Genomic DNA, 114,331 nt, shown 5'->3' on the forward strand with positions numbered 1-114,331 from the left:
TTCTCTTCTTCATCGACGCCGTATTTGACGATGTCGACCTGTTTGGCGGTGAAGTACACCATCGCACGGTTGCCTTCGGCGAACGCCTTCATGGTCAACAGCATGCGGCGTACGTCTGGGTGAACGATGATCGGGTCGGCAGCTTTTTCCGGCGCTTTCGGGCCAGTCAGCGAGCGCATTTGCAGACGATCGCGAGCGTATTTCAGGCCGCCCTGGAAACCGATTTCGGCGTGGGCCAGACCTTGCAGCGCGGTACCCAAACGTGCGGTGTTCATAAAGGTGAACATGCAGTTCAGGCCTTTGTTCGCCGGGCCGATCAGGTAACCGGTGGCGCCGTCGAAGTTCATCACGCAAGTGGCGTTGCCGTGGATACCCATCTTGTGTTCCAGCGAGCCGCAGGTCACTGCGTTGCGCTCACCGACGGTGCCATCGGCATTCGGCATGAACTTTGGAACGATGAACAGCGAGATGCCTTTGGTGCCAGCCGGTGCGTCCGGCAGGCGGGCCAGCACGATGTGGACGATGTTGTCGGCCATATCGTGTTCACCGGCCGAGATGAAGATCTTGGTGCCGGAGACTTTGTAGGAACCGTCGGCCTGAGGTTCGGCCTTGGTGCGCAGCATGCCCAGGTCGGTGCCGCAGTGCGGTTCGGTCAGGCACATGGTGCCGGTCCATTCACCGGAGACCAGTTTGGTCAGATAGGCTTCTTGCTGCTCTGGTGTGCCGTGCTCAGAGATGGTGTTCATCGCGCCGTGCGACAGGCCTGGGTACATGCCCCACGACCAGTTGGCTTCGCCAACCATTTCGCTCACGGCCAGACCCAACGACTCCGGCAGGCCCTGGCCGCCGTGCTCAACGTCGTGAGCGAGGCTTGGCCAGCCGCCTTCAACGAATTGCTTGTAAGCCTCTTTGAAGCCCGTCGGGGTTTTCACGCCGGACTCGCTCCAGGTGCAACCTTCGAGGTCGCCCACGCGGTTCAGCGGTGCCAGTACCTGCTCACAAAACTTGGCGCCTTCTTCGAGAATGGCGTCAACCATGTCCGGAGTCGCGTCTGCGCAAGCCGGAAGGCTCTGATAGTGCGCTTCGTAGCCGAGCAGCTCGTCACGAACGAAGCGAATATCACGCAAGGGGGCCTTGTAGTCAGGCATAGCGATAAACCTCTGCTGATGTAACCGGGAATGAACGACCGTGTTGATTTGTTGTGACGGTCAAACAGTTGTTTGAAACATACGTTTACGCCGAAATCTTGTCAAGCGTCGATCTTTTGCCGTTCGTCATCGCAGCTTTCAAACGCCGGACACAGCAAACCGCCATGGACTCGAACGAGCCACGAGCGCTGAAAAAAGATTAGTTGAGGGAGAAGGACTTACAACGAAAAACGCCGCGACAAGGCGCGGCGTTCAGCAGGCAGATGAAGAAGCAATCAGGCAAACGTATCGATGATCGTACCCAACACTTCGTCGGATGCCTTGACGACCTTCGCGCCCAGATCCACCTGGAATTTGCCCTGCGCCATCTGCACCATGTCGCTGCCCGGATCCATTTGCTGGCTGCGATCGACGCCACGCAGACGATCAACCTGAGCCTCCGATGACTGGCTGGTGACCGAGCGTTCGATGGTGGTGTTGGCGATCTGGCTGGCAACCTGATCCACACGGTTCTGCCCGCTCTGAATCGAGCTCAGCCCCGCGTAAAAAGCTGTGTTACCGGAGATTTCCATAACGGTTCTCATCCCTGGGAAGGATCAATAGTCGTCATTGAAGCAGACGCGCCAGAAAAACACCCGTCAAAAACACTAATGGCACAGTGCCTGCTCATAGTGAAAAACTTAGTCGAGCAAATCCAGTTGCAGATGATCGGCCACCGCCTCTGCGCTCAACGCCTTGAGTTTCGGCACCCGACCCAAACACGGCGCCGGAATCCGCTCGGCCAATGTCGCCAGATTCTCCTCCAGCCGCGACGTCTTCGGATCGATGATGTTCGCCACCCACCCCGCCAGTTGCAGACCATCCCGGGCAATCGCCTCAGCCGTCAGCAGCGCATGACTGATGCAGCCCAAGCGCACGCCCACCACCAGAATCACCGGCAGCTTCAGCGCAATCGCCAGATCCGACAAATTATCCTGATCCGCCAACGGCACGCGCCAGCCACCTGCACCTTCGATCAGAGTGAAATCGGCATTCATCGCCAGAATCTCGCGCATCGGCGCCAGCAGCGATTGCACGGTCAACGCCACACCCGCTTCACGCGCCGCCAGATGCGGCGCGATGGCCGGCTCGAACGCCACCGGATTGACCTGTTGATAAGTCAGCGGCACGGAACACTCGGCCAACAGCGCCAACGCATCCGAGTTGCGCAAACCCTTGGGCGTCACTTCGCAGCCGGAAGCCACCGGTTTGCCCGCCGCCGTGCTCAGCCCGGCCGAGCGCGCCGCGTGCAGCAACCCGGCGGCCACCGTGGTCTTGCCGACATCGGTATCGGTTCCGGTGATGAAATAGGCTGCGCTCATACGGGTTTCTCCAACACGGCGTAGACCACCTGATAAGTCGCCGGCAATCCCGACGCCTCACGGAACTGCTCATAAGCGTCGACCAGCCCAAGAATCCGCGCGCGCCCGGTCAAACCGCCCGGTCGCCCCGGATTCAGATTGTGTGCACCCAACGCTTTCAATTCATGGGTCAGGCTGCGCACATCCGGGTAATGCAGCACATGCGCCTGATTCTGCAGACTCAGCGTGCGCAAGCCACTCGCTGCACACAATTGTTCATAACGGGCAAACTCGCGGAAGCGGTTGACGTGCACCATCCCGTCGACCTGCCGCCAGCTGTCGCGCAACTCAAACAACGTCCCTACACAAAGACTAGCAAACGCAAAAATTCCGCCCGGTTTCAGCACGCGAAAGGGTTCGCTGAGCACCGCCTCGAAATCCGCACACCACTGCACCGCGAGGCTGGAGAAGATCAGATCGCAGGTCGAATCCTGCAACGGCAGCCGCTCCGCATCACCGGCGATGAAATGCTCGGCGCCGCCCAATGGCCGCGCGTGATCAAGCATGCCCTCGGCGATGTCCAGCGCCAGCCCGTGGCCCTCGGCAAACCGCGAAGCCAGCGCGCGGGTGAAATAACCGGTGCCGCAACCGAGATCCAGCCAGCGCGCCGGGACGAAATCCGATGGCAAACGCTGAATCAACTGTGTACCGACATCACGTTGCAACTCGGCGACACTGTCGTAACTGGCCGCTGCACGAGAAAAAGAGGCTGCGACCTGACGCTTGTCAGGCAAGCCGCCAGGCAGCACAAGAGACAAATCAGTCATCACCGCACTCATGTAAAAAAGCCTGGATCGCACCCGCCAGTCCGTGGGGATCTTCCAGAAGAAACGCATGACTGGCCTGTTCGATCAGACCAATTTCGATATCCGGCAACAAAGTGAACAACTCCCCCGCTGCCTCCGCCGGCACCAGCGCGTCCTGCCCGCCAAACAGATGCAACTGCGGGCCACGAAACGCCTGCAGCGCATCGCGGGTGTCGATCTGTGCGAGCAATTCCAGCCCGGCCATCAATGCTGACGGCGCGGTATTCGGCGCGCCGCCGAGCAACAATCGCGACAAGCCGCGCGGGTCTTGCGCGCCCTGAGCACACAGCAGCGAAAACCGTTTAAGAGTGGTGCGCGGGTCGGCTTGGCAACCGGCGAGAAACGCGTCGAAGGTCTCGCCCGCCATCGCACTCGGCCATTGCTCATGGGCAACGAAAGAAGGATTGCTCGCCAGCGTCAGCAACCCGCAGCAATGCTCGCCACGCCGCGCCGCCAACTCGGATGCGAGCATGCCACCCAGCGACCAGCCGCCGAGCCATACATTTTGAGGAATGCTTTCATCGAGCTCGTCGAGCCAGTCTTGCAGGTCACTGGAATCCAGTTCCGGCAGCGGCTCGATGTCGACTTTCAGATGTTCATCGAGGCCTTGCAACGCCGCGGCCAGAGGCTCCATCGGCGACACGCCGAGGCCCCAGCCGGGCAACAGAATCAGGCGATCACGCATGGCTTGGCTCCAGCGAAAGTTGGGCAAAGCAATCGGCCAGTCCTTCTAACAATAGCTGCACCTGCGCCTCGCTGTGCGCAGCGGTCAGGGTCACGCGCAAACGCGCACTGCCGGCAGGCACGGTGGGCGGACGGATCGCAGTAACCATCAGCCCGCGCTCGCGCAACATCTGCGACAAGCGCACCGCACGCCCGGCATCGCCAATCATGATCGGTTGGATCGGCGTGAAGCTGTCCATCAGTTCCAGGCCAATCTGCTCGGCGCCTTGGCGGAACTGGCGGATCAGCGTTTGCAAATGCTCGCGTCGCCAATGTTCAGTGCGCAGCAACTCCAGACTTTTCAGCGTCGCACACGCCAGCGCCGGTGGCTGGCTGGTGGTGTAGATGTATGGGCGGGCGAACTGGATCAGGCTTTCGATCAGTTCCTCGCTGCCGGCGACGAAAGCGCCAGCCGTGCCGAAGGCTTTGCCGAGGGTGCCGACCAACACCGGCACATCCTCCTGACTTAAACCGAAGTGTTCGACGATGCCGCCGCCATTCGCGCCGAGCGGGCCGAAACCGTGCGCGTCATCGACCATCAGCCACGCGCCTTTGGCCTTGGCTGCGCGGGCGAGAGCCGGCAAGTCGGCCAGATCGCCGTCCATGCTGAATACGCCGTCGGTGACCACCAGCGTGTTGCCGGTGGCTTTCTCCAGGCGCTTGGCCAGGCTTTCGGCGTCGTTGTGCAGATAGCGATTGAAACGCGCGCCGGACAACAACCCGGCATCCAGCAACGAGGCGTGATTGAGGCGATCTTCCAGCACCGTATCGCCCTGCCCGACCAGCGCAGTGACCGCGCCGAGGTTGGCCATGTAGCCGGTAGTGAACAGCAGCGCACGCGGGCGACCGGTGAGGTCGGCCAAGGCTTCTTCGAGGGCGTGGTGCGGGGTGCTGTGGCCGATCACCAAGTGCGAGGCACCGCCACCGACGCCCCAGCGTTCGGCACCGGCGCGCCAGGCTTCGATGACTTGCGGGTGGTTGGCCAAGCCAAGGTAATCGTTGTTGCAGAAGGCCAGCAACGATTGGCCATCGACCACCACTTCCGGCCCCTGCGGGGATTCGAGTAGCGGGCGCTGGCGATAGAGGTTTTCGGCACGACGGGCAGCAAGGCGTGCGGCGAGATCGAAAGACATGCAGGCCTCACATCTGAAAAATGACTGTGTAGGAGCTGCCGAAGGCTGCGATCTTTTGATGTTGTTTTTTAAAAGACAAGATCAAAAGATCGCAGCCTTCGGCAGCTCCTACATGGAATCCGTGGGGCGATCAGACGGCAGCGTTGTAGAACTGCTCGCTGCTCTTCTGCTCCACCAGCGCCTGCTCGATCGCGGCCTGGTGAACCTCGTCGGCATGCTCTTCACGCGCTTCCGGCTGGATGCCCAGACGCGCAAACAGTTGCATGTCCTTGTCCGCCTGCGGGTTGGCAGTGGTCAGCAACTTGTCGCCGTAGAAAATCGAGTTGGCACCGGCGAAGAACGCGAGGGCCTGCATCTGCTCATTCATCGCTTCGCGGCCGGCGGACAGGCGCACGTGGGATTGCGGCATGAGGATGCGCGCCACCGCGAGCATGCGGATAAAGTCGAACGGGTCGATGTCTTCGGCGTTTTCCAGCGGCGTGCCGGCGACTTTCACCAGCATGTTGATCGGCACCGATTCCGGATGCTCTGGCAGGTTGGCCAGTTGAATCAGCAGATTGGCGCGATCGTCCAGCGACTCGCCCATGCCGAGAATCCCGCCCGAGCAGATCTTCATCCCCGACTCACGCACGTAGGCCAGCGTTTGCAGGCGCTCGCTGTAAGTGCGGGTGGTGATGATGCTGCCGTAGAACTCAGGCGACGTGTCGAGATTGTGGTTGTAGTAATCGAGGCCGGCCTTGGCCAGTGCTTCGGTCTGATCCTGATCGAGACGACCGAGGGTCATGCAGGTTTCCAGACCCAGGGCTTTCACGCCTTCAACCATTTTCAGCACGTACGGCATGTCTTTCGCCGACGGATGTTTCCACGCCGCGCCCATGCAGAAGCGCGTCGAGCCGATCGCCTTGGCGCGCGCCGCCTCTTCGAGGACTTTCTGCACTTCCATCAGCTTTTCTTTTTCCAGGCCGGTGTTGTAGTGACCGGACTGCGGGCAGTACTTGCAGTCTTCCGGGCAGGCGCCAGTCTTGATCGACAACAAGGTCGAGACCTGCACGCGGTTGGCGTTGAAATGCGCGCGGTGCACCGTTTGCGCCTGGAACAGCAAGTCGTTGAAGGGCTGTACGAAGAGTGCTCTGACTTCGGCCAAAGACCAGTCGTGACGCAGGGTGGCGGTGGTGCTCGCGCTCATGGGTAATTCCTTGGTTATGCTTGGTTCGCGACTGGGGAAACGGAATACCCACAGGCGCTACACGGATGTTCGGCATATTTAAGGAAGAGTCATGCGCTGTCAACCACGATACAAAGGGTCGGTTTACATCTGTTTAAAAAACGTACAGACATGTTTGTTGTGCGATGAGGCCGCAGAAGCAGAAATGCCAATTTGCGTCGCTTGCGAAACTGAACTGCCGTGGCTCGGAGACCACTGCGTCACCTGTGCATTGCCGCTGGCCGCCGCGGGCCTAACCTGCGGCGAGTGCCTGCTAGAGCCGCCGGCGTTCGAACAGGTCGTTGTGCCGTGGTTGTATGGCTTCCCGGTTGACAGTTTGATTACGCGGTTTAAACACAACGCGAAATGGCCGTTTGGCCACCTGCTCGCCGACGTTCTCGGGCAATACCTGCAACATCGCTTCGAAGAGGATCTGCCGAGGCCGGATGTGTTGTTGCCGGTGCCGCTGGCGAAACAGCGCTTGCGTCAACGGGGCTTCGATCAGGCGGCAATGCTGGCGCGATGGTTGAGCGCGTCGCTGGATTTGCCCTGTGAGGAACGGATGCTGCACAGGGTGCAAAACACCAGCGCCCAGCAGGATCTCGACGCCAAAGCGCGCAAACGTAACTTGCGTGAAGCGTTCAGTCTGGATCCTGACGCCAAAGTCCAAGGCCGACATCTGGCGTTGGTCGATGATGTGCTGACCACCGGCGCCACGGCCCAAGCGTTAGCCCGATTGCTAATGAATGCCGGTGCAGCAAGAGTCGATGTCTACTGCCTCGCCCGCACGCCAAAACCCGGAACCTGAAACCAACACATAACCCCTGTAGCAGCTGCGGCACGCTGCGATCTTTTGATCTTCAAAAACAACATCAAAAGATCGCAGCGTGCCGCAGCTCCTACAAGGGATTGGGTTGGGCTTGACTCTCGCGTGGCAAGCAGCCAACTTCACTCCCCACCGCCACGGCTAAAAAGCACCCCTTCATGTCCATGCCTTCCCTGCTCTCCCAGCACATCGTCCGTCGTCCGCAGCGTATCGCCCTGCTGCAACACATCGCCGAACAAGGCTCGATCACCCGCGCCGCAAAAAGCGCCGGTCTGAGCTACAAAGCCGCGTGGGACGCCATCGATGAGCTGAACAATCTGGCGCAGAAACCGTTGGTCGAACGCGCCGTCGGTGGCAAGGGCGGCGGTGGCGCCAAGCTGTCCAGCGAAGGCGAACGCGTGCTGCGCCTGTATCAAAAGCTGCAAGCCTTGCAGGCGCAGGTGCTGGAAGCGGCGGAAGACGCCAGCGATCTCGATCTGCTCGGCCGATTGATGCTGCGAACCAGCGCGCGCAATCAGTTGCACGGCAAAGTCATCGCCATCGAAGCGCAGGGCCGCAATGACTTGATCCGTCTCGAACTGGCCGAAGGGCTGAGCCTCGACGCACAGATCACCCACGACAGCACCGTGCACCTTGAACTGCAAAACGGTACCGAAGTGGTCGCGCTGATCAAGGCCGGCTGGCTGGAATTGCTCACCGCTGAACAATCTGCAACGCCGGGACACAATCTCCTCACCGGCACCATCGAAGCGATCCTTGACGCCGAAGACGGCCCGAGTGAAGTGCGAATCTCCCTGCCCAACGGCCACACACTCTGCGCGCTGGCTGAGCCGATGGATCTGCGCACCCGTGGGCTGACCGTCGAACAACCGGTGCAGGTGCAGTTCTCGCCGTCGAATGTGTTGATCGGTACGCCGCTCTAAATCGAGCCTGCAACAAAAACGTCATAGACCCTGATTAAGGTGGCTGCCAAACCAAGCAGGGAGCCTGACGTGAGCCTATTAGAAGAAAACCAATCCACTGACCTGGAAAAAATGGTCGGCCTCAGCCGTCGCGGCTTCATCAGCGCCGGCGCGTTGTGCGGCGCGGCGATGTTCCTTGGCGGTAACCTGCTGAGCCGCAGCGTGCTGGCCGCCAGCGTCAGCGCCGGCAATAGCAGCCTGCTCGGTTTCGACAGCATTCCCGCCGCGACCAGCGACGTCATCAGCCTGCCCAAAGGCTACAAGTCTTCGGTGCTGATCAGTTGGGGCCAGCCGCTGAGCAAGAACGGCCCGGCCTTTGACCCGAGTGGCAACGGCAGCGCCGCCGCACAGGAAGTGCAGTTCGGCGACAACAACGACGGCATGAGCCTGTTCGCCTTCCCCGATGACAAAAACCGCGCGCTGATGGCGATCAACAACGAATACACCAACTATCGCTACCTCTACCCGCACGGCGGCATGCCGCAGTCGGCCGAAGAAGTGCGCAAGGCGCTGGCCTGTGAAGGCGTGTCGGTGATTGAAGTGCAGCGCAAGAGTGGTCAGTGGCAGTTCGTTCAGGGCTCGCGCTACAACCGCCGCATTCACGGCAACTCGCCGTTGCGCATTGGCGGCCCGGCGGCTGGTCACGAGTTGCTGAAAACCAGCGCCGACCCGAGCGGCAAAAAAGTCCTCGGCACCTTTCAGAATTGCGCCAACGGCAAAACGCCGTGGGGCACTTACCTGACCTGCGAAGAGAACTTCACCGACTGCTTCGGCAGCAGCAACGCCGAGCAGAAATTCGACGCCGCGCAAAAACGCTACGGCGTGGTCGCCACCAGCAAAGAGATCAACTGGCACCCGCACGATCCGCGCTTCGACATGGCGAAGAATCCCAACGAGCTCAACCGTCACGGCTGGGTGGTCGAGATCGATCCGTTCGATCCGCAATCGACACCGGTCAAACGCACAGCGCTGGGCCGCTTCAAACATGAAAACGCCGCACTGGCGGAAACCGCTGACGGCCACGCCGTGGTGTACATGGGCGACGACGAGCGCGGCGAGTTCATCTACAAATTCGTCAGCCGCGACAAGATCAACCACCGCAACGCCAAGGCCAATCGCGACATTCTCGATCACGGCACTTTGTACGTGGCCAAGTTCGACGCCGGCGACAGCAACCCCGATCACCCGAAGGGCCAAGGCCAGTGGATCGAACTGAGCCACGGTAAAAACGGCATCGACGCCAGCAGCGGTTTTGCCGATCAGGCCGAAGTGCTGATTCACGCGCGCCTCGCTGCGAGCGTCGTCGGTGCAACGCGCATGGATCGCCCGGAGTGGATCGTCGTCAGCCCCAAGGACGGCCAGGTTTATTGCACCCTGACCAACAACGCCAAACGTGGCGAGGACGGGCAACCGGTGGGCGGGCCGAACCCGCGTGAGAAGAATGTCTACGGGCAGATTCTGCGCTGGCGCACCGACCGTGATGATCACGGCTCGAACACCTTCGCCTGGGATCTGTTTGTGGTCGCCGGCAATCCGGGTGTGCACGCCGGGACGCCGAAGGGCGGATCGTCGAACATCACCCCGCAGAACATGTTCAACAGCCCCGATGGTTTGGGTTTTGACGATGCCGGGCGGCTGTGGATTCTGACTGACGGCGATTCGAGCAACGCCGGGGATTTTGCCGGAATGGGCAATAACCAGATGTTGTGCGCCGATCCTGTGACCGGTGAGATTCGCCGGTTTATGGTCGGGCCGATTGGTTGTGAGGTGACGGGGATCAGCTTCTCGCCGGATCAGAAGACGCTGTTTGTCGGGATTCAGCATCCGGGGGAGAACGGTGGGTCGACGTTCCCGGAGCATTTGCCGAATGGCAAACCGCGGTCGTCGGTGATGGCGATCACCCGTGAGGACGGCGGGATCGTCGGCGCCTGACAGGCCCTCATCGCGAGCGGGCTCACTCCTACAGGGTACGCATTCCAAATGTAGGAGTGAGCCTGCTCGCGATAGCGTCAGCGAAGACACCAACCACCTCCCCCGCTGCCATCTGCGCTACCATGCTGGGCCGGACGCGGCAGCCTGCTGCGCGCAGGAGTCAGCATGGCCCACCCGTTTGAAACCCTCACACCCGATCTCGTGCTCGATGCCGTTGAAAGCATCGGTTTTCTCAGTGATGCGCGCATTCTGGCGCTCAACAGCTACGAGAACCGCGTCTATCAGGTCGGCATCGAAGACTCCGAACCGCTGATCGCCAAGTTCTACCGCCCGCAACGCTGGACCAACGAAGCCATCCTCGAAGAACACAAATTCACCTTCGAACTGGCCGACGTCGACATCCCGGTGGTTGCACCCATGATCCACAACGGCGAAACCCTGCACGAACACGCCGGTTTCCGCTTCACCCTGTTTCCGCGTCGTGGCGGCCGGGCGCCGGAGCCGGGCAATCTTGATCAGCTGTATCGCCTCGGCCAGTTGCTCGGGCGCATTCACGCGGTCGGCGCGACCAAGCCGTTCGAACACCGTGAAGCGCTGGGCGTACAGAACTTCGGCCACGCCTCGCTGAACACTTTGCTCGAAGGCAATTTCATTCCGAAAAGTTTGCTGCCGGCTTATGAGTCGGTGGCCCGCGATCTGCTCAAGCGTGTCGAGGATGTCTACGCCGCGACGCCGCACCAGAACATCCGCATGCACGGCGACTGTCACCCCGGCAACATGATGTGCCGCGACGAGATGTTCCACATCGTCGACCTCGACGACTGCCGCATGGGCCCGGCGGTGCAGGACATCTGGATGATGCTCGCCGGCGACCGTCAGGAATGCCTCGGGCAGTTATCGGAATTGATGGATGGCTACAACGAGTTTCACGATTTCGACCCGCGCGAACTGGCGCTGATCGAACCGCTGCGCGCCTTGCGTCTGATGCACTACAGCGCGTGGCTGGCACGACGCTGGGATGACCCGGCGTTCCCGCACAGTTTCCCGTGGTTCGGCACCGAGCGTTATTGGGGCGATCAGGTGTTGGCGTTACGCGAACAACTGTCGGCCCTCAATGAAGAGCCGCTGAAGTTGTTCTGACACAGGAAAGGATCAGCGCGCCCACGGTGCCCGGCGCGAATCGTTGAGACCCAGCAGATAGCTGTCGCCACCCAACTGGCTCATCTGCTGGCGAATCCAGCCGGCGCGGCGCGACACGTAAGCGGTCGGATGGCTGGCGCTCCACACGCGCGGATTCGGCAACACCGCCGCCAGATAACTCGCCTGCTGGCGCGACAGCGACTTGGCGCTCACACCGAAATGATGACGGGCGGCAGCTTCGGCGCCGAACACACCGTCATCCCACTCGACGCTGTTCAGGTACACCTCAAGAATCCGCTCCTTGGGCCAGAACACCTCGATCAGCGCGGTAAACCAGGCTTCGAGGCCTTTGCGCAGATAGCTGCGCCCTGCCCACAGAAACAGGTTTTTCGACACTTGCTGGCTCAAGGTGCTGGCGCCGCGAATCGAGCCCCCGAGTTCGTTGTGCGCCAGTGCGGCCTGAATTGCGCTGAAATCAAAACCCCAGTGCTCGGGGAATTTCTGATCCTCGCCGGCCATGACCGCGACTTTGAGATCGTCGGAGATCTCGTCCCACGGCTTCCACGTGCGTTGCAGATCAATCGGCTCGCCGTCGACCCACGACTCGACCTTGCGCTCGACCATCAGCGCCGTGCCCGGCGGCGGTACGAAACGAAAGATCAGCACCAGCACGATGCTGCCGCCCGCGAACCAGAGCAGGGCCTTCGTAAGACGACGGAAAATTGTACGCAGCATAGAGATGGCTTGGCCGAACCCGTGGAGCGGGCCATTATACAGACCCTGCCGATCGAGTCTGACTGGAGTTCTTCATGTTGCGTGGCTTTCTGCTGCTGGCCGCTTTCTTTGGTTTTACCGGTGTCGCGCTGGGCGCATTCGCCGCCCACGGCCTGAAAAACCGTCTGACGCCGGAATATCTGGCGATTTTCCACACCGGCGTCACCTACCAATTGGTGCACACCCTGGCGCTGTTTGGCGTCGCGCTGCTGGCCACGCAGATTCAGGGCCGACTGGTCGCTTGGGCCGGCGTGTCGTTCACTGTCGGCATTCTGCTGTTCTCCGGCAGCCTGTATGTGCTGACCACCACCGGCATCAGCAAGCTCGGCATCATCACCCCGTTCGGCGGCCTCGCCTTCCTGATCGGCTGGCTGTGCCTGGGCCTCGCCGCGTGGCGCCTGACCTGACCTGACCTGACCTGACCTCCGACCTTAACTGATCGCAAACCGCTCTCTGTATCTGATCGCAAACCGCTCCCTGTAGGAGCTGCCGCAGGCTGCGATCTTTTGATCTTGAAAAACAACATCAAAAGATCGCAGCCTGCGGCAGCTCCTACAGAGGCCTGGGCATTTCAGCGGGGCAGCGGGTTTCAAGACGAATGGCTTGGGTCACCCTGTCTGATCGGGCTAGAATGCCAGCCCCTAAAAATGATGGCGGCATTGCGCATGCGCATTCAGTTGAACGGCGAATCCCTTGAACTGCCCGACGGTGAAACCGTTGCGGCCCTGATCACCCGTCTGGAACTGACCGGACGCCGGGTGGCAGTTGAACTCAATCTGGATATCGTCCCGCGCAGCCAGCATGCCGACACCACGCTCAACGACGGCGACAACGTTGAAGTCGTGCACGCCATCGGCGGCGGCTAAGCGGGCGGCCCGCAAGGGCACAGAATTCTGCAAGACCCTCACTCCTAAAGAGGATTCCCCATGAGCATCGTTCGTAGCGACAAGCCTTTTGTGCTGGCCGGTCGTACTTACCAGTCGCGTTTGCTGGTTGGTACCGGCAAGTACCGTGACATGGAAGAAACCCGTCAGGCCATCGAAGCCTCGGGTGCCGAGATCGTCACCTTCGCCGTGCGCCGCACCAACCTCGGTCAGATCGAAGGCGAGCCGAACCTGCTCGACGTGTTGTCGCCGGAGCGCTACACCTTCCTGCCGAACACCGCCGGTTGCTACGACGCCATCGAAGCCGTGCGCACCTGCCGCCTGGCCCGTGAGCTGCTCGACGGTCACAACCTGGTGAAGCTGGAAGTCCTGGCTGACCAGAAGACCCTGTTCCCTAACGTCATCGAAACCCTCAAGGCTGCCGAAACGCTGGTCAAGGAAGGTTTCGACGTGATGGTCTACACCAGCGATGACCCGATCATCGCCCGCCAACTGGCAGAAATCGGCTGCATCGCGGTGATGCCGCTGGCCGGCCTGATCGGTTCCGGTCTGGGGATCTGCAACCCGTACAACCTGCAGATCATCCTTGAAGAAGCCAAGATTCCTGTGTTGGTCGATGCCGGTGTCGGCACTGCGTCCGACGCAACCATCGCCATGGAACTGGGTTGCGATGCGGTGCTGATGAACTCGGCCATCGCCCACGCCCAGCAGCCGGTGATGATGGCTGAAGCCATGAAACACGCCATCGTTGCAGGCCGTCTGGCCTACCTCGCTGGCCGTATGCCGAAAAAACTCTATGCCAGCGCCTCTTCGCCGCTGGATGGTCTGATCAAGTAAGAGCCATTGATGACTGAATCGAACGACACGCCTATCCAGCCGGAAGAAGGCGACGAGCGCCAACACCGCCGCATCAAGAGCTTCGTGATGCGCGCCGGGCGCATGACCGAAGGCCAGCAAAAAGGTCTGGATCAAGGCACCCCGCTGTTCGTGCTGCCGCTGGCTGACGCGCCGGTGGATTACGATCAAGTGTTCGGCCGTTCGGCACCGCGCTCGCTGGAGATCGGTTTCGGCATGGGCCACTCGCTGCTGGAAATGGCTGCAGCGGCACCGGATCAGGATTTCATCGGCGTTGAAGTTCACCGTCCGGGTGTTGGCGCGCTGCTCAATGGCGTGCTGACGCAGGGCCTGACCAACCTGCGGGTCTACGATTGCGACGCGATCGAAGTGCTCAACCGCTGCATCGCCGACAACAGCCTCGATCGCCTGATGCTGTTTTTCCCGGATCCGTGGCACAAGAGCCGTCACCACAAGCGTCGGATCGTTCAGGCGTCGTTCGCTGAACTGGTGCGCAGCAAGTTGAAAGTCGGCGGCATTCTGCACATGGCCACCGACTGGGAACCGTATGCCGAATACATGCTGGAAGTGATGAACGTCGCCCCGGGCTATCGCAACCTTGCCGAAGACGGCAAGTGCGTACCGCGCCCGGCCGAACGCCCGATCACCAAGTTCGAACGCCGCGGCGAACGTCTTGGCCACGGCGTGTGGGATCTGAAGTTCGAAAAACTGTCCTAAGCATCACGCGATGATCGTTGCCACGCTCTGCGTGGGAATGCTGCCCGGGACGCTCTGCGTCCCACAGCGGACGCAGAGCGTCCATTGAGGCATTCCCACGCGGAGCATGGGAACGATCAAAAGCGGCCGAAAGATCAGCGGCGGTCGGCGACTACGCCGATGAGGACGAGAACTACCAACAGCACTGGCGCCAGGCTGTAGTTGTTGAATTGGCTCAAGCCTTTGATCACCCACGGTGTCGCGTAGATCAGCGCCGCGCCGCTGCCGATCACGCACAGCAGCGCCATCAGCGGTACGCGCAAAGCGCCGGCGATGCTGCCCAAGCGTTGCTCGACCCAGCCTTTGAAGTCGGCGCCGAACAACACCAGCAGGCAACCCACCAGCGCCAGGGCGATTTCCGAGAGGTTGCTGCGGCTCCAGCGGGAGACGGTGGCGAGCAGGTCGAGTATCAAATCCATGGTTTTTCCTTAGGGCTGCCGTTGGGCGTTGGGCTCAGCTCAGAAATTTCTGCAGCAAATCGTTGAGGAACAATTGTCCGCGCTCGGTGGCCGCCAGACGTGACGGTTCGACCTGCAACAGACCACTTTGTTCTGCATCTGCCCGGGCCTCGGCGAGACTGTCGAGCGACAGCCCGGTGCGCTGCGGATAGAGCCGCGATTCCACGCCATCAGTCAGGCGCAACGCGTTCATCAAAAAGTCGAAGGGCAGCTCATCATTGCTCAGCGATTTCTCGCCAGCCTGAAAGTTTTTCGCCGGATTCAGATAGTCCTTCGGCAACCGTGTCTTCCACGTCCGCACGATGCGCCCGTCGGGATGACTCAACTTGCCATGCGCACCCGCGCCAATGCCGATGAAGTCGCCAAAACTCCAGTAATTGAGGTTATGCCGCGCCGGTCGCCCGGCCTGTGCATAAGCCGACACTTCGTACTGCGCGTAACCGTGCTCGGCCAACAGCGCCTGCCCGGCTTCTTGAATGTCCCACAGCGTGTCGTCTTCCGGCAGCACTGGCGGCTGATTCCAGAACACCGTGTTCGGCTCCAGCGTCAGTTGATACCAGGAAATGTGCGTCGGATTCAGCTCGATGGCCTGGCGCAGATCGCTCAAGGCATCGTCCAGCGACTGATCGGGCAAACCGTGCATCAAGTCGAGGTTGAAGTTATCGAACCCGGCCTGCCGCGCCATACCCGCCGCGCGCACCGCTTCGTCACCGTTGTGAATGCGGCCCAGCGCCTTGAGCTTTTCCTGCTGGAAGCTCTGGATACCGATCGACAGACGATTGATCCCCAGCTTGCGGTAGGCGACAAACTTCTCTTGCTCGAACGTGCCCGGATTGGCTTCCAGGGTAATTTCGATGTCGTCGGCAAACGGAATGCGCTGCTCGACGCCTTCAAGCAAACGCCCAAGCGCTTCAGCGCTGAACAGGCTCGGCGTACCGCCACCGAAGAAAATCGACGTCAGCTCTCGGCCATAAACCGCGTGCAGATCCTGATCAAGATCGGCCAGCAAGGCATCGATGTATTCCTGCTCCGGCAACACCGGGCTGGCGGTGTGCGAGTTGAAATCGCAATACGGGCATTTGCGCACACACCACGGGATGTGGATGTACAGCGACAAGGGCGGCAGCGTGGGCAGCGGCGCCCGAGGCGAAGATGCGGCGCCGCCGACAATCAGCGACGACGCAGAAGAGTCACGGGTCATTTCAAGCCCAGACGCTGGCGCAGCAGATCCATTGCACGGGCGCGGTGGCTGATCTGGTTCTTGTCGGCCGGGCTCAGTTCGGCGCTGGACACATCACGCTCCGGCACCCAGAACAGCGGGTCATAACCGAAACCGTGCTCGCCGCTGGCAGCGGTCAGAATGCGCCCGTGCCACAGGCCTTCGCAGAGGATCGGCAATGGATCATCGGCATGACGCACCAGCGCCAGCACACAAACGAACTGCGCACCGCGTTCGGCTTCCGGCACGTCCTTCAAGGCGTCGAGCAGTTTGGCGTTGTTCGCCGCATCGCCCTTGCCGTCGGCATAACGCGCCGAATAGATGCCCGGCGCACCGCCAAGGAAATCCACCGCCAGACCGGAATCGTCGGCCAGCGCCGGCAGCCCGGAAATGCGTGCGGCGTTGCGCGCCTTGAGGATAGCGTTCTCGACGAACGACAGACCGGTTTCTTCCGGCTCGACCTTGCTCCACTCGCCAATCGAGCGCAGTTGCACCGATTCGCCGAGCATGGCCTGAAGTTCTTTGAGTTTGCCGGCGTTATGGCTGGCCAGTACGAGCTGCTTGATGTTCATTATTCGCCGGGAAAAAGTTCTTGGTTGAAATTGATGGTGTTGATCTTGTCGCCGTTCTGCACCTTGATTTCAAAGGTGCGGGTTTCCTGTTGTTCCACCGGGTATTGGGCGATGTAGTACACCGCGCCCTGTTCGGTGACCTGACGGAAATTCAGCGGCACGCTCTTGCTGGTCAGGTCTTTGACTGTGCCGGTGACGCTGGCGATCAGCGGTTTGCCGTCCTTGATCACCGAGACATTGATCACGCCCTGATTCTTGCTGCGGATCAGCTCCGCGGCTTTGGCGATGTCCGGTTGCAGGTACGTCGAGTTGAAAGTGTTGTAGTGCACCGTCACGTCGCCAAAGGTTTCCTGACGCTCACCTTTGATGACGTCGGCCGCCAGAGCGCTGGCGCTCAGGCAGGCAGTCAATAACAACAACGCTAAACGACCCATGATCGTGCTCCTCGAAATGGCGTGGCTCAGACCGCGACCTTGTGGTCGGCAAGCACCGGGCTGCTGACGCGGTAGATACCAATCTCACCTAATAGATTAGGCCATAGCTTACTGGCCCACCCGTGACGGTGCTGTTGATCCACGGCAAGCCGATCAATGACCTTCGCGTCACGTTCGCGGCAAAGTGCCTCAAAGTCTTCGAAGGTGCAGAAGTGGATGTTCGGCGTGTTGTACCAGGTGTACGGCAGAAATTCCGAAACCGGCATGCGCCCCTTGCTCGCCAGATACCAGCGGCAGCGCCAGTGGCCGAAGTTCGGGAAGGTGATGATGCACTGACGACCGACCCGCAGCATTTCGTCGAGGATCTTGTCCGGGTAGTGCACGGCTTGCAGGGCCTGGGTCATGACGACGATGTCGAAACTGTTGCTGGCGAAGTTGCCCAGGCCCTTGTCCAGATCCTGCTCGATGACGTTGACGCCTTTGGCCACGCATTGGGCGATGTTGTCGGCGTCGTTTTCCAGGCCATAACCGGTGACGTTCTTGTTGTCGCGCAGCCAGGTCAGCAGTTCGCCGTCACCGCAACCGAGGTCGAGGACGCGGCTGCCGGCGGGGATCCATTCCTGGATGATTTCCAGATCAGCTCTCATGGCTTTCTCACAACGTGATGCGGTTCATGTAATTGCCGAACGCCTGCAAGTAGCGCGGGATCGGAATCAGGAAGGCGTCGTGGCCCTGCGGTGCGTCGATTTCCAGATAGCTGACGTCTTTGCGCGCCGCCATCAGCGCATCCACCAGTTCCCGCGAACGCGCCGGGGAGAAACGCCAGTCGGTGGTGAACGACATCACGCAAAACTTGGCCGTGGCGTTTTCGAAGGTTTTCGCCAGATCGTCGTCGAAGTTCGCCGCCGGATCGAAGTAATCCAGCGCCTTGGTCATCAACAGATAGGTGTTGGCGTCGAAGCGTCCGGAGAACTCTTCGCCCTGATAACGCAGGTAGCTTTCGACCTGAAACTCGACACTGTGGAAGTCGTAGTTAAGCTTCTCGCTCTTCAGACCACGGCCGAATTTCTCGCCCATCGAATCGTCGGACAGGTACGTGATGTGCCCGACCATGCGCGCCAGCATCAAGCCGCGCTTGGGGATCACGCCCGCTTCCTGGAACGAACCGCCGTGGAATTCCGGATCCGTGAGGATCGCCTGACGGGCGACTTCGTTGAAGGCGATGTTCTGCGCCGACAGCTTCGGTGCCGAGGCGATGGCCAGGCAGTGACGCACGCGATCCGGATAGGTGATCGTCCATTGCAGCGCCTGCATGCCGCCGAGGCTGCCGCCAATCACCGCCGCCCACTGGCCGATGCCGAGCAGGTCAGCGAGACGCGCCTGGCTGTGCACCCAATCTTCCACGGTGAGCACCGGGAAGTCGGCACCGAACGGTTTGCCGGTCTCCGGGTTGATGCTGCTCGGGCCGGTGGAGCCGTTGCAGCCGCCGAGGTTGTTCAGGCTGACCACGAAGAATTTATTGGTGTCGATCGGTTTGCCGGGGCCGATGCAGCTGTCCCACCAACCGGGTTTACGGTCGTCGACGCTGTGATAGCCAGCGGCGTGGTGGTGGCCGGACAAGGCGTGGCAAATCAGTACGGCGTTGCTCGCTTGCGCGTTCAGCGTGCCGTAGGTTTCGTAGATCAGGTCATAGGCGGCCAGCGACCGGCCACAGGCCAGCGCCAGCGGTTCGCTGAAGTGCGCGGTTTGCGGCGTCACCAGACCAACAGAATCGGGGGGAAAGGCAGTTGGCATCGACCCTGCTCTCGTTGAAATGAGGCGTAAGTCTAAAGACCGGGGGGGTTAGCGGCAAGCAACGATCGGGCCTCATTCATCGAACGCGACCCCTGTGGCGAGGGGATTTATCCCCGATCGGCTGCGCAGCAGTCGCAAAACCTGCTGACACGGACTGGCTGGAAGAAAGCAAGGGGCGGCTTCGCCACCCATCGGGGATAAATCCCCTCGCCACAAGTGCTGCACTGCTCGATCACGGGCGCACCAGGTCAGGCAAATCCGGCAATTTCTTCGGCGAGCAAATCTTCACTCGCTTCTGCCGGTTCAGCTCACCGCTGAGCAAACTCACCTGGCTCTTCGAAACCCCAAACGCCTTGGCCAGAAAACCCATCAGACAAGCATTGGCCTTGCCCTCGACCGGCGGCGCGGTCAGGCGAATCTTCAAACGATCACCGTGCAGCCCGGCGAAATCATCGCTACGGGCTGCCGGTTGCAGGTGACACTCGAGGATCAAGTCGTCACCGTCCCATCGAAACCAGCTCACATCAGCAGACGGAGGATTTCCGGCATCATCGTCATCGCCGCCAGATTGTTGATCACCAGCATGTCGATCAGCTTCAGCGCGAGGAAGGCGAAGATCGGCGACAGATCCAGACCGCCGAGGTTTGGCAGGATTTTGCGGAACGGCGCCAATGCCGGTTCGCAGATCTGATTAACCAGCTCAGCACCCGGATTGTGGCTGCCCGGTGCGACCCACGACAGAATCACGCTGATGATCAGGGCGAAGAAGAAGATCTTCAGGAACAGCGCGGTCACGCCGATCAGCGACCAGATAAACAGTTGCAGCGGGTTACCAGTGGTGCCGTACGTCAGCAGCAGGGTCAGCGCCATCAGCGCCAGTTGCACCAGAATTGCCAATACCAGCGAGGACATGTCCAGACCGAACACGCTCGGAATGATCCGGCGCAGCGGTTTGAGCAGAGGCTGGGTCGCTTTGACGATGAACTGGCACAGCGGGTTGTAGAAATTCGCCCGCACCAGTTGCAGCACGAAACGCAGCAGCACGATCAGCAGGTACAGACTGCCGAGGGTTTGCAGCACGTAAACCGCTGCAGTGTTCAATCCAATCATGTAAGGCTCCTTATTTGCCCAGTTGTTCGGCCATTTCGGCCGAGCGGTGCGCGGCGGCGCCGAGTGCGGTTTCGACCAGGGCTTCGAAGCCATTGGCCTGGAAAGATTTGATCGCGGCTTCTGTGGTGCCATTTGGCGAAGTCACACGACGACGCAGTTCGGCGGCGTCGACATCGCTTGCGACCGCCATGTGCGCGGCGCCCAAGGCGGTTTGCAGCGTCAGTTGTTCAGCAACTTCCTTCGGCAGACCGAGTTTGACGCCGGCAGCGGTCATCGCTTCGATCAGCAGGAAGAAGTACGCCGGGCCGGAGCCGGACACTGCCGTCACCGCATCCAGTTGCTGTTCTTCGTTCAGCCACAGGGCGATGCCGACGGCGGACAGCAGCTCTTCAGCCTGCTGACGCTGCTCGGCAGTCACTTCGCTGGTCGCGTACAAACCGCTGACGCCCTGACGCAGCAGCGCCGGGGTGTTCGGCATGCAACGCACGATCGGCTGCTCGCCCAACCAAGCGGTCATGCTGGCGCAGGTGATGCCAGCGGCAATCGACACCACCAGTTGATTCGGTTTCAGGCTCGGGCGAATCGCTTCGCACACGGTTTTCATGGCTTGCGGCTTGACCGCCAGCACGATCACGTCGACGCCGTCGATGGCTTGAGCGTTGTCGGCAAACGTTTCGATGCCGTGCTCAGCGCTGACCTTGGCGCGGGTTTCTTCGCCCGGATCGCTGGCACGGATGTGTGCAGCGTCCAGACCTTTGGCGCGCAGGCCGCCGATCAAACTGGCCGCCATGTTGCCCGCACCGATAAACGCAATACGTGTGTTGCTCATGTGTGGTCCTTATCTGCAAACGTTCAAGATTGGGAATAGTCGCGGGCGCCAAACAGGGCCGTACCGATACGCACCCAAGTGGCGCCTTGGGCGATGGCCGACTCAAGGTCGTGGCTCATGCCCATGGAAAGTGTGTCGAGCGGCAAATCGAGGCTCGCCTGCAATTTCTGCACGGCGGCGAAGGCCGCGTCTTGCTCGGCGCGGTCGTCGGTCGGCTCGGGAATCGCCATCAAGCCGCGCAGTTTCAAACGCGGCAAAGTGCTGATGGCCGCGGCCAGCGCCGGCAGATCGTCAGGCGTGCAGCCGGATTTACTCGCCTCACCGCTGACGTTGACCTGAATGCAGATGTTCAGCGGCGGCAGTTCGGCCGGGCGTTGTTCGGACAGACGTTGAGCGATTTTCAGGCGATCCACGGAGTGCACCCAGTCGAAATGCTCGGCAATCGCGCGAGTCTTGTTCGATTGAATGGGGCCGATGAAGTGCCAGATCAAGGGCAGATCCGCCAGTTCGAGCTGTTTGCTCAAGGCTTCCTGCAGGTAGTTCTCACCAAAGTCGCGCAGGCCGGCGGCATACGCTTCGCGCAGGGCCTCGGCGGGTTTGGTCTTGCTCACGGCGAGCAACTGGACGCTGTTTTCAGGACGGTGTGCGGCTTGGGTCGCGGTCTGGATGCGCGAACCAACGTGGGAAATGTTGTCTGCTATCGTGGACATCAAGAGGCGCCAGCGGTCTGAAGGTTCGCGGCATTCTACTGGAATTGAGGAACGCTATGGATATCACTGAACTGCTGGCCTTCAGCGCCAAACAAGGCGCGTCCGACCTGCACCTATCGGCCGGTCTGCCGCCGATGATCCGCGTCGACGGCGATGTACGACGGATCAATCTGCCGCCGCTGGATCACAAGCAAGTGCACGAACTGATCTACGACATCATGAACGACACCCAGCGGGTCGACTTCGAGAAACATCTGGAAACCGACTTTTCCTTCGAAGTCCCCGGCGTGGCGCGCTTTCGGGTCAATGCGTTCAACCAGAACCGTGGCGCCGGCGCCGTATTCCGTACCATTCCGTCAAAAGTGCTGAGCATGGACGACCTCGCCATGGGCGATGTTTTCCGCAAGATCACCGACGCGCCGCGCGGGCTGGTACTGGTCACCGGGCCGACCGGCTCGGGCAAGTCGACCACGCTGGCGGCGATGATCGATTACCTCAACAACCATCGCCATCACCACATCCTGACCATCGAAGACCCGATCGAATTCGTTCACGAATCGCGCAAATGTTTGATCAATCAGCGCGAAGTCCACCGCGATACGCGCAGTTTCGCCACGGCATTACGTTCGGCGCTAAGGGAGGACCCGGACGTGATTCTCGTCGGTGAGATGCGCGATCTGGAAACCATTCGCCTGGCACTGACCGCTGCTGAAACCGGGCATCTGGTGTTCGGCACCCTGCACACCACGTCGGCGGCGAAAACCATCGACCGTGTGGTGGACGTGTTCCCCGGTGACGAGAAATCGATGGTGCGTTCGATGCTCTCGGAGTCGTTGCTGGCGGTGGTCTCACAGACGCTGATCAAGAAGATCGGCGGCGGTCGGGTCGCGGCGCACGAGATCATGCTCGGTACCTCAGCGATCCGTAATCTGATCCGCGAAGACAAAGTCGCGCAGATGTATTCGGCGATTCAGACCGGTGGCTCGCTGGGCATGCAGACCCTCGACATGTGCCTGAAAGATTTGGTGAGCAAAGGCTTGATCAGCCGCGAGCATGCACGGGAGAAAGCGCGGACGCCGGATAATATCTGATCGCTTTTATTCAGCCTCCCCGGTGGAGGCTCAATCCTTCGTTCACACATTCCTGACCAATCAGCTACGGCATTCGCTGGCAAACCTCCTTACAATCCCCTCCTTTGTTAGCTGCCTAAGCAAGGATTCTGCATGCAAGCTGCCAACCCGCGTCGCGGGTACATTCTGGGCCTCACGGCCTACATCATCTGGGGCCTGTTCCCGATCTATTTCAAAGCCATCGCCGAAGTACCGGCAGTCGAGATCATCATCCATCGGGTGCTGTGGTCGGCGCTGTTCGGCGCGTTGCTGCTGATGGTGTGGAAACACCCGGGCTGGCTGCGCGAGTTGCTCGACAATCCCAAACGTCTGGCGATTCTGGCCTTGAGCGGCACGCTGATCGCGGCCAACTGGCTGACGTATGTGTGGTCGGTGAACAACGGACGCATGCTGGAAGCGAGCCTCGGTTACTACATCAACCCGTTGGTGAATGTGTTGCTGGGGATGATGATTCTCGGCGAACGACTGCGGCGGATGCAGTGGATTGCGGTTGGGCTAGCCGCGGTGGGTGTGGCGCAGCAGGTCTGGCAGGTCGGCAGTCTGCCGTGGGTGTCGCTGGTGCTGGCGCTGACCTTCGGTTTTTATGGGCTGATCCGCAAACAGGCGCCAGTCAAGGCGTTGCCGGGTCTGGTGGTGGAAACCTGGATGCTGGTGCCGATTGCCATCGCCTGGCTGCTGTTCAACCAGACCGCGACCAGCGCGCAACCTGAGTTCTGGACAACCTCGCAAGCCTGGTGGCTGGTCGCCGCCGGCCCGGTGACGCTGGTGCCGCTGGTGTGTTTCAACGCAGCCGCGCGGCATTTGCCCTACACCACGCTGGGCTTCCTGCAATACCTCGCGCCGACGCTGGTGCTGCTGCAAGCGGTGCTGCTGTTTGGCGAGCACTTGTCGTCCAGCACGCTGGTCGCGTTCATGTTTATTTGGGCCGGTCTGGCGGTGTACAGCGTCGATGCGTGGATAAGTTTGCGCCGGCGCAGCTGATCAAAAAACACACAAACCTCCGCAGGCCACGGTTCTCGTGGCCTGCAACGTTCCGTCCAAAGGTTATCCACAGCGTGATCCCCGCCGTTTGTGTGCAAGTCACTGAATGCTGGCGGTTTTTTGATCAACTCCAGCAAAGCCACGGCGGGCGTGGCGTTGCGCGCAGTCTCTACAGGTTATCCACAGGCAGGTGCACGTTAAAACTGGATAACCTGATTGGCGTTTAAAGGTCTGTGCGTAACACCAGTTCGACCATCAAGTCATCGGCCAGGGTTTCCAGGCGTGACTGCAACACGTCGAGTGACAAAGTTAACGGCACGGCGAGAATCGCTTCGGCGTGGAACAGCGGCTCGCTGCTCATCGGCGCCGGACGTACTTCGGTCACCAGCCGTTCGAGGTTCACGCCCTGCTCGCTCAGCAAGCGGGTGATGTCGCGCACAATCCCCGGGCGGTCGTTGCCCACCAGTTCCATGGCGATCGGTTTCCAGGTGCAGGATTGTTCGATACCGCTTTCAGCGATCAACACGCGAATGCCGTGAGTCGACAATGCTTGTAGGGCATCGACCAATTCGTCGTAAGCCTCTGCCGGCACGCCCACCCGCAAAATCCCGGCAAACTGCCCGGCCATCCGCGACATGCGACTTTCCAGCCAGTTACCGCCGTGCTCGGCAATGCATTGGGCAATGCGCTCGACCTGCCCGGGCTTGTCCGGGGCGAAAACGGTGAGTACGAGATGATCCATGGCGCCGCCCTCTTGTCATGACTGTTGTTATAGAAGGGGAAGTATAGGCAAGGGCGTTGATTCAGCCTGACCCGGTGTTGGTATGTGGAAATCACCTGCAGATGATGACCTGTGGCGAGGGGATTTATCCCCGTCCGGCTGCGCAGCAGTCGTAAATCCTGCCAACTCGGTTTACCTGCCAAGAACGCAGGGGGCGGCTTCGCCACCCAACGGGGATAAATCCCCTCGCCACAATTGACCCCACCACCAAGCCCTATGTGACAGATGCCATAGCAGCCAAATAGTATTTATGTGTACAACTTTTGATATTTAGCTGGAACAATCCAATGGTTTTTTGAGAACATCCCGTTCCGCGATGTGACCGCAATGCGACATGAGGTCGCAGAACGACGTAATTAGTCTGATTTTCACAAGCGCAACTCATCATGTAGTATGCCGCAGCGCGCACTACATAACGCTGAATCGATGTCTGCCCGAAGCCTGTTCGCAACCCTGAAAGCCCCGTCAGCAAGGCCCCAAGCCGTTGATTGGTCCCAGCCCAGCCGCCAGCAATGGCATGTACTGGTCGGCAGGTTTGTGGTTTAAATGGCCCAGAGGCTTCATTGTCAAAATTGAAGAGCTGAAAAGCGAAATAGCTGAGCAGAGTGAGGCAAGCAATGACTGAACACGTTCAAGTCGGTGGCCTGCAGGTCGCCAAAGTCCTGTTCGACTTCGTGAACAACGAAGCCATTCCCGGTACCGGCCTCACCGCCGAAAAATTCTGGGAAGGTGCCGACAAGGTCATTCATGACCTGGCGCCGAAGAACAAAGCCCTACTCGCCAAACGCGATGACTTCCAGGCTCGTATTGACGCCTGGCATCAGGAACGCAACGGTCAGGCGCACGACGCCGTGGCCTACAAAGCCTTCCTGCAAGAAATCGGTTATCTGCTGCCAGAAGCGGCTGATTTCCAGGCAACGACGCAAAACGTCGATGATGAAATCGCCCGTACCGCCGGCCCGCAACTCGTTGTGCCGGTGATGAACGCTCGCTTTGCTCTCAATGCTTCGAACGCCCGCTGGGGTTCGCTGTATGACGCCCTTTACGGCACCGACGCGATCAGCGAAGAAGGTGGCGCAGAAAAAGGCAAAGGCTACAACAAGGTGCGTGGCGACAAAGTCATCGCCTTCGCCCGCGCGTTTCTCGACGAAGCCGCGCCATTGGCTGCTGGCTCCCACGTTGATTCGACCGGCTACAAAATCGCCGACGGCAAACTCGTGGTCACCCTCAAGGGCGGCAGCAACAGTGGCCTGCGCGACGATGCACAACTGATCGGTTTCCAGGGCGACGCCAACGCGCCAATCGCGATCCTGCTGAAACACAACGGTCTGCATTTCGAAATCCAGGTCGACGCTACTACCCCGGTTGGCCAGACCGACCCGGCCGGCGTCAAAGACATCCTGATGGAAGCGGCGCTGACCACCATCATGGACTGCGAAGACTCCGTGGCCGCCGTCGATGCTGACGACAAAGTGGTGATCTACCGCAACTGGCTCGGCCTGATGAAGGGCGACCTGTCGGAATCCGTGTCCAAGGGCGGCCAGACCTTCACCCGCACCATGAACCCGGATCGCACCTACGCCGCGCCAAATGGCGGTGAAGTGACGCTGCACGGTCGTTCGCTGTTGTTCGTGCGTAACGTTGGTCACCTGATGACCATCGACGCGATCCTCGACAAAGACGGTAACGAAGTGCCGGAAGGCATCCTCGACGGTCTGGTCACTTGCCTCGCGGCGATGCACAACCTCAACGGCAACACCTCGCGTCGCAACACCCGCACCGGCTCGGTCTACATCGTTAAACCGAAGATGCACGGCCCGGAAGAAGCGGCGTTCACCAACGAGCTGTTCGGTCGCATCGAAGACGTGCTGGGCCTGAAGCGCAACACGCTGAAAGTCGGGATCATGGACGAGGAGCGCCGCACCACGGTCAACCTCAAGGCCTGCATCCAGGCGGCCAGCGAGCGCGTGGTGTTCATCAACACCGGTTTCCTCGACCGCACCGGCGACGAAATCCACACCTCCATGGAAGCCGGCCCGGTTGTACGCAAGGCTGACATGAAGGCTGAGAAGTGGATCGGCGCTTACGAAAACTGGAACGTCGATATCGGTCTGAGCACCGGCCTGCAAGGTCGCGCGCAAATCGGTAAAGGCATGTGGGCGATGCCGGATCTGATGGCCGCGATGCTTGAGCAGAAAATCGCGCACCCATTGGCTGGCGCCAACACCGCTTGGGTTCCATCGCCGACTGCCGCTGCACTGCACGCGCTGCATTACCACAAGGTTGACGTGTTCGCCCGTCAGGCCGAACTGGCCAAACGTGCTCGCGCGTCGGTCGACGACATCCTGACCATCCCGCTGGCGGTCAACCCGAACTGGACGCCAGAGCAGATCAAGAACGAACTGGACAACAATTCCCAGGGCATTCTCGGTTACGTGGTGCGCTGGATCGACCAGGGTGTGGGTTGCTCGAAAGTGCCGGACATCAATGACGTCGGCCTGATGGAAGACCGTGCCACGCTGCGTATCTCCAGCCAGCACATTGCCAACTGGCTGCGCCACGGCGTGGTCACCGAAGCGCAAGTGATGGAAAGCCTCAAGCGCATGGCGCCAGTGGTTGACCGTCAAAACGCCAACGACCCGCTGTACCGTCCGCTGGCCCCGAACTTCGACAGCAACATCGCCTTCCAGGCGGCGGTCGAACTGGTGGTCGAAGGCACCAAGCAGCCGAACGGTTACACCGAGCCGGTTCTGCACCGTCGTCGTCGCGAGTTCAAGGCGGCTAACGGCCTGTAAATTTGCGTAGAAGTGAAAAAGCCCTGATCTTTTGATCAGGGCTTTTTTATTGGACGCAGAATCAAAAGATCGCAGCCTTCGGCAGCTCCTACAGAGATTCCGTGTAGGAGCTGCCGAAGGCTGCGATCTTTTGATTTTTAATACGTTAAGGCTCAATCCCCAATTCGCGCTTCACCAGCGCCAGCAACTGCGTCGTATCAATCGGCTTGAGCAGAAAATCCACCACGCTCAAATGCATCGCCGCAATCGCATCCTTCACATCGGCATCGCCCGAGACAATGATGATCGGCATCGCCGCCCGCACCGACTCGCGCACCTGCCGAATCAAGTCCAGCCCATCGACATTGCCCATGCGCAGATCGGTAATCACCAGGCCAATCGAAGGCTTTTCAGCGAGCATCTTCAATGCCGTCTCACCACTCGCCGCGGTCATGCAGCGAATGCCGTCCAACGCGAGAATCTCCGACAACAGCTCCCGGGCGTCTTTGTCGTCATCGACGATCAGCACACGCTGCGGCGGCAGGTCGGGTTCGAGCATCACTGCGCTGAGCGCTTCTCGCTCGGCGTCGCTCAAAATATCGTGGTCGGACATGGCGTTCTCTAAGTATTCAAATCAATCCCTTGGCAAGTGGTCAGACAGCGCTGGGCAGAGCTTCAATGTGCACTTCGTCGGATTTTTTTCCAAGGGGGTAACCGAGGGAATTTCCGACTGTTTGCGTAGGGCATCTCCGAAACTTCGCCAATGGTGGCAAAACCTAGACTTACGTCCAATGGGCACCCTGTCCGTAGGGGTCGACCATGGCCATAACGATCCGACAACAACAATTCGAAAAAGACTGCGGTAATGGTTATGAGTAAAGCGGACGCCTTCACCCAGGCAGGGAAAACCGCGGTATTGCAGAACATTCAGGGCACCCTGCAATTCCTCCAGCGCTTCCCGCCCTTCAATCAGATGGAACACGCCCACCTCGCTTATCTGGTGGAGCAATGTCAGCTGCGGTTTTACGCTCAGGGCGAGAGCATCATCAAACCCACTGACGGCCCGGTCGAACATTTCTATATCGTCAAACAGGGCCGGGTGGTCGGCGAACGCCAGCACATCACCAAACCCGGCACCGAGACCACGTTTGAAATCACCACCGGCGAGTGTTTTCCGCTGGCTGCCCTGCTCGGCGAACGCGCGACGCGCACCGAGCATCTGGCCGGCGAAGATACCTTCTGCCTGCAACTGAACAAACTGGCGTTCATCAAACTGTTCGCCCTCTCCAACGCCTTCCGTGATTTCGCCTTGCGCGGGGTCAGCAGCCTGCTCGATCAGGTCAATCAGCAAGTGCAGCAGAAAGCCGTGGAAACCCTCGGCACGCAGTACTCGCTGAACACCCGACTGGGCGAACTGGCGATGCGTCACCCGGTGACGTGCAGCCCGGACACGCCGCTGCGCGAAGCGGTGAAGCTGATGCACGAGCAACAGGTCGGCAGCATCGTCGCCGTAGACGAAAACAAAGCACCGCTGGGGATTTTTACCCTGCGCGATTTGCGCCATGTGGTGGCCGAAGGCGTCGGTGATTTCAGCGAAGCCATCGAGCGCCACATGACCCGCGCGCCCTTCTATCTTTCGCCGGATCACAGCGCGTTCGATGCGGCGATTGCCATGACCGAACGGCACATCGCCCACGTTTGTCTGGTCAAGGATCAGCGCTTGTGCGGCGTGGTTTCCGAGCGCGATCTGTTTTCTCTGCAACGGGTCGATCTGGTGCATCTGGCGCGGACGATTCGCAGTGCGCAACGCGTCGAACAATTGGTCACCCTGCGCGGCGAAATCGGTCAACTGGTCGAACGCATGCTCGCCCACGGCGCCTCGTCGACGCAGATCACCCACATCATCACCCTGCTCAACGACCACACCGTATGCCGGGTGATCGAGCTGACCCTCGCCGAAAAAGGCGACCCCGGCGTGCCCTTCAGTTGGCTGTGTTTCGGCAGCGAAGGCCGCCGCGAGCAAACGCTGCACACCGATCAGGACAACGGCATTTTGTTCGACGCTCGCGATGCTGCGCACGCCGCAGAGATTCGCGGCAAGCTGCTGCCGATTGCCCAGCAGATCAACCAGAGCCTTGCGCAGTGCGGCTTCACCCTGTGCAAAGGCAACATCATGGCCGGCAACCCCGAGCTGTGTTTGTCGCGGGCGGAATGGGCGCGGCGCTTTGCGGCGTTTATTCGCGAGGCGACGCCGGAGAACCTGTTGGGGTCGAGTATTTATTTCGATCTGCGCGTGGTCTGGGGCGATGAAACAAGCTGCGAACAACTGCGCCGGGGCATTCTTGATCAGGTCGGTGACAACCGTTTGTTCCAGCGCATGATGGCCGAGAACGCCCTGCGCAATCGTCCGCCGGTGGGGCGTTTCCGTGAGTTCGTATTGGCGCGCAAGAACGGCGAGAAAGCCACGCTGGACTTGAAGGTTCAGGGGCTGACGCCGTTTGTGGATGGCGCACGCTTGCTGGCGTTGGCCAACGGTATCGACGCCAACAACACCCTCGAACGCTTCCGTCAGTTGGTCGATAAAGAAGTCATCGAACGGCTGGACGGCGCGGCGTATGAAGAGGCGTATCACTTCATTCAGCAAACGCGCATGCAACAGCATCAGTTGCAGACGCGCGAGAATTTGCCGTACTCCAACCGTGTCGATCCCGACAGCCTCAATCATCTCGACCGGCGCATCCTCCGCGAATCCCTGCGTCAGGCGCAGCGCCTGCAAAGCAGCCTGACGTTGCGGTATCAGCTATGAGTCTGTTTTCGTGGCTGCGCCCGGCGAGTCCGGTGGTGCCGGTGGATTTTCAGCAGCGACTGGCGAAGCTGCCGGCGATCACTGAGCTGCGCGAATGCACCCTGCGCGAACAGCGTTGGGTAGTGCTGGATCTGGAAACCACCGGGCTCAATCTGAACAAGGATCGCGTGTTGTCGATTGGTGCGGTGGTGATCGAGGACGGCGCGATCGACTTCAGTCAGCAGTTCGAACGCACCTTGCAGTGCCGGGAGTTGAAGCTCAGCCCCAGTGTGTTGATTCATGGACTGGGGCCGAATGCGATTGCTGCCGGTAGTGAGCCGGCCGAGGCGTTGCTGGAATTGCTGGAGTTTATGGGCGACAGCCCGGTGCTGGCGTTTCATGCGCCGTTTGATCAGCACATGCTCGGGCGTGCGGTGAAGGAGCATCTGGGGCACAAGTTGCAGCAGGTGTTTCTGGATGTCGCCGATATTGCGCCGCTGGTGTGTCCGCAGGCGCAGATCCGCGAGGCGGGGCTGGATGAGTGGATCGAGTGGTTTCGGCTGGAAGTGTTTGAACGGCATAACGCGAGCGCCGATGCGTTAGCGACGGCGGAGTTGGCGTTGATTCTGTTTAGCCGGGCGCGGGGGCAGCAGATTCATAGTCCGCTAAACCTTCAGCAGCGGTTGAGTCAGTGGAAGCGCCGGCAGCAGGCTCCTTCCTTTTAGATTTTCAGCACCCGCTCTGGCCTCTTCGCGAGCAAGCCCGCTCCCACAGGTTCTGCGCCGAAAGACGCTCCCTGTAGGAGCTGCCGAAGGCTGCGATCTTTTGACCTTGATCTTCAAAAACAAGATCAAAAGATCGCAGCCTTCGGCAGCTCCTACGGGGTTATCCAAACGTGCCATCTGACCAGTGGCCAATTGCTAACCATTCCCACCTCTGCGAGAATCGCGAACAATTCGCGTTAGTTAATATTTCCCAATCGGTGATATTCGGTGCCTGCAGCCCAAAGCCCTCACAGTGAACTCGTTGGTGCGATGTATCGCGACCATCGCGGTTGGCTATTGACGTGGCTGCGACGCAATGTGGCCTGTCCGCAACGGGCCGAAGATCTGAGTCAGGACACCTTCGTACGCCTGCTCGGTCGTGATGAGTTGCTGACACCCCGCGAACCGCGAGCCTTTCTGGTGGCGATCGCCAAAGGCCTGCTGTTCGATTACTTCCGCCGCGCCGCGCTGGAACAGGCCTACCTCACCGAACTAATGCTGATCCCCGAAGGCGAACAACCGTCGGTGGAAGAACAGCAACTGATCCTCGAAGACCTCAAGGCCATCGACCGCTTGCTCGGCAAACTGTCGACCAAGGCTCGTGCCGCCTTCCTTTATAACCGCCTCGACGGCCTCGGCCACGCCGAGATTGCCGAGAAGCTCGGCGTTTCGGTGCCGCGTGTGCGCCAGTACCTCGCGCAAGGCATTCGTCAGTGCTACATCGCCCTGTACGGTGAGCCGACGTGAGTCCGGCCAGTTCCAGACCGGTTCAGGCACACGTGCTGGACGCGGCGATTGCCTGGCAGTTGACCCTCGACTCCAGCAGTCCGCTGGAGCGCGAAGAATTCGCCAAATGGCACGCGGCCAATGAAGAACACGCCCGGGCCTGGCGCCAGTTGGGCATGCTTGATCAGCGTTTCAGCGTGGCCAAAGGCCCGGCCCGCAGCGCTCTGCTGCAATCCCGGGAAAGCATCCGTCGCCGCGTGCGCAAGTTGGGCAGTGGTCTGGCGAGCGTTGTGGTGGTTGTCGGCGTGGCGTTGTTTGCTGGCGAACGTTATCTGCCGCTGGATTACTGGCTCGCCGATCAGCGCACCGCCACCGGTGAACAGCGCATCGTGCGGCTGTCCGATGGCACCGTGCTCAACCTCAATACCCACAGCGCGGTTGACGTGCGATTCGATGAGAAGCGCCGACTGATCGTTCTGCAGGAGGGCGAAATCCTCGTGGAAACCGGCCACGGCGACGCGCGGCCCTTCATCGTCGAAACCCGTGAAGGCAGCATGCGTGCGCTGGGCACGCGGTTTTTGGTCAAGCGAGAAGACGAAGGCACGCGTCTGAGTGTGTTGCAGTCGGCTGTCGCGGCGCATCCGCAATCGAATCCGCAAGAGCAGATCCTCCACGAAGGCCAGCAGGTGTTCATGCGCAGTGATGGGCTCGACGCGATCGTCGCCCTCAACCCCGGCGCCGATGCCTGGACGCGCGGCATGTTGGTGGTCGACAACGCACGGCTGGGCGATCTGGTGCATGAGCTTGGGCGTTATCGTCGCGGGCATCTGGGTGTGGCGCCGGAAGTGGCGGATTTGCGAATTACTGGCAGCTTTCCGCTGCATGACACCGATAAGGCTTTGAGCGCGCTGCTGCCGACGTTGCCGGTGCAGATTGAGCAGCACACGCCTTATTGGGTGACCGTCGCGAAGGCAGATTCCAAGCCTGAGTGATGGGCTAGCACAACCACCGCTTTCGCGAGCAGGCTCGCTCCCACAGGAGAACGCATTCCAAATGTGGGAGCGAGCCTGCTCGCGAATGGCGTCGTCCGCCACAACGCTACTTCCCGCAAATCGAAATTATTTTCATCCAGCCCTATCACTTTTTGATTTTCATCCGGCAAGCAGGCAATTGAGAAATATTTCCATTCAGGAGCCGCCGTATGTCCCGTTCGCTAGACACCTTGTTGCGCCCCAGTCTGCTGGCCGTCGCCATTGCCCTCAGCACCCCGCTGATCAGCAGCCCGTTGCTCGCCGCTGAACAAGCGTCCAGCGTTCGCGCTTACAACCTGCCGGCGGCGCCTCTGTCGACCACCCTGAACCAGATCGCCAGCCAGGGCGGCCTCGCGCTGTCGCTGAACCCTTCATTGGCGGCGGGCAAGACTTCGGCGCCGGTCAAAGGCCAGTACGACGCGGCCGGCGCGCTGCGTGCAGCCTTGAGCGGCACCGGTCTGCAACTGGAACAAAGCACTTCCGGCACTTACAGCCTGGTCGCCGTACCTGAAGGTGTGATGGCCCTGCCGGAAACCGCGATCATCGGCGTGGAAAATCTGGAAACCGCGTGGAGCCCGGTCGAAGGCTACACCGCCACCCGCACCGCCGCCGGCACCAAGACCGACACCGCGCTGGTCGAAGCGCCGCGCTCGATCTCGGTGGCGACCCGTCAGCAAATGGACGACCGCAGCGTGCACAGCCTCGACGACGCCGTGCGCTACATGCCGGGCATCACCGCCAGCAGTTTCGGCAGTGACACCCGCGCCGACTGGTTGCGTGTACGCGGTTTTGAACCGACCCAGTTCCTCGACGGCTTGCCGCTGCCAAAAGGCGTGTACGCCAACCCGAAACAGGAAACCTGGAACCTCGACCGCCTCGCCCTGCTGCGCGGCCCAGCGTCGTCGGTGTACGGCCAGACGCCTCCGGGCGGCTTGCTGGACATGGTCAGCCGCCGTCCAAGTGCCGAAGCCAGCAGCGAAATTCAGCTGCAATACGGCAGCGACAACCATCGCCAGATCAACTTCGCCAGCACCGGCAAGATCGATGAGGCTGGTCAGTTTCTCTACAGTCTCAGCGGCGTCGTGCGCGACAGCGGCACCCAAATCGACCACGTCGACAACAAGCGTTACAACATCGCGCCGAGCGTGACCTGGAACATCGACGACGATACCAAGTTCACCCTGCTGACCCAGTTCACCCGCGACGATACCGGCATCACCAGCCAGTTCCTGCCGATTCAGGGCACCAAGATCGACATGCCGTTCGGTGACGTTTCTCACCACAAGAACCTTGGCGATCCGGATTGGGAATATTACGACCGCACTTACTACGCGCTGGGTTATGCCTTTGAACATCGTCTGAACGATGTGTGGCAGTTCAAGCAGAACTTGCGTTATACCAAGTCCGATCTGGCATTCCAGGCGCTGACTCCAGGCTCTTATCCGTTCACGATGGTGGATGATCAAGGCAACGTCGGTCGCACTTCCACGGTTGTCGATGAGGACATCAGCCAGTTCGCCGTGGACAACAATTTCCAGGCTGACTTCGCTACCGGCGATATCCGCCACACCCTGCTGCTGGGCCTGGATCACCAGCGCAGCAACACCAATTACACCTCGATTTTCGGCGATGGCTTGACCACCAACGTCGTCAATCCGATCTACGGGCAACCGATCGTACGTCCACCGCGCTCTACCGCGTTTTATGACTACGACCAGAAGACCTACCAGACCGGCCTGTACGTGCAGGATCAAATGGCTCTCGACCAGTGGCGTCTGACCCTCGGTGGCCGTGAAGACTGGGTACACACCAGCACCCAGTTCATCAACAAGGGCGATGCCACCAACACGCAGCGCGACAAAAACTTCAGCGGCAACGCGGCAATCAGCTATGTCTTCGATTCGGGCTTTGTGCCGTACCTGTCGTACGCCGAGTCCTTCCAGCCAACCGCTGGTGCCGACGCGACGTCCACCGATTCGCTCAAGCCAACCGAAGGCAAGCAGTGGGAACTGGGCATCAAGTACCAACCACCGGGCAGCAAAACCCTGCTCAGCGCGGCGGTGTATGACCTGACCCAGAAGAACGTTTCGGTCAACAGCATCGTCAACAACGTGAACATCACCAGCCAGACCGGCGAAGTGAAAGTCAAAGGCCTGGAACTGGAAGCCGTTTCGGACGTGACCGATAACCTCAAGGTCATCGCCGCCTACACCCTGGCCAAGTCCGAAGTGCAGAAAGGCGTCGACAAGGGCAACCGTCTGCAACTGATGCCGAACCAGCAAGCCTCGCTGTGGACTGACTACACCTGGCACACCGGCGTGCTCGACGGTTTCGGCGTGGGTGCTGGCGTGCGTTACACCGGCAACACCTACGGCGACAAAGGCAACACTTGGCTGGGCAAGGCGGATGCCTATACCGTGTTCGACGCGAGCGTGCATTACGACCTCGGCCGTCTCGACAACAGCCTCAAAGGCGCGTCGCTGGCACTGAATGCGACCAACCTGTTCGACAAGGACTACATTTCCACCTGCGACGGTTTCTATTGCTACTACGGCGATCAACGCAGCGTCGTCGCCAGCGCCACTTACAAGTGGTAAGCGACTGAGCTGAAACAGGCCCTGTTACCAGGCCGTCCCTCGTGGACGGCTTTGGTGTTTTTGAAGGTCATGAAATGAAAAGTAAAACAATTCGTCGCTGGTCGTTTATCCACACCTGGACCAGCCTGATCTGCACCGTGTTTTTGCTGATGCTGGCATTGACCGGTTTGCCGTTGATTTTCAGCCATGAAATCGATCATCTGCTGGGCAATGCCCCCGAGTTGCGAGAGATGCCGGCCGACACGCCGCAACTCAACCTGCAACAACTGGTGGATGCCGCGCAGAAACATCGGCCGGGCGAGGTCATGCAGTACTTCGGTTACGACGACGAAGAGCCAAACGCTGCGTTTGCGATCATGGCAAAAACCGCCGGCACCGAACCGAACTCCTCGCACACCTTCATGCTCGATGCGCGCAGCGGTGAAGCACTGGAAACCCCTTCGGCCAACGGCGGTTTGATGCTGTTTATCCTGCGCCTGCACGTCGACATGTTTGCCGGGTTGCCGGGCAAACTGCTGCTGGCGTTCATGGGTTTATTGTTTGTCGTGGCGATAGTTTCGGGCACGGTGTTGTACTTGCCGTTCATGCGTCGGCTGAAGTTCGGCACGGTGCGTCAGGACAAATCCACGCGGCTGCGCTGGCTCGACCTGCATAACCTGATTGGCGTGGTGACGCTGACCTGGGCCTTGGTCGTCGGCGTGACTGGCGTGATCAGTGCCTGCGCCGATCTGCTGATCGCCGCATGGCGCAACGAGGCCCTGACCGCTTTGATCGAGCCCTATCGCGACGCGCCACCGCTGACACAACTGGCGCCCGCCAAGCGTTTGCTCGACATTGCCGGCGAAGCTGCGCCGGGCATGAAACCGGATTTCATTGCCTTCCCCGGCACACGCTTCTCCAGCGAACACCATTACTCGGTGTTCATGAAGGGTGGCACGCACCTGACTTCGCATCTGCTGACGCCGGTGCTGATCGACGCCACCACGCTGAAGGTCACCGCGGTGGCGGAACGACCGTGGTACATGGACGCGATGGGCATGTCGCAACCGCTGCACTTTGGTGACTACGGCGGCATGCCGATGAAGATCCTTTGGGCCACGCTCGATGTGCTGACCATCATCGTTCTCGGCAGCGGCGTGTATCTGTGGGTGGTGCGGCGCAAGGCTGCCAAACCTGTGCTGGAAACGGCGGAGGCGACGGTATGAAGCCGCGTCAGTCGAATTTCTGGAAAGTCTTCAGCACGCCGTTGGTGATTGGTCTTCTGAGTGCGGCGGGACTGTTTGCGGCGTTGCTGGGGGACGGGATCTGGGATGCGCTGAGCTGGGTCGGGCTAGGTGTGCCGGCCTTCCTGGCCCTTAAAGGATTACTGCTGCGAAGCTAAACAACCTGTGGGAGCGAGCCTGCTCGCGAAAGCGCTCTAACACTCAACATCAACGTTGACTGGATCGACGCCTTCGCGAGCAGGCTCGCTCCCACATTGGTTTTGCGCTGGGCTTGAGGCGGCGGCGTTACGCGCTATGCTGCCCGTTCACCATTCTGATCGAGACCCTGCCAATGTCCACCCCCAGCATGACCCTGTACCACAACACCCTCTCCCCGTTCGTGCGCAAAGTAATGGTCTTGCTCCACGAAACCGGTCAGCAGGATCGCGTTGCCCTGCAAGACTGCGTGCTCTCCCCGGTCAGCCCGAGCGCCGAGCTCAATGCCGACAACCCGCTAGGAAAAATCCCGGCCCTGCGCCTGGCCGACGGCACGGTCATCCATGACAGCCGCGTGATCCTCGAATACCTCGACCACCAGCACGTCGGCAACCCGCTGATCCCGCGCGAAGGCTCGGCCCGCTGGCGCCGTCTGACCCTCGCCTCGCTGGCCGACGGGATCATGGACGCCTCGGTGATGGTGCGTTACGAACAAGTCCTGCGCGCCCCGGAAAAACACTGGGATGAATGGCTCGAGGCGCAACGCGAGAAGATCCGTCGTGCGCTGAATCTGTTGGAGCACGATGCGATTGCCGAGCTGACCAGCCACTTCGATGTGGCCGCGATCAGCGTGGCCAGTGCGCTGGGTTACCTGGATCTGCGCTTCCCCGACCTGGGCTGGCGCGAGGCTAATCCGCAACTGGCTAACTGGTTTTTTGAAGTGAGTCAGCGACCGTCCATGATTGCGACGATGCCCAAGCCTTAGTTTTTGGGTGCCTGCTCCGGCCTCTTCGCGAGCAGGCTCACTCCCACAGTTGATTTGTGTTGTTCATGCCATGGTTGCAGCAACAAAAATTCAATGTGGGAGCGAGCCTGCTCGCGAATGCACCACCTCGGTTCCACAGGCAGAAATCCAATAATCCGCGTCACTAACCCATCCTTCCACAGCTGATCCTCACGCAACCCCAGCGACCGGCTCATTCCACCACCCCGATATCAAACTCCAACGGTTTGGCCGGCTTCTGCCCGATCCCGTACCAATCCAGTTTGCGCGTCAGCACCATAAACACACCGAGCAAGCCGAACAGCAGCAACGAGCCCATCAACAGCGCGTAATCCTCCGCGCTCAACAGCCCATAAAGCAGCCCATACAACGCCGCCAACCCCGCCGAAAAACTCAAGCCATGGTGCACGCTGCGCAGCACGTGGCAGACGTAAAAGCCGATCAGCAACACACAAGCACTGGCCGACAGCAAATACGCCAGGGCAAAACCGATGTGCTCCGACAGCGACAGCAGCAACAGATAGAAAAACGCCAACGCGACACCGACCAACGCGTATTGCACCGGGTGCACCGCGAGACTTTTCAGTACTTCGAAGAGAAAGAAACCGGCGAACGTCAGGACGATAAACAGCAACGCATATTTGATCGCCCGATCACTCTTCAGGTACTGATCCACCGGGTCGATGAAACTCACGCCAAAGCTGCGGCTGTTGAATGCCTCGCAATCGCCCCTCACACAGCGATGCATTGCTTCCTGCAGGTTGGTGGAGAAAAACGAGGTCTGCCAATCGGCCGTGAAACCCTGATCATTGATCTCGCGTTTGGCCGGCAGGAAGTTACCGATGAAGCTCGGATGCGGCCAATTCGCGCCGAGGCTGACACTGCTGGTCTTGCCCACCGGCAGCACGCGCAACGAACCGGTGCCCTGCAGTTGCAGATCGAAGGCGAACGCCAGCTCGGTGGTTTTGCTGGTATCCAGCGTCGGCAGCGTGACTCGTACACCCTCGCCGAGCCAGGCCACTTCCGTGCCCGGAACAAAGTCCAGACGCTGACCATCAAGTTCAAGTTTCAGGGCGTTTTCGATGCCGCGAATGTCGCTGATGCCGACGGCGAGAAACGGCGCGTCAAACTGGTAGTCCGCGAAATCTTCCTTGATGCCCAACTGCGCCGGCAGTGAGAAATGGCCATTGATACGGTTGTCGGCATGGAACAGTCGCGCCTCGTAGATCCCGCGTTTACGCAGTTCGGTCTGCACCTGGCCGTCCAGCTCAAAACGCTCGGGCAGAAAGTACAAACGCCCGCGCTCTTCGCCGATTTCCTGGTAACGCTTATTGGTTTTTTCGTTGGTTTTCCACGTGCGCACCACTTTGCGATACGGCACCACCATTACCGGGCCGCTGACCTGCTGGCTGTAACTGGAACTGCGGGCGATGTCTTCGAGCACGCCGTCGCGCAGCTGTTGGCGCTCGTCGATGACGCCGTCGATCATCAACAGCGGGATCAGCAATAGCAGGATCAGCAGCGCGATGGCGCCGAGCTTGATGGTCAGATTCTTGTTCATGGGACTCTCCCTGTTTTGATGGGGGGAGTCTGGGGATGGGGTGTGGGGGTTTTGTGGGGGGAATGTGGAGATTGTGTGGAGACTTCAATGCCCCCATCGCGAGCAGGCTCACTCCTACAGTTGATCGCATTCCAATCTGTAGGAGTGAGCCTGCTCGCGATGGCCGCGCCTCGGTCTCAAGACAAGCGCAATGTCACCTCAACGCCGCCCTCAACGTTGCGAATGCTCATCGAACCACCATGCAACTTCACCACTTCTTCAACAAAATTAAGCCCAAGCCCCGTGCTCTTGCGGCCACTGTCCGGGCGCGGCAGCGAGTAAAAACGCTCGGTCAATCGCGGCAGCGCGTAACCGGGAATCGCCGCTGTTTCATTGAACAAACGAAATTCAATCTGCTCATCAACCCGCTCGGCACTGAAACGCAAAAGCCCATGCTTCGGGGTGAAATCCAGCGCATTCTCCAACAGATTACCCAGCGCCTGACGCAACAGAAACGGCTCGCCCATCAACAACAGATCCGCCGCAATCGTCTGCTCGATTCGCAACTGCTTGCCTTCAATTCGCGCTGCCTGGGCTTGCAACAACTCATCCACCAACACCGCCAACGGCACCGCCACCCGCTCTTCCAGGCCTTGCCGTTGTTCGACCTGCGCCAGGTTCAACAACCGCTCGATCAGCTGCTGCATCCGCGCACTTTCGCTGTCGATGTTGCCGACAAAGCGCAGGCGCTGGATCGGCGGCATGTCGCCTTGCAGCAATTCCGCCGCGCCACGAATCGCCGCCAACGGACTTTTCAGTTCATGGGTCAACGTATGCACGTAACGCTCGACGTAGGCCTTGCCTTCCAGTTGCGTGCGCATCTGTTCCACGGCGGTGGCGAGCTGCTCCAGTTCGCCACCGCGATAGTGCGGCACCTCCACGCGGCGCCCTTCGCTGACGGCTTGGGCATAACCGGTCAAGCGATGCAGCGCACGACTCAGCCACCACGACAGCAGCGCGCCAAACAACAGGCCGAGGCCGATCAAACCGGCGCCGTAAAACAGCAAACGTCGCTCGGTGCGATCAACGTAAGGCTGCAATGAGCTGTTGGGTTTGGCCACGGTGACCACGCCGATGATCTTGCCGTTATCGCGGATCGGCGCGCCGACATGCATCACCGACGAGCTCGCGTCGTTCGGATCGCTGCGGGTCGAACGCGCGCCGTATTCTCCGCGCAAGGTCAGGTAGACGTCGTTCCAGCGCGAGTAATCCTGACCCACCGCAACGCCGCTGGAATCGAGCACAACGATGCCTTTGGCGTCGGTCACATAGATACGGTGATTGACCTGATTTTTCGGCAAGCCCCAGATCGTCGCTTGCGGCTGGCGATCACCATAAGCGCGGAGCAATTCGGGCCAGCGATTTTCGCTGAGGGTGCCGGCCTTGAAATCGTCACGAAGTATTTCCGCCATCAAATTCGCGGTATCAACGAGGGTTTCTTCGGTGGACTGGCGCACGCCGGGGCGAATTTCTTCCATCACCGTGTTGAGCACGAAATAACCGGTCAGGCCGATAAACAGCACGTACACCAGAAAAATCCGCAGCCCCAACGACATCAGCTGTGCCCCGGGCTGTAGCTGTAACCGAGGCCGCGATGGGTCTGGATCGGTTCGGCTTCGGCGCGCACCAGCCGCAGTTTGGCGCGCACGCTTTTGATATGGCTGTCGATGCTGCGTTCGTAACCGGCATCGGCCGCGACGCCCAGCGCATCGAGCAATTGCTCGCGGCTGAACACCCGTTCGGGTTGTTCGAGCAGGCATTGCAGCAGACGGAATTCGTGGCGGGTCAGGCTTAACGTCTGGCCGCGATAGATGATTTGTACGCGTTCGGGGTCGATACGAAACAGCGCCGAAGTGGCTTCAATCGGCGGACGCGGCGCCATGCGTTTGAGGATCGCTTTGACCCGCGCCGCCACTTCCCGAGGGCTGAACGGCTTGACCACGTAGTCGTCGGCACCAATCTCCAGCCCGACCACACGATCAATCTCGGCATCGCGAGCGCTGAGGAACAGCACCGGCACTTCGCTGAAACGTCGCAGCTGTTTGCAGGTCTCGAAGCCGCTGATGTCCGGCAGGCCGATGTCGAGGATGATCAGATCGGCCGGCGTCTGCCGCTGATGTTCCAGCGCCGCCGCGCCGAGGCTCAGCCACGTGGTGGCGAACCCCTCGCCTTGCAGGGCGAAAATCAGCGTGTCGGCAATCGCCGCTTCGTCTTCGACAATCAGGATATGAGGCATGGCATCCGAGCCCGTGGTTGAGTGCGCGAACGGTGCCCCAAGCCTGACGTCACGTCAATGAGACCACTTGGCTCAGCAGTCAGGTTTGTCAGCGGTGAAGCGACGTGCCGGGTTTACCGCAGCGCCGAATTCACGCAAGGCTTTAGCACCGATCAGCAACGGGTAATTGAAGTTGCTGCGGTCGGTCAGGTTGACCTCAACGGTACGCTTGACGTCGCCCAGGCACAGCTCCAGATCGACCACCGGGCGTTTGGCGACTTCGGTGCTTTCACCCTCGTCCTCTTCGTCCGAACGGCTTTTGATTTTGCTGATCCGCGCGACTTTGTGTTCGTAGACTTTGTTGCTGGCGTCTTTGGTGCCGAGGCGGAAACGCACCCAGTCTTCGCCGTCGCGGGTGAAGGTTTCGATGTCCTTGGCCGACAGCGAGGCGGTCAGCGCGCCGGTGTCCATCTTGGCCTTGAGCACTTCACCGCCGATTTCCGGCAGCGCGATGTATTCGTAGCGCCCGTACAGGGTCGGCTCGGCGGCCATGACCGGCAGGGCGACGAGGGCAAACAGTGCAAGGAGGGATTTCACGTAAGGGGCTTCCTTGGAAAATGAGGGCGGCAGACGCGAGATTTTAGACACCCGGTAAGTAATTCGTTCGTCATGAAATCGCTTTCGCGAGCAGGCTCGCTCCCACATTTTGAAATGCATTCCCCTGTGGGAGCGAGCCTGCTCGCGAAGAGGCCAGCACATTCAGCACACATCTAGCCTTCAGCATACCGCCCCAAAAGTGAAACATTCGTCAGCGCCGATTTGGCCTGCCGCGCGAAGCTGCTTATCATGACGCGCCCAACCCACGTCATAGAGTTGCTTATGCGCCGCCTGCTCACCGGCTGTTTCGTCACCCTGCTGCTGTTGCTCAACACCCTGATCCTGATCGGGCCGTTGCTGGTGTTTGCCCTGCTAAAACTGGTCGCGCCGGGCCGTTGGCGCGACTACGCGTCGGGGGCGGTGATGTGGATTGCCGAGACTTGGGCCGAAATCGACAAGCTGATTTTCCGCCTGTGCATCCCCACCCAATGGGACATTCGCGGCGGCGAAGGTTTGCGCGGCGACACGTCGTATCTGGTGATCAGCAACCACCAATCGTGGGTCGACATTCCGGCGCTGATCCAGACACTGAACCGGCGCACGCCATTCTTCAAATTCTTCCTCAAGAAAGAACTGATCTGGGTACCGTTTCTGGGACTGGCGTGGTGGGCGCTGGATTACCCGTTCATGAAGCGCTACACCAAGGCGTTTCTGGCGAAGAACCCGGAGCTGGCGGGCAAGGATCTGGAAATCACCAAACAGGCCTGCGAGCTGTTCAAGCGTCAGCCGGTAACCGTGGTGAATTATCTGGAAGGCACGCGCTACACGGCGGCGAAAAGCGCCGAACAGCAATCACCGTTCAGCCATTTGCTCAAGCCCAAGGCCGGCGGCGTGGCGTTTGTGTTGGCGGCGATGGGTGAACAGCTGGATGCGATCCTCGATGTGACGGTGGTTTATCCACAGGCACGGATTCCAGGATTCTGGGATTTGATCAGCGGCAACGTGCCGAGAGTCATCATCGACATCAAGACCCGCGAACTCGACCCGGCGCTGTGGCAGGGCGATTACGAAAATGATCCGGCGTTTCGCCAGACCGTCCAGAGCTGGGTCAACCAGCTCTGGAACGAGAAGGATCAGCGCATCGCCGAACTGCGCGACGAGCGGCGCTGACTCAGCTACCGGTGCCGACGCCCCAGATGCTGCCCAGGCTGGTCAGCAGCGAACCGCCAACGCCTTGGTCACCCAGGTACTTGAGCAGCACCGGGGCAAACTGGCCGACCATGCCGCTGTCCATGCCCAACGCACCAAACGCGTTGTTCAGGTCATTGGTGTCCTTGACGTTACCCAAGGCATTTTCCAGACCGGCGGATTTGCCGGACTGACCCAGCAACCCGCTCAACGCCGCCAGGTTGCCGCTACCGCCCGACAGCTTGTCGATGCCCGGCACTTCTTTGGCCAACTGCGAATAATCAGTGCTGCTCAATTGGTTCTTGGCGAGACCCAACATGGCGCTGGTGCCGCCGACGGCTTGTTGTGGCGTAACCCCCAGACCGGTGACGGCTTGCAGCAAACCGGCCGTTTCCGAGGTCGGCGCTGCGGCAGTGGCAGCGTTGCCGCCCTGCATGCTGGCAGCGGCCTTGGTGACGTCGTCCAGACTGAAACCGGCAAACGCCGGGCTCGCCGCCAGGGTCATGAGTGATGCCAAGGCAAAACCGCGTGAAATCTTCATTCAGACATCCTCTTGCGCTGTGAAAACTACCCGTCAATGGGCAGCGAAACTGCCGGTTTGACCGAGGATACGCCGGCATGTTCCGGTGCAGAGCATCCATTTTCCCCCGTCTCACGTATATGAATCGTGAAACCCTGGAATTGTCGCGATGAATGGCACAACCGCTGTCGCTGAACTAGCCTGTGAACAGCCCGAGTCTAGCCCTCGTCGCCCATCCATTGCCTGGAGAGTCGTTATTTCCGCCGCCGAGACCGATCAGCTAAGGCAGCTGTTGGCCCAGTGTTCACTGGGTGATCGGCGCGCCTTCGAAACCTTGTACCGCAGCGTCGGCCCGCGCCTGCACGGCGTGGCCCTGCGTTTCATGGGTCGCGCGGATCTGGCCGAAGAAGTGTTGCAGGAAGCCTTCGTACGGATCTGGAACAACGCCTCGCGCTACGAATCGCATCTGTCGGCGCCGATGACCTGGATGATCAACATCACCCGCAATCAGGCCATCGACCAGTTGCGCAAACACCGCGACCGGCCGCTGACCGACCTCGAACAGGACGCCCTGCAGGACGAAAGCCCCTCGGCCCACGATCAATTGAGCAGCGCCCGTGAGGCTCACGCACTCAACCGCTGCCTGGAAACCCTCGAAGGCATGCAGCGCCAATCGATCACCGTCGCCTACTTTCACGGCTTGTCCTGCTCGGAACTCGCCGAGCATTTGGCCGCGCCGCTGGGCTCGGTGAAGTCGTGGATCCGCCGAGGCATGGAACGCCTGCGCCGGTGCCTTGAATCATGAACTACCAGACCCCTGCCCTGCGCCGCGCGCTCGCAGCCGATTACGCGATCGGTCTGATGTCGGCGCCTGCGCGGCGACGGTTTGAGCAGTTGCTGCTGGACGACGCGGCGTTGCGAGCGGAAGTGGCGCAATGGCAGGAAACGCTGGTGAGCCTTACCGAATCCCTGCCGGAACATCCGGTGCCCGATCGCGTGTGGCAAGGCATCACCGCGCGCATCGAACCGCAAGTGCTGCATGTGCCCGAGAAGCGTCCGTTCTGGAACTGGCTTCGCGCTATGGCGGCGGTCTGTTCAATTGTTGTGCTGGTGTTCCTCGGTTCGCTGTACAACCGTGATGATGCTCGGTACACCGCGACGCTGTTGACGGCCAGTGCGCAACCGGCGCTGAAAGTTGAGGCGCATGAGGATTATTTGCTGGTCGAGCCGCTGACGCTGGCGGCGGTTGATGCGGATCGCAGTCTGGAACTGTGGGCAATTCCCGCCGATGGCAAACCGATTTCGCTGGGGGTGATTCCGGCGGGGGGTAAAGGCAAGGTTGAGTTGAGCGAGGCGCAGAAGGTTTTGATCGGGCAGCCGATTGCGTTGGCGGTGAGTCTGGAGCCTAAGGGTGGTTCGCCGACCGGGCAGCCGACGGGGCCGGTGCTGTATCAAGGGGCCTTGGCGGCACTCTGACTGCATAAGATCAAAAGATCGCAGCCTTCGGCAGCTCCTACACGGATCAATGTAGGAGCTGCCGAAGGCTGCGATCTTTTGATCTAAAAAAAGGCGACCCGAAAGTCGCCCTTTTTTACTTACGCCGCACTGAACAACTTATGCGGATCAATCACAAACTTCTTCGGCACGCCCGCATCGAACTCGCCATACCCTTCCGGCGCCTGATCCAGACTGATCACCTGCACACCCACCACTTCGGCGATGTTGATGCGATCCCACATGATCGCCTGCATCAACTGGCGGTTGTACTTCATCACTGGGGTCTGGCCGGTGTGGAAGCTGTGCGACTTGGCCCAGCCCAGACCGAAGCGAATGCTCAGGCTGCCCATTTTTGCAGCGGCGTCCACAGCACCCGGATCCTCGGTGACGTACAGGCCCGGGATACCGATTTTGCCCGCTACGCGCACCACGCCCATCAGCGAGTTGAGCACGGTGGCCGGGGCTTCCGATTTCGCGCCGTCGTGGCCGTGGCCGCGGGCTTCGAAGCCGACGCAGTCCACCGCGCAGTCGACTTCCGGCTCGCCGAGCAGCGCGGCGATCTGTTCGTGCAGCGGTGCATCTTTCGACAGGTCGACGATTTCAAAACCTTGCGCCTTGGCGTGGGCCAAACGGATGGTATTGACGTCGCCGATGATCACCACCGCAGCGCCCAACAGACGTGCGGAAGCGGCAGCGGCCAGACCGACCGGGCCAGCGCCGGCAATGTACACGGTACTGCCCGGGCCAACGCCGGCAGTGACCGCGCCGTGGTAACCGGTCGGGAGGATGTCGGAGAGGCAGGTCAGGTCGCGGATTTTCTCCATGGCCTTGTCGCGATCCGGCAGTTTCAGCAGGTTGAAGTCGGCGTACGGCACCAGCACGTATTCGGCCTGGCCACCGGTCCAGTCGCCCATGTCGACATAACCGTAAGCGCCGCCGGCACGGGCCGGGTTGACGGTCAGGCAGACACCGGTGTGTTGCTCCTTGCAGGAACGGCAGCGCCCGCAGGCAACGTTGAACGGTACGGAGACCAGATCACCGATTTTCAGGTTTTCGACGTCGGAGCCTTTTTCGATCACCTCGCCGGTGATCTCGTGGCCCAGCACCAGACCGGTCTGCGCCGTGGTACGGCCGCGCACCATGTGTTGGTCGGAGCCGCAGATGTTGGTGGAAACCACTTTGAGAATGACCCCGTGCTCGATCTTGCGACCGCGCGGGTCCTGCATTTTCGGATAGTCGATTTTCTGTACTTCGACCTTGCCCGCGCCGAGATACACCACACCACGATTGCCAGACATGCTTTCACCTCGCTGTTGTTTTTATGGAACCGCGTTGCCCAGGCAGGCAGCGCGTTAAGTGCTCGGTAAATCAAAAGATCGCAGCCTTCGGCAGCTCCTACATGAATCGCACCCTCCTGTAGGAGCTGCCGAAGGCTGCGATCTTTTAGCGATCTAAAGAACGACCGTACGATTGGCGTTGAGAAACACCCTCCGCTCAATGTGATACCCCACTGCTCGCGCCAGTGTCAGGCCTTCAATATCGCGCCCCTTGGCAATCAGATCCTCAGGGTAATGACTGTGATCCACTGCCTCGACGCCCTGGGCAATGATCGGCCCTTCATCCAGATCGTTATTGATGTAATGCGCCGTCGCGCCGACCAGTTTCACGCCCTTGTTATAAGCCTGGTGATACGGCTTGGCGCCCTTGAAACCGGGCAGCAGCGAGTGATGAATGTTGATCGCCTTGCCATCGAGCTTGCGGCACAACTCCGGCGACAGCACCTGCATGTAGCGGGCGAGAATCACCAGTTCAGCGCCGGACTCTTCGATCACCTGCCACACCTGACGCTCCTGCGACGGCTTGTCGTTGGGGTCGAGGGGGAAATGGTAGTAGGGAATCTGGTGCCAGTCGGCCAGCGGCTTGAGGTCAGGGTGATTGGAGACCACCGCCGCGACGTCCATCGACAATTGGCCGATGCGCTGGCGGTAGAGCAAGTCGTTGAGACAGTGATCGGCCTTAGAAACCATGATCACTACTTTTGGCCGGTAGTTCGGCGCGGTCAGTTCGAAGATCATGCCGAAGGCCTGGCCGCGTTCAGCGAGACCGGCGCGGAAGGATTGCTCGTCGAAGCCGTCGGGCTGACGGAATTCCACGCGAATGAAAAAGCGCCCGGAGAGGCGGTCATCGAACGAATGGTGCTCGGTGACGTAGCAACCCTGCTCGAACAGAAAACGCGTGACCGCGTCCACGGTGCCGAGGACGCTGGGGCAGTCGGCGGTCAGAATCCATGTGTCTGGGGCGCGGCTCATGGTGCGGTGACTCCTGTTCTTGTGCGGGGTGTCAGGTTTTTCCCTCACCCTAGCCCTCTCCCAGAGGGAGAGGGGACTGACCGAGGTGTTCTTTCGAGCTACGCCGACCTGAAAATCTGAAGGTGAATGCAGATCGCAAAAACACCCGAGATCGGCTCCCTTTCCCCCTCTCCCCCCTGGGGGAGAGGGCTGGGGTGAGGGGGTGGCTCTTGATCTATCAGGCCTGGACGCTGAGGCCGTACTCAGCCGATGCATCCTGCAACCACAACCACCAGTAATCCGAAAAACTGCGACGAATGAGCAATTCCCAAGTGTCCTCAGCCGTATGCCGAATCATCAGCTGCGACTTGGCGAACACCGTGCCGACCGCTTTACCCACCGGAAAACTGTTCGGGTGCACGTCGTAGCTGGTCGACTTCATCAGCACCTGACGCACGTTCGGCCCGCTCAGTTCGAGCACTTGCTGGCCGCCGCTGACGTTGACGATCGCAACGTGCAGATCGCCCAGCGCTTCACGCAGTTTCTGTTCGGCGGCGAACTCTTCACCGCTAGGCACGATCAGCAGCCACTCGTCCGGGCCCATCCATTGCAGGCTGGTTTCGCCTTTGACGATGACGCTCAGCGCGCCGGGCAGTTCGATGCCCAGGGCCTTGTGGACACCGGCGGCGAACGCGGCATCGTGGCCATCGCCACGAATGGTCAGGTGGCCGAGGAGTTTCTTTTCACGCACGATCACGCCGGCGTTTTTGCGGCCCTTGCCGACCAGGCTGGCGAGGTCGGCATGGTGCAGCGACGACTCGGCCTTGGCCCCGGTGGTTGGGCGTTGTTGGTACACGTTGGCTGTGGTCATAAAGCACCTTCCTGAATTCTGTGATGAATCTACTGACGCCTTCGCGAGCAAGCCCGCTCCCACATTTGGAATGCATTCCCCTGTGGGAGCGGGCTTGCTCGCGAAGGCCGCGACTCGGTCTGTCAGATGTTCTGCCGATCACCCTTCGGATCGAAGAACACCGAAGAAACAATTTCCGCCTCGATCACGCTGCCATCGGCCAGCGGTGCAAACACCCGCTCACCGAGACGCTTCAGACCGCCCTTGACCACACCCATGGCAAACGAATAACCGAGGGAGTTGTGCGCGTAACTGGAGGTCACGTGGCCGACCATGGTCATCGGAATCGCCTGTTTGGTGTTGAACACCAACTGCGCACCTTCCGGCAGCCACACGTTCGGATCGATCGGCTTCAGACCGACCAGTTGCTTACGCTGATCTTTCACGCAGTCTTCACGGTTCATGCCACGCTGGCCGATCCACGAGAACGGTTTGGTGCGACCCACGCACCAGCCCATGTTCAAGTCGTCCGGGGTCATCGAACCGTCAGTGTCCTGACCAACGATGATGAAACCCTTCTCGGCACGCAGAACGTGCATGGTTTCAGTGCCGTACGGGGTCAGGTTGTACTGCTTGCCGGCCTCGACGATTTTCTCCAGCACGCCCATCGCATAGTCGGCCTGCACGTTGACTTCGTACGACAGCTCACCGGTGAACGAGATGCGGAAGACCCGCGCCGGCACGCCGCCGACCAGACCTTCTTTCCAGGTCATGAACGGGAACGCTTCGTTGCTCAGATCAATGTCGGTCACGGCGCTGAGCAGCTGGCGGCTGTTCGGCCCGGACAGGGTCATGGTCGCCCAGTGGTCGGTGACGGAGGTGAAGTAAACCTTCATGTCCGGCCATTCGGTCTGGTGGTAAAGCTCCAGCCATTGCAGTACGCGAGCCGCGCCGCCGGTGGTGGTGGTCATGACGAAATGGTTGTCGGCCAGACACGCCGTGACACCGTCGTCGAAGACCATGCCGTCTTCTTTGCACATCAGACCGTAGCGAGCCTTGCCCACGTCGAGCTTGGTCCAGGCGTTGGTGTACACGCGGTTAAGAAACTCGCGGGCATCCGGGCCTTGAATGTCGATCTTGCCGAGGGTCGAGGCGTCGAGCAGGCCGACGCTGTCGCGCACGGCTTTGCATTCGCGCTTCACCGCGGTGTGCAGGTCTTCACCGTTTTTCGGGAAGTACCATGGGCGTTTCCACTGACCGACGTCTTCAAACTCGGCGCCGTTCTTCACATGCCAGGCGTGCAGCGCGGTGTGACGCACCGGCTCGAAGATGTGCCCACAGTGACGACCGGCCACGGCGCCGAAAGTCACCGGCGTGTAGTTCGGGCGGAACATCGTGGTGCCCATCTGCGGGATGGTCACGTTCAGCGAACGGGCGGCGATGGCCAGACCGTTGACGTTGCCGAGCTTGCCCTGATCGGTGCCGAAGCCCAGCGCGGTGTAGCGTTTGACGTGCTCGACCGACTCGAAACCTTCGCGAGTTGCCAGCTCAATCGCTGCAGCGGTGACGTCGTTCTGCAGGTCGACGAATTGCTTCGGCGCCCGTGCGGTGTTCTTTTCATGCGGCACCTGAAACAGCGCCAGCGTCGGTTCTTCATGACGGCTGAGGGCTTTCGGCAAGGTGCCTTCGACCGCAGCGAAACCGGCTTCACTGGCAGCGCGCACGCCACCTTCAAAACCGTCAGCCAGCGAATCGCCGAGACCGTAAACACCGTTGATACCACCGACGCACACACGCTTCTGCGGTGCTTCGCCCGGTACGAAACCGAGGATGTCTTCACGCCAGGTCGGCTTGCCACCGAGGTGCGAAGCCAAGTGGACGATAGGGCTGTAACCGCCGGAACTGGCAACCACATCGCAATCGAGCCACTCGCCCGGACTGGTCACGGCGTGCGCTTTGACATCGATCGCAGCAACGCGAGCAGCGGTGACGCGCTTGCTGCCACGGGCCTCGATCACGGCACTGCCAGTGAGAATCCGAATGCCTTTGGCACGCGCCTCTTCCACCAGCGCACCACGCGGATTGCTGCGCGCATCGGCGATGGCGACCACTTGCAGACTGGCATCGAGCCAGTCCAGCGCCACGCGATAGGCGTGATCGTTGTTGGTCGACAGCACCAGTTTCTTGCCCGGCGCCACGCCATAACGGCGCACGTAAGTCGACACCGCACCGGCAAGCATGTTGCCCGGCACATCGTTGTTGCCGTAAACCAGCGGACGCTCGCAGGCACCGGTCGCCAGCACGACACGCTTGGCGCGAACCCGGTGAATACGCTGGCGCACCTGGCCAATTGGCGCGCGGTCACCGAGGTGATCGGTAAGGCGTTCGTGAATGGTCAGGAAGTTGTGGTCGTGGTAACCGTTGACCGTGGCGCGCGGCAACAGCAGCACGTCCGGGGTGTTCTTCAATTCGGTGATGACGCTGGCGACCCATTCCATCGCCGGTTTGCCGTCGAGGCTTTCACGCGAGTCGAGCAGACTGCCACCGAACTCCTCCTGCTCATCGGCCAGAATCACTCGGGCACCGCTGCGCGCAGCGGCCAAGGCAGCGGCGAGACCGGCCGGGCCAGCGCCGACGATCAGCACGTCGCAATGCTGGTTCATGTAGTCGTAGGTGTCCGGATCGACTTCGGTCGGCGAGCGGCCAAGACCGGCAGCCTTGCGAATGTACTTCTCGTAGGTCATCCAGAACGATTGCGGGTACATGAAGGTTTTGTAGTAGAAACCCGGCGGCATCAGCTTGCCGCCGACCTTGCCGAGAATGCCCATCATGTCATTGTTGACGCTCGGCCAGCCGTTGGTGCTGGTCGCGACCAGACCTTGATACAGCGCCTGTTGCGTGGCGCGCACGTTGGGGATCTGCGTGGCTTCGGTCGCGCCGATCTGCAGCACCGCATTCGGCTCTTCGGCACCGGCAGCAAAGATGCCGCGAGGACGCGAATACTTGAAGCTGCGGCCGATGATGTCGACGCCGTTGGCGATCAGCGCGGCGGCCAGCGAGTCACCCTCGAAGCCTTTGTAGCTCTGACCGTTGAAGGTGAAGCTCAGCACTTTGTTGCGGTCGATCCGTCCACCGTTGGACAGGCGATTGGTCTGGCTCATACCTTCTCTCCCAGCGCCGTCGTGGCTGTTTTCGCCGTATCAGTCTTGTCGGTGAATTGCGGCTTGGTGCCGATCTTGTAGGTTTCGAGAATCTCGTAAGTCACGGTATCGCGGGTGACGTTGAAGTACTGGCGGCAACCGGCGACGTGATCCCACAGTTCGTGGTGCAGACCGCGCGGGTTGTCGCGGAAGAACATGTAGTCGCCCCACTCCTCGTCGGTGCAGGCGCCAGGGTCGAGCGGGCGCGGAATGTGCGCCTGACCGGATGCGTGGAATTCCTCTTCGGAGCGCAGTTCGCCGCAGTGAGGACAGAAGATATGCAACATGGGGATTTCTCCTGTTAGTGGGCAACCGCAGCAGCGCCGTGTTCATCGATCAACGCACCGTTGTGGAAACGGTCGATGGAGAAAGGTGCGGCCAACGGGTGCATTTCACCCTTGGCCAGACTCGCGGCAAACACGTTGCCCGAGCCAGGCGTTGCCTTGAAGCCACCGGTGCCCCAACCGCAGTTGAAGAACATGTTCGGTACCGGGGTTTTCGAAATGATCGGGCAAGCGTCCGGGGTGGTGTCGACGATGCCGCCCCACTGGCGGTTCATGCGTACGCGGGACAACACCGGGAACATCTCGACGATGGCCTGAATGGTGTGCTCGATCACCGGGTACGAACCGCGCTGGCCGTAGCCGTTGTAGCCGTCGATACCGGCGCCGATCACCAGGTCGCCCTAGTCGGACGGGCTGATGTAACCGTGCACGGCGTTGGACATGATCACGCTGTCGATAATCGGCTTGATCGGCTCGGACACCAGCGCTTGCAGCGGGTGGGATTCGATCGGCAGACGGAAACCGGCGAGTTTGGCCATGTGCCCGGAGTTACCAGCGGTGACCACGCCAACACGTTTGGCGCCGATAAAACCCTTGTTGGTTTCAACGCCGATGCACACGCCGTTTTCCTTGCGGAAGCCGATCACTTCGGTCTGCTGGATCAAGTCCACGCCCAAGGCGTCGGCGGCACGGGCAAAGCCCCAGGCCACGGCGTCGTGACGGGCGACGCCGCCGCGACGCTGAACGGTCGCACCCATCACCGGGTAGCGGGTGTTTTTCGAGCAGTCGAGGTACGGAATCTCGTCAGCCACTTGCTTGGCGTTGAGCAGCTCGCCATCGACGCCGTTGAGGCGGTTGGCGCTGACCCGACGCTCGGAATCACGAATGTCCTGCAGGGTGTGGCACAGGTTGTAGACACCACGCTGGGAGAACATCACGTTGTAGTTGAGATCCTGCGACAGGCCTTCCCACAATTTCATCGCATGTTCGTAGAGGTGCGCCGACTCGTCCCACAGGTAGTTGGAGCGGACGATGGTGGTGTTGCGCGCGGTGTTACCGCCGCCCAGCCAGCCCTTCTCGACCACGGCAACATTGGTGATGCCGTGCTCTTTGGCCAGATAGTAAGCAGTCGCCAGACCGTGCCCGCCGCCGCCGACGATGACCACGTCGTAGACCTTTTTCGGCGTCGGTGTGCGCCACATGCGCTGCCAGTTTTCGTGGTGGCTGAGGGAGTGTTTGAAGAGGCCGAAGCCCGAATAGCGTTGCATAGTCAGTTACTCCAGAACACTCAGCGATAAACCGGGAAGTCTGCGCACAGGGCCGACACTTGCTGGGCAACATTGGCCTCGACATCGGCATCACCGAGGTTGTCGAGGATGTCGCAGATCCAGCCAGCCAACACTTCGCACTGGGTCACCTTGAAACCGCGCGTAGTGACGGCCGGGGTGCCGATGCGCAGGCCCGAGGTCACGAACGGCGATTGCGGATCGTTCGGCACCGCGTTCTTGTTGACGGTGATGTGTGCACGGCCAAGGGCGGCGTCGGCGTCTTTACCGGTCAGGCCCTGACGGATCAGGCTGACCAGGAACAAATGGTTGTCGGTACCGCCGGACACTACATCGTAGCCACGTTTGATAAACACGCTGGCCATCGCCTGAGCGTTGTCGATCACTTGTTGCTGATAAGCCTTGAAGCCTGGCTCCAACGCTTCCTTGAAGCACACGGCTTTACCGGCGATGACGTGCATCAGCGGGCCGCCCTGAGCGCCGGGGAACACGGCAGCGTTGAGCTTCTTCTCGATCTCTTCGTTGGACTTGGCCAGGATCAAGCCGCCACGTGGGCCGCGCAGGGTTTTGTGGGTGGTGGTGGTGACCACGTCAGCGTACGGCAGCGGGTTCGGGTACAGACCCGCGGCAACCAGACCGGCGACGTGGGCCATGTCGACGAACAGCAGCGCGCCGACCTTGTCAGCGATCTGACGGAAGCGCGGGAAGTCGAGGGTCTTCGAGTAAGCGGAGAAACCGGCGACGATCATTTTCGGCTTGGATTCGACGGCGAGACGCTCGACTTCGTCGTAATCGATCAGCCCGGTGTCGGTGTTGATGCCGTACTGCACAGCGTTGTAGAGCTTGCCCGAGGACGACACTTTGGCGCCGTGGGTCAGGTGACCGCCGTGGGCCAGGCTCATGCCGAGAATGGTGTCGCCCGGCTGGATCAGCGCGAGGTAGACGGCGCTGTTGGCCGACGAACCGGAGTGCGGCTGGACGTTGGCGTAATCGGCGCCGAAAAGTTGCTTGGCGCGTTCGATGGCCAGTGCTTCGACTTTATCGACGTGCTCACAACCGCCGTAGTAGCGCTTGCCCGGATAGCCTTCGGCGTATTTGTTGGTGAGGCCGCTGCCTTGCGCTTCCATCACGCGTTTGCTGGTGTAGTTCTCTGACGCGATCAGCTCGATGTGATCTTCCTGACGTTGCTCCTCGGCATTCATCGCCGCCAGCAGTGCATCGTCGTAACCCTGGATCTGGTCTTGCTTGCTGAACATCGCGTCTCTCCCAGCGGCATCTGTGCGCCATTCGTCTCGGTAAGGCACCGGCAATCACGGCAGTGCCCTTTGATGCCGATGGTATGACCGGCGCAGACAGCTCAAATGCCTGCGGACGCCACGCAAAGGTGCGTTTACGACATGGCTGGAAATGACCCAAAGAATGCATCCCCCTGTAGGAGCTGCCGAAGGCTGCGATCTTTTGACTTTGATTTTCAAGATCAAAAGATCGCAGCCTTCGGCAGCTCCTACCGGGGTTAGGCGAGCAACTGGCGGACGGCGAGCAATAGGAGGAAATGCGCGGGATAAAGGGCGTAAGCCCAGCGACGCATTGGCGGTGGCTGCAGATGTCGCACATGTCGCAACAGGAACATTCCGAGCACTGGCGCAAACAGACACGCGGCAATCCCAAGAATGGCCACGCTACTGCCAAACCTCGCCGACTCATACAGCACCTGCCACTGATTGGCCGCCAGACATACCAATCCCGGCAACAGGCTGAAATACCACGGCCGACGAAACACCAGCAGCATCGCCAGCGGCAACAAAACACCGAAGAACCCGAACATCAGCCGCTCCGGGAAAACCATCGCCAGCACCAGTGCAGCAACACCGAGCAATCGCGACATCACCGATGGATCCTGCCACCCCCGCGCCACCAGCAGCCCCAACGCCAGCGTCGGCATCACATTCAACGTATCCGGCTCCGGAATGTACAACCGATACGGAATCTCACTCACCGCACTGAACAGCAACAACCACCCCAGATAGCGCCACTCCATCTTCCGCGAACCATCACGGGAAAGATTCGCCGCCATCGCCAGGCAAAACCATGGAAACGCCAGCCGCCCCGGCACGTACAGCCAATCGGCGGAGAACCCGACATATCGCAGGTGATCGAGCAACATGCTCAGCAGCGCCAGCCACTTGAGCAGATCCAGCGCGCCGTCGCGTTTTCTCAGGTGCATAATCGGTCTGCATCCTTGTAATGTTCAGACAGCGACATCTCGTGTGCTCCCCGGAAGATCTTCGGTAAAGTGCGCACCATCATTGACCACGAGCCTTCACAAGAGTCTCGACCACGGAAGCCGGCCATGACCGACAAGAGCCAACAATTCGCCAGCGACAACTATTCCGGTATCTGCCCTGAAGCCTGGGCTGCCATGGAACAGGCCAACCACGGCCACCAGCGCGCTTACGGCGACGATGAATGGACCGCACGCGCGTCCGACCATTTCCGCCAATTGTTTGAAACCGACTGCGAAGTGTTCTTCGCCTTCAACGGCACCGCCGCCAACTCGCTGGCCCTGTCGTCGCTGTGCCAGAGTTACCACAGCGTGATCTGCTCGGAAACCGCCCACGTCGAAACCGACGAATGCGGCGCCCCGGAATTCTTCTCCAACGGCTCGAAGCTGCTGATCGCCGGCACTGAAAACGGCAAGATCACCCCGCAGTCGATCCGCGAAGTCGCGCTCAAGCGCCAGGACATCCACTACCCGAAACCGCGCGTGGTCACCCTGACCCAAGCCACCGAAGTCGGCAGCGTCTACACGCCGGAAGAAGTCCGCGCCATCAGCGCCACTTGCAAGGAGCTGGGCCTGCACCTGCACATGGACGGCGCGCGCTTCTCCAACGCCTGCGCCTTCCTCGGCTGCTCGCCAGCGGATCTGACCTGGAAGGCTGGTGTCGATGTGCTGTGTTTCGGCGGCACCAAGAACGGCATGGCCGTGGGTGAAGCGATCCTGTTCTTCAACCACAAACTGGCGGAAGACTTCGACTATCGCTGCAAACAGGCCGGGCAGTTGGCGTCGAAAATGCGCTTCTTGTCGGCCCCGTGGGTCGGCATCCTCGAAACCGACGCCTGGCTGAAATATGCGCGCCACGCCAACCACTGCGCGCAATTGCTCGCAGAACTGGTCAGCGACATTCCCGGCGTCGAACTGATGTTCCCGGTGCAGGCCAACGGCGTGTTCCTGCAACTGTCGGAACCGGCGATCGCCGCGCTGACCGCGAAGAACTGGCGTTTCTACACCTTCATCGGCAAGGGCGGCGCACGCTTCATGTGCTCGTGGGACACCGAAGAAGAACGCGTCCGCGAACTCGCCCGCGACATCCGCGAAGTCATGTCCGCCTGACCTGACGCCAGCGCACTGATCATTCCCACGCTCCGCGTGGGAATGCCTCCCGGGACGCTCCGCGTTCCATCCCCCAGACGCTAAACACCGCTATGACGCAGAGCGTCAATGGCAGCATTCCCACGCAGAGCGTGGGAACGATCTTCGGCCGAGGATGACTTTTCCCACCGTAATACCAGACTTCTCTTCTAGCGCGATCATCCCCCCCGCCTCACCCTGATCGTTCCCACGCTCTGCGTGGAAACGCCTCCCGGGACGCTCCGCGTTCCATTCCCGTCGCACCGCAAGATTCAAGGAAGAATCCCATGGGCCGAAGCCGCTAACCATTACTGAAACCGACAAACCGCATTTCCTGACTTGCACGATCATGGAGTGGTTGCCGTTATTCATCCGCCCGTACATCGTCGACCACTTGCTCAACTGCTGGCGTTATCAACAGACCCACCATGACTTGAAGCTGTACGGCTACGTGATTCTGGAAAACCATCTTCACTTCGTCGCTCAGGCGCCCGACCTGAGTAAATGCCTCAGCCAATTCAAATCTTTCACCGCGCGACAAATCATCGATGATCTGCAAAGCAAAGGTGCCGACAAAGCCCTGAAACGTCTGCGCTTTAGCAAACGCGCGCATAAGCAGGATCGGGTGTACCAGTTGTGGCAGGAAGGTTCACACGCAGAAATGGTCTACAGCGAATCGGTGATGCGTCAGAAGCTTGAATACATCCACAACAATCCAGTGAAACGCGGGTATGTGGACTTGCCAAAGCATTGGCGTTATTCGAGTGCCAGGGACTACGCGGGAATGCCGGGGCTTATTGAGGTTCAGTGCTGGTATTGATGGGACGCAGAGCGTCCCGGGCTGCATTCCCACGCGGAGCATGGGAACGAGCAAATTGAGTCCGCCCGACCTCCGCACTGATCGTTCCCACGCTCCGCGTGGGAATGCCTCTCGGGACGCTCCGCGTTCCAGCCTCACCACTGTCGACATCCTTAACACCGCTATGACGCGGAGCGTCGACGGCTGCATTCCCACGCGGAGCGTGGGAACGATCATGGCGGAGACAGCGTTACCTGATCTGCTTGGTCTACATTGTCTGTCGAGCCCTTCGCTCATATAACAATAAGCAGGAGCATCGGCATGTCGTTACAAGGCAAAACCCTGTTCATCACCGGCGCCAGCCGTGGCATTGGCCGTGAGATTGCGCTGCGTGCCGCGAGGGACGGGGCCAATATCGTGATTGCGGCGAAAAGCGCCGAACCCCACGCGAAATTGCCCGGCACCATTCACAGCGTCGCCGCGGAAGTCGAAGCGGCGGGCGGCAAGGCGTTGGCGTTGCAGGTGGATGTGCGTGATGAGGATGGCGTGCGCCAGGCTCTCGCCCAGGCCAACGAACATTTCGGCGGCATCGATGCGCTGGTAAACAACGCCGGGGCAATCAAACTCACTGGTGTGCAACACATCGAGCTCAAACGCTTCGACCTGATGCACCAGATCAACACCCGCGCGGTGTTGCTGTGCAGCCAGGCCGCCCTGCCCTATCTGAAGAAATCCTCGGGGCACATCCTCAATCTGTCGCCACCGCTGAATCTGGCGAGCAAGTGGTTTGCGCAGTTCAGTCCCTACACGGTGACCAAGTACGGCATGAGCATGCTGACGCTGGGGATGAGTGAGGAGTTTGCCGCGTACAGAATCAGCGTGAATTCGTTGTGGCCGCAGACGATGATTGCCACGGCGGCGATTGAGTTTCAGCTGGGGAACCGGGAGTCGTTCAAGCAGGCGCGAACGCCAGCGATCATGGCGGATGCGGCGCATGTGATTCTGGATAGCCGCGATCGGCAGATCACCGGGCGGCTATTGATTGATGAAGAAATTTTGCGCGAGAGCGGCGTGACTGAATTTGATCATTACCGCTTTGAACCGGGCAGCACCACAACCCTGATGCCCGACCTGTTCATCGACTGAACACAACCCATGTAGGAGCTGCCGAAGGCTGCGATCTTTTGATCTTCAAAAACAAGATCAAAAGATCGCAGCCTTCGGCAGCTCCTACACAGGGATTCCGTTAGAACTCGATACGCACATCACCTTTAGGCACACTGCAGCAAGACAAAATAAACCCTTCGGCCTCATCGTCCTCGGTAATCCCGCCGTTGTGCTCCATCTCCACCTCGCCGCCCAGCTTGAGCACCTTGCACGTCCCGCAAATCCCCATGCCGCAGGCTTTCGGGATCATCAGGCCAAGCTTGGCCGCCGCCGCATGCACGGTCTCGCCCGGTGCCACACGAATGCTCTTGCCGGACGAGGTGAATTCGACCTGATGCAGATCGGCGATATCGATTTCCGGCGCATCCGCCGCCTGTTCCGCCTGCTCCACCGCATCGGCACGGGCTTCGGGCGGCGTGGCGCCGAACGATTCCTCGTGATAACGCGACATGTCGTAACCAGCCACTTCCAGCAACCGCTTGACCGCATTCATGTACGGCGTCGGCCCGCAGCAAAACACTTCGCGCTCAAGGAAGTCGGGCACCATCAATTCGAGCATCTTGTGGTTCAGGTAACCGCGATAACCGGCCCACGGCTCACCCAGGCCGTGCTTTTCACAAATCAGGTGCAGGCTGAAGTTGTCGATCCGCGACGCCATGTGCTCCAGCTCGCGGTGGTAAATGATGTCTTTCGGCGAGCGCGCGCTGTGGATAAAGGTCATGTCGACGTTGGCGTTGGTGTCGTAAAACCAGCGCGCCATCGACATGCACGGCGTAATGCCGACGCCGCCGCTGAGATAGAGGACTTTCGGGCTTGGGAAGTCGATGGCGTTGAACAGCCCGACGGGCCCGTGCACCGCCAATTCCTGCCCTTCATGCAGCGTGTCGTGCAGCCAGTTCGAGACCTTGCCGCCCGGCACGCGTTTGATCGTCACCGAAAAGCTGTACGGCACCGACGGCGAACTGGAAATGGTGTACGAACGCATGATCGGCTGGCCTTCGATTTCCAGCTCCAGGGTCACGAATTGCCCGGGCTTGAAGAAGAACAGGATCGGCTGGTCGGCCATGAAACAGAAGGTGCGCACGTCCCAGGTTTCCTGGATGACTTTGACGCAACGGACGATGTGTCGGCCATTGGCCCAGGTCTGGGTGGTGACCGGATTCAGGAAGCTGTTGGACATGCTGTTCTCCACGGCCGACTGTCGGCCTCATGTCGGCGATTCTGCGTATAGCGCGAACCGCCCGTTTACCTATCCGCGACATCGGCATACTTATCGCGACCAGCCCCCAACCACCGGGGGTTGCGCGTCGGGAACAGATTGCATCATGTCGCCCATGGATAAGGTTGCGCCCCGCGCCGGGCCCACACTCGCCCCAACACCAAGACAGATTCTTTACACCTTGCGTAGCCACTTTGCAGCACCCCTGATTAGCCACATTCGCCGGCCACGTAGAGGGCCATGAGGATCACATCGATGGACGTCACCGCAAAAATCAGCCTGGGCGATCCGCTGGAACCCGCACGCAAGGCCACCGCACAAATGCTCCAGGAGCGCGAGCGCACCTTTTCGCTGCCACAACCGTTCTACAGCGATGAACGCCTTTTCGATATCGACATGCAGGAGATCTTCCAGAAAGAGTGGTTGATTGCCGGCATGACCTGCGAGATCCCGGCCAAAGGCAACTACCTGACCCTGCAGATCGGCAAGAACCCGATCATCGTCATTCGTGGCGCCGAAGGCGTTGTGCATGCGTTCCACAATGTTTGCCGCCACCGTGGCTCGCGTCTGTGCACCAGCGAGAAGGGCAAAGTCGCCAAACTGGTCTGCCACTACCACCAGTGGACGTACGAGCTGGACGGTCGCCTGTTGTTCGCCGGCACCGAAATGGGCGCCGACTTCGACATGAAGCAGTACGGCCTCAAACCAGTCAACGTGAAGACCGCCGGCGGCTACATCTTTATCAGCCTGGCGGAGAATCCACCGGCCATTGATGACTTCCTGTCGACGCTGAACCATTACATGGAACCGTACGACATGGAGAACACCAAGGTGGCGATCACCACCACCTTGATGGAAAAGGCCAACTGGAAACTGGTGCTGGAAAACAACCGCGAGTGCTACCACTGCAACGCGTCGCACCCGGAACTGCTGAAAACCCTGCTGGAATGGGACGACGTCACCGACCCGCGCGCCGATCAGGCGTTCAAGGATCACGTCGCCGCCTCCGCCGCAGCCTGGGAAGCCGAGAAGATTCCTTACGCCCACGCCAGTTTCGGCCTGCGCAACCGCATCGTGCGCATGCCGCTGCTCAAAGGCACCGTGTCGATGACCCTCGACGGCAAACAGGGCTGCGCGAAACTGATGGGCCGCATCAAGAACCCGGATCTCGGCTCGATGCGCATCCTGCACCTGCCGCACTCCTGGAACCACTGCATGGGCGACCACATCATCGTCTTCACGGTGTGGCCGATCAGCGCGCAGGAAACCATGGTTACTACCAAGTGGATCGTGCACAAGGATGCGGTTGAGGGTGTGGATTACGATGTTGATCGCATGCGTCAGGTGTGGGATGCGACCAATGATCAGGATCGGCGTCTGGCTGAGGAGAACCAGCGCGGGATCAACTCGACGGCGTATCAGCCTGGGCCTTATTCGAAGACCTATGAATTTGGCGTGGTGAATTTTGTTGATTGGTACAGCGAGCGCTTGCTGAACAACCTTGGGGCCGAGCCTGCGCCTTACCTCAAAGGCGTCCCGGTTCAGGGCTGAGCAAGATCAAAAGATCGCAGCCTTCGGCAGCTCCTACAGGTGGAATGCGTTCCACCTGTGGGAGCGGGCTTGCTCGCGAAGGCGTCCTGACAAACACCACATCCCTAAAGCCAGATTGCACAATTTCTGATCAACCACCCCACACCCCATACCCACCAAGCCCCCCAGCCTTCCGCAAACAAGTTATCCACACACCCACCCACAGCAAATGGGGACAACTGTGGATGACTCGAAAAATATCCCACTGATTTGCAAAGAAAAACCGTGACTTATCCAGAAGTACGGTTTTGAAAACACATTGATCGCTTTTTGATCAACAGCCTGCAAGCCACGCCATTCTTGGCTTTCAGCGGAAGGCAAACACCTTATCCACAGAAGCACCAACAGAGATCGGGGGTAACTTTACCTCTGCTGTGGAAAAGCCCTGAAGACTGCGAAATATCAGGCTCTACGAGCAATTCATCGAGTCAAAAGCGCGAATTGATCAGTTATTAACCAACTCTCTGAAAGCCGCGTTGTATATAGCTCTCAGGGGTTAGCGAACATCTTATCCACAGAAGCGCCAACAGAGATCGGGGGTAACTTACGCAGTTATCCCGCAGAAAAATCCCGTAAAAACCGCAACTTAGGCTGGTTGTTTTTTGATCTGCGGCCTGCAAGCCACGGCAGACATGACTTGCAGCGAAGGGCGAACACGTTATCCACAGACTGACCAACAGGGATTGTGTGTAAACCACATTATTCCTGTGGAAAACCCCACTGACCTGTAGGAGCTGACGAGTGCAACGAGGCTGCGATCTTTAGATGTTGGTATTTGAAAACAAGATCAAAAGATCGCAGCCTCGTTGCACTCGTCAGCTCCTACAGAGATTTGAGGGGTGTCGGGGGGTCAGCGGACGACGCCTTCTTCGATGAGGAGTTTGAGGATGGCTTCGGCACCGGCCTGTGGGGTAACGCCTTTGAGCACTTGCCCACCGCCGCCGCTGGCTTTCGCAGTAGCGGCTTTCATCCGGTCAGCTCCGCTTTTGGCTTTGATCACTTTCAGGCGTTTTGGCCGTGGTTTGGCCGGTTGCAGGGTCGCGGCGGACAGAAGTTCATCATCGATAACTTCAACGTCGTCAGCCTCCAGCACCCCTCGTCGCGCCGGGCCGTAAGCACTCTGCCGAGGTTTCGGCGCAGCGTTATCCACAGTCGCCAGAAACGGAAGTTTCACCTTCAAGCGACGTCGTTGCCCACGCGGCAAAGCCTGCAGCACCAACGCCGATCCATCATTGATCGACTCCACCTGCGCCAACCCGACCACCAGCGGCCAGCCCAAACCTTCGGCGAGCAGAAACGGCAACATCCCCGAGCCTTCACCGGTTTCGGCCTGGCTGCCGGTCAGCACCACTTGCGCACCGGCATCGCGGAGATACGCGGTCAGCGCCGGTAACGCATCAGCGCCAGTCGGTTGCTCAAGCACATGCATCTGTTCCAGGCCCATGCCCAGATAGGCGCGCAACGCCGGTTCCGTAACATCGCCGGCATGCAGCACTTGCAGGTTATCCCCAGCGAGTTGCAGGCCCAACTCCACAGCGCGGGCATCTTGCTCGGCGCGGCGTGGCCGGCCGGAGGTCGGGTGGGCGCCGATTGAAACCAGACTGATAACGTTCGTGTTCATAGCGTTTCCTTAAGCCGCATCGCGCTTGGCGTCGTTGCGGTAAGCCGCCACCGCCGCGATCAAGGCTTGAAGAATCTCTGCGCTTTCGCCGATCACCGAGAGGTCGGCGCGTTTGATCATGTCGCAACCGGGATCGAGGTTGATCGCCACGACCTTGTCGCAGGCGCCAATGCCCTGCAAATGCTGGATCGCCCCGGAGATACCCACAGCGACATACACCCGCGCGGTGACCCAGGTGCCGGACGCGCCGACCTGGCGATCACGCGCCATAAAGCCATCGTCCACCGCCACCCGCGATGCGCCTTCGGTGGCGCCGAGTGCGGCAGCCGTTTCGTGGAACAGCGCCCAGTCCTTGACGCCGTTACCGCCGGAGAAAATGAACTCCGCTTCGGCCATCGGAATCGCTGCCGGGTCGACCGCCACTGCGCCAAGATCTTCGATCCGCGACAGGCTACGCGCGACGCTTGTGGATAACTCCACTGGCAACGCTTCATGCCGGGTTTCGCTGACCGGTTCGGCACATTCCGCCGACGCCAGAATCAACCGCGCGAGCGGACGTGCAAGATCCTGCAAGCCAGCACCGGCGCGGCCGATGCACTCTTGATCCTTGACCTGCCACACTCGCGTCGCCGGGCGTTCACCCAGAGCAGCGGCGAAGCGTCGACCGAGTTCGCCGCCACCGCTGCGACTGTCCGGTAGCAGCCAGTGACGTGGATTGAACTGGTTATCCACAGCACGCAAACCCTGCACGCGCTGCTCCGGTGCATAACCGCTGAAGGCTTCACCTTCGAGTACCAACAAACGATCGACGCCAGCAGTAGCGAACGCGTTTTCCTTATGTTCACCAAAAACCACCGCCAACACCGCGCCGTCCTTGCCGGCCAGTTGATGAGCGAGGCCAAGCAAATCGCGGTCGTGGCTACTCAAGCGGCCACCGACCATGTCCGGCACCACGCTGATGTAAAACGCCGGGGCTGGCACCTGATGCAGCGGCAATTGCACTTCCACAGCCGCCGAACGTTTAACCGCCCCGCCCTGTTGCGCGCCGCTGCGGTCGATCCGTTTGATGCCGTTGGGGCCGATAAAACCCATGCCGTGCAGGTTCTTGCGGATGACGCCATTCGGCCCCATCCAGCTGTGCTGCGCCGGTTGCATCGCCGCGTGCAGCGGGTGCAAACGGTTACGGGCAATCCATTCGGCGCGCGGGTCGCGGCGGATAATGTCGCTCATCAGTGGGCCTCCGCAGGTTCACGTTTGGCCGGGGTGGCAGGCTTGCTTGGCGCGGCGTCTTCGAGCAGCGCGTCAGCCACCAGTTCGGCAATGTCCTTGATCAGCGGACGCGGTTCGACCACGCCTTCGAGCATCGCCGTGCACTGTGGACAACCCACGGCCACCAGTTCGGAGCCGGTCTCGCGGATGTCTTCCATGCGCATGTCAGGTATCCGTTGCTTGCCCGGAATATCAGTGATCGGCGCCCCGCCACCGCCGCCGCAGCAGCGCGAACGGAAGCCGGAACGTTGCATCTCTTTGACTTCGATGCCGAGCGCGCGCAGCACTTCACGCGGCGCCTCGTACTCGCCGTTGTAGCGGCCGAGGTAGCACGGGTCGTGATAGGTCACGCTGTTGCCTTTGTGCTGACCGAGATTGAGCGCGCCGGCCTGAATGATTTCCGCCATGTAGGTGCTGTGATGTTGCACCAGGTAATTGCCGTCGAACGCGCCGTACTCGTTTTTCAGCACATGGAAGCTGTGCGGATCGCAGGTGACGATGCGGTTGAAGCTGTATTTGCCCAGGGTCTGAATGTTGCGTTTAGCGAGCAACTGGAAGGTTGCTTCGTCGCCCAAGCGGCGCGCCACGTCACCGCTGTCACGCTCTTCAAGACCGAGCACGGCGAAGTCGATTTTCGCCGCTTTCAGCACTTTGACGAAGGCGCGCAGAGTGCGTTGGTTGCGCATGTCGAACGCACCGTCGCCGACCCAGAACAGCACGTCGGTGGATTTCTTTTCGCTGAGCAGATTGAGGTTCAGATCCGCCGCCCAGTTCATCCGCCCGCCCGGGGCGAAACCGCCGGGGTTGTCGGTGGCGATGAGGTTTTCGAGGACTTCGGCGCCCTTGTTAGGGGTCGCGCCTTTTTCCAGGGTCAGATGGCGGCGCATGTCGACGATGGCGTCGACGTGCTCGATCATCATCGGGCATTCCTCGACGCAGGCGCGGCAAGTGGTGCACGACCACAGGGTTTCGGCGTCGACCAGACCGTTGACGATCGGTTGATGCGGATTGCCGCTGTGTTCGCCAATGGGTTTGCCGGGATACGGGCTGCCGGCGAATTTCGCATCGGTACCGCCAGCGAGGCCGACGACCATGTCCTGAATCAGTTTTTTCGGGTTTAGCGGCTGGCCGGCGGCGAACGCCGGGCAAGCGGCTTCACACTTGCCGCACTGCACGCAGGCGTCGAATCCGAGCAGTTGGTTCCAGGTGAAATCTACGGGTTTCTCAACACCCAGCGGCGCTGACGGATCATTGAGATCCAACGGTTTCAGGCCCGTGGAACGACCGCCGCCAAAGCGTTCAGCGCGACGGTGCCAAGCCAAATGCAACGCACCGGCAAAGGCGTGTTTCATCGGCCCGCCCCAAGTCATGCCGAAGAACAGTTCCGACACGCCCCACAACACACCGATCCCCAGAATGACCGCGAGCACCCAACCGCCAAAGTTCTCCGGCAGGATTCCGGCAACGGGCAAAGTCAGCAAAAAGAACGACGCCGAGAATGCCAGCAAGCTTTTCGGCAGGCGCATCCACGGGCCTTTCGACAGCCGCGCTGGCGGGTTGCGCCGACGCAGATAAACGAAGATCGCGCCGACGAACATCACCGCCGTCATCAGCAGCAAGGCGTAACCGAGAATGCGGTTATGCAGGCCGAAACCGTGCACCAGCAGCGCCAGCACAATCGACGCCACCGCACCGCCGGCCGTGGCTACGTGGGTGTTGGCGATGTATTTGTCCCGCGCGACGACATGGTGCAAATCGACCATGTAACGCTTGGGCATGGCGAGCAGGCCGCCGATCAGGTCGACCTTCGAGGCCCGGCCCCGACGCCACATGGCCACCCGCCGCAACGCGCCGAGGACACCAAGGCCCAGAGCTGCGAACAACAGGATTGGAAGAAGGGTGTTCAACATGGTGAAGCTCCCACCAGTACAACCTGGAGAAACACGGTCTGCATTACTGTGGGAGCGAGCCTGCTCGCGAAAGCGGTGGGTCATTCGACATCATCGTCAACTGACAGAATGCATTCGCGAGCAGGCTCGCTCCCACAGGGGTTTGGTGCAAGTCCTTAGAAGTCTTTGCACAACCGCAACGCGTCGTAGATCGCGGCGTGGGTATTGCGCTGCGCCACGCAGTCGCCGATGCGGAACAGCAAGTAACCGTCGCCCGTGGTGCTCAACGAAGGCTGCGGTTTGATCGCGAACAAGGCATCGATATCGATCTGGCCCTTGTTGCGCGAACCGTCCTTGAGCCCGTAATACAACTCTTCGTCCGGACGCACGCCGTTCTCCACTACCACCTGATCGACCACCCGCTCCTCTTTGGCGCCGGTGTATTCGTTCTCCAGCACCGCGATCAGTTTGTCGCCTTCGCGGTAGACCTTCTCCAGCATCATGTCGCCGGTCATGATCACTTCTTTCGGGTACATGCTGCGGTAGTAGGTCGGGAACGACGTGCCGCCGATGGCCACGCCCGGTTTGATGTCGTCGGTGACGATCTCGACCTGGCTGCCCTTGTCAGCAAGGAAGTCGGCAACCGACATCCCGGTGAACTCGCAAATGGTGTCGTACACCAGCACGTTCTTGCCCGGCGCGACCTTGCCATCCAGCACGTCCCAACTGCTGACAACCAAACCTTCAGCGGCGCCCCAGTGTTCGTTCTGCTCCAGGAACGGATGACCGCCCACCGCCAGCACCACAACGTCCGGACGCAAGTCCATGATCGTCGCGATGTCCGCCGCCGTGCCCAGACGCAGATCGACTTTCAACCGCGCCAGTTCCAACTGGAACCAGCGGGTGATGCCAGCAATCTGGTCACGCTGCGGCGCTTTCGAAGCGGTGGTGATTTGCCCGCCGATAAATTCTTTCTTCTCGAACAAGGTCACGTCGTGGCCACGTTCAGCCGACACGCGAGCGGCTTCCATCCCTGCAGGCCCTGCACCGACGACGACCACTTTGCGTTTGACGCCGGTGGATTTTTCGATGATGTGCGGCACGCCCATGTATTCACGGGAGGTCGCGGCGTTCTGGATGCACAGCACGTCCAGACCTTGATACTGACGGTCGATGCAATAGTTGGCGCCGACGCACTGCTTGATCTGATCGATCTGACCCATTTTGATCTTGGCGATCAGGTGCGGGTCAGCGATGTGAGCGCGGGTCATGCCGACCATGTCGACGTAACCGCCTTCGAGAATGCGCGTGGCCTGATTCGGATCCTTGATGTTCTGCGCGTGCAAAACCGGCGCCTTTACGACTTCTTTGATGCCCGCAGCCAAGTGCAGAAACGGCTCCGGTGGATAACTCATGTTGGGGATAACGTTGGCCAGGGTGTTGTGGGTGTCGCAACCCGAACCGACCACACCGATGAAATCGAGCATGCCGGTGTCGTCGTAATACTTGGCGATCTGTTTCATGTCCTCGTGGGACAAACCGTCCGGGTGGAATTCGTCACCGCACAGACGGATGCCGACGCAGAAATCATCACCGACTTCCTTGCGCACAGCCTTGAGCACTTCGAGGCCGAAACGCATGCGGTTCTCGAAGCTGCCGCCCCACTCGTCCGTACGCTTGTTGACGCGCGGGCTCCAGAACTGGTCGATCATGTGCTGGTGCACGGCGGACAGTTCGACACCGTCGAGACCACCGGCCTTGGCCCGCGCGGCAGCGGTAGCGTAGTTGCCGATCACCCGCCAGATTTCTTCCGGCTCGATGGTTTTGCAGGTCGCGCGGTGCACCGGTTCGCGGATGCCCGACGGCGACAGCAGGGTCGGCCAGTGCTCGCCATCCCAGCGCGAACGACGGCCCATGTGGGTAATCTGAATCATGATCTTGGCGCCATGCTTGTGCATCGCGTCCGCCAGATTCTGGAAGTGCGGAATGATCCGGTCGTCCGCCAGGTTCACCGATTTCCACCAGCCTTGCGGGCTGTCGATGGCGACACTGGAAGAACCGCCGCAAATCGCCAGGCCGATGCCGCCCTTGGCTTTCTCTTCGTAGTATTTGACGTAGCGGTCGGTGGTCATGCCGCCGTCCGTTGCGTAGACCTCAGCGTGCGCGGTGCTGAGCACGCGGTTGCGGATGGTCAGTTTGCCGATCTGGATCGGCTGGAACATTGCTTCGAAAGCCATGGCGGGTTCCTCGACTTACAACGGCTTGACGGTGAACAAGCCGTCTTCGTGGCCTTCTTCGGAGCCGCCGTAAACTTGCTCGGCAACCGTGCGAATCTTGCTGCCGCGGGCTTCAAGAATCTGATCCATCGCACCGGCAAACCAACCGGTAAACATGTAATCGACCTTGCGCCCGACCTTGCCGTAGACGTAGACAAATGCCGAGTGTTCGAGCTTGACGCTGGCAGTGCCTTTGTCGAGGTCGATGTCCTGAATCTTGAACAGGCCCCAGCCACGTTGCGACAGGCGTTTCATGTAGTGCTCGAACACCGCGACGCCTTCCAGGCCGTGGCATTCAGCTTCTTTTTCACACCAGTGCCAGGCGGATTTGTAGCCGGCCTTGTAGAGGATTTCGGCGTAGGCGTCGGCGCCCAAGACTTCTTCGATGCCCATGTGGTTGTTGACGAAAAAGTGGCGCGGTACGTAGAGCATCGGCAGGGCGTCGGAGGTCCAGACACCGGTCTCGCTGTCGACTTCGATTGGCAATTGCGGGGCGATCTTGGCCATGGAAAGTTAACTCCAGAAAAAATAGTGGATTCAGTGGTGACCGCTGCCCTCACCCCGGCCCTCTCCCACAGGAGAGGGGGCAGTGCGGCGGCGGTCTTGAGTCAGCGTTACTCGCCCCAGACGTCTTTCAAGACGTTGACCCAGTTCTCGCCCATGATCTTGCGCACGACGCGCTCGGGATGGCCGCGCTTGAGCAGGGTTTCGGTCAGGTTCGGGAACTCGCCGACGGTGCGGATGCCCAGCGGGTTGATGATCTTGCCGAAGCTGGTCAGGCGGCGGGCGTAGCCCTTGTCGTGGGTCAGGTATTCGAAGAAGTCCTGGCCGTGGCCCTGGGTAAAGTCGGTGCCGATACCGATGGCGTCTTCACCGACGATGTTCATCACGTACTCGATCGCTTCGGCGTAGTCGTCGATGGTCGAATCGATGCCCTTGGCGAGGAACGGCGCGAACATGGTCACACCGACAAAACCGCCGTGGTCAGCAATGAACTTCAGCTCTTCATCGGACTTGTTGCGCGGATGCTCTTTGAGCCCCGACGGCAGGCAGTGGGAATAGCACACCGGTTTTTTCGATTCGAGGATGACCTCTTCAGAAGTCTTGGAACCGACGTGAGACAGGTCGCACATGACGCCGACGCGGTTCATCTCGGCAACGATCTCGCGACCGAAACCCGAGAGGCCGCCGTCACGCTCATAGCAGCCGGTGCCGACCAGATTCTGGGTGTTGTAGCACATCTGCACGATGCCTACGCCGAGCTGCTTGAACACCTCGACATAGCCGATCTGGTCTTCAAAGGCGTGGGCATTCTGGAAGCCGAAAAGGATGCCGGTTTTGCCCTGCTCCTTGGCTTTGCGGATGTCGGCGGTGGTGCGCACCGGCATCACCAGGTCGCTGTTTTCGCGGATCAGCTTCTGGCTGGCGGCAATATTGTTCACGGTCGCCTGAAAGCCTTCCCACACCGACACAGTGCAGTTGGCTGCCGTCAGACCGCCCTTGCGCATGTCTTCAAACAGCTCGCGGTTCCATTTGGCAATGATCAGACCGTCGATAACGATGCTGTCGGCGTGTAATTCGGCTGGGCTCATCAGGCGTCCCCTTATTGGCGATTCATGCGCCGAATCGTCTGCCGGCGCTTTGGGGCCAGCATATGCCTCGGTGCCGGGGCGACCGGGTGCAAAAACGACAGGGGAATTGCCGAAAGCGTCAATCCGCGACAAAGGGTCATCCGCCGCCCCGACCGGCCACCTTTCCAAGCCCGCACGCTTGAGCCAGAATCACCGGCATCTTGCAAACACCACTGGATTAGAGCGGCGACAACAATGAAATCGATCTTCCTGGCCCTGGCACTGATTGCGACCGGCGTACACGCCGCCGAAGAGTCCGACAACAACCCGTGCGACGCAGTCGAAAACGACGTCCAGACCCTGGAATGCTCGACCTACAGCCGCACCACCGCCGAAGACCTGCTCAAAGACAACTACGCCAGCCTGACCGAACGCATGCAGACCGCATACGGCAAAAACGCCACGCAACTGGCGGATATCACCGCCAAACTCAAGACTGCTCAACAGCAGTGGCTGAAGACGCGGGATGCGGATTGCGCGGTTGAGGCATTCCCGGCTACGGCGGGGAGCAAGGCTTTTACCATTGCGCAGAATGATTGCGTCGCGCGGATGAGTGATGAGCGGTCGGAGTTTTTGGAGTCGATTGGGCAGGAGTGAGTGTCTGAGCTGTAAGCTGCCCTTCTATAGCCAATCTAGGTAATCACATGAACATCTGCGGCATTGAAATCAAAGGCAGCGAAGCGATCATCGCCGTGGCCGCTCTCGACGGTTCGACCCTGAGCCACGTTCCCCTTGCCACCAAGAAGATCGCCCTCGACGAAGATGACGAAGCAGCGAACGTGAAGCTGTTCGCGGCGCAAGTGGCGTCGTTTGTGCGTGAGAATTCGGTTGACCGGATTGCGATCAAGAAGCGCAGCAAGAAAGGTGAGTTTGCCGGTGGGCCGACGACGTTCAAGATTGAAGGGATTTTGCAGTTGCTCGATGGCTGTGAGGTGACGCTGTTGTCGCCGCAGACGATCAATGCGCAGGCGAAGAAGCATAATTTCGAGCTGCCGGGGACGCTGAACAAATATCAGCATGAGGCTTATAAAGCGGCGTGTTCGGCGTTGGTGAAGAAGTAAGATCAAAAGATCGCAGCCTTCGGCAGCTCCTAAATTGGAATGCAATCAACTGTAGGAGCTGCCGAAGGCTGCGATCTTTTGATTTCAGGCTTGGGCGGTACGCCGGTCTTCGCGGGGGCAACGGGCATATTTCGCCCGATAGCTGCGGGTGAAGTAGGACGGTGATTCGAAGCCGCAGGCGATGCTGACTTCGAGCACGCTCATGTCGGTCTGACGCAGCAACTGCCGGGCCTTTTCCAGGCGCAGGCGCAGATAAAAATTGCTCGGAGTATCGTTCAGATGCAGCCGAAACAACCGTTCCAGTTGCCGCCGCGTCACTTTGATCGATTCCGCCAATTGCAGCGTGGTCAGCGGCGGTTCGCTGTGCTGCTCCATCTCGCCAATCACCTGCACCAGTTTCTTGTTATTGATGCCATAACGCGTGGCAACTTCCATGCGCTGGTGGTCCTTGCGTGGGCGAATCCGCCCCAGCACAAATTGCTCACTGACCTGAATCGCCAGCTGCGGCCCATGGGCCTGGGCGATCAGATCGAGCATCAAATCGATGGACGCGGTGCCGCCCGCCGAGGTGATGCGCCGACGGTCGATCTCGAACAGCTCCTGAGTGACGCTGAGCTGTGGATAAGATTCCTTGAACGCATCGATCGCTTCCCAGTGCAGGGTCAGGCGATGGCCCTCAAGCAACCCGGCTTCGGCAAGGACAAAGCTGCCCGTGTCGATGGCGCCCAACGTCACGCCATCGTTATCCAGCCGCCGCAGCCAATGTTCCAGCACCGGCGTGGCAAACTTCAGCGGTTCAAACCCGGCCACCACCAACAACGTCGCGCCTTTCTTCAGTGGTTCCAGCGCGGCATCGGCGTTGACCGACATACCGTTACTCGCCAGCACCGCCCCGCCATCGGCGCTGAGTACGTGCCAGCGGTACAGCTCGCCACGAAAGCGGTTGGCCACGCGCAGCGGTTCGATGGCGGAAATAAAGCCGATGGCGGAGAAGCCCGGCATCAGCAAGAAATAGAAATCCTGAGACATGTGCGCACTCGATTCGCGGGTAACGAGAGGGAGGGTAGCGTGGCTCGTTGATACGCCGATTGTCGCCAGCGTTCAAGGGTGCAGGTCGCTACAGTGCAAATGCCAGTCGCCGCAGTGCGCTTTCATGGGCGCATTGCTGCGTAACTTTGCATCACCGGCGCATCAGATGCCGGGAACCACAATAACGACCTGCCGAGGAACCCGACATGAAACGACTGATCAGCAGCTGTGTTCTTGCACTCAGCGGTACCGCTTTCTTGAGCGCCAGCGTCATGGCGGCCGAACCTGCGTCATGCCAGAACGTGCGCATGGGCGTGGTGAACTGGACCGACGTGATCGCCACCAGTGCGATGACCCAGGTACTGCTCGACGGCCTCGGCTACAACACCAAACAAACCAGCGCGTCCCAGCAAATCATCTTCGCCGGGATTCGCGATCAGCGTCTGGACTTGTTCCTCGGTTACTGGAACCCGTTGATGACGCAGACCATTACGCCGTTTGTCGACGCCAATCAGGTCAAAGTCCTTGAAGCACCGAGCCTGAAGGACGCCCGCGCCACCCTCGCGGTGCCGACCTATCTAGCAGATAAAGGCCTGAAAACCTTTGCCGACATCGCCAAATTCGAAAAAGAACTCGGCGGCAAGATTTACGGCATCGAGCCGGGCTCGGGCGCCAATACACAGATCAAGGCAATGATCGCGAAGAACCAGTTCGGCCTCGGCAAGTTCCAGTTGGTCGAGTCGAGCGAGGCCGGCATGCTCGCCGCCGTCGATCGCGCCGTGCGCCGCAAAGAGGCCGTGGTGTTCTTCGGCTGGGCGCCGCACCCGATGAACGTCAACGTGAAGATGACCTATCTCACCGGCAGTGAAGACGCGCTCGGCCCGAACGAAGGCATGGCCACGGTGTGGACAGTGACCGCGCCGAAATACGCCGAGCAATGCCCGAACATTGGTCGCTTGCTCAGCAATCTGACCTACACCGCCGAAGACGAGAGCCGGATGATGCAGCCGCTGCTCGATCACAAAGATGCTTTCGAATCCGCCAAGCAATGGCTCAAGGATCACCCGGAAGACAAGCAGCGCTGGCTCGACGGTGTGACCACGTTCGATGGCAAACCGGCGGCTGAAAACCTCCAGCTGACCAGCAAATAACCCTCTCAATTTAAAGCCCCTCTCCCTGACCGGAGAGAGGACTGAACCACGCTTCGCAGCCCCGAAAAGGGCTGCGGACAGACCCATCACGCCTGAAGGAAACCGCACCATGAACCACGACGTCATCATCACCTGCGCACTCACCGGTGCTGGCGACACGACCGCCAGAAGTCCTCATGTGCCGGTCACCCCGAAACAAATCGCTGCGGCGGCCGTTGAAGCCGCCAAGGCTGGCGCCACCGTCGTGCACTGCCACGTGCGTGATCCGCAAACCGGCAAGTTCAGCCGCGACGTCGCGCTGTACCGCGAAGTGATGGAGCGCATCCGCGAGGCCGATGTCGACATCATCGTCAACCTCACCGCCGGCATGGGCGGCGACCTGGAAATCGGCGCGGGCGAGAACCCGATGGAGTTTGGCCCGAACACCGATCTGGTCGGCCCGTTGACCCGTCTGGCGCACGTAGAAGAATTGCTCCCGGAAATCTGCACCCTCGATTGCGGCACCCTGAATTTTGGCGATGGCGACACCATTTATGTCTCGACGCCGGCGCAACTGCGTGCCGGCGCCAAGCGCATTACCGAGCTGGGCGTGAAGGCTGAGCTGGAAATTTTCGACACCGGGCATCTGTGGTTTGCCAAGCAGATGATCAAGGAAGGTTTGCTGGATAACCCGCTGTTCCAGCTGTGCCTAGGCATTCCATGGGGCGCGCCGGCGGATACCACGACGATGAAAGCCATGGTCGATAACTTGCCCGCCGATGCAGTGTGGGCAGGGTTCGGCATTGGCCGGATGCAGATGCCGATGGCGGCGCAAGCGGTGCTGCTTGGCGGCAACGTGCGGGTCGGGCTGGAAGACAACCTGTGGCTGGACAAAGGCGTGCTGGCGACCAACGGCCAATTGGTTGAGCGCGCCAGCGAAATCCTCAGCCGCCTCGGCGCCCGCGTACTCACGCCGGCGGAAGGCCGCAAGAAGATGGGCCTGACCCAGCGCGGCTAACCCTCAGCCAAAAAATGGGGCTCTCACAGCCCCCCAATTCCACCTGTAGGAGCTGCCGAAGGCTGCGATCTTTTGATCTTGTTTTTTAAGATCAAGATCAAAAGATCGCAGCCTTCGGCAGCTCCTACAGGGATTACTTCACGGGAAAATTCCTATGAGATTTATCACCGAAATCAAAACCTTCGCCGCGCTGGGCAGCGGTGTCATCGGCAGTGGCTGGGTCGCCCGTGCCCTCGCCCATGGCCTCGACGTCGTGGCCTGGGATCCGGCGCCCGGCGCTGAAGCGGCGCTGCGCAAACGCGTCGCCAATGCCTGGGGTGCGCTGGAGAAAAACGGACTGGCACCGGGTGCTTCGCAGGATCGTCTGCGCTTTGTCGCGACCATCGAAGAATGCGTGCGCGATGCCGATTTCATTCAGGAAAGCGCTCCGGAACGGCTGGAGCTGAAACTCGATCTGCACAGCAAAATCAGCGCAGCGGCCAAGCCGAATGCGTTGATTGGTTCGAGTACATCAGGCCTGCTCCCGAGCGAGTTCTACGAGAGCTCGACACACCCTGAACGCTGCGTGGTCGGTCACCCGTTCAACCCGGTTTATCTGCTGCCGTTGGTGGAAGTGGTCGGTGGCAAAAACACCGCGCCGGAAGCCGTGCAAGCGGCGATGAAAGTCTACGAATCCCTCGGCATGCGCCCGTTGCATGTGCGCAAGGAAGTGCCGGGTTTTATCGCTGACCGCTTGCTCGAAGCGCTGTGGCGTGAGGCGCTGCACCTGGTCAACGACGGTGTCGCGACCACGGGCGAGATCGACGATGCGATCCGTTTTGGCGCTGGATTGCGCTGGTCGTTTATGGGGACTTTCCTGACTTACACCTTGGCCGGCGGCGATGCGGGCATGCGCCACTTCATGTCGCAATTCGGCCCGGCGTTGCAGTTGCCGTGGACGTATCTGCCGGCGCCGGAACTGACTGACAAGTTGATTGATGATGTGGTCGATGGCACCAGCGATCAGCTCGGTCGGCACAGCATTTCGGCGCTGGAGCGCTATCGTGATGATTGCTTGCTGGCGGTCCTTGAGGCGGTGAAGACCACCAAGGAAAAGCATGGCATGGCGTTCAGCGAGTAATGGGCTCGCTTCAAACCGCCGCCCTCACCCTAGCCCTCTCCCAAAGGTAGAGGGGACTGACCGAATTGATTGTTAGAGTTACGCCGACTTGCACCACCGAGCCGAACTCAAGTTTTGAATAGCATAAAAATCGGCTCCCTTTCCCCCTCGCCCCCTTGGGGGAGAGGGCTGGGGTGAGGGGGTAGCTCTTGATCTTAAAAACCCGCCCAATGCCCGGAACCCAAACCATGCCCCACCTCACCACCTACCAAACCAAAATCATCCCCGACTGGGTCGACTACAACGGCCACCTGCGCGATGCTTTCTACCTGCTGATTTTCAGCTACGCCACCGATGCCCTGATGGATCGCCTCGGCATGGACAGCAACAACCGCGAAGCCAGCGGCCACTCGCTGTTCACCCTCGAGCTGCACCTCAACTATCTGCACGAAGTGAAGCTCGACACCGAAGTCGAGGTGCGCACACAAATCATCGGCCACGACAGCAAACGCCTGCACCTCTATCACAGCCTGCACAAGGTCGGTGACGATCAGGAACTGGCCGGCAACGAGCAAATGCTCCTTCACGTCGACCTCGCTGGGCCACGTTCGGCACCGTTCAACGCCGACACCTTGAGCCGTCTGCAAAGTATCGTCACCGAGCAGAAAGACCTGCCCGCTCCCGCTTACATCGGCCGCGTCATCGCGCTGCCACCCGCCCGGTAATTCCATCGATCGCAAGGAGCCGCCATGAACACCGCTGCCGCTGTTGCCGACTTCCGTACTTATCCGTTGATCAGCGCGCTAAGCGGCGTGCAGAGTCTGGCGGACCGTGTTGCCATCGAGTGGGCTGACGGCCGCGTCAGCCCGTTTCACCATGTCTGGTTGCGGGACAATTGCCCGTGTCAGCAATGCGTTTACAACGTTACGCGCGAACAGGTTTTCGAGATCGTCGATGCCGCCATAGAGCTGAAACCTGCCGCCTCACACATCGACACCGATGGCTGCTTACGCATCGATTGGCAGGACGGCCACCTCAGCCGTTTCGATCCGGGCTGGCTACGCGCTCACGCCTACGACGATGAGTCCCGCGCGGAACGCCTCGAAGCCAAACCCAAGCCCTACCTGTGGCACAGCGATTTGCAGTTGCCGGTGTTCGAGTACGCGGCGCTGATGAACGACAACGCCGCTCTGCTGCAATGGATGCTCGCCATTCGCGACATCGGCCTGACCCAAGTACGCGGCGTACCCACCGAACCCGGTTCGCTGAAGCTCATCGCCCAGCGCATTTCATTCATCCGCGAAAGCAATTTCGGCGTGCTTTTCAACGTTCAATCCAAGGCCGATGCCGACAGCAATGCCTACACCGCTTTCAACCTGCCATTGCACACGGATCTGCCGACCCGTGAGCTGCAACCGGGGCTGCAATTTCTGCATTGCCTGGTGAATGACGCCGAGGGTGGCGAGAGTATTTTTGTTGATGGCTTTGCGATCGCCGATGCGTTGCGCAGCGAAGACCCGGCGTCGTTTCAGGCCCTGTGTGAAATCCCGGTGGAGTTTCGCAACAAGGATCGGCATAGCGATTACCGCTGCCTCGCGCCGATCATTGCTTTGGATGCGTTGGGGCGGGTGGCGGAGATTCGCATGGCGAACTTCTTGCGCGGGGCGTTTGATACGTCGGTGGAACAGATGCCGCTGTTGTATCGGGCATATCGTCGATTTATCGCGATGACCCGCGAGCCACGGTTTCGGTTGATGCAGCGGCTGAATCCGGGCGAGCTGTGGTGCTTTGATAATCGCCGCTCCTTGCATGCGCGCAATGCTTTTGACCCGGCCACCGGGGCGCGGCATTTTCAGGGCTGCTATATCGACCGGGATGAGTTGTTGTCGCGGATCCTCGTGTGGCAGCGTTAGACCGCGTTATCGTTCTTCGCGAGCAGGCTCGCTCCCACATTTAATCGCATTCCCCTGAATGAACGCGTTCACCTGTGGGAGCGAGCCTGCTCGCGAAGGCGTCAGATCAAACAACCCAACTCCTCTGATTCACAGCCAAAAAAAAGCCCCGATACCAGCCGTGACCGGATCGGGGCTCAAGCTACTGTTGAGGAGCTGCCGTGCGAGGGTGACCAAACCTTCGTGAAGCGAGCTTGCGCCAGTGTGCCCACTCCCCTGTCTGTCGAGTTAGCCGAAAACGACCTGTTCATAGTCGTCGCAGCCACACTGACAAAACGCCCTTGCCGTACCCGTCCCGGCCTTACAGAATCAAGCCAAGACCTCCGTTGCCACAGAAGGATTTGCGTGATGATGTACGCCGATTTGATTGACCAGGAAGACCTGTTGGGACAGCTCAAGGCCTTGGGTTTTCAGGTGCCGAGCGGTTCAACAGCCGAGCAGGCCTGCGAGTGTGCGGTGCGGGGTCTGGATAATGTTCGCGCGTTTGAACTGCGCAAGATGGTCAAGGACATGTACACCAGCGGCGCCAGTATTCAGCCGGCGGTGCGGCAGGCGATCGACAAGCAGTTGTTGCCGGCATTGGCGGACTATCAGCAAAGCCATAGCGCCTGATAAATCCATTCGCGAGCAGGCTCGCTCCCACAGTAGGAATGCATTCCAATGTGGGAGCGAGCCTGCTCGCGAAGAACGATGACTCGGTCTACAGCCTTACGCTGGCAAACGTCGATTCATTGCGCGCCTGACTCAATGCCGACATCGGCCCCGACAGCGGCGACATCACAATCGCTTGAGGCAGCGGCAGCATCGCCACTTGTTGGGTGGTGTTGGAACCTACGCGCTCGTCACGCGGCGGAATGCCGAAGTATTCGCGGTAGCACTTGGAGAAGTGCGGCGTCGATACAAACCCACACACCGAAGCCACTTCGATGATCGACATCGGCGTCTGCTTGAGCAATTGCCGCGCGCGGATCAGGCGCAGCTTCAAGTAGTAACGCGACGGCGAACAGTGCAGGTATTTCTGGAACAGCCGCTCCAGCTGTCGACGCGACACGGCGACGTACACCGCCAGTTCATCCAGATCGATTGGCTCTTCCAGATTGGCTTCCATCAGCGCAACGATTTCCTGCAACTTCGGCTGATTGGTGCCGAGCATGTGCTTGAGCGGCACGCGCTGGTGATCCTGCTCGTTGCGGATGCGTTCGTAGACGAACATTTCCGAGATCGCGGCGGACAGTTCACGGCCGTGATCGCGGCTGATCAGGTGCAGCATCATGTCCAGCGGCGCGGTGCCGCCGGAGCTAGTGAAACGGTTACGGTCAAGGGTGAACAGACGCGTGCTCATGGCCACGCGCGGGAAAGCTTCCTGCATCGCCGCCAGACATTCCCAGTGCACGCTGCAATCGAAACCGTCGAGCAACCCGGCGCAGGCCAGTGCCCAACTGCCGGTGCACACGGCGCCGAGGCGCTTGGACTGGCGCGCCTGGCTTTGCAGCCACGAGACGTGTTCACGGGTAACGGTGCGTTGAATGCCGATGCCGCCGCAGACAATGATGGTGTCCAGTGGCGGGGCTTTGTGCATGGAGGCGTCTGGGGTGATTTGCAGACCGTCACTGGCCCACACCTGGCCGCCATCGACGGTGAGGGTGCTCCAGCGATACAGCTCGCGACCGGACAATTGGTTGGCCATGCGCAGGGGTTCTACTGCGGAGGCCAGAGAAATCAGCGTGAAATTGTCCAGCAGCAGAAAGCCGATGGATTGAGGCGCACGGTTCTGGGGTTGGGCCCCGGAGTTGAACGACGTCATCGCGGTATCTCCTCACACAAAGCGGGTGATGGCCTCAGGCGGAGGCTCTTGTTATGGCCATCGTTCTCGCGTGGGAGACGGGCTTTGTTATGACAGAGCAATTGCCATGCCTAAAGTTGGATGGCCGTTCAATAACTCCTGAAAACGACCTGCTGAAGTGTCTATACAAGCCGTGCGACGGAAGGTGTTTCGAAGTGCCATCAGGGCGGGTGATAGCCCTGCGCAAAGGATCGTGAGCAAATCGGTAGCACTTGTGGGAACAGGGCTGAGCGCATTTGTATCGGAGTGTCACCACAGGCACGGGTGACGGGCGGTAGTAGGGTTGGTTAGGCGGCGTGGGCGAGAAAGGCGCTTATCTGATTGCGACGCGCTAAAAGGTGGCGTGTTTGATTGGGTGTGTTCACTTGGCGAGCAGTTTTGACTGGTCTGGCGCCTTCGCGAGCAGGCTCACTCCTACAGGGGAACGCATTCCAATTGTAGGAGTGAGCCTGCTCGCGATAAGAGGCGACTCGGTCTCAGCACTCAACCGCACTAACCGCCAACCCACCCCGCGAGGTCTCTTTATATTTGTCATGCATGTCGGCCCCGGTATCGCGCATGGTGCGAATCACCCGATCCAGAGAGATAAAGTGCTGACCATCACCACGCAAAGCCATCTGCGCCGCATTGATCGCCTTCACCGCCGCAATCGCATTGCGCTCGATACAAGGCACTTGCACCAGTCCTCCGACCGGATCGCAGGTCAGCCCAAGGTTGTGTTCCAGGCCAATCTCCGCCGCGTTGCACAACTGCTCCGGCGTAGCACCGAGAATCTCCGCCAGCCCCGCCGCCGCCATTGCGCACGCCGAACCGACTTCACCCTGACAGCCGACTTCGGCACCCGAGATCGAAGCATTCTTCTTGCACAGAATCCCCACCGCCGCCGCACTCAGGAAGTAGTCGACCACGTTGGCGTCCGTCACCGCTTCGCTGAACTTCATAAAGTAGTGCAGCACCGCCGGAATGATCCCCGCCGCGCCATTGGTCGGCGCCGTCACCATACGCCCGCCTGCTGCGTTCTCTTCATTCACCGCCAGCGCAAACAGGTTGACCCACTCCATCGCGCTCAACGTCGAGCCGATCACATTAGGCTTGCCCAATTCCTGCAGACTGCGATGCAACTTCGCCGCACGCCGCCGCACATTCAAACCGCCGGGCAGGATGCCTTCGTGTTTCAGTCCCTGTTCGACGCAATCCTGCATCGCCCGCCATAGCTTCATCAGGCCGGCGCGAATCTCTTCTTCACTGCGCCAGACCTTTTCGTTAGCCATCATCAATTCAGCGACGCGCAGGTTGTTCTTCTTGCACAGATCCAACAATTCAACCGCGCTGGAAAAGTCATAAGGCAATTCAGTGCGATCCAGATCGACGACACCGCTGGACGCCTGCGCTTCGTCCACGACAAAACCGCCGCCAACCGAATAGTAGGTGTCGCGATGCAATTCACCGTGATCGCCTTCGGCAACAATCGTCATGGCATTGGGATGGAACGGCAGGTTTTCATCGATCAGACGCATGTCTCGCGCCCAGACAAACGGCACTGATAAACGACCGTCCAATAACAGCGTATCGGTTTCACGCAGTGCCTGAATGCGCGGGCCAATCTGCGCCGGGTCGATTGCGTCCGGCCACTCGCCCATCAACCCCATGATCACCGCGTTGTCGCTGCCGTGACCGATACCGGTGGCCGACAGCGAACCGAACAGTTGCACCTCGATCCGCCGCACCTGTTCCAGCTGATGCTTGTCCCGCAGCGACTCGACAAACAACGCCGCCGCGCGCATCGGCCCGACAGTGTGGGAACTGGACGGGCCGATGCCGATTTTGAACAGGTCGAAAACGCTGATAGCCATTGCTGCAGAGCTCCTGAGGATGCCGGTCCGGGACGCAAAAGCGCCCGCTGGCGGAGCTGCTACGCTCAAGCTGCGATCCGCCAGAATGCCCGCATCATCAGGCTTTTGTCGGGACGCACGACGTCTGGCACCGACGCACTCATGTCCACCAGCGCCGCGCCGTTTTCGCCCCGGTTTTCGCCATTTTTGTGCGGTTCAGATGGCTGATCGGGGCAGAAAAAAGCTGTAAACGACGTCACCGACACTAGATACGACCATCCCTGTACTGGATACGACCCCCCCTGTAGGCGTCAGATTTTCACTGGTACATGATCGTTATGACTCGATTGCAAGGCGCCGTGGTAGAGCTGTCTCCAGAACGCCATCCAACCGCAACCTATAAGTGCGGTGGTCCACAGTCGGAACACTGCCAAAAAAAACACCAAGGAGTCCATCCATGAAAGGTTCCCCGTCGTTGTTATTGGCCGCCATGCTGAGTCTGCCGTTACTGGCGCAAGCTGCAGAACCGGCGCAGTGCAGTACCGTGAATTTCTCCGATGTCGGCTGGACTGACATCACCGCGACCACCGCGACCACTTCCGTTGTTCTCAACGCCCTCGGCTACAAGACCAAGACCACCATGATCTCCGTGCCCGTGACCTACAAGTCGCTGGCGGACGGCAAGAACATGGACGTGTTCCTCGGTAACTGGATGCCGACCATGGAGAACGACATCAAGGCCTACCGCGACGCCGGTACCGTGGAAACCGTGCGCACCAACCTCAAGGGCGCCAAGTACACCCTCGCCGTGCCGCAAGCCCTGTATGACAAAGGTCTGCACGACTTCGCCGACATCGCCAAATTCAAGAAAGAACTCGACGGCAAGATCTACGGGATCGAGCCTGGCAACGACGGCAACCGTCTGATCCAGAGCATGATCGAGAAGGACGCTTTCGGCCTGAAAACCGCCGGTTTCAAAGTCGTTGAATCGTCGGAAGCGGGCATGCTCTCGCAGGTTGATCGCGCGCAAAAACGCGACACCGCCGTGGTCTTCCTCGGCTGGGCGCCGCACCCGATGAACAAGCGCTTCAAGATTCAATACCTGACCGGTGGCGATGATTTCTTCGGCCCCGATTTCGGTGCGGCAACCGTGGCGACCAACACCCGCAAGGGTTACGCCGAGGAATGCAGCAACGTCGGTCAGTTGCTGAAAAACCTGGAGTTCAACGTCGACATGGAAAGCGAACTGATGGGCAACATCCTCGACGACAAGATGAAGCCTGACGCGGCCGCCAAGGCCTGGCTGAAAAAGAATCCACAGGTGCTCGATACCTGGCTCGCTGGCGTGACCACCATTGACGGTAAACCTGGCCTGGAGGCCGTGAAAGCCAAGCTGAATCAGTAATCGCTTATGCCGGGGGAGCTTGCTCCCTCGGGCTGTTTATTTCCTCGCATGCGGACGTTCACTACCATGCTGATTGATCAGAAAATACCTTTAGGCCAGTACATCGCGGGCTTCGTTGAATGGTTGACGCAACACGGCGCCAACACCTTCGACGCAATCGCCGTGACACTGGAAACGATGATCCACGGCGTGACGTTTGCGCTCACCTGGTTCAACCCTTTTGTCTTGATCGGCCTCATCGCCCTGCTCGCGCATTTCATCCAGCGCAAATGGGGATTGACCGTTTTCGTCATCGCTTCCTTTCTGCTGATCCTCAATCTGGGGTACTGGCAGGAAACCATGGAAACCCTCGCCCAGGTGCTGTTCGCGACCCTGGTCTGCGTGGTCATCGGCGTGCCGTTGGGCATCGTCGCCGCGCACAAACCGATGTTCTACACGTTAATGCGTCCGGTACTCGATCTGATGCAGACCGTACCGACCTTCGTTTACCTCATTCCTACCCTGACCCTCTTCGGGCTGGGTGTGGTGCCGGGCCTGATCTCCACGGTGGTGTTCGCCATCGCTGCGCCGATCCGCCTGACCTACCTGGGCATCCGCGATGTCCCGCAAGAACTGATGGACGCCGGCAAAGCCTTCGGCTGCTCGCGTCGCCAATTGCTCTCACGGATCGAACTGCCTCACGCCATGCCGAGCATCGCTGCCGGCATCACCCAGTGCATCATGCTGTCGCTGTCGATGGTGGTGATCGCGGCACTGGTAGGCGCCGACGGACTCGGCAAACCGGTGGTCAACGCACTGAACACTGCTGATATCGCCCTGGGCTTCGAAGCAGGCCTGGCGATCGTACTGCTGGCGATCATGCTCGACCGTATCTGCAAACAACCCGACGCCAAAGTAGGGGGTGACGCATGAGCATAATTCGCTTCGAAGACGTAGACGTAATCTTCTCCAAGGATCCACGCGAGGCGCTCAAGCTGCTCGATCAGGGCATGACCCGCAACGAGATCCTGAAGAAAACCGGGCAGATCGTCGGCGTGGAAAAAGCCACGCTGGACGTCAACAAGGGCGAAATCTGCGTGTTGATGGGCCTGTCCGGTTCGGGCAAGTCGAGCCTGCTGCGCTGCATCAACGGCCTCAACACCGTGAGCCGCGGCAAGCTGTTCGTCGAGCATGAAGGCAAGCAGATTGACATCGCTTCCTGCACCCCGGCCGAACTGAAAATGATGCGCACCCAACGCATCGCCATGGTCTTCCAGAAATTCGCGCTGATGCCGTGGCTGACGGTGCGCGAAAACATCAGTTTCGGTCTGGAAATGCAGGGCCGTCCGGAGAAAGAACGGCGCAAACTGGTCGACGACAAACTCGAACTGGTCGGCCTGACGCAATGGCGCAACAAGAAGCCTGACGAACTCTCTGGTGGTATGCAGCAGCGCGTTGGTCTGGCGCGGGCGCTGGCGATGGACGCCGATATTTTGCTGATGGACGAACCGTTCTCGGCACTCGACCCGTTGATCCGTCAGGGTCTGCAAGATGAGTTGTTGGAGCTGCAACGCAAGCTGAGCAAGACCATTGTGTTCGTGAGTCACGACCTTGATGAAGCACTGAAACTCGGCAGCCGCATCGCGATCATGAAAGACGGCCGGATCATCCAGTACAGCGTGCCGGAAGAGATCGTGCTGAACCCGGCGGACGACTATGTGCGCACGTTTGTCGCGCACACCAATCCGCTCAACGTGCTGTGCGGCCGCAGCCTGATGCGCACGCTGGACAACTGCAAACGCATCAATGGTTCGGTGTGTCTGGATCCGGGCGGCGATTCGTGGCTGGATCTGGCTGAGGGCAACACCATCAAGGGTGCGCGGCAGAACGGTTCGGTGCTGAATTTGCAGAACTGGGCGCCGGGGCAAGCGGTGGAAGGGCTGGAGCGTAAGCCGACGCTGGTGGATTCGAACATCGGCATGCGTGACGCGCTGCAGATTCGTTATCAGACCGGCAACAAACTGGTGCTGCACGATAACAATCATGTGGTGGGGATCCTGGGCGACAGCGAGTTGTATCACGCGTTGTTGGGCAAGAACCTCGGTTAAGGCGGGATAAAAAAAGGGATCGCGGTGAGCGATCCCTTTTTTATTGGGTCAAGGTAAAAGCCCCTCACCCTAGCCCTCTCCCGGAGGGAGAGGGAACCGACCGAGTTGTACTTTCAAGCTACACCGACCTGAGAAATTGAGTCGAACTCAGGCTTTGAAAAGCCCCCGATCTGCTCCCTTTCCCCCTCTCCCTTAGGGAGAGGGCTGGGGTGAGGGGGCTTTTGACTTTAGCTATACACCCGGCCAAGGAGCTGCCGATGGCTTTCAAACTGATCGAGCACATCCCGCGTGATCTGATCCTGCGTGAAGCCCATCAGGTCGTAATCCTGGCTGCCGTTGTGCAAATACACTTCAGCGCGGTAGTAACGCTGGCGCGCTTCATCGGACTGCGCCGACTCAGTCGGGGTCGCCAGATAACCGTCCAAGCTGACTTCGTAAACGAAAGGGTTGCCCTCTTCCATCTCGACACGCACACCCATGCAACGCTTGGATTTACCCAGCAGCGTCTGCACTGTCAGACCCTGCGCACGCATCTGCGCGGTGGCGTCTTCCAGCGCCGGGCTGACTTGCTTGTCCATGAAACGCTGCACCACCGATTGGCTCGGTTGCAGATCAAGTTGCGTCAGACGCTCGCTGAAACCGCGACGACCACGCTCCGCCAGTTGCGCTTGCTCCTGTTCGATCTGCACGTCCTGGCGCATCGCCTTGTGCAGGCCGAACATGAAGAACACCAACACCACCGAGAACGGCAGACCGGCCAGCACCACCATGGTTTGCATGGCTTCGAAGTTACCGGCGAACAGCAGGCCGATGGTCACCAGGGTGATCACGGCCGACCAGAAAATCCGCAGCCAGTGCGGCGCATCTTCGTCGACGTTGCCGCCCTTGCAGGACAGGTTCGCCATCATCACCGCGCCAGAATCGGCCGGGGTCAGGAACAGCACGAAGCCAACAAAAATCGATACACCGATGACGATTTTCGACGCCGGGTAATGCTCAAGCATTTGGTAGATCGCCATCGACGGCTGTTCCAGCGCCGTCTTGCCGAGCTCCACCGCCCCTTGGTTGATCACCAGATCCAGCGCCGAGTTACCGAAGATCGACAGCCAGGCCAAAGTGAAGCCCAGCGGAATCAGCAGTACGCCAGCCACCAGTTCACGCACGGTGCGACCACGGGAAATACGCGCGATAAACATGCCGACGAATGGCGCCCAGGAAATCCACCAGGCCCAGTAGAACAGTGTCCACAGGCCCATCCAGCGTTCGGTTTTTTCGGCACTGCCTTCGTACACATACAGGTCGAAAGTTTTCAGCACGATGCCGTTGAGATAATCGCCGATGTTCTGCACGAAGCCGTTGAGCAGGTGCAAGGTCGGGCCAAACAACAGCACGAAAATCAGCAAACCGCTGAACAACACGATGTTCAGGTTGGACAGACGACGAATGCCGTTTTCCACGCCGGACACGGCAGCGATGGTCGCCACGGTGCTCATCACGATGATCACGATCAACAGGTTGGTGTTGCTGTGCTCCATGCCGAACAGGTTTTCCAGGCCCGACGACACTTGCAGCGAACCAATCCCCAGGTTCGTCACCAGACCCAGCAGCGTCACGAACATGCCGAAGCCGTCCACCGCGTGACCGGCCGCGCCTTTGACCCAACGCTCGCCGACCAGCGGATACAGCGCCGAACGCAACGCCAGCGGCTGGTTATGACGGTAAGCAAAATACGCTACGGCCAGACCGACCAGTGCGTAGATCGCCCAGCCGTGCAGGCCCCAGTGCAGGAAGGTCAGTTGCACCGCCTGACGCGCGGCCATGTTGGTGGCCGAGGCGCCTTCCGGCGGATTGAAATAGTGATCCAGCGGCTCGGACGCGCCGAAGTACAGCAGCGAAATACCGATACCCGACGAGAACAGCATCCCCGCCCAGGCGCCGTAACTGAAATCCGGGGTGTCATCCTTGCTGCCCAGCTTGAGTTTGCCGTACGAGGAAAACGCCAGACCGACGACAAAGACCAGATAGGCGGCGATCACCACCATGTAGTACCAGCCGAAGCTGCGCGACAACCAGGCCTGAGCGATACCCAACAGTCTGCCGGCCTCTTGCGGGGCGATAATCAGAATGGCGGTCAACAACAGAATCAGCGCGGTAGAGGTGTAAAACACCCAACCGTTGACCGTCACCTTCTCGGGCGGGGTCTTTATTAGCGAGGCAGAACTCATGGCACAAATGCTCCAGGCAGTGCGAGAGAAGAACACAAGGCAACACGGCACCCGACTAATCGGTTAGTTGGCAGCCGACCGACGGGTGATATAAAGACACCCCGAAAAAAGCCCGAACCCTGAGAGCGCCGTGGCGTATAGGGTTCGAGCGGTTTTGGATGTCAGTTTTTGCGCCATTCACATGTGGGAAAAATCTGTAAGCAGCGACGATTTGTCGCAGATCTTATTCTTTGTTGATTGAACGTTCAATCAAAACAAAATAGACTGGCCCTCAATCCGATGAGCGTTGATCGCTCCTCGGAAGGCCTAAGGAGATGTGCAAGATGCCCAAGGTCGGTATGCAACCCATCCGCCGCCAACAGCTGATCGAAGCCACTTTGCAGGCGGTCGATCAGGTCGGAATGGGGGACGCCAGCATTGCGCTGATCGCCCGTTTGGCCGGTGTCTCGAATGGCATCATCAGTCATTACTTTCAGGACAAGAACGGCCTGATTGCCGCCACGATGCGGTATCTGATGAGCGTCCTCAGCGAGAACGTCACCCTGCGCCGCCAAGCGCTGGCAGATGACAGCCCACGGGCGCATCTGCAGGTGATCATCGAAGGCAACTTCGACGCCAGCCAGGTCAATGGCCCGGCAATGAAAACCTGGCTGGCCTTTTGGGCCACCAGCATGCACCAGCCGTCTTTGCACAGGTTGCAGCGGATCAACGATCACCGTCTGTATTCCAACCTGTGCTGCGAGTTCCGCCGTGTGTTGCCGCTCGAAGATGCGCGCACCGCAGCGCGTGGCCTGGCAGCGTTGATTGACGGTTTGTGGTTGCGCGGCGCGCTGTCGGGAGATGCTTTCGACACGGCGCAGGCGCAACAGATCGCTTACGAATACATGGATTTCCAATTGGCCAAGAAGGTGAGCTAGAGCACACAGAAAACGCTCGGCCCCTCACTGCCACCGCAGCCTCACCGCGGTGGTCAACGCCAACCACTAATGCACTTGCGAGGACACTATGGCCCGTTTCGAACTGCAAAAACTTTACATCGATGGCGCGTACTCGGACGCCGGCAGCGATGCCACCTTCGAAGCCATCAACCCGGCTAACGGTGAAGTCCTCGCACAGGTGCAACGTGCGACCAAGGAAGACGTCGAGCGCGCTGTAGTCGCCGCTGAAAAGGGCCAGAAAATCTGGGCCGCGATGACTGCCATGGAGCGTTCGCGCATCCTGCGCCGTGCCGTCGACATCCTGCGCGAGCGCAACGATGAACTGGCTGCGCTGGAAACCCTGGACACCGGTAAATCCTTCTCCGAAACCAAGTACGTCGACATCGTTACCGGCGCTGACGTGCTGGAATACTACGCAGGCCTGGTGCCGGCGATCGAAGGCGAGCAGATTCCACTGCGCGACACTTCTTTCGTCTACACCCGTCGCGAGCCGCTGGGCGTTGTCGCCGGTATCGGCGCGTGGAACTACCCGATCCAGATCGCGCTGTGGAAATCCGCTCCAGCCCTGGCCGCCGGTAACGCGATGATCTTCAAGCCAAGCGAAGTCACCTCGCTGACCACCCTGAAACTGGCCGAGATCTTCACCGAAGCCGGTCTGCCAAACGGCGTGTTCAACGTCCTGACCGGCAGCGGCCGTGAAGTCGGCACCTGGCTGACCGAGCACCCGCGCATCGAAAAAATCTCCTTCACCGGCGGCACCGACACTGGCAAGAAGGTAATGGCCAGCGCTTCGGCTTCGTCGCTGAAAGACGTGACCATGGAACTGGGCGGCAAGTCCCCGCTGATCATCTGCGACGACGCCGATCTCGATCGCGCTGCCGACACCGCGATGATGGCCAACTTCTACAGCTCCGGTCAGGTCTGCACCAACGGCACTCGCGTGTTCGTTCCGGCGCACCTGAAAGCCGCTTTCGAAGCCAAGATCGTTGAACGCGTTGCACGCATCCGCATCGGCAACCCGGAAGACGAGAACACCAACTTCGGCCCGCTGGTCAGCTTCGCGCACATGGAAAGCGTGCTGGGCTACATCGCCAAGGGTAAAGAGCAAGGCGCCCGCGTGCTGTGCGGCGGCGAGCGTCTGACCGACGGCGAATTCGCCAAAGGCGCATTCGTCGCGCCGACCGTGTTCACCGATTGCACCGACGACATGACCATTGTTCGTGAAGAAATCTTTGGCCCGGTGATGGCGATCCTCTCCTACGAGACCGAAGAAGAAGTGATCCGCCGCGCCAACGACACCGACTTCGGCCTGGCCGCCGGTATCGTCACCAAAGACCTGAACCGCGCACACCGTGTGATTCATCAACTGGAAGCCGGTATCTGCTGGATCAACGCCTGGGGCGAGTCCGACGCAAAAATGCCGGTCGGCGGCTACAAGCAGTCGGGTGTTGGCCGTGAAAACGGCATCAGCTCGCTGAACAACTTCACCCGCATCAAATCGGTACAGGTCGAGCTGGGCGATTACGTTTCGGTGTTCTGATCTGACGCAGAGTCTGGATGGGGCCTTTGTGGCGAGGGGATTCAGCGAAACGTCGCACCGCCCCGCTGGGCTGCAACGCAGCCCCCTCCAGACACTGCAATTCTCCAGACAGAACCCAGTCGCTGACTTTACGACTGCTGCGCAGCCGGTCGGGGATAAATCCCCTCACCACAGAGGATCTTCTCCACAGGGAGTTTCCTCCTCTGCTTAGGTTTTGCAGCGTCCCGGCGATCTTGACCTGACCAACTTCAAAGAGGGTGCATTCAATGTCCCAAGAATTCGATTACATCATCATCGGTGCCGGCTCGGCCGGTAACACCCTGGCGACCCGTCTGACTGAAGACGCCGGCGTCACCGTTCTGCTGCTCGAAGCAGGCGGCCCGGACTATCGCCTCGACTTCCGCACGCAAATGCCGGCCGCTCTGGCGTTCCCGCTGCAAGGTCGTCGTTACAACTGGGCTTACGAAACCGACGCCGAGCCACACATGGACGGTCGCCGGATGGAATGCGGTCGCGGCAAAGGCCTCGGCGGTTCTTCGCTGATCAACGGCATGTGCTACATCCGCGGCAACGCGATGGACTACGACGGCTGGGCGAAACTGCCGGGCCTGGAAAACTGGTCGTACCTCGACTGCCTGCCGTACTTCCGCAAAGCCGAAACCCGCGACATCGGCCCGAACGATTACCACGGTGGCGAAGGCCCGGTCAGCGTGACCACGCCGAAAGCTGGCAACAACCCGTTGTTCCACGCCATGGTTGAAGCGGGCGTACAAGCCGGTTACCCGCGCACCGAAGACTTGAACGGTTACCAGCAGGAAGGCTTCGGCCCGATGGACCGCACCGTGACGCCGAACGGCCGTCGCGCCTCCACCGCCCGTGGCTACCTCGACACCGCGAAAAAGCGTTCGACCCTGACCATCGTCACCCACGCCCTGACCGACAAGATTCTGTTCGAAGGCAAGCGTGCGGTTGGCGTGCGTTATCTGGTCGGTTCGGCGGAAGAGCGCGTTGAAGCCAAAGCGCGTAAAGAAGTGCTGCTGTGCTCCGGCGCTATCGCTTCGCCGCAGATTCTGCAGCGTTCCGGTGTCGGCCCGGCCGAGTTGCTGAAATCCCTCGACATCCCGGTCGTTCACGATCTGCCGGGCGTTGGTGAAAACCTGCAGGATCACCTTGAGCTGTACCTGCAATATGCTTGCACCCAACCGGTTTCGCTGTACCCGTCGCTGCTCTGGTACAACCAGCCAGCCATCGGTGCCGAGTGGCTGTTCAACGGCACCGGCATCGGCGCCAGCAACCAGTTCGAAGCCGGCGGTTTCATCCGTTCGCGTCCGGAATTCGAATGGCCGAACATTCAGTACCACTTCCTGCCGGTAGCGATTAACTACAACGGCAGCAACGGTGTGAAAGAGCACGGTTTCCAGGCGCACATGGGTTCCATGCGTTCGCCGAGCCGTGGTCGCATCCAGGCCAAGTCGAAAGACCCGCGCCAGCACCCGAGCATACTGTTCAACTACATGGCCACCGAGCAAGACTGGCAGGAATTCCGCGACGGCATCCGCCTGACCCGTGAAATCATGCAGCAGCCTGCGCTGGACGCTTTCCGTGGCCGCGAAATCAGCCCGGGCATCGAAGTGCAAACCGATGAGCAACTCGACAAGTTCATTCGCGAGCACGCCGAAACCGCGTTCCACCCGTCCTGCTCGTGCAAGATGGGCACCGACGAGATGGCTGTGGTTGATGGCGAAGGTCGCGTGCACGGCATGCAGAGCCTGCGTGTGGTCGATGCTTCGATCATGCCGATCATCACCACCGGCAACCTGAACGCGCCGACGATCATGATCGCCGAGAAAATCGCCGACAAGATCCGTGGCCGCCAGCCGCTGCCACGCAGCACCGCACCGTACTACGTCGCGGGCGATGCACCGGTCAAAGGCAAGCCGATGCGTGATATCACCCCGGTTGCGCACTGACAGCTAACTAACGCAACGTCTAAAAACCGCCAGCTCTTTTAAAGACTGGCGGTTTTTTGTTTAAACTTTCAGATTCTCTAACAGTACGGACCCACCCGAACAGACTTGTAATACTTACCATCTGCACCTCTCTCACAAACACACTAGAATGCGCGCCATCAAAAAACACAATCAAGGAAGAATGATGCCGCTCAACCGCACAAACTCAGAAATGTCCGCCAGTGCATTTCGACATGAACTGTCCAAAGAAACGACTATCTCTTTGGACTTCGGCTATCTAAGCGGCGTCATCGAATCATGGTGGGAGAAAAATAAAGAACAAAGCCTGCACACGCTAAAAATACAACTTACAAACTTATTGATTAATTATCTCAGACCAGAAGACACCGTCTATTTTGACCAGGTTGGCGCCCGCAACGGTGTCGCCGCCGTGTGTATCAAAAATGTTTTTACCAGCGACTGCCCAGCACTGGCCCTCACTGTTCATGAGGCACTGGCCGACCTGTTTCACTTGACTGATATAAAATACGAATATGAAGACCACAAAGCCCTGTACTTGAAACCTTCCGCGGAAAAATATCGGGAATGGGGTAATGGTTATGGTGATATCACCCCTCATTCTGATGACTTGTATGAAAGCCTTAACGTTGACTATATTGCGCTGACGGTGTGCCGGGATACTACACACACGCCGACCGCCTATTATTTCCCTGCTGACTTGCTGCTATCACTTAATGATGAGGAAATTCAAACCTTGCTGGGTATGCAGGCGATATTTGTTTCAGGCAAAAACGTCAGTGGCTCGAAGGAGCGCGTTCGAAATGTCGTTGAATACAATGAACAGTATGGCTACCGATTTTCACTGGATTTCCGTATCGACATTCACAGCGGCGAGCGAATGCGTGCGTTCAACGGTGGTCAAGAGGTACTGGATAAAATCCGCGCCGGGATCTCGGCCGCCAAGTGTAATGTCTCCACAGCACAGACCGGCACGTTCCTCATCGTTGCCAATAACAAGATATTGCATGCCCGCCCTACGCTGAACATCAGTGCCGATGACGTTCGCTCGCAAGCCGCAACTTCGACATTGAACAACACGCCACGCTTGCTGTTTCGCAGCAAAGGGCCTCGCAAGCAGTACTACTCGCTGGACGAAAAACACACCGTTCAGGAAGCGATTTGATGAAGGGCTGTCAAGCGCCAGCAAATTCCACCTTCGCACAAACGCTCAAAGCAGGTGGACGAGACGCGATCACGTTCGGCATCGCGTTCATTTTTCTGTATCTATCAATCGGCATGGTGGGCGCAGCCCAAGCGCTGACCTTGAGTCAGACGATGGCAACGACCCTGCTGATTTTTTCGACACCGCTACAGTTTCTACTCATACAAAACTATAACGACGGATGGTTACTGATCCCGATTATTCTGGCGCTCAATGCCCGATTCGTTTTGCTCTCAGCGACGTTGGCGCCGCACTTGAAGCATACGTCGACGCGTAAAATTCTCGCGTCACTGGTTTTGCTGACACCCTCGATATTCACCGCGTGCATAACTCGCTTCAAGCACGAGAAAAGTTTCCCGTTCGCGTATTTTATCGGCGTAGGTGCTCCGATCTTCGCCTTGTCGATTATCTGCACTTACGTTGGCTTCATCGCCGGTGCAGGTTTTGCCTCGCCGGTCATTGCTGCCGCCATGACGATGCTCTTGCCACTTCAGTTTACTGCATTGGCCGGCAAGCACTGGCCGCACTACATGGAAGTCTCCAGCTATTGGCTGGGTTTCATCGGTGCTCCTTTGCTGGTGTTGTTGTTCAAGGACTACAACTTGCTGATCACACCTTTTGTAATCGGCGGCTTGATCGTAATGATCGAAAACACCTGTACTCGCCAAGGAACGGTTATCCAATGACCCTCTGGATGCTAATCGGCTTTGCCGCACTCACAGCTTTTGCATTTCGCGCACTACCGTTTGCTTTCAAAAACACTTCGGCGTTGACGCGCACCAACGGTTCCTTCTACCGCTTCGTCAGTTACAGCGCCCAGGCGATGTTAGGTGTGATCATTTACGAAACCGCATTTGCCAAGCTTGATGGCCCAAGTCTGATGCAACAGTTTCAGATTCTGGATGCGCTGAAGATTTTGCTGTTAGTCGGAACATTTGTCGCAGTGGCCAAGACCCGACAAATCCTGCCCAGTTTCTTTGCCAGCTTGCTGATTTACGTATGCGCGTTCGTCTATTTGAATAACTGAAATTTTATTCCTAGGGACCGACAAAGGGGGCTATTGGACAGGCCGGCCAAGCTCCCCTCTGTCGGGTGGCGGGATGACTATCACTCGCCGAATATTTTCCCTCTCAAGCGTCACCCTTGATACTCCCCCCCACGCAGGCCTACTCTAGACCTCGCGCAACCGTTTCACCCCTCCCCGCCGTTGCTCTGCCGCTTCCCCCTGACAAGGAGGTTCCCGAATGTTCGATTTCCACCCCCAGCTCAAGCAGCGCTTCGCTGCCTTGCGCACGGGCGCTGAGTTTTTTTCCCTGCGGTATGTACGCGAGTCCGGCCAGTACCTGTCGGTGCGCAAGAACGTCGCCGAACCGCCAAGCCTGAGCCGTGACGAGGGCGCTATGCTCACCGTTCGCGTCAACGGCGTTGAGGCCTACGCGGCGACCAACGATTTGTCGCAACAAGGCCTGCAAGCTGCGCTTGAACGCGCCGAAACTCAGGCCCGTCGCCTGAAGCCGCACGCCTTGCTCGACCTGCGCGATCAGCCAGTGTCCAGCGATCGCGCTGATTACTTTTCGCCCAATCTCGAACAACCCTTCCCGTCCCTGAGCGAATGCTTTGAGCTGCTCGGCGCGGAATCCGCCTCGGTGCCAAAGGATGAGCGCCTGGTGAATTGGCAGGTGAGCATCGGCATTACTCACGTCGAACAGATTTATCTGAGCAGCGCCGGGGCCGAATTGCGCCAGGCCCAGCGCTTCGTCTATCCAGGCCTCGACGTCACCGCCTACGACGGCAACGACAGCCAGACCCGCAGCCTCGGCCGCGAAAACTTCGGCCAACAGGGCGGCGCTGATGTGATCAGCCGCTGCGGCTTGATCGGCGCCGGCCCGCAAGTCGCCGATCAGGCCCTGCAATTGCTGCTCGCGCCAAACACCCCGCAAGGCCCGCGCGATCTGCTGTTGATGCCGGATCAGATGATGCTGCAGATCCACGAATCCATCGGCCACCCGCTGGAGCTCGACCGCATCCTCGGCGATGAACGCAATTACGCCGGCACCAGTTTCGTCAAGGCCAGTGACTTCGGCACCCTGCAATACGGCTCGAAGCTGCTCAACGTAACCTTCGACCCGGGCATTCCCGAAGAACTCGCCAGCTACGGCCATGACGACGACGGCACGCAGGCGAGCAAACAATTTTTGATCCGCGAAGGTCTGTTGCTGCGGCCGCTGGGCGGTGCGCTGTCGCAATTCCGTGCCGGCATGGATGGCGTTGCCAACAGCCGCGCCTGCGGCTGGAACCGTGCGCCGATCGACCGCATGGCCAACCTCAATATCGAGCCGGGCGATCAGCCGTTGAACAAGCTGATCGAAGGCATCGAGCACGGCATTTTGATGAGCACCAACCGTTCGTGGTCGATCGACGATGCGCGCAACAAATTCCAGTTCGGCTGCGAATGGGGCCAGTTGATCGAAGACGGTGAACTTAAAGGCGTGGTGAAAAATCCGAACTACCGGGCGATTTCCGCGCACTTCTGGAAAAGCCTGCGCGCCGTCGGCGACGCCAACACCGTCAAGGTGCTGGGCACGCCAAACTGCGGCAAGGGCGAACCAAATCAGGTGATCCGCGTCGGCCACGCTTCGCCGGCCTGCGTATTCAGCAACGTTGATGTGTTTGGGGGAGACGCCTGATGAGCATTTCGAAGAGTCAGTCCGACGCCTTCAAGGTCATGGTCAATTGGCTGCGCGACAGCGTGCGCGAGCCGGAACAGTTCACCCTCAGCTATGCCGCTGAATCCTCGGCATTCGTGCGTTTCAATCACGCCAAAGTGCGTCAGGCCGGGCAGGTGCAGCAGGCCAACATCGTTCTGAAGCTGATCAACGACGGCCGTCATGCCGACCTGCAAGTCACCCTGTCCGGTGATCAGGAAGGCGATCTGCAACGCCTCGCCGAAGGCCTGCAACAACTGCGCGAAACCTTGCCGCTGTTGCCGCAGGATCCGTATCTGCTGCTCAATCACAACGGCTGGCAGAGTAAGAACGTGCAGGAACATCCGCTGCCGGACACGGAACAGGTGGTCGATGAAATCTGCGCCGCTGCTGAAGGTCTCGACTTGGTGGGCTTCTATGCCGCCGGGCCGATCAGCCGTGGTTTCGCCAGTTCTTCGGGGGCGTTTGGCTGGCATCAGGCGAACAGCTTCAACTTCGATTTCAGCCTGTTTCACGAGAACGGCGAAGCGGTAAAAGCCAGCTACGCCGGGCATGACTGGAGCAGCGAAGGGTTCGCCAAGCGCTTTGCTCAGGCGCGCGAGCAACTGGAATTTCTCGGTCGGCCGTTGCGCACCCTGGCGCCGGGGCAGTACCGCGCGTATCTGGCGCCAGCAGCGTTGGAAGAAATCATGGGCATGTTGAGCTGGGGCGGATTTTCGGCGCAGTCGATCGCGAGCAAAAGCAGTCCGTTGCAGAAGTTGTATGTCGGCGATCAGGCGTTCAGCCCGCTGGTGTCGCTGGACGAGAAAGTCAGCGAATCGCTGAGCCCGGCATTTTCCGGCGAAGGTTATCCGCGCAGCGATTTGCGACTAATCGTCGAAGGCAAGGCAGGCGATCAATTGGTTGGTTCGCGCAGTGCGGCGGAATATGGTTTGGCCGCTAACGGCGCCAGCGGCGGTGAATCGCCGAGTGCGTTGAACATGGCGGCGGGGGATCTGTCGCAAGCAGAGATCCTCAAGCAGTTGGGCACCGGGCTGTACATCAGCAACCTCTGGTACCTGAATTTCTCGGATCAACCGGCGGCACGCATGACCGGCATGACCCGTTTTGCAACCTTCTGGGTCGAGAACGGCGAAATTCAGGCGCCGGTGAGCACCATGCGTTTTGACGACAGCGCGTACAGCCTGCTGGGTTCGCAGCTGGAAGCGCTGACGGCGGAGCGCGAGTTGCTGCTGTCGGCGAGCACGTACAGCCAGCGCAATACCTCGTCGGCGTTACTGCCGGGGGCGCTGGTTAGCCGACTCACGCTAACTCTCTGACAGCGATCGTTCCCACGCTCTGCGTGGGAATGCAGCCCGGGACGCTCCGCGTCCCTGCCAAAAGCGGACGCGGAGCGTCCGTTGAGGCATTCCCACGCAGAGGGTGGGAACGATCATCAAACAGACAACAAGAGGTTCCATGCCCAATCGCCCGCCTCTCGACGCCATCACCGCCCGCTGGTTGCCGTGGGTCGTCGCCATCGCGTTTTTCATGCAGTCCCTCGACGGCACCATTCTCAACACCGCCCTGCCCGCCATGGCTCGCGATCTCGCCGAGGATCCGTTGCGCATGCAGGGTGTGATCATTGCCTACATGCTCACCGTGGCGTTGCTGATCCCCGCCTCAGGCTGGATCGCCGACCGCTTCGGCACCAAGAAAATCTTCTTCGGTGCGATTCTGCTGTTCAGCTTCGGCTCGCTGCTTTGTGCGCTGTCGAGCAGCCTGAGCATGCTGATCGGCGCTCGCGTCATTCAAGGCCTGGGCGGTGCGTTGATGCTGCCGGTCGGGCGACTGGTGGTGTTGCGCGCTTATCCGCGATCCGAGCTGGTGCGGATCATGGGCTTTATCACCATTCCCGGTCTGCTCGGCCCGTTGATCGGCCCGACCATGGGCGGCTGGATGGTCGAATACCTGACGTGGCACTGGATCTTTCTGATCAACCTGCCGGTCGGCGTCATCGGTTGCTACGCAGTGTGGAAATTCATACCCGACCTGCGCGGCACTGAACGTACGCGCTTCGATAGCTTGGGTTTCCTGCTGTTCGGCGCGGCGATGATTCTGATCACCATCGCCATGGAAGGCCTTGGCGAATTGCATCTGCCGCACCTGCGCGTGATGTTGCTGCTGTTCGGCGGCATGGCCTGTCTGGCGGCGTACTGGTTGCGCGCCGGGCACATCGAAAACCCGCTGTTCGCGCCGTCACTGTTCAAGACCCGCACCTTTGCCGTCGGCATTCTTGGCAACCTGTTTGCGCGTCTGGGCAGCGGCGCGTTGCCGTTTCTGGTGCCGTTGCTGCTGCAAGTGGCGCTGGGTTATTCACCGTCGCAAGCGGGGATGAGCATGCTGCCGCTGGCCGCTGCGGCGATGATCGCCAAGTGGGTGGCGCGACCGCTGATTGAGCGGCTTGGTTACCGCATCGTCCTCACCGGCAACACGCTGGCGCTGGGGATCATGCTGGCGAGCATGGGCCTGGTCAGCGAGCAGACGCCGTACTGGTTGCTGCTGTGTCTGCTGGCGGTACTTGGCGCGATCAACTCGCTGCAATTTACGGCGATGAACACGGTGACGTTGATCGATCTGGATGACGCGAGCGCCAGTAGCGGCAACAGTTTGCTGTCGGTGGTGGCGCAGTTGTCGTTGAGTCTGGGTGTTGCCTGCGCGGGTGCGTTGCTTGGCGGGTTTACGGCGGAGGTCGGTAATGATGGTGTGGAGACTGTGCTGGGTGCCTTCCAGCTGACCTTTGTCACGGTCGGGATCATGGCGATGTTGGCCGCGACGATCTTCTCGCAGCTGTCGAAAGAAGACGGGCGCCGCGCTAAACGGCCGGAAGAACACATTGAACACTGATTTGTGCTGAAGGGCTTCTGTGGGAAGGGAATTGTGGTGAGGGGATTTATCCCCGATGGGTTGCGTATCAGCCCCAAAACGTTGAATGCGATCGGTCTGATGTACCGAGGTGGCAGGTATAGGGGGGTGCTGCGCCCCCCATCGGGGATAAATCCCCTCGCCACAGGTAAATCCTTCACTGCTGGTTTTAGTCACTGTTCGTCCAGAACTTTCGAGGAAAGTGGCACGGGGCTGCTACACTGCGCGACATTTTGTTTTGCAGGCCAGTCCCGTGACCACCATCGCCACCGCTTTTAATACTCTGCCGCTGTCCGCCGCCATGCTGGCTAACCTCGAATCCCTCGGTTATGCCCAGATGACGCCGATCCAGGCGCAGAGCTTGCCGGTGATCCTCAAAGGGATGGATCTGATCGCTCAGGCCAAGACCGGCAGCGGCAAAACCGCCGCGTTCGGCATCGGTTTGCTGAACCCGATCAACCCGCGCTACTTCGGTTGCCAGGCACTGGTGATCTGCCCGACGCGTGAGCTGGCCGACCAGGTCGCCAAGGAAATCCGTCGTCTGGCCCGTGCCGAAGACAACATCAAAGTCCTGACCCTGTGCGGCGGCGTGTCGTTTGGCCCGCAGATCGCTTCGCTGGAACACGGCGCGCACATCATCGTCGGCACCCCGGGCCGCATTCAGCAGCACCTGCGCAAGGGTTCGCTGGTGCTAGATGGCCTGAACACGCTGATCCTCGACGAAGCCGATCGCATGCTCGACATGGGTTTCTACGACGCCATCGAAGACATCATCGTCAAGACCCCGGAGCGTCGTCAGACCCTGCTGTTCTCCGCGACGTACCCGGTGGGCATCAAGCAACTGGCGTCGAAATTCATGCGTGACCCGCAAACGGTGAAAGCCGAAGCGTTCCACGATGACACGCAGATCGAGCAGCGCTTCTACGAGATTTCCCCGGAAGATCGCATGAGCGTGGTGACCAAAGTCCTGCACCACTTCCGCCCGGCGTCGTGCGTGGCGTTCTGCTTCACCAAGCAGCAAGTGCAAGAAACTGTTGATCACCTGACCGCCAAAGGCATTTCCGCCGTCGGCCTGCACGGCGATCTGGAACAGCGTGATCGCGATCAGGTGCTGGCGATGTTCGCCAACCGCAGTACTTCGGTATTGGTTGCCACCGACGTTGCCGCCCGTGGTCTGGACATCGATGCGCTGGACATGGTGATCAACGTCGAACTGGCGCGCGATTCGGAAATCCACATTCACCGCGTCGGCCGTACCGGTCGCGCTGGCGAGAAAGGCATCGCGATCAGCCTGGTTGCTCCGGGCGAAGCGCATCGCGCGCAAGCCATCGAGCAACTGCAAAAATCGCCGTTGAACTGGGATCAGGTCGATAACCTCAAGTCCCAGGGCCTCGCCCCGCTGCAACCGCCGATGACCACGCTGTGCATCGGTGCTGGCCGTAAAGACAAAGTGCGTCCGGGCGACATTCTGGGTGCACTGACGGGTGATGCCGGTATTCCCGGTGCGCAGGTTGGCAAGATCGCGATCTTCGACTTCCAGGCTTATGTGGCTGTAGACCGCACCGTGGCCATGCAAGCGTTGCAGCGCCTGAACGACGGCAAGATCAAGGGCCGTTCGCTGCGCGTGCGTATCCTGTAACCGATCTTCCATTTAACGAAGATCCCCTGTGGGAGCGAGCTTGCTCGCGAATGCAATCTGTCAGTCGACATCACGTTGAATGACACACCGCTTTCGCGAGCAAGCTCGCTCCCACAGTTTGTTTTGTAGCGACCCACCATGAGGACACCGTTTTGCGCTCTACCGAAGTCGTGATCATTGGCGCTGGCGCCGCTGGGTTGATGTGTGCACTGACCGCCGCCGGGCGTGGGCGTCAGGTATTGCTGCTTGACCACGCGAACAAGGCCGGCAAGAAAATCCTGATGTCGGGCGGTGGCCGCTGCAATTTCACCAACATGTACACCGAGCCGAGCAATTTCCTCTCGCAGAATGCGCACTTCTGCAAATCCGCACTGGCGCGTTACACCCAGTGGGATTTCATCGGCATGGTCGGCAAGCACGCCGTGCCGTATCACGAGAAAAAACTCGGCCAGCTGTTCTGCGATAACAAATCCAGCGACATCCTCGAAATGCTCCTCACCGAGTGCGATCAGGCCGGCGTCGAGTTGCACCTCGACACGTCGATCCAGACCATTGAGAAAGTAGAGAGCGGTTACCTGCTCGACACCACCCTCGGCCAGGTTCAGTGCCAGTCGCTGGTGATCGCTACCGGCGGCCTGTCGATCCCGACGCTGGGCGCCACCGGTTTTGGTTATCAAGTGGCCAAGCAATTCGGCCACGAATTGCTGCCGACTCGCGCCGGCCTGGTGCCGTTCACCATCACCGATCAGCTCAAAGAACTGTGCACCGAGCTGTCCGGAACGTCGGTGGATTGTCTGGTCAGCTGCAACGATCAGAGCTTTCGCGAAAACATCCTGTTCACTCACCGAGGCCTCAGTGGCCCGGCGATTTTGCAGATTTCCTCGTTCTGGGAATCCGGCGACACGGTGGAGATCAACCTGCTGCCGGATCACGACGCGGCGAGCTGGCTGCAACAGCAAGTGGCCGAGCGTCCGAACAGTGAATTGAAAACTTTGCTGGGTGAGATTTTCACCAAGAAGATGGCCAATCTGCTGGCGGACAACTGGTTTGTCTCCAAACCGATGAAGCAGTACACCTACGCAGAGCTGGCGGAAATCGCCGAGAAGCTGGGCAGCTGGAAAGTCGTGCCAGCCGGGACGGAAGGTTATCGCACGGCCGAAGTGACGCTCGGTGGCGTCGATACCCGCGAAGTGTCGTCCAAGACCATGGAATCGCTGAAAAGCCCGGGCCTGTATTTCATTGGCGAAGTGCTCGACGTCACCGGGCATCTGGGCGGCTTCAACTTCCAGTGGGCCTGGGCCTCCGGCTACGCCGCCGCGCAATACGCCTGACCGAAACAACACTCCCCCTGTAGGAGCTGCCGAAGGCTGCGATCTTTTGATCCTGTTTTAAGATCAAGATCAAAAGATCGCAGCCTTCGGCAGCTCCTACAAGGGCGTGCGAGGCGATCAAGGAACACTTTTTGCTGTCAGATGTGATCGCCGCCATTGCGTCGGCGTCATTACTGGCTCAATTTAGCGGCATCGCCTCGGAAGGCCTTCGCACTTCATGTCCTCGACCTCGTTTCGTCAGTCTTTGCGGCGCCTGTGGGCGCTGGATAAATTCAGCTACAGCGTGCGGGTGTTCATCGCCCTGACCGGCAGCATGGCGCTGTGTTGGTATCAGGATGAAATGGGCCTGTTGATCCCGTTGTTCCTCGGCATCATCGCCAGCGCCCTGGCCGAAACCGACGACAGTTGGCAGGGCCGCCTCAACGCCCTCGCCGTGACGCTGGTGTGTTTCAGCATCGCCGCGCTGTCGGTGGAATTGCTCTTCCCCTACCCCATCGTGTTTGCCATTGCCCTGGCGCTGGCGAGTTTCGGCCTGACCATGCTCGGTGCGCTCGGCGAGCGTTATGGGGCGATTGCTTCGGCGACATTAATCCTCTCCGTGTACACGATGATCGGTGTGGATCAGCGCGGTGGCGCGGTCACCGATTTTTGGCACGAACCGATGCTGCTGGTCGCCGGCGCTGCGTGGTACGGCTTGCTCTCGGTGTTGTGGCAGGCGCTGTTTTCCAATCAACCGGTGCAGCAAAGTCTGGCGCGACTGTTCCGCGAACTGGGCTTTTACCTGAAACTGAAATCCTCGCTGTTCGAGCCGATTAGGCAGATGGACGTCGAAGCGCGGCGTCTGGAACTGGCCCAGCAAAACGGTCGTGTGGTGGCGGCGCTGAACAGTGCCAAGGAAATCATCCTGCACCGGGTCGGCAACGGTCGCCCCGGCTCGAAAGTCAGCCGCTACTTGAAACTGTACTTCCTCGCGCAGGACATTCACGAACGCGCCAGCTCTTCGCACTATCCGTACAACGCGTTGGCCGATGCGTTTTTCCACAGCGACGTGCTGTTCCGCTGCCAACGTCTGCTGCGCCAGCAAGGCAAAGCCTGCCGAGCACTGGCCGAGTCGATACAGTTGCGTCAGCCGTTCACCTACGACGCCAGTTTCGCCGAAGCCCTCAGCGACCTCGACGCGTCCCTCGAACACCTGCGCATCCAAAGCAATCCGGCCTGGCGCGGACTGCTGCGCTCGCTGCGCGCACTGGCCGCCAACCTCGGCACCCTCGACCGTTTACTTAGCGACGCGAGCAACCCCGATGCCTTGGCTGATGCAACCGACAGCAGCCTGCTCGACCGCTCACCACGCAATTTCAAAGACGTCTGGATTCGCCTGCGTACACAACTGACGCCGACGTCCTTGCTGTTCCGTCATGCCCTGCGCCTGCCATTGGCACTGAGTATCGGCTACGGCATGGTGCATTTGATTCACCCGTCGCAAGGCTACTGGATCATTCTCACCACGCTGTTCGTCTGCCAGCCGAACTACGGCGCGACGCGGCGCAAACTCGGTCAGCGGATCTTCGGCACCGCCATCGGCCTGACCGTGGCGTGGGCGCTGTTCGATCTGTTCCCGAACCCGTTGGTGCAATCGTGTTTCGCCATCGCTGCCGGCGTGGTGTTCTTTACCAACCGCACCACCCGCTACACGCTGGCGACCGCCGCGATCACCATCATGGTGCTGTTCTGCTTCAATCAGGTCGGCGACGGTTACGGGCTGTTCCTGCCACGACTGTTCGATACGCTGCTCGGCAGCTTGATTGCGGGGCTCGCGGTGTTCCTGTTCCTGCCGGACTGGCAGGGTCGACGCCTGAACAAAGTGCTGGCCAACACCCTGACCTGCAACAGCATCTATCTGCGCCAGATCATGCAGCAATACGCCGCAGGCAAAAGCGACGACCTCGCTTATCGTCTCGCCCGGCGCAATGCACACAACGCCGATGCGGCGCTGTCGACGACGCTGGCGAACATGCTCATGGAGCCGGGGCATTTCAGGAAGGAAGCGGATGTCGGTTTCCGCTTTCTGGTGTTGTCGCACACGTTGCTGAGTTATCTGTCAGGCCTGGGCGCGCATCGTGAGACCCAGTTGCCGGCGGAGGTGCGCGAGCAGTTGATCGATGGGGCCGGCGTGAAACTGGCGGCGAGCATTGATGAAATTGCTCAGGGGCTGGCGAGTAAACAGCCGATTGCGATTCAGAGTGATGAAGAAGAAGCGCTGGCCAATGAGCTGGAGCAGATGGCCGATGAGATTGATGAAGGGCAGCGGTTGGTGCAGACGCAGTTGGCGTTGATCTGTCGGCAGTTGGGGCCGTTGCGCACTTTGGCGGCGCATCTGATCAAGGATACCAGTGAGGTTAGTGCTGCCTGACAGGACGCCTTCGCGAGCAAGCTCGCTCCCACATTTGTTCTGTGTCGTTCACAAATCCAATGTGGGAGCGAGCTTGCTCGCGAAGAGGCCATCAGGAACAACACAACTCTGGGATCAGAAACTCACATCCCATGCTGGCGCAGCATCCGCTCATAACTCCCATCCGCCTTCATCGCCGCAATCGCCTTATCAAACCCCGCGACAATCTGCGCATGCTGCGGATTCTTCAGGCTGACCAAAATGTGCAGGCTGTTCTCACTCAACGGCTTGGGCAAAAACTCCACGGAGTTGCGCACCTTGGCTGATTCTCGCGCCAGGTAATACTTCGCCACGTACTCATCTTCCAGCGTCAACTTGACCCGATCCGCCGCGAGCATGCGCACGGCCATGGCGAAGTTATGCACAGGGACTTTCTGCAACGCCGTGTCGGCATCGAACGGCGCTGAATAGGCATAACCGCGCACCACCGCAATCGGATAGGTGTGCAGTTGTTGCAGATTGGAGTAGTCGAGCGGTGTGTCTTTGCGCTTGAGAAAGCGGATGCGGTTGAGCAGATATTCGCCGGAAAACTGCCCGAGTCTGGTACGGTCTTCGTTGTACCAAGCGTTGACCAACACGTCGTAACGCCCCTCGCCAACCCCCAACAGCGCCCGCGCCCACGGCACTTGCTCGTAGCCACTGGCATAACCGGCGCGGGCCAGCGCGGTGCTGACGATGTCGGTGGCCAGACCGCCATTGACCAGCGTGTCGTCGGTAAAGGGCGGCCAGATATCAAACACCAGCCGCAGCTTGTCCGCTGCAGCGGTTTGAGCCAGCAGGAGCAGTCCGATCAACGCAAAGGCTCGATACACACGCGGCATGCTTGAAAATCCTTAGCGGGCGGGCTGCCCGGCCTGTTTTCAGTCAAAACCCCAAGGCCCCTTACCGGCAAAACCCAGGCACTAACAGTAGCTCAACGGAGCCAGTGCACAGCGCTCTCCAGCAGATTACACAAAGACGTGACGACCGCGAGAAAGGAATGATGGCATTTTGATCTTTGTCACAGACTCTTACGCCATGCAGACATCAAAGGCGTGGGCGCTTAGTATCCGGACACACGTTCAAGGAGTCGGCAAATGAATATCGAGTGGATCTGCAAACATCACAGCGATCTGGGCAAGGAGCAGCTGTACGCCATTTTGAAGCTGCGCTCGGAAGTGTTCGTGGTCGAACAGAAATGTGCCTACCTGGATCCCGATGGTCAGGATCTGGCCGGCGATACCTGCCATTTGATGGGTTGGGCCGATGATCAACTGGTCGCCTACCTGCGCCTGCTGGATCCGGAATCCCAGGGCGGTGACGTGGTGATTGGCCGCGTGCTGACCTCAACGGAGGGACGCGGTAAAGGCCTGGGCCACGAGATGCTGGAAGAGGCGTTGAAACAGGCTGAAAAGAACTGGCCAGCGATACCGATCTATCTGTCGGCGCAGGCGCATTTGCAGGGGTATTACGGCAAGTACGGGTTTGTGGTGGCGGGTGAGGAATATCTGGAGGATGACATTCCGCATATTGGAATGCGTCGCTCCTGAATCAGCCCTCACCCTAGCCCTCCCGAAACGTCGGACCGCCCAGAGGGAGAGGGAACTGACCGCGTTGTCTGGCGCTATACGCCGACCTGAAAAACCGCATCGATTATGGATTCAGAAGCACTCGTTCACGTCGGCGTACTTCTCCAATATCCCCCAATCAGTCCCCTCTCCCTCCGGGAGAGGGTTAGGGTGAGGGGCTCTATGGATATTCCAATACAGCCTTGATCTGCCGCAAATTCCGCTCAATCCACCCCCGATCAATCGCCCCCCACTCGCGAATCCGATAACGACCGGCATGGTTGCGTGCGCCCTCTTCCTGCTCGAATTCACAAATGATGTCCAGATCCGCCAACGCCGCGATCGTGTCCTGCGCCGTGCGCCGGGGCATGCCGGTCACTTCGGTCAGCGTCGGTACACTCGGCGCCAGACCGCTGTCGATCAGGTACGCCACGTATAGGCGGCGATAGAAACTGCTTTTGGTCTTGCTGACGTCCATGCATGGGCCCATTAATTGGAAAATCAAAAGATCGCAGCCTGCGGCAGCTCCTACAAATCCCGCCACGTCAGGTACACACGCAGATCAAACTCGATCTGGTGATAGCCCGGCAGCATGTGCTCGCACAATTTATAAAACGCCTTGTTGTGATCCGACTCTTTGAAGTGCGCCAGTTCATGCACGACGATCATTTTCAGAAAGTCCGGCGCGGCGTCCTTGAACAACGAGGCGATACGAATTTCTTTCTTCGATTTGAGCTTGCCGCCCTGCACCCGCGACACCGTGGTGTGTAGACCGAGGGCGCGGTGGGTCAGGTCGAGGCGGTTGTCGAACAGCACCTTGTCGATAGCCGGGGCGTTGCGCAGGTATTCCTGCTTCAGATCCAGCGCGTAGCTGTACAACGCCTTGTCGCTCTGCACATCGTGCCGCCCCGGATAACGCTGGCTCAGGTAATCGCCCAAACGCCCTTCGGCGATCAGTTGGCGCACCTGATCCTGCAATTGCGCGGGATAGGCCTGGAGGTACTTCAACACGGTCATGGACGGGCGGCACGGTTCGAAAAAAAGGTGCGCCAGTGTAGCGAATTCAGCCGGGCAGCGCGCTCCAGTCGAACGGCTCGGCGAAGCTGGCGGCGTCTTCGGCGATCAATGGCCGTGCGACAAGGAAACCTTGCACGTACTCGCAGCCATGCGCCTGCAGCCATTGGTATTGCTCGATGGTTTCGACCCCTTCGGCGATCACCAGCAAACCGTACTGTTTGCACAGGTTGATCACCGTGCTGACCAGTGAGGCGTCGCGCGCAGAGTCCGGCAATCGAGCGATGAGATGGCGATCAAGTTTGAGTGTGTCCAGCTCCAGATCACGCAGATGCGCCAGCGAACACGGGCCAGAACCGAAATCATCCAGTGCCACCCGCACACCGAGATTGCGCAACAAGCGCAGTTGCTTGCGGGTTTCGTCAGGGTTTTGCATCAAGGCTTCTTCGGTGACTTCAACTTCCAGTTGCCGAGGCTGTAGCGCATGGCGCTCCATGACCTGACGCAATTCAGTGACCAGATTCGGCATGCTGAACTGGGTGTTGCTCAAACTCACACCAAGCACCAGATCTTCAGCGAACAAGGTTTCCCAGGCTTTGCGTTGACCAGCGCCGCGATGATAAATCCAGCTGCCAAGCCGACTGATCAACCGCGCCTCTTCCAGCAACGGCAAAAACAGCCCTGGCGGGACATCGCCAACGCTCGGGTGCTGCCAGCGCAGCAGTGCTTCAAACCCACGGATCTGGCCAGTGTCGATGGCCACTTGCGGCTGATAAACCAGATTGAAATCACGGTTCTCGATGGCGGTGCGCACGCTCTCTTCGAGCATCAAGCGCGAACGGGCGCGGCCATTCATTTCGTGATCATAGAAGCGATATTGCTGACGACCGGCGCGTTTGGCTTCGTACATGGCAATGTCGGAGGCGCGCAGCAGTCCGTCGAGGTTTGAGCCGCAGTCCGGAAACGTCGCGATACCGATACTGGCGCCGAGGGCGATATCCAGCCCTTCGATTTGCTGGCAGATGGAAACGCGCTCGATGAGTTTCTCGGCGATCTTTGCCGCTTGCTCAGGGAATTCCAGATCCAGCAGCGCGGTGAATTCATCGCCGCCCATGCGCGCGAGGATATCGAACGGTCGCAGGCAAGCCTTCAACTGTTCAGAGACCCAGCGCAACACGCGGTCGCCAGCATCGTGACCCAGCGAATCGTTGACCCGTTTGAAGCCATCGAGATCCAGATACAGCAGCACCCAACTGCTGTCGCTGCGCTCCCCACGCAGCAGCAGGTTTTCAACGGTCTGGTAGAAACCTCGGCGATTGAGCAAACCGGTCAAAGGATCGGTAACCGCTTGGAATTCCAGTTGCTGATGAAGGTGACGTACGACCGACATGTCCAGCACGGTCACCACCATCGCGTGCTGCTCAGACGGCAGCGCAGCACATGAAAGTGCCACCGGCACCTGCTGACCCGGCGCGGTGCGTAATAAAGCGTCGTGCAGTCTTAGCGTTTCCCCGCGTTTGTAGCCGGCATAAAACTCGGAATCGGCCCACACGGGAATGTGCGGTTTCTGCAGGTAGTCGAGAAACTCCTTACCCTCCAGCTCCGTTACTGGCGCGTTGAGCAGCCGGGAAATCGCCGGGTTGGCAAAACGGATCACGCCGTCCTCGCCCACCACCAAAATCCCTTCGGCAGCGTTATCCAATACCGAAGCATTAAAGGCTCGCGCCGCTTCCAGATCATGACTCAGACGCTGCAATGCGCGGCGATTGCGCTGGTGTTCCAGCAATGCCTGCACCTTGGGCTTGAGAATCTGTGGGTCGAACGGTTTGAACAGGTAATCCACTGCACCGCTGGCGTAACCCTTGATCACGGCATCCTGAGATTGCTCGTTGGCGGTGAGGAAAATAATTGGCGTAAGCCGCGTACGCTGACTGCCGCGCATCAGCCGCGCGACCTCGAAACCGTCCATGCCCGGCATCTGCACATCGAGCAGTACCAGATCGACGTCGTGTTCAAGCAACAGACTGAGCGCCTCGAAACCGGAGGCGGCGGTGATGACCTGCCAGTCCTGACGCTGCAGCAACGCGCGCATGCTGATCAGGTTTTCAGGGTAATCATCAACAATCAATAGGACAGAGTTGCCTTCACCTGGCGGGGGTTGCGCGCATTCCATGCTGCTTCTCTTCTCGGGACTACAGGTCGGTTCCGGTAAAAACCGTACACATACTGAGCGTTCACTCTAGTCCGGGATCTGTAAAAGCAATAGCTGTCATCAGGCCATCATTTAACCAAACGTGCCATTTACCGACTAACGGTCACCGCTACAGCCCCCGGAATCCGGGAAAGATGGCATTTCGACAGGATGTTGACGTCAATCATCTGCCAAACGGGCGTTAACAAAAAACGCCTCTACGCTTATAAAGGCCGCCCCCAAAAGGCGCGGGCTAGAGCTTCTGGCACCCGCGTTCAGGATGAACTGAGTGGAAGAACCGACATGATCGATCTCGCAACATGGAACCTCAGCGTTCCCGTCGGCAGTCCGCCGTACACCGTCGAAACCTCAAAACTGGTGAATGGCTTCAAAGATCAGTACTTCCATTCCGACACCGGCACCTTGTTCTTCTGGTCACCGGTGACCGGCTCAAAAACCGAAAACGCCATCTATCCACGCACTGAACTGCGCGAGACCTACAGCAATGGCACGCTGCGAAACTGGTACTACCCGGATGCCGACAACTTGCTGCGCGCGACGGTTACGGTCAACAAAGTGCCGAGCTCGGGCAAGATCGTGATCGGCCAGATTCATGCGTATGAAAGCCAGCGGCCAATGGTGAAACTTGAATATCAGTACAAGACCAAGACTGAAACCGGCAATCTCGTGATCAAAGTGCGCATGCACCCGGATGACAAAGAAAGCCGCGTTATTACCTTGGCCACCGGGATCAAACTGGATAACGAGTTCAACTACCTCATCCACCTGAGCCCGGGCGGCGCGCTAGGCGTGAGCGCGGCCGGTTATCAATGGGATTCCCAGATCAGCGCAACGTGGCGGAATAAACCGCTGTACTTCAAGGCCGGGGTTTACGTGCAAGACAACACCGGCTACACCAGCGAAGGCGGCCAGGTGACCTTCACCAAACTGGATATCGATCACGATAAATGATCCATCACCAACCCCACAGTACTGTAGGAGCAGCCTCAGGCTGCCTCTACGGTGGGAATTATCTTTTGCGACGCACCGATTAACAAGTAGTTCAGCACGCAATTTACCCTCCGTGTAAACGTAGTACCAAATGCAAAGTTGAGTTCTCCTTGATTCCATAGGAGTCCAACGTGCGCCCATCTTGGAGTTCCCTGCCTGCAAACAATAGTCGTTGCCGATCAGGAAGAGTACCTTCTTTGTCCTGAATTTTTGCTTTTACAATTTCTATCGAATCCGACGTACTAACGGTCAGTTTTATTATCCTTCCGCCTCCTGCATCAACGGATAAAAATTTGGCCTCAGGTTTAAAGCTGACAATCCTTTTAATCAACACGACTCTAATATCACCATCACCGCCTTCGCCAACAATCGTCAGCATTGAACTATCTTTTTCTTTCAGCTTACCTGTAAATATCCGATGCTCCTGCGCGCCTGTGATCGCATCATTAAAGACATATTCTACAACGACCCCATCACCCAATAGAGTCGAGTCCAATTGAGCCTGAATTATCGCATCCATAATAATATTCTTTACCTAGATCAAATGAGGCTGGAATTTTCATCCTCTGAACATGGAACCACCACTGTCAAAGCTGACAGTTTTTAATAACAATTTAGAATTAAAAATCAGGAAAACCAATAAGAAGCTCATTCAATATCTGGAGCGGCAAACAGCGGCATTCGGCTAAGGCCATTCCCGCTGACACGCCACAAAGTCATCCCAGTAGAGAAAGGCACTTTTTCCGTTGGCATGATCGCGTATGCACGGGTGCCGGGTGCGCGTGAACTCGCAGTCGTTCCAGCCGCCATGCTAACCCTTGAAGAGCTTGGGGATTTATTCGAATGAAATGACCTCGCTCCAAGTCAGCACTCCTGAGGGCAATAGCGGTCGGGTTTTCAGCGCGCAACGTGGCGGAATAAGCCGCTGTACTTCAAGGCCGGGGTTTACGTGCAAGACAACACCGGCTACACCAGCGAAGGCGGCCAGGTGACCTTCACCAAACTGGATATCGATCACGATAAATAACCCACCGAGGCCCCCACCCCCCGGTGGGAGTTGGCTTTCCAACGATGACGGCCTCGCAGACACCTCCTACCTGGCAGATCACATCCGATCCAACTGTAGGAGTGAGCCTGCTCGCGATGTCGGACTAGCATTCAACATTTGTGCTGAATGACCCACCGCGATCGCGAGCAGGCTCACTCCTACAGGTGACCACTTGTTTACGGAACAAGTATCACGAAATGTTATTAAAAACTGTCAACTCTGACAGGCGACACAGAAAAAGGCATAGTTTAAGTTCCTCTCTGCAATTAAAAATAAAACATCAATTCTGGTTCACCTAGAAACCTTATACAAAAAGGATTTTTATCATGGGCAAGCTAGTTGGGAACTACTATGGCGCTTTCGGCGGAGCCAATATTTACCTTTACGTAACTTACAGTGATGACATCGGCGGAGCAGTGACAGCAACTGCCAGCATCAGCGGCCCCACAGGCACACTGACGGGACATCAAACCATCGGTGCAACCACCACGACTGTGATGCTGACCGGGACTGTCGGAGAAAACGCCGAAAGCTGGACATTTAACACGTCGGACTTTAATACCTTAAGTGGGGGCCGCAATTATGCAGGCCCCAATGGTGTTTGGACTTATCAAGGTTTTGGCCTCGGCCGAACTTAATACGCATCAAAACTCAAGTAGTAAAGTTGCCGCGTTCAAAACCAACAAAAAACCCGCCTCTCGGCGGGTTTCTCTTCAACAGGTCAAACCAAACGCTTAGTTAACCTTAGCGTTCAACTCACCTTTCAGATAACGCTGATACATCGCTTCCAGCGAGATCGGTTTGATCTTCGAAGCATTGCCCGCAGTACCGAACGCTTCATAACGAGCGATACACACATCACGCATCGCAGTCACGGTCGCGCCGAAGAATTTACGTGGGTCGAATTCGCTCGGGTTGGTGGCCATCAGGCGACGCATCGCACCGGTGGATGCCAGACGCAGGTCGGTGTCGATGTTGACCTTGCGCACGCCGTACTTGATGCCTTCGACGATTTCTTCAACCGGTACGCCGTAGGTTTCTTTGATGTCGCCGCCGTACTGGTTGATGATCGCCAGCCACTCTTGTGGCACCGACGAGGAACCGTGCATCACCAGGTGGGTGTTCGGGATGCGTTTGTGGATTTCCTTGATACGGTCGATCGCCAACACGTCGCCAGTAGGTGGCTTGGTGAACTTGTAGGCGCCGTGGCTGGTGCCGATGGCGATGGCCAGGGCATCGACCTGGGTGCGTTTAACGAAGTCAGCGGCTTCTTCCGGGTCGGTCAGCATTTGGCTGTGATCCAGAACGCCTTCGGCGCCGATGCCGTCTTCTTCACCGGCCATGCCGGTTTCCAGCGAACCCAGGCAGCCCAGCTCGCCTTCTACCGAAACGCCGCAGGCGTGAGCCATGGCCACGGTTTGTTGGGTAACGCGGACGTTGTAGTCGTAGTCGGTCGGGGTCTTGCCGTCTTCGCCCAGCGAGCCGTCCATCATTACCGAGCTGAAGCCCAGTTGGATCGAACGCTGGCAGACGTCAGGGCTGGTGCCGTGGTCCTGGTGCATGCACACCGGGATGTGCGGGAACTCTTCGATCGCGGCCAGGATCAGGTGACGCAGGAATGGCGCGCCGGCGTATTTGCGAGCGCCGGCCGAAGCCTGAACGATCACCGGGGAGTCAGTCTTGTCAGCGGCTTCCATGATGGCGCGCATCTGCTCAAGGTTGTTGACGTTGAAAGCTGGAACGCCGTAGCCGAATTCGGCTGCGTGGTCCAACATCTGGCGCATGCTGATAAGTGCCATTGTGTGTGTCTCTCCCGGTTGAGGGTCGTTAATCGTGCCAGCCTGCCGGAGCGGCGGCGGCTATTCAAGTGATTGCAGATCGGGGGTTGAGGCCCGGTCTGGTGATTCGATAAAGCCAATTCTTCAGAACTGCGCAGAACCCTTGTAGGAGCAAAGCTTGCTCGCGAATGCGCTGGCACATTCACTGTTGATGCAAGCTGAACCAGCGCTTTCGCGAGCAAGCTCTGCTCCTACAGGTGTTGCAATTACTCGGCGTTGCAGCCGCGGCCGATCAGGTCATTGGTGGCGACCCAGTACACCAGGCCTTCCTCTCGCTTGACGTGAAACGCCAGCATGCCGTCGCTGTACAGCGTGCCCGAAGCGCCCGGCTCTTCTTTCAGGCGATAGACCTGATCACCGCCGCCCAGTCGAACGTCGACTTCCTTCTTGTCGGCATCAGCGTAGCGCCACAGCACTTTGGCCTGGCTGTCGCAGGTCCAGGTCGTCCAGTTATCCGCCGGGGCAGACGACTGAAACAGGTTCAACTGCGCGCAACCGCCCAACAATGCCAACGCCGCAATGGCGATCAAGCCTTTCATCCGTGTTCCTCGACTGACGGCGCATGCCGCCAGCCCTGAGTTAAAGAGTCAGACCCGTCAAGGACAACCATGTTCCTTGGCCGGGGTTTGCGTCTCGTATTTGTCCAGACCGTCCGGCCCCGAGCGCTTGTTCAGCACAGGGTTGGTTTCGGCCTGCCAGTCGGCCTGATAACAGCCCTTCTGCGACTCGCTCGGCGCCGGCGTGGCTTCGGCCTTCGGGTTACTCCCGCAGGCCGCCAGCGTACCGGTCAGCAACAACAGTGCTAACGACTTGACCATGTGAACACTCCTTTGCCTGGCCAAACGGGCGGCCTCAGGCCTTGGCCCGGCTTTCCAGGACTTCAACGGCTGGCAGCACTTTGCCCTCGACGAATTCGAGGAACGCGCCACCACCGGTGGAAATGTAGGAGATTTGCTCAGCCACGCCATATTTATCGATGGCGGCCAGGGTGTCGCCACCGCCAGCAATGGAGAATGCCGAGCTTTCAGCGATGGCCTGAGCCAGCACTTTGGTGCCGTTGCCAAACTGGTCGAATTCAAACACGCCGACCGGGCCGTTCCACAGAATGGTTTTCGACGATTTCAGCAGTTCGGCGAAGTTGGCTGCGGTTTGCGGGCCGATGTCCAGAATCATGTCGTCAGCCGCGACGTCAGCGATCAGCTTGACGGTGGCTTCTGCGGTTTCGGCGAATTCTTTGGCAACCACCACGTCAACCGGCAGTGGCACGCTGACTTTGGCGGCGATGGCGCGTGCGGTGTCGAGCAGATCCGGTTCGTACAGCGACTTGCCCACCGGGTGACCGGCCGCCGCGAGGAAGGTGTTGGCGATGCCGCCGCCGACGATCAACTGGTTGCAGATCTGGCTCAGGCTGTTCAGCACGTCGAGTTTGGTCGACACCTTGGAGCCGGCAACGATGGCTGCCATTGGTTGAGCCGGTGCGCCCAGGGCTTTGCCCAGTGCATCCAGTTCAGCGGCCAACAGTGGGCCAGCAGCGGCGACTTTGGCGAACTTGGCCACGCCGTGGGTCGAACCTTCGGCGCGGTGAGCGGTGCCGAACGCGTCCATCACGAACACGTCGCACAGGGCGGCGTATTGCTGGGCCAGTTCGTCAGCGTTCTTTTTCTCGCCTTTGTTGAAGCGCACGTTTTCGAACAGCACGATGTCGCCAGCCTTGACGTCAACGCCACCCAGGTAATCAGCCACCAGCGGCACTTCGCGGCCCAGCGCTTTGCTCAGGTAGTCAGCGACAGGCTTGAGGCTGTTCTCGGCGGAGAACTCGCCTTCGGTCGGACGGCCAAGGTGCGAGCAGACCATCACGGCCGCGCCTTTTTCCAGGGCCAGCTTGATGGTCGGCAGCGAAGCCAGGATACGCGCATCGCTGGTGTCAACACCGTCCTTGACTGGGACGTTGAGGTCTTCGCGGCTCCATACGCGCTTACCTTGCAGATCGAGGTCGGACATCTTCAACACGGTCATGGGTCGCACTTCCTACGGTTTTTTTGAAATGGCTGTTTGCAGATAGTGTTCTGCAACGTCCAGCATTCGGTTGGCAAAACCCCATTCGTTGTCGAACCAGGCCAGGATGTTCACCAGTTTTGGGCCGGAAACACGGGTCTGACTGGCATCGACGATGGCCGAATGTGGGTCATGGTTGAAATCACAGCTGGCGTGCGGCAACTCGGTATACGCCAGCAGGCCTTTGAGCGGGCCAGTGGTGGCGGCCTCGCGCAGGATCCGGTTGACCTCATTGGCGTCGGTCGCGGTGGCGGTCTGCATCGTGATGTCGAGGCAGGACACGTTGACCGTCGGCACGCGTACGGCTTTGGCTTGAATTCGCCCGGCAAGTTCCGGCAGCAGACGCTCGATCCCGCGCGCCAGACCAGTGGACACCGGGATCACCGACTGGAACGCCGAGCGCGTGCGGCGCA

At 59.6% G+C, this 114,331-nt stretch carries 104 protein-coding genes and 5 pseudogenes (1 of these 109 running past the window's edge); 54 read left to right on the forward strand and 55 right to left on the reverse strand.

From position 1 onward, the window contains the following. The 7 genes and pseudogenes from ACIOMO_RS08840 to bioB form a co-directional block, all read right to left on the reverse strand. Window positions 1-1,148 (reverse strand): annotated as a pseudogene (locus ACIOMO_RS08840) (phenylacyl-CoA dehydrogenase); the annotation flags it as partial. A gap of 275 nt (window positions 1,149-1,423) precedes the next feature. Continuing rightward, window positions 1,424-1,720: a pyrroloquinoline quinone biosynthesis protein PqqE gene (locus ACIOMO_RS08845; RefSeq protein ID WP_401240016.1), complete on the reverse strand. Its 297-nt coding sequence runs from the start codon at window positions 1,718-1,720 to the stop codon at window positions 1,424-1,426. A 108-nt stretch (window positions 1,721-1,828) separates the two neighbouring features. Further along, complete coding sequence (gene bioD, locus ACIOMO_RS08850; RefSeq protein ID WP_064388198.1) at window positions 1,829-2,509, reverse strand: dethiobiotin synthase; 681 nt, start codon at window positions 2,507-2,509, stop codon at window positions 1,829-1,831. After that, entirely contained in the window at window positions 2,506-3,315 is an 810-nt protein-coding gene (gene bioC / locus ACIOMO_RS08855) for a malonyl-ACP O-methyltransferase BioC (protein ID WP_401240018.1), read from the reverse strand. The genes bioD and bioC overlap by 4 nt, the downstream gene beginning before the upstream one ends. Continuing rightward, window positions 3,308-4,039 (reverse strand): alpha/beta fold hydrolase, encoded by a 732-nt coding sequence (locus tag ACIOMO_RS08860; protein ID WP_401240020.1) that lies wholly within the window; start codon window positions 4,037-4,039, stop codon window positions 3,308-3,310. Before ACIOMO_RS08860 ends, bioC begins: the two co-directional genes overlap by 8 nt. Further along, the gene (bioF, locus tag ACIOMO_RS08865) at window positions 4,032-5,210 is read right to left on the reverse strand and encodes an 8-amino-7-oxononanoate synthase (protein WP_401240023.1); all 1,179 of its coding nucleotides are present in this window, start codon (window positions 5,208-5,210) and stop codon (window positions 4,032-4,034) included. The genes ACIOMO_RS08860 and bioF overlap by 8 nt, the downstream gene beginning before the upstream one ends. 130 nt (window positions 5,211-5,340) lie before the next feature. Further along, entirely contained in the window at window positions 5,341-6,396 is a 1,056-nt protein-coding gene (bioB, locus tag ACIOMO_RS08870) for a biotin synthase BioB (RefSeq protein WP_401240025.1), read from the reverse strand. Window positions 6,397-6,487: 91 nt separating this feature from the next. Between bioB and ACIOMO_RS08875 the strand changes: the two genes are divergently transcribed. The 4 genes from ACIOMO_RS08875 (at window position 6,488) to ACIOMO_RS08890 (ending at window position 11,274) form a co-directional block, all read left to right on the forward strand. Next, window positions 6,488-7,222, forward strand: coding sequence for a ComF family protein (locus ACIOMO_RS08875; protein WP_401240028.1), 735 nt, complete (start codon window positions 6,488-6,490; stop codon window positions 7,220-7,222). A gap of 176 nt (window positions 7,223-7,398) precedes the next feature. Further along, entirely contained in the window at window positions 7,399-8,163 is a 765-nt protein-coding gene (locus ACIOMO_RS08880; protein WP_282357671.1) for a TOBE domain-containing protein, read from the forward strand. A gap of 69 nt (window positions 8,164-8,232) precedes the next feature. Further along, window positions 8,233-10,134: a PhoX family protein gene (locus tag ACIOMO_RS08885; RefSeq protein ID WP_401240032.1), complete on the forward strand. Its 1,902-nt coding sequence runs from the start codon at window positions 8,233-8,235 to the stop codon at window positions 10,132-10,134. A 165-nt stretch (window positions 10,135-10,299) separates the two neighbouring features. Continuing rightward, window positions 10,300-11,274 (forward strand): serine/threonine protein kinase, encoded by a 975-nt coding sequence (locus ACIOMO_RS08890; protein ID WP_053124475.1) that lies wholly within the window; start codon window positions 10,300-10,302, stop codon window positions 11,272-11,274. A 12-nt stretch (window positions 11,275-11,286) separates the two neighbouring features. Here ACIOMO_RS08890 and mtgA read toward each other — a convergent pair whose 3' ends face one another. Beyond that, the gene (mtgA, locus tag ACIOMO_RS08895; RefSeq protein ID WP_401240035.1) at window positions 11,287-12,009 is read right to left on the reverse strand and encodes a monofunctional biosynthetic peptidoglycan transglycosylase; all 723 of its coding nucleotides are present in this window, start codon (window positions 12,007-12,009) and stop codon (window positions 11,287-11,289) included. Window positions 12,010-12,083: 74 nt separating this feature from the next. On the opposite strand from mtgA, the gene ACIOMO_RS08900 reads away from it, so the two are divergent. The 4 genes from ACIOMO_RS08900 (at window position 12,084) to trmB (ending at window position 14,504) form a co-directional block, all read left to right on the forward strand. Continuing rightward, window positions 12,084-12,455, forward strand: a complete 372-nt coding sequence (locus tag ACIOMO_RS08900; protein ID WP_201228806.1) for a DUF423 domain-containing protein — start codon at window positions 12,084-12,086, stop codon at window positions 12,453-12,455. A 258-nt stretch (window positions 12,456-12,713) separates the two neighbouring features. Beyond that, window positions 12,714-12,914 carry a sulfur carrier protein ThiS gene (gene thiS, locus ACIOMO_RS08905; RefSeq protein WP_122604433.1) on the forward strand — a complete coding sequence of 67 codons (201 nt, stop codon included), beginning with the start codon at window positions 12,714-12,716 and terminating at the stop codon, window positions 12,912-12,914. A 60-nt stretch (window positions 12,915-12,974) separates the two neighbouring features. After that, on the forward strand, window positions 12,975-13,769 hold the full coding sequence (locus tag ACIOMO_RS08910; protein ID WP_007913621.1) for a thiazole synthase: 795 nt from the start codon (window positions 12,975-12,977) through the stop codon (window positions 13,767-13,769). A gap of 9 nt (window positions 13,770-13,778) precedes the next feature. Then, on the forward strand, window positions 13,779-14,504 hold the full coding sequence (gene trmB, locus ACIOMO_RS08915) for a tRNA (guanosine(46)-N7)-methyltransferase TrmB (RefSeq protein WP_159815401.1): 726 nt from the start codon (window positions 13,779-13,781) through the stop codon (window positions 14,502-14,504). A 134-nt stretch (window positions 14,505-14,638) separates the two neighbouring features. Here trmB and ACIOMO_RS08920 read toward each other — a convergent pair whose 3' ends face one another. The 10 genes from ACIOMO_RS08920 to ACIOMO_RS08965 all read right to left on the reverse strand — a co-directional run bounded on the left by ACIOMO_RS08920 (window position 14,639) and on the right by ACIOMO_RS08965 (window position 21,669). Next, the gene (locus tag ACIOMO_RS08920; protein ID WP_007913629.1) at window positions 14,639-14,962 is read right to left on the reverse strand and encodes a DUF3392 domain-containing protein; all 324 of its coding nucleotides are present in this window, start codon (window positions 14,960-14,962) and stop codon (window positions 14,639-14,641) included. A gap of 34 nt (window positions 14,963-14,996) precedes the next feature. Then, the gene (gene hemW, locus ACIOMO_RS08925; RefSeq protein WP_401240040.1) at window positions 14,997-16,202 is read right to left on the reverse strand and encodes a radical SAM family heme chaperone HemW; all 1,206 of its coding nucleotides are present in this window, start codon (window positions 16,200-16,202) and stop codon (window positions 14,997-14,999) included. Then, on the reverse strand, window positions 16,199-16,792 hold the full coding sequence (rdgB, locus tag ACIOMO_RS08930; protein ID WP_218959280.1) for an RdgB/HAM1 family non-canonical purine NTP pyrophosphatase: 594 nt from the start codon (window positions 16,790-16,792) through the stop codon (window positions 16,199-16,201). Before rdgB ends, hemW begins: the two co-directional genes overlap by 4 nt. Beyond that, window positions 16,792-17,226, reverse strand: a complete 435-nt coding sequence (locus ACIOMO_RS08935) for a DUF4426 domain-containing protein (RefSeq protein ID WP_053124482.1) — start codon at window positions 17,224-17,226, stop codon at window positions 16,792-16,794. The genes rdgB and ACIOMO_RS08935 overlap by 1 nt, the downstream gene beginning before the upstream one ends. Window positions 17,227-17,252: 26 nt before the next feature. After that, the gene (metW, locus tag ACIOMO_RS08940; protein ID WP_053124483.1) at window positions 17,253-17,873 is read right to left on the reverse strand and encodes a methionine biosynthesis protein MetW; all 621 of its coding nucleotides are present in this window, start codon (window positions 17,871-17,873) and stop codon (window positions 17,253-17,255) included. 7 nt (window positions 17,874-17,880) lie between these two features. Further along, window positions 17,881-19,020, reverse strand: a complete 1,140-nt coding sequence (locus ACIOMO_RS08945) for a homoserine O-acetyltransferase (RefSeq protein WP_053124485.1) — start codon at window positions 19,018-19,020, stop codon at window positions 17,881-17,883. Window positions 19,021-19,252: 232 nt separating this feature from the next. Then, entirely contained in the window at window positions 19,253-19,543 is a 291-nt protein-coding gene (locus ACIOMO_RS08950; protein ID WP_401240044.1) for a DUF167 domain-containing protein, read from the reverse strand. Beyond that, window positions 19,540-20,130, reverse strand: a complete 591-nt coding sequence (locus ACIOMO_RS08955) for a YggT family protein (protein WP_053124487.1) — start codon at window positions 20,128-20,130, stop codon at window positions 19,540-19,542. Before ACIOMO_RS08955 ends, ACIOMO_RS08950 begins: the two co-directional genes overlap by 4 nt. A 10-nt stretch (window positions 20,131-20,140) precedes the next feature. Further along, on the reverse strand, window positions 20,141-20,959 hold the full coding sequence (gene proC / locus ACIOMO_RS08960; RefSeq protein WP_400753220.1) for a pyrroline-5-carboxylate reductase: 819 nt from the start codon (window positions 20,957-20,959) through the stop codon (window positions 20,141-20,143). 23 nt (window positions 20,960-20,982) lie between these two features. Further along, complete coding sequence (locus ACIOMO_RS08965) at window positions 20,983-21,669, reverse strand: YggS family pyridoxal phosphate-dependent enzyme (protein ID WP_401240048.1); 687 nt, start codon at window positions 21,667-21,669, stop codon at window positions 20,983-20,985. Window positions 21,670-21,725: 56 nt separating this feature from the next. Here ACIOMO_RS08965 and ACIOMO_RS08970 point away from each other — a divergent pair, with 56 nt between their 5' ends. Together ACIOMO_RS08970 and rarD are read left to right on the forward strand one after the other, a co-directional pair. After that, the gene (locus ACIOMO_RS08970) at window positions 21,726-22,760 is read left to right on the forward strand and encodes a type IV pilus twitching motility protein PilT (RefSeq protein ID WP_212545015.1); all 1,035 of its coding nucleotides are present in this window, start codon (window positions 21,726-21,728) and stop codon (window positions 22,758-22,760) included. 132 nt (window positions 22,761-22,892) lie between these two features. Further along, window positions 22,893-23,780 carry an EamA family transporter RarD gene (rarD, locus tag ACIOMO_RS08975; RefSeq protein WP_053124495.1) on the forward strand — a complete coding sequence of 296 codons (888 nt, stop codon included), beginning with the start codon at window positions 22,893-22,895 and terminating at the stop codon, window positions 23,778-23,780. A 223-nt stretch (window positions 23,781-24,003) separates the two neighbouring features. On the opposite strand, the gene ACIOMO_RS08980 is transcribed toward rarD, so the two are convergent. After that, the gene (locus ACIOMO_RS08980) at window positions 24,004-24,522 is read right to left on the reverse strand and encodes a glycine cleavage system protein R (protein ID WP_053124497.1); all 519 of its coding nucleotides are present in this window, start codon (window positions 24,520-24,522) and stop codon (window positions 24,004-24,006) included. Window positions 24,523-25,178: 656 nt separating this feature from the next. Between ACIOMO_RS08980 and ACIOMO_RS08985 the strand changes: the two genes are divergently transcribed. Then, window positions 25,179-27,356 carry a malate synthase G gene (locus ACIOMO_RS08985; protein ID WP_159815406.1) on the forward strand — a complete coding sequence of 726 codons (2,178 nt, stop codon included), beginning with the start codon at window positions 25,179-25,181 and terminating at the stop codon, window positions 27,354-27,356. Between the two features lie 145 nt (window positions 27,357-27,501). Here the strand turns inward: ACIOMO_RS08985 and ACIOMO_RS08990 are convergent, their stop codons facing one another. Then, on the reverse strand, window positions 27,502-27,948 hold the full coding sequence (locus ACIOMO_RS08990) for a response regulator (RefSeq protein ID WP_053124502.1): 447 nt from the start codon (window positions 27,946-27,948) through the stop codon (window positions 27,502-27,504). Between the two features lie 258 nt (window positions 27,949-28,206). Here ACIOMO_RS08990 and ACIOMO_RS08995 point away from each other — a divergent pair, with 258 nt between their 5' ends. From ACIOMO_RS08995 to ACIOMO_RS09030, 8 genes are all read left to right on the forward strand, one after another. Next, window positions 28,207-30,141: a DUF294 nucleotidyltransferase-like domain-containing protein gene (locus ACIOMO_RS08995; protein ID WP_338110690.1), complete on the forward strand. Its 1,935-nt coding sequence runs from the start codon at window positions 28,207-28,209 to the stop codon at window positions 30,139-30,141. Beyond that, complete coding sequence (locus tag ACIOMO_RS09000) at window positions 30,138-30,845, forward strand: PolC-type DNA polymerase III (RefSeq protein ID WP_400648729.1); 708 nt, start codon at window positions 30,138-30,140, stop codon at window positions 30,843-30,845. Before ACIOMO_RS08995 ends, ACIOMO_RS09000 begins: the two co-directional genes overlap by 4 nt. Before the next feature lie 309 nt (window positions 30,846-31,154). Continuing rightward, window positions 31,155-31,631, forward strand: a complete 477-nt coding sequence (locus tag ACIOMO_RS09005; RefSeq protein WP_218959295.1) for an RNA polymerase sigma factor — start codon at window positions 31,155-31,157, stop codon at window positions 31,629-31,631. Beyond that, window positions 31,628-32,602: a FecR domain-containing protein gene (locus ACIOMO_RS09010; protein WP_401240053.1), complete on the forward strand. Its 975-nt coding sequence runs from the start codon at window positions 31,628-31,630 to the stop codon at window positions 32,600-32,602. Before ACIOMO_RS09005 ends, ACIOMO_RS09010 begins: the two co-directional genes overlap by 4 nt. Window positions 32,603-32,811: 209 nt before the next feature. Beyond that, window positions 32,812-35,238: a TonB-dependent siderophore receptor gene (locus ACIOMO_RS09015; protein ID WP_401240056.1), complete on the forward strand. Its 2,427-nt coding sequence runs from the start codon at window positions 32,812-32,814 to the stop codon at window positions 35,236-35,238. A gap of 74 nt (window positions 35,239-35,312) precedes the next feature. After that, window positions 35,313-36,443 (forward strand): PepSY-associated TM helix domain-containing protein, encoded by a 1,131-nt coding sequence (locus tag ACIOMO_RS09020; RefSeq protein ID WP_401240059.1) that lies wholly within the window; start codon window positions 35,313-35,315, stop codon window positions 36,441-36,443. Then, window positions 36,440-36,619 (forward strand): hypothetical protein, encoded by a 180-nt coding sequence (locus ACIOMO_RS09025; protein WP_159815411.1) that lies wholly within the window; start codon window positions 36,440-36,442, stop codon window positions 36,617-36,619. The genes ACIOMO_RS09020 and ACIOMO_RS09025 overlap by 4 nt, the downstream gene beginning before the upstream one ends. 173 nt (window positions 36,620-36,792) lie before the next feature. Further along, a complete protein-coding gene (locus ACIOMO_RS09030) occupies window positions 36,793-37,422 on the forward strand; it encodes a glutathione S-transferase (protein WP_401240061.1) in 630 nt (209 codons plus the stop codon). A 211-nt stretch (window positions 37,423-37,633) separates the two neighbouring features. Here the strand turns inward: ACIOMO_RS09030 and creD are convergent, their stop codons facing one another. The 4 genes from creD to ACIOMO_RS09050 form a co-directional block, all read right to left on the reverse strand. Further along, window positions 37,634-39,001: a cell envelope integrity protein CreD gene (gene creD, locus ACIOMO_RS09035; RefSeq protein WP_401240064.1), complete on the reverse strand. Its 1,368-nt coding sequence runs from the start codon at window positions 38,999-39,001 to the stop codon at window positions 37,634-37,636. A 176-nt stretch (window positions 39,002-39,177) separates the two neighbouring features. Next, window positions 39,178-40,596, reverse strand: coding sequence for a two-component system sensor histidine kinase CreC (gene creC / locus ACIOMO_RS09040; protein ID WP_401240066.1), 1,419 nt, complete (start codon window positions 40,594-40,596; stop codon window positions 39,178-39,180). Further along, window positions 40,596-41,276 (reverse strand): two-component system response regulator CreB, encoded by a 681-nt coding sequence (creB, locus tag ACIOMO_RS09045; RefSeq protein WP_400648720.1) that lies wholly within the window; start codon window positions 41,274-41,276, stop codon window positions 40,596-40,598. The genes creC and creB overlap by 1 nt, the downstream gene beginning before the upstream one ends. A 72-nt stretch (window positions 41,277-41,348) precedes the next feature. Further along, on the reverse strand, window positions 41,349-41,852 hold the full coding sequence (locus ACIOMO_RS09050) for an ATP-dependent zinc protease (RefSeq protein ID WP_053124525.1): 504 nt from the start codon (window positions 41,850-41,852) through the stop codon (window positions 41,349-41,351). Between the two features lie 282 nt (window positions 41,853-42,134). Between ACIOMO_RS09050 and ACIOMO_RS09055 the strand changes: the two genes are divergently transcribed. Further along, window positions 42,135-43,022 (forward strand): acyltransferase, encoded by an 888-nt coding sequence (locus ACIOMO_RS09055; RefSeq protein WP_282358363.1) that lies wholly within the window; start codon window positions 42,135-42,137, stop codon window positions 43,020-43,022. 1 nt (window position 43,023) lies between these two features. On the opposite strand, the gene ACIOMO_RS09060 is transcribed toward ACIOMO_RS09055, so the two are convergent. Beyond that, window positions 43,024-43,581 (reverse strand): DUF2780 domain-containing protein, encoded by a 558-nt coding sequence (locus ACIOMO_RS09060; protein WP_212545026.1) that lies wholly within the window; start codon window positions 43,579-43,581, stop codon window positions 43,024-43,026. A 148-nt stretch (window positions 43,582-43,729) separates the two neighbouring features. On the opposite strand from ACIOMO_RS09060, the gene ACIOMO_RS09065 reads away from it, so the two are divergent. Both ACIOMO_RS09065 and ACIOMO_RS09070 read left to right on the forward strand, forming a co-directional pair. Further along, on the forward strand, window positions 43,730-44,365 hold the full coding sequence (locus ACIOMO_RS09065) for a sigma-70 family RNA polymerase sigma factor (RefSeq protein WP_401240071.1): 636 nt from the start codon (window positions 43,730-43,732) through the stop codon (window positions 44,363-44,365). Next, window positions 44,362-45,036, forward strand: a complete 675-nt coding sequence (locus ACIOMO_RS09070; RefSeq protein ID WP_401240074.1) for an anti-sigma factor domain-containing protein — start codon at window positions 44,362-44,364, stop codon at window positions 45,034-45,036. Before ACIOMO_RS09065 ends, ACIOMO_RS09070 begins: the two co-directional genes overlap by 4 nt. Window positions 45,037-45,155: 119 nt before the next feature. On the opposite strand, the gene fdhA is transcribed toward ACIOMO_RS09070, so the two are convergent. The 8 genes and pseudogenes from fdhA to ACIOMO_RS09110 form a co-directional block, all read right to left on the reverse strand. Beyond that, complete coding sequence (gene fdhA / locus ACIOMO_RS09075; RefSeq protein WP_008086916.1) at window positions 45,156-46,355, reverse strand: formaldehyde dehydrogenase, glutathione-independent; 1,200 nt, start codon at window positions 46,353-46,355, stop codon at window positions 45,156-45,158. A gap of 153 nt (window positions 46,356-46,508) precedes the next feature. Continuing rightward, window positions 46,509-47,366, reverse strand: a complete 858-nt coding sequence (purU, locus tag ACIOMO_RS09080; protein ID WP_008086918.1) for a formyltetrahydrofolate deformylase — start codon at window positions 47,364-47,366, stop codon at window positions 46,509-46,511. A 217-nt stretch (window positions 47,367-47,583) separates the two neighbouring features. After that, window positions 47,584-48,216, reverse strand: a complete 633-nt coding sequence (locus ACIOMO_RS09085; RefSeq protein ID WP_401240077.1) for a sarcosine oxidase subunit gamma — start codon at window positions 48,214-48,216, stop codon at window positions 47,584-47,586. Window positions 48,217-48,338: 122 nt separating this feature from the next. Further along, on the reverse strand, window positions 48,339-51,356 hold the full coding sequence (locus ACIOMO_RS09090) for a sarcosine oxidase subunit alpha (RefSeq protein WP_401240080.1): 3,018 nt from the start codon (window positions 51,354-51,356) through the stop codon (window positions 48,339-48,341). Then, window positions 51,353-51,682, reverse strand: coding sequence for a sarcosine oxidase subunit delta (locus tag ACIOMO_RS09095; RefSeq protein ID WP_401240082.1), 330 nt, complete (start codon window positions 51,680-51,682; stop codon window positions 51,353-51,355). Before ACIOMO_RS09095 ends, ACIOMO_RS09090 begins: the two co-directional genes overlap by 4 nt. Window positions 51,683-51,696: 14 nt before the next feature. Beyond that, window positions 51,697-52,947, reverse strand: a pseudogene (locus ACIOMO_RS09100) (sarcosine oxidase subunit beta family protein). 20 nt (window positions 52,948-52,967) lie between these two features. Beyond that, complete coding sequence (locus ACIOMO_RS09105; protein WP_008086924.1) at window positions 52,968-54,221, reverse strand: serine hydroxymethyltransferase; 1,254 nt, start codon at window positions 54,219-54,221, stop codon at window positions 52,968-52,970. A gap of 257 nt (window positions 54,222-54,478) precedes the next feature. Then, a complete protein-coding gene (locus tag ACIOMO_RS09110) occupies window positions 54,479-55,189 on the reverse strand; it encodes a TraX family protein (protein WP_401240085.1) in 711 nt (236 codons plus the stop codon). A gap of 126 nt (window positions 55,190-55,315) precedes the next feature. Here ACIOMO_RS09110 and ACIOMO_RS09115 point away from each other — a divergent pair, with 126 nt between their 5' ends. The 3 genes and pseudogenes from ACIOMO_RS09115 (at window position 55,316) to ACIOMO_RS09125 (ending at window position 58,319) form a co-directional block, all read left to right on the forward strand. Next, complete coding sequence (locus tag ACIOMO_RS09115) at window positions 55,316-56,356, forward strand: low specificity L-threonine aldolase (protein ID WP_008084160.1); 1,041 nt, start codon at window positions 55,316-55,318, stop codon at window positions 56,354-56,356. 305 nt (window positions 56,357-56,661) lie between these two features. Then, window positions 56,662-57,194: pseudogene (locus ACIOMO_RS09120) on the forward strand (REP-associated tyrosine transposase). A gap of 300 nt (window positions 57,195-57,494) precedes the next feature. Beyond that, on the forward strand, window positions 57,495-58,319 hold the full coding sequence (locus tag ACIOMO_RS09125) for an SDR family oxidoreductase (RefSeq protein WP_401240088.1): 825 nt from the start codon (window positions 57,495-57,497) through the stop codon (window positions 58,317-58,319). Between the two features lie 100 nt (window positions 58,320-58,419). On the opposite strand, the gene gbcB is transcribed toward ACIOMO_RS09125, so the two are convergent. Further along, window positions 58,420-59,520, reverse strand: coding sequence for a glycine-betaine demethylase subunit GbcB (gene gbcB / locus ACIOMO_RS09130; protein ID WP_053124547.1), 1,101 nt, complete (start codon window positions 59,518-59,520; stop codon window positions 58,420-58,422). A gap of 294 nt (window positions 59,521-59,814) precedes the next feature. Between gbcB and gbcA the strand changes: the two genes are divergently transcribed. After that, complete coding sequence (gene gbcA / locus ACIOMO_RS09135) at window positions 59,815-61,110, forward strand: glycine-betaine demethylase subunit GbcA (protein ID WP_053124549.1); 1,296 nt, start codon at window positions 59,815-59,817, stop codon at window positions 61,108-61,110. A gap of 889 nt (window positions 61,111-61,999) precedes the next feature. On the opposite strand, the gene ACIOMO_RS09140 is transcribed toward gbcA, so the two are convergent. The 6 genes from ACIOMO_RS09140 to ACIOMO_RS09165 form a co-directional block, all read right to left on the reverse strand. Continuing rightward, entirely contained in the window at window positions 62,000-62,770 is a 771-nt protein-coding gene (locus tag ACIOMO_RS09140) for an electron transfer flavoprotein subunit beta (RefSeq protein ID WP_401240092.1), read from the reverse strand. A gap of 9 nt (window positions 62,771-62,779) precedes the next feature. Further along, window positions 62,780-64,000 carry an electron transfer flavoprotein subunit alpha/FixB family protein gene (locus ACIOMO_RS09145; RefSeq protein WP_053124554.1) on the reverse strand — a complete coding sequence of 407 codons (1,221 nt, stop codon included), beginning with the start codon at window positions 63,998-64,000 and terminating at the stop codon, window positions 62,780-62,782. Then, entirely contained in the window at window positions 64,000-65,949 is a 1,950-nt protein-coding gene (gene dgcB / locus ACIOMO_RS09150; RefSeq protein WP_401240095.1) for a dimethylglycine demethylation protein DgcB, read from the reverse strand. Before dgcB ends, ACIOMO_RS09145 begins: the two co-directional genes overlap by 1 nt. A gap of 155 nt (window positions 65,950-66,104) precedes the next feature. Next, window positions 66,105-68,165 carry a dimethylglycine demethylation protein DgcA gene (gene dgcA, locus ACIOMO_RS09155; RefSeq protein ID WP_212550116.1) on the reverse strand — a complete coding sequence of 687 codons (2,061 nt, stop codon included), beginning with the start codon at window positions 68,163-68,165 and terminating at the stop codon, window positions 66,105-66,107. Between the two features lie 15 nt (window positions 68,166-68,180). Then, entirely contained in the window at window positions 68,181-68,711 is a 531-nt protein-coding gene (locus tag ACIOMO_RS09160; protein WP_053124559.1) for a DUF5943 domain-containing protein, read from the reverse strand. 107 nt (window positions 68,712-68,818) lie between these two features. Then, window positions 68,819-69,796 carry a dipeptidase gene (locus tag ACIOMO_RS09165; protein WP_060542339.1) on the reverse strand — a complete coding sequence of 326 codons (978 nt, stop codon included), beginning with the start codon at window positions 69,794-69,796 and terminating at the stop codon, window positions 68,819-68,821. Window positions 69,797-70,030: 234 nt separating this feature from the next. Between ACIOMO_RS09165 and ACIOMO_RS09170 the strand changes: the two genes are divergently transcribed. Next, window positions 70,031-70,432, forward strand: coding sequence for a lysozyme inhibitor LprI family protein (locus tag ACIOMO_RS09170; RefSeq protein ID WP_008083168.1), 402 nt, complete (start codon window positions 70,031-70,033; stop codon window positions 70,430-70,432). A gap of 47 nt (window positions 70,433-70,479) precedes the next feature. After that, window positions 70,480-70,896 (forward strand): DUF3010 family protein, encoded by a 417-nt coding sequence (locus ACIOMO_RS09175; RefSeq protein WP_053124561.1) that lies wholly within the window; start codon window positions 70,480-70,482, stop codon window positions 70,894-70,896. 84 nt (window positions 70,897-70,980) lie between these two features. On the opposite strand, the gene ACIOMO_RS09180 is transcribed toward ACIOMO_RS09175, so the two are convergent. Beyond that, a complete protein-coding gene (locus ACIOMO_RS09180; RefSeq protein WP_401240101.1) occupies window positions 70,981-71,925 on the reverse strand; it encodes a GlxA family transcriptional regulator in 945 nt (314 codons plus the stop codon). Between the two features lie 206 nt (window positions 71,926-72,131). Between ACIOMO_RS09180 and ACIOMO_RS09185 the strand changes: the two genes are divergently transcribed. The 6 genes from ACIOMO_RS09185 to ACIOMO_RS09210 all read left to right on the forward strand — a co-directional run bounded on the left by ACIOMO_RS09185 (window position 72,132) and on the right by ACIOMO_RS09210 (window position 77,736). Next, window positions 72,132-73,076, forward strand: coding sequence for a choline ABC transporter substrate-binding protein (locus ACIOMO_RS09185; RefSeq protein ID WP_053124565.1), 945 nt, complete (start codon window positions 72,132-72,134; stop codon window positions 73,074-73,076). A gap of 109 nt (window positions 73,077-73,185) precedes the next feature. Beyond that, window positions 73,186-74,073, forward strand: a complete 888-nt coding sequence (locus tag ACIOMO_RS09190; protein ID WP_053124567.1) for a 3-keto-5-aminohexanoate cleavage protein — start codon at window positions 73,186-73,188, stop codon at window positions 74,071-74,073. Between the two features lie 154 nt (window positions 74,074-74,227). Next, on the forward strand, window positions 74,228-75,193 hold the full coding sequence (locus ACIOMO_RS09195; protein WP_401240106.1) for an L-carnitine dehydrogenase: 966 nt from the start codon (window positions 74,228-74,230) through the stop codon (window positions 75,191-75,193). Window positions 75,194-75,420: 227 nt separating this feature from the next. Next, a complete protein-coding gene (locus ACIOMO_RS09200) occupies window positions 75,421-75,897 on the forward strand; it encodes a thioesterase family protein (RefSeq protein WP_401240108.1) in 477 nt (158 codons plus the stop codon). Window positions 75,898-75,921: 24 nt separating this feature from the next. Then, window positions 75,922-77,085 (forward strand): gamma-butyrobetaine dioxygenase, encoded by a 1,164-nt coding sequence (locus ACIOMO_RS09205; RefSeq protein ID WP_401240111.1) that lies wholly within the window; start codon window positions 75,922-75,924, stop codon window positions 77,083-77,085. 387 nt (window positions 77,086-77,472) lie between these two features. Then, complete coding sequence (locus ACIOMO_RS09210) at window positions 77,473-77,736, forward strand: hypothetical protein (protein ID WP_007962640.1); 264 nt, start codon at window positions 77,473-77,475, stop codon at window positions 77,734-77,736. A gap of 88 nt (window positions 77,737-77,824) precedes the next feature. Here ACIOMO_RS09210 and ACIOMO_RS09215 read toward each other — a convergent pair whose 3' ends face one another. The 3 genes from ACIOMO_RS09215 to ACIOMO_RS09225 form a co-directional block, all read right to left on the reverse strand. Further along, a complete protein-coding gene (locus tag ACIOMO_RS09215; protein ID WP_053124577.1) occupies window positions 77,825-78,928 on the reverse strand; it encodes a GlxA family transcriptional regulator in 1,104 nt (367 codons plus the stop codon). 515 nt (window positions 78,929-79,443) lie between these two features. Further along, a complete protein-coding gene (locus tag ACIOMO_RS09220) occupies window positions 79,444-80,820 on the reverse strand; it encodes an L-serine ammonia-lyase (RefSeq protein ID WP_401240115.1) in 1,377 nt (458 codons plus the stop codon). Between the two features lie 65 nt (window positions 80,821-80,885). Continuing rightward, complete coding sequence (locus ACIOMO_RS09225; protein ID WP_053124581.1) at window positions 80,886-81,065, reverse strand: hypothetical protein; 180 nt, start codon at window positions 81,063-81,065, stop codon at window positions 80,886-80,888. 191 nt (window positions 81,066-81,256) lie between these two features. Between ACIOMO_RS09225 and ACIOMO_RS09230 the strand changes: the two genes are divergently transcribed. The 3 genes from ACIOMO_RS09230 (at window position 81,257) to choV (ending at window position 84,291) form a co-directional block, all read left to right on the forward strand. Then, entirely contained in the window at window positions 81,257-82,204 is a 948-nt protein-coding gene (locus tag ACIOMO_RS09230; RefSeq protein WP_212545044.1) for a choline ABC transporter substrate-binding protein, read from the forward strand. A 66-nt stretch (window positions 82,205-82,270) separates the two neighbouring features. Next, on the forward strand, window positions 82,271-83,116 hold the full coding sequence (gene choW / locus ACIOMO_RS09235) for a choline ABC transporter permease subunit (RefSeq protein WP_008085763.1): 846 nt from the start codon (window positions 82,271-82,273) through the stop codon (window positions 83,114-83,116). Next, window positions 83,113-84,291, forward strand: coding sequence for a choline ABC transporter ATP-binding protein (choV, locus tag ACIOMO_RS09240; RefSeq protein ID WP_053124583.1), 1,179 nt, complete (start codon window positions 83,113-83,115; stop codon window positions 84,289-84,291). The genes choW and choV overlap by 4 nt, the downstream gene beginning before the upstream one ends. A 227-nt stretch (window positions 84,292-84,518) precedes the next feature. Here choV and betT read toward each other — a convergent pair whose 3' ends face one another. Next, window positions 84,519-86,516: a choline BCCT transporter BetT gene (gene betT, locus ACIOMO_RS09245; protein WP_053124585.1), complete on the reverse strand. Its 1,998-nt coding sequence runs from the start codon at window positions 86,514-86,516 to the stop codon at window positions 84,519-84,521. Window positions 86,517-86,839: 323 nt separating this feature from the next. Between betT and betI the strand changes: the two genes are divergently transcribed. The 12 genes from betI (at window position 86,840) to yccS (ending at window position 103,175) form a co-directional block, all read left to right on the forward strand. Continuing rightward, window positions 86,840-87,433 (forward strand): transcriptional regulator BetI, encoded by a 594-nt coding sequence (gene betI, locus ACIOMO_RS09250; protein ID WP_053124587.1) that lies wholly within the window; start codon window positions 86,840-86,842, stop codon window positions 87,431-87,433. 88 nt (window positions 87,434-87,521) lie between these two features. Beyond that, a complete protein-coding gene (gene betB, locus ACIOMO_RS09255) occupies window positions 87,522-88,994 on the forward strand; it encodes a betaine-aldehyde dehydrogenase (RefSeq protein ID WP_159814756.1) in 1,473 nt (490 codons plus the stop codon). Window positions 88,995-89,260: 266 nt separating this feature from the next. After that, window positions 89,261-90,964, forward strand: coding sequence for a choline dehydrogenase (gene betA, locus ACIOMO_RS09260; protein ID WP_401240122.1), 1,704 nt, complete (start codon window positions 89,261-89,263; stop codon window positions 90,962-90,964). A 184-nt stretch (window positions 90,965-91,148) separates the two neighbouring features. Then, window positions 91,149-92,147: a hypothetical protein gene (locus tag ACIOMO_RS09265; protein WP_401240125.1), complete on the forward strand. Its 999-nt coding sequence runs from the start codon at window positions 91,149-91,151 to the stop codon at window positions 92,145-92,147. Further along, on the forward strand, window positions 92,147-92,872 hold the full coding sequence (locus tag ACIOMO_RS09270) for an AzlC family ABC transporter permease (RefSeq protein ID WP_401240127.1): 726 nt from the start codon (window positions 92,147-92,149) through the stop codon (window positions 92,870-92,872). Before ACIOMO_RS09265 ends, ACIOMO_RS09270 begins: the two co-directional genes overlap by 1 nt. Continuing rightward, window positions 92,869-93,213, forward strand: coding sequence for an AzlD domain-containing protein (locus ACIOMO_RS09275; protein WP_053124598.1), 345 nt, complete (start codon window positions 92,869-92,871; stop codon window positions 93,211-93,213). Before ACIOMO_RS09270 ends, ACIOMO_RS09275 begins: the two co-directional genes overlap by 4 nt. 217 nt (window positions 93,214-93,430) lie before the next feature. Then, window positions 93,431-94,873, forward strand: a complete 1,443-nt coding sequence (locus ACIOMO_RS09280) for a TldD/PmbA family protein (protein ID WP_401240129.1) — start codon at window positions 93,431-93,433, stop codon at window positions 94,871-94,873. Then, window positions 94,873-96,210: a TldD/PmbA family protein gene (locus ACIOMO_RS09285; RefSeq protein ID WP_401240131.1), complete on the forward strand. Its 1,338-nt coding sequence runs from the start codon at window positions 94,873-94,875 to the stop codon at window positions 96,208-96,210. The genes ACIOMO_RS09280 and ACIOMO_RS09285 overlap by 1 nt, the downstream gene beginning before the upstream one ends. Window positions 96,211-96,349: 139 nt before the next feature. Next, window positions 96,350-97,777, forward strand: coding sequence for a multidrug transporter subunit MdtD (gene mdtD / locus ACIOMO_RS09290; protein WP_008085779.1), 1,428 nt, complete (start codon window positions 96,350-96,352; stop codon window positions 97,775-97,777). Window positions 97,778-98,048: 271 nt separating this feature from the next. After that, a complete protein-coding gene (gene dbpA / locus ACIOMO_RS09295; protein WP_008085781.1) occupies window positions 98,049-99,434 on the forward strand; it encodes an ATP-dependent RNA helicase DbpA in 1,386 nt (461 codons plus the stop codon). A 152-nt stretch (window positions 99,435-99,586) separates the two neighbouring features. Beyond that, window positions 99,587-100,765: an NAD(P)/FAD-dependent oxidoreductase gene (locus tag ACIOMO_RS09300; protein ID WP_401240135.1), complete on the forward strand. Its 1,179-nt coding sequence runs from the start codon at window positions 99,587-99,589 to the stop codon at window positions 100,763-100,765. Window positions 100,766-100,982: 217 nt separating this feature from the next. Continuing rightward, complete coding sequence (gene yccS, locus ACIOMO_RS09305; protein WP_401240138.1) at window positions 100,983-103,175, forward strand: YccS family putative transporter; 2,193 nt, start codon at window positions 100,983-100,985, stop codon at window positions 103,173-103,175. A 122-nt stretch (window positions 103,176-103,297) separates the two neighbouring features. Here the strand turns inward: yccS and ACIOMO_RS09310 are convergent, their stop codons facing one another. After that, entirely contained in the window at window positions 103,298-104,035 is a 738-nt protein-coding gene (locus ACIOMO_RS09310; protein ID WP_401240141.1) for a substrate-binding periplasmic protein, read from the reverse strand. Window positions 104,036-104,290: 255 nt separating this feature from the next. Here ACIOMO_RS09310 and ACIOMO_RS09315 point away from each other — a divergent pair, with 255 nt between their 5' ends. Next, entirely contained in the window at window positions 104,291-104,743 is a 453-nt protein-coding gene (locus ACIOMO_RS09315) for a GNAT family N-acetyltransferase (RefSeq protein WP_053124612.1), read from the forward strand. Window positions 104,744-104,942: 199 nt separating this feature from the next. On the opposite strand, the gene ACIOMO_RS09320 is transcribed toward ACIOMO_RS09315, so the two are convergent. The 3 genes from ACIOMO_RS09320 to ACIOMO_RS09330 are packed head-to-tail and all read right to left on the reverse strand — an operon-like array spanning window position 104,943 to window position 107,948. Next, window positions 104,943-105,239, reverse strand: coding sequence for a helix-turn-helix domain-containing protein (locus ACIOMO_RS09320; protein WP_016772794.1), 297 nt, complete (start codon window positions 105,237-105,239; stop codon window positions 104,943-104,945). 50 nt (window positions 105,240-105,289) lie between these two features. Next, window positions 105,290-105,778 (reverse strand): YgjP-like metallopeptidase domain-containing protein, encoded by a 489-nt coding sequence (locus ACIOMO_RS09325; protein WP_159811846.1) that lies wholly within the window; start codon window positions 105,776-105,778, stop codon window positions 105,290-105,292. A 46-nt stretch (window positions 105,779-105,824) separates the two neighbouring features. Then, window positions 105,825-107,948, reverse strand: coding sequence for a bifunctional diguanylate cyclase/phosphodiesterase (locus tag ACIOMO_RS09330; RefSeq protein ID WP_053124617.1), 2,124 nt, complete (start codon window positions 107,946-107,948; stop codon window positions 105,825-105,827). 321 nt (window positions 107,949-108,269) lie between these two features. On the opposite strand from ACIOMO_RS09330, the gene ACIOMO_RS09335 reads away from it, so the two are divergent. Further along, window positions 108,270-108,938: a polysaccharide lyase family 7 protein gene (locus tag ACIOMO_RS09335; protein ID WP_053124619.1), complete on the forward strand. Its 669-nt coding sequence runs from the start codon at window positions 108,270-108,272 to the stop codon at window positions 108,936-108,938. Window positions 108,939-109,041: 103 nt separating this feature from the next. Here ACIOMO_RS09335 and ACIOMO_RS09340 read toward each other — a convergent pair whose 3' ends face one another. After that, window positions 109,042-109,497 (reverse strand): ubiquitin-like protein, encoded by a 456-nt coding sequence (locus ACIOMO_RS09340; protein ID WP_401240145.1) that lies wholly within the window; start codon window positions 109,495-109,497, stop codon window positions 109,042-109,044. Window positions 109,498-109,677: 180 nt separating this feature from the next. Here ACIOMO_RS09340 and ACIOMO_RS09345 point away from each other — a divergent pair. The 3 genes and pseudogenes from ACIOMO_RS09345 to ACIOMO_RS09355 form a co-directional block, all read left to right on the forward strand. Continuing rightward, window positions 109,678-109,824 (forward strand): annotated as a pseudogene (locus ACIOMO_RS09345) (transcriptional regulator); the annotation flags it as partial. Between the two features lie 57 nt (window positions 109,825-109,881). Beyond that, window positions 109,882-110,004, forward strand: a pseudogene (locus ACIOMO_RS09350) (polysaccharide lyase family 7 protein); the annotation flags it as partial. A gap of 347 nt (window positions 110,005-110,351) precedes the next feature. Further along, window positions 110,352-110,663, forward strand: a complete 312-nt coding sequence (locus ACIOMO_RS09355; protein WP_159811849.1) for a hypothetical protein — start codon at window positions 110,352-110,354, stop codon at window positions 110,661-110,663. A gap of 96 nt (window positions 110,664-110,759) precedes the next feature. Here the strand turns inward: ACIOMO_RS09355 and fba are convergent, their stop codons facing one another. The 5 genes from fba to epd form a co-directional block, all read right to left on the reverse strand. Beyond that, window positions 110,760-111,824: a class II fructose-bisphosphate aldolase gene (gene fba / locus ACIOMO_RS09360; protein ID WP_007913760.1), complete on the reverse strand. Its 1,065-nt coding sequence runs from the start codon at window positions 111,822-111,824 to the stop codon at window positions 110,760-110,762. Window positions 111,825-112,069: 245 nt separating this feature from the next. Beyond that, a complete protein-coding gene (locus ACIOMO_RS09365; RefSeq protein WP_401240148.1) occupies window positions 112,070-112,402 on the reverse strand; it encodes an MliC family protein in 333 nt (110 codons plus the stop codon). Window positions 112,403-112,459: 57 nt separating this feature from the next. Further along, entirely contained in the window at window positions 112,460-112,681 is a 222-nt protein-coding gene (locus ACIOMO_RS09370; RefSeq protein WP_007913756.1) for a hypothetical protein, read from the reverse strand. A gap of 34 nt (window positions 112,682-112,715) precedes the next feature. After that, window positions 112,716-113,879 carry a phosphoglycerate kinase gene (locus tag ACIOMO_RS09375; protein ID WP_401240151.1) on the reverse strand — a complete coding sequence of 388 codons (1,164 nt, stop codon included), beginning with the start codon at window positions 113,877-113,879 and terminating at the stop codon, window positions 112,716-112,718. A 12-nt stretch (window positions 113,880-113,891) separates the two neighbouring features. Continuing rightward, window positions 113,892-114,331: the end of an erythrose-4-phosphate dehydrogenase gene (epd, locus tag ACIOMO_RS09380; RefSeq protein WP_401240154.1), read on the reverse strand. It continues 613 nt past the right edge of the window; the window shows 440 of its 1,053 coding nt (coding positions 614-1,053); its start codon lies off the right edge, out of view — the gene reads right to left on this strand; its stop codon occupies window positions 113,892-113,894.

Source organism: Pseudomonas sp. NPDC087804 (assembly GCF_044742965.1).
GTDB lineage: Bacteria > Pseudomonadota > Gammaproteobacteria > Pseudomonadales > Pseudomonadaceae > Aquipseudomonas > Aquipseudomonas rustica.

Bases quoted from the DNA above. Each gene is read 5' to 3' on its own strand.
- ACIOMO_RS08845 (WP_401240016.1), bottom strand. From the start codon at position 1,720: ATGGAAATCTCCGGTAACACAGCTTTTTACGCGGGGCTGAGCTCGATT.
- bioD (WP_064388198.1), bottom strand. From the start codon at position 2,509: ATGAGCGCAGCCTATTTCATCACCGGAACCGATACCGATGTCGGCAAG.
- bioC (WP_401240018.1), bottom strand. From the start codon at position 3,315: ATGACTGATTTGTCTCTTGTGCTGCCTGGCGGCTTGCCTGACAAGCGT.
- ACIOMO_RS08860 (WP_401240020.1), bottom strand. From the start codon at position 4,039: ATGCGTGATCGCCTGATTCTGTTGCCCGGCTGGGGCCTCGGCGTGTCG.
- bioF (WP_401240023.1), bottom strand. From the start codon at position 5,210: ATGTCTTTCGATCTCGCCGCACGCCTTGCTGCCCGTCGTGCCGAAAAC.
- bioB (WP_401240025.1), bottom strand. From the start codon at position 6,396: ATGAGCGCGAGCACCACCGCCACCCTGCGTCACGACTGGTCTTTGGCC.
- ACIOMO_RS08875 (WP_401240028.1), top strand. From the start codon at position 6,488: ATGCGCTGTCAACCACGATACAAAGGGTCGGTTTACATCTGTTTAAAA.
- ACIOMO_RS08880 (WP_282357671.1), top strand. From the start codon at position 7,399: ATGTCCATGCCTTCCCTGCTCTCCCAGCACATCGTCCGTCGTCCGCAG.
- ACIOMO_RS08890 (WP_053124475.1), top strand. From the start codon at position 10,300: ATGGCCCACCCGTTTGAAACCCTCACACCCGATCTCGTGCTCGATGCC.
- mtgA (WP_401240035.1), bottom strand. From the start codon at position 12,009: ATGCTGCGTACAATTTTCCGTCGTCTTACGAAGGCCCTGCTCTGGTTC.
- ACIOMO_RS08900 (WP_201228806.1), top strand. From the start codon at position 12,084: ATGTTGCGTGGCTTTCTGCTGCTGGCCGCTTTCTTTGGTTTTACCGGT.
- thiS (WP_122604433.1), top strand. From the start codon at position 12,714: ATGCGCATTCAGTTGAACGGCGAATCCCTTGAACTGCCCGACGGTGAA.
- ACIOMO_RS08910 (WP_007913621.1), top strand. From the start codon at position 12,975: ATGAGCATCGTTCGTAGCGACAAGCCTTTTGTGCTGGCCGGTCGTACT.
- trmB (WP_159815401.1), top strand. From the start codon at position 13,779: ATGACTGAATCGAACGACACGCCTATCCAGCCGGAAGAAGGCGACGAG.
- ACIOMO_RS08920 (WP_007913629.1), bottom strand. From the start codon at position 14,962: ATGGATTTGATACTCGACCTGCTCGCCACCGTCTCCCGCTGGAGCCGC.
- hemW (WP_401240040.1), bottom strand. From the start codon at position 16,202: ATGACCCGTGACTCTTCTGCGTCGTCGCTGATTGTCGGCGGCGCCGCA.
- rdgB (WP_218959280.1), bottom strand. From the start codon at position 16,792: ATGAACATCAAGCAGCTCGTACTGGCCAGCCATAACGCCGGCAAACTC.
- ACIOMO_RS08935 (WP_053124482.1), bottom strand. From the start codon at position 17,226: ATGGGTCGTTTAGCGTTGTTGTTATTGACTGCCTGCCTGAGCGCCAGC.
- metW (WP_053124483.1), bottom strand. From the start codon at position 17,873: ATGAGAGCTGATCTGGAAATCATCCAGGAATGGATCCCCGCCGGCAGC.
- ACIOMO_RS08945 (WP_053124485.1), bottom strand. From the start codon at position 19,020: ATGCCAACTGCCTTTCCCCCCGATTCTGTTGGTCTGGTGACGCCGCAA.
- ACIOMO_RS08955 (WP_053124487.1), bottom strand. From the start codon at position 20,130: ATGATTGGATTGAACACTGCAGCGGTTTACGTGCTGCAAACCCTCGGC.
- proC (WP_400753220.1), bottom strand. From the start codon at position 20,959: ATGAGCAACACACGTATTGCGTTTATCGGTGCGGGCAACATGGCGGCC.
- ACIOMO_RS08965 (WP_401240048.1), bottom strand. From the start codon at position 21,669: ATGTCCACGATAGCAGACAACATTTCCCACGTTGGTTCGCGCATCCAG.
- ACIOMO_RS08970 (WP_212545015.1), top strand. From the start codon at position 21,726: ATGGATATCACTGAACTGCTGGCCTTCAGCGCCAAACAAGGCGCGTCC.
- rarD (WP_053124495.1), top strand. From the start codon at position 22,893: ATGCAAGCTGCCAACCCGCGTCGCGGGTACATTCTGGGCCTCACGGCC.
- ACIOMO_RS08980 (WP_053124497.1), bottom strand. From the start codon at position 24,522: ATGGATCATCTCGTACTCACCGTTTTCGCCCCGGACAAGCCCGGGCAG.
- ACIOMO_RS08985 (WP_159815406.1), top strand. From the start codon at position 25,179: ATGACTGAACACGTTCAAGTCGGTGGCCTGCAGGTCGCCAAAGTCCTG.
- ACIOMO_RS08990 (WP_053124502.1), bottom strand. From the start codon at position 27,948: ATGTCCGACCACGATATTTTGAGCGACGCCGAGCGAGAAGCGCTCAGC.
- ACIOMO_RS08995 (WP_338110690.1), top strand. From the start codon at position 28,207: ATGAGTAAAGCGGACGCCTTCACCCAGGCAGGGAAAACCGCGGTATTG.
- ACIOMO_RS09000 (WP_400648729.1), top strand. From the start codon at position 30,138: ATGAGTCTGTTTTCGTGGCTGCGCCCGGCGAGTCCGGTGGTGCCGGTG.
- ACIOMO_RS09005 (WP_218959295.1), top strand. From the start codon at position 31,155: ATGTATCGCGACCATCGCGGTTGGCTATTGACGTGGCTGCGACGCAAT.
- ACIOMO_RS09015 (WP_401240056.1), top strand. From the start codon at position 32,812: ATGTCCCGTTCGCTAGACACCTTGTTGCGCCCCAGTCTGCTGGCCGTC.
- ACIOMO_RS09020 (WP_401240059.1), top strand. From the start codon at position 35,313: ATGAAAAGTAAAACAATTCGTCGCTGGTCGTTTATCCACACCTGGACC.
- ACIOMO_RS09025 (WP_159815411.1), top strand. From the start codon at position 36,440: ATGAAGCCGCGTCAGTCGAATTTCTGGAAAGTCTTCAGCACGCCGTTG.
- ACIOMO_RS09030 (WP_401240061.1), top strand. From the start codon at position 36,793: ATGTCCACCCCCAGCATGACCCTGTACCACAACACCCTCTCCCCGTTC.
- creD (WP_401240064.1), bottom strand. From the start codon at position 39,001: ATGAACAAGAATCTGACCATCAAGCTCGGCGCCATCGCGCTGCTGATC.
- creC (WP_401240066.1), bottom strand. From the start codon at position 40,596: ATGTCGTTGGGGCTGCGGATTTTTCTGGTGTACGTGCTGTTTATCGGC.
- creB (WP_400648720.1), bottom strand. From the start codon at position 41,276: ATGCCTCATATCCTGATTGTCGAAGACGAAGCGGCGATTGCCGACACG.
- ACIOMO_RS09055 (WP_282358363.1), top strand. From the start codon at position 42,135: ATGCGCCGCCTGCTCACCGGCTGTTTCGTCACCCTGCTGCTGTTGCTC.
- ACIOMO_RS09060 (WP_212545026.1), bottom strand. From the start codon at position 43,581: ATGAAGATTTCACGCGGTTTTGCCTTGGCATCACTCATGACCCTGGCG.
- ACIOMO_RS09065 (WP_401240071.1), top strand. From the start codon at position 43,730: ATGAATGGCACAACCGCTGTCGCTGAACTAGCCTGTGAACAGCCCGAG.
- ACIOMO_RS09070 (WP_401240074.1), top strand. From the start codon at position 44,362: ATGAACTACCAGACCCCTGCCCTGCGCCGCGCGCTCGCAGCCGATTAC.
- fdhA (WP_008086916.1), bottom strand. From the start codon at position 46,355: ATGTCTGGCAATCGTGGTGTGGTGTATCTCGGCGCGGGCAAGGTCGAA.
- purU (WP_008086918.1), bottom strand. From the start codon at position 47,366: ATGAGCCGCGCCCCAGACACATGGATTCTGACCGCCGACTGCCCCAGC.
- ACIOMO_RS09085 (WP_401240077.1), bottom strand. From the start codon at position 48,216: ATGACCACAGCCAACGTGTACCAACAACGCCCAACCACCGGGGCCAAG.
- ACIOMO_RS09090 (WP_401240080.1), bottom strand. From the start codon at position 51,356: ATGAGCCAGACCAATCGCCTGTCCAACGGTGGACGGATCGACCGCAAC.
- ACIOMO_RS09095 (WP_401240082.1), bottom strand. From the start codon at position 51,682: ATGTTGCATATCTTCTGTCCTCACTGCGGCGAACTGCGCTCCGAAGAG.
- ACIOMO_RS09105 (WP_008086924.1), bottom strand. From the start codon at position 54,221: ATGTTCAGCAAGCAAGACCAGATCCAGGGTTACGACGATGCACTGCTG.
- ACIOMO_RS09110 (WP_401240085.1), bottom strand. From the start codon at position 55,189: ATGCACCTGAGAAAACGCGACGGCGCGCTGGATCTGCTCAAGTGGCTG.
- ACIOMO_RS09115 (WP_008084160.1), top strand. From the start codon at position 55,316: ATGACCGACAAGAGCCAACAATTCGCCAGCGACAACTATTCCGGTATC.
- ACIOMO_RS09125 (WP_401240088.1), top strand. From the start codon at position 57,495: ATGTCGTTACAAGGCAAAACCCTGTTCATCACCGGCGCCAGCCGTGGC.
- gbcB (WP_053124547.1), bottom strand. From the start codon at position 59,520: ATGTCCAACAGCTTCCTGAATCCGGTCACCACCCAGACCTGGGCCAAT.
- gbcA (WP_053124549.1), top strand. From the start codon at position 59,815: ATGGACGTCACCGCAAAAATCAGCCTGGGCGATCCGCTGGAACCCGCA.
- ACIOMO_RS09140 (WP_401240092.1), bottom strand. From the start codon at position 62,770: ATGAACACGAACGTTATCAGTCTGGTTTCAATCGGCGCCCACCCGACC.
- ACIOMO_RS09145 (WP_053124554.1), bottom strand. From the start codon at position 64,000: ATGAGCGACATTATCCGCCGCGACCCGCGCGCCGAATGGATTGCCCGT.
- dgcB (WP_401240095.1), bottom strand. From the start codon at position 65,949: ATGTTGAACACCCTTCTTCCAATCCTGTTGTTCGCAGCTCTGGGCCTT.
- dgcA (WP_212550116.1), bottom strand. From the start codon at position 68,165: ATGGCTTTCGAAGCAATGTTCCAGCCGATCCAGATCGGCAAACTGACC.
- ACIOMO_RS09160 (WP_053124559.1), bottom strand. From the start codon at position 68,711: ATGGCCAAGATCGCCCCGCAATTGCCAATCGAAGTCGACAGCGAGACC.
- ACIOMO_RS09165 (WP_060542339.1), bottom strand. From the start codon at position 69,796: ATGAGCCCAGCCGAATTACACGCCGACAGCATCGTTATCGACGGTCTG.
- ACIOMO_RS09170 (WP_008083168.1), top strand. From the start codon at position 70,031: ATGAAATCGATCTTCCTGGCCCTGGCACTGATTGCGACCGGCGTACAC.
- ACIOMO_RS09175 (WP_053124561.1), top strand. From the start codon at position 70,480: ATGAACATCTGCGGCATTGAAATCAAAGGCAGCGAAGCGATCATCGCC.
- ACIOMO_RS09180 (WP_401240101.1), bottom strand. From the start codon at position 71,925: ATGTCTCAGGATTTCTATTTCTTGCTGATGCCGGGCTTCTCCGCCATC.
- ACIOMO_RS09185 (WP_053124565.1), top strand. From the start codon at position 72,132: ATGAAACGACTGATCAGCAGCTGTGTTCTTGCACTCAGCGGTACCGCT.
- ACIOMO_RS09190 (WP_053124567.1), top strand. From the start codon at position 73,186: ATGAACCACGACGTCATCATCACCTGCGCACTCACCGGTGCTGGCGAC.
- ACIOMO_RS09195 (WP_401240106.1), top strand. From the start codon at position 74,228: ATGAGATTTATCACCGAAATCAAAACCTTCGCCGCGCTGGGCAGCGGT.
- ACIOMO_RS09200 (WP_401240108.1), top strand. From the start codon at position 75,421: ATGCCCCACCTCACCACCTACCAAACCAAAATCATCCCCGACTGGGTC.
- ACIOMO_RS09205 (WP_401240111.1), top strand. From the start codon at position 75,922: ATGAACACCGCTGCCGCTGTTGCCGACTTCCGTACTTATCCGTTGATC.
- ACIOMO_RS09210 (WP_007962640.1), top strand. From the start codon at position 77,473: ATGATGTACGCCGATTTGATTGACCAGGAAGACCTGTTGGGACAGCTC.
- ACIOMO_RS09215 (WP_053124577.1), bottom strand. From the start codon at position 78,928: ATGACGTCGTTCAACTCCGGGGCCCAACCCCAGAACCGTGCGCCTCAA.
- ACIOMO_RS09220 (WP_401240115.1), bottom strand. From the start codon at position 80,820: ATGGCTATCAGCGTTTTCGACCTGTTCAAAATCGGCATCGGCCCGTCC.
- ACIOMO_RS09230 (WP_212545044.1), top strand. From the start codon at position 81,257: ATGAAAGGTTCCCCGTCGTTGTTATTGGCCGCCATGCTGAGTCTGCCG.
- choW (WP_008085763.1), top strand. From the start codon at position 82,271: ATGCTGATTGATCAGAAAATACCTTTAGGCCAGTACATCGCGGGCTTC.
- choV (WP_053124583.1), top strand. From the start codon at position 83,113: ATGAGCATAATTCGCTTCGAAGACGTAGACGTAATCTTCTCCAAGGAT.
- betT (WP_053124585.1), bottom strand. From the start codon at position 86,516: ATGAGTTCTGCCTCGCTAATAAAGACCCCGCCCGAGAAGGTGACGGTC.
- betI (WP_053124587.1), top strand. From the start codon at position 86,840: ATGCCCAAGGTCGGTATGCAACCCATCCGCCGCCAACAGCTGATCGAA.
- betB (WP_159814756.1), top strand. From the start codon at position 87,522: ATGGCCCGTTTCGAACTGCAAAAACTTTACATCGATGGCGCGTACTCG.
- betA (WP_401240122.1), top strand. From the start codon at position 89,261: ATGTCCCAAGAATTCGATTACATCATCATCGGTGCCGGCTCGGCCGGT.
- ACIOMO_RS09265 (WP_401240125.1), top strand. From the start codon at position 91,149: ATGCCGCTCAACCGCACAAACTCAGAAATGTCCGCCAGTGCATTTCGA.
- ACIOMO_RS09270 (WP_401240127.1), top strand. From the start codon at position 92,147: ATGAAGGGCTGTCAAGCGCCAGCAAATTCCACCTTCGCACAAACGCTC.
- ACIOMO_RS09275 (WP_053124598.1), top strand. From the start codon at position 92,869: ATGACCCTCTGGATGCTAATCGGCTTTGCCGCACTCACAGCTTTTGCA.
- ACIOMO_RS09280 (WP_401240129.1), top strand. From the start codon at position 93,431: ATGTTCGATTTCCACCCCCAGCTCAAGCAGCGCTTCGCTGCCTTGCGC.
- ACIOMO_RS09285 (WP_401240131.1), top strand. From the start codon at position 94,873: ATGAGCATTTCGAAGAGTCAGTCCGACGCCTTCAAGGTCATGGTCAAT.
- mdtD (WP_008085779.1), top strand. From the start codon at position 96,350: ATGCCCAATCGCCCGCCTCTCGACGCCATCACCGCCCGCTGGTTGCCG.
- yccS (WP_401240138.1), top strand. From the start codon at position 100,983: ATGTCCTCGACCTCGTTTCGTCAGTCTTTGCGGCGCCTGTGGGCGCTG.
- ACIOMO_RS09310 (WP_401240141.1), bottom strand. From the start codon at position 104,035: ATGCCGCGTGTGTATCGAGCCTTTGCGTTGATCGGACTGCTCCTGCTG.
- ACIOMO_RS09315 (WP_053124612.1), top strand. From the start codon at position 104,291: ATGAATATCGAGTGGATCTGCAAACATCACAGCGATCTGGGCAAGGAG.
- ACIOMO_RS09320 (WP_016772794.1), bottom strand. From the start codon at position 105,239: ATGGACGTCAGCAAGACCAAAAGCAGTTTCTATCGCCGCCTATACGTG.
- ACIOMO_RS09325 (WP_159811846.1), bottom strand. From the start codon at position 105,778: ATGACCGTGTTGAAGTACCTCCAGGCCTATCCCGCGCAATTGCAGGAT.
- ACIOMO_RS09330 (WP_053124617.1), bottom strand. From the start codon at position 107,948: ATGGAATGCGCGCAACCCCCGCCAGGTGAAGGCAACTCTGTCCTATTG.
- ACIOMO_RS09335 (WP_053124619.1), top strand. From the start codon at position 108,270: ATGATCGATCTCGCAACATGGAACCTCAGCGTTCCCGTCGGCAGTCCG.
- ACIOMO_RS09340 (WP_401240145.1), bottom strand. From the start codon at position 109,497: ATGGATGCGATAATTCAGGCTCAATTGGACTCGACTCTATTGGGTGAT.
- ACIOMO_RS09355 (WP_159811849.1), top strand. From the start codon at position 110,352: ATGGGCAAGCTAGTTGGGAACTACTATGGCGCTTTCGGCGGAGCCAAT.
- fba (WP_007913760.1), bottom strand. From the start codon at position 111,824: ATGGCACTTATCAGCATGCGCCAGATGTTGGACCACGCAGCCGAATTC.
- ACIOMO_RS09365 (WP_401240148.1), bottom strand. From the start codon at position 112,402: ATGAAAGGCTTGATCGCCATTGCGGCGTTGGCATTGTTGGGCGGTTGC.
- ACIOMO_RS09370 (WP_007913756.1), bottom strand. From the start codon at position 112,681: ATGGTCAAGTCGTTAGCACTGTTGTTGCTGACCGGTACGCTGGCGGCC.
- ACIOMO_RS09375 (WP_401240151.1), bottom strand. From the start codon at position 113,879: ATGACCGTGTTGAAGATGTCCGACCTCGATCTGCAAGGTAAGCGCGTA.